The organism is Chryseobacterium sp. S0630 (assembly GCF_024158915.1).
Classification (GTDB): Bacteria; Bacteroidota; Bacteroidia; order Flavobacteriales; family Weeksellaceae; genus Chryseobacterium.
Genome location: NZ_JAMZGF010000011.1, coordinates 1 through 106,498, shown reverse-complemented (window position 1 = coordinate 106,498; position 106,498 = coordinate 1). Strand labels below are relative to the sequence as shown.

Here is a 106,498-nt window from a genome sequence, read left to right as displayed (position 1 = left end):
TAAAATTTTTTGAGCTATAAGGGCTCAAAATTTTCCAGAATAACTTTTTAACTTACACAGTTAGTGAGATACTACCATCTTTAGTCTATTGTTTTACTAAAGATATTGATTTTTTATAAGGTATAGTGGGTTGATAACTAGGTGGACATTCTCCCCAAGTAATATCGGCATCTTGCAACATAAGTATACTCATTTTATTTGGTGTTTCTGGCTTAATTCTTAAATAAACAATACCTTGTTCACCACAAGCAAATTCACTATTGCCAATAAAGTACATCATGTATGCTTTTAAATCTTTTTGAAATCCTAGGCCATTAAATTTAATCGTTGTATCATTAGTTTCGTTAAAAGAATTATAAATTATATTTCCGTTAGCATCAGTTACTTTCATTCTACCAATTAATTTATCTCTTCTTATACCTATCTCCTCATAAATGCCTTTTTTGAGCTGAATCTCATAGGTTTTTCCATTATAAGTCCCTTTCCATGTACTGATATATTTATTTAAAGAATTATTAATATCTTTTTCATAATTATAGTTTGGACAATTAGGATTTGTTAGACATTGAGCTGCTTCTTCTAAAGAAATTACTTGTGCGTTACAAGAAATAGTAAAAAAGATTAAAGTAAAAAATAAGTATTTCATAAAATTTTTTTTTAGTTTGGACAATTTGTTTCTGTTGTATCTGTTTTATCAGCATTAAGGTTAATTTCTGTGGTTGTTCCATCTGTATTCATTCTATACAAACTTACTCCTTTTAAATTCATTCTGTCATTTATGAATTGAAGAAAGCCTAACTCTAGTTGTTTCTGTTTACCTATTCTACTTCTCATAAATTCAAAATAAGATTTTTTTAAAGCTATAGCATCAGCATCGGTGAAAGTTTTAATCTGATATTCGTTACCAGTAAAACGAATTTGATAATTTACCGAACTTGAAACCATTACAGCATAAACTTCTCCTAAATCATTGAAGTTATCTTTTGCATTTTTTATCATATCCATAAAATAACTTACATCAGCAGGAGAAAATATTTTTATACCATATCTTGTAGCATCTGCCCCTTCTGTAGTATCATAATATGTAAAATCATCTACATGCGTATGCATATACCCTTTAATATTTTTATTTTCTGGTAAACTAGCATTAGGAAGTCCTAATGAATTACTAGTCTCATTAGCAGTGGCATTGTCTTTATATTCGTAATTACCATCGTTTCTTTGTATAAATCCAGTTTCCATTTTTAAACCCGTATTAGATTCTAACACATTCATTTTACCATAAAAGTCAACATTTCTTCTTTGAACCTTTATTTTTCCACAAGGAGTGTTTCTTGGAAGCGGTAGCGTTGGTATTGTAGGAGTTCCTTCGTTTGGTCCACTTCCTAAACCTCCTCCGTCACCAGAACCTGTTCCACCTCCTGGTGCGCCGTCATCTCCTAAGGCTGTACTTGCTGTACAAACTAATGCAACTGTAGTAATGTGTAGAGGAGGATAACCTCCATCAGCATTCTGCCAATTACATCCACCCCATGTGCTTTCGTTACCTGAATGATGCTCGCCTGTATAGCAGGAAAAAACCATATCTACCGTTTGGTAAGAGCAGGATTCGGAACCTCCCATACTTCTATTAGAAATCACACCTCCATAAGTTCCTTTTGTTAGTTCAATAGCTGTACCTTTGCCAGCTGTTTTCACAAATTTTCCAGCAAGTAAATCTTTTTTTTCCTCTGATGTAAAATTGTAAGTTACTAAAAGTTCTTTATAAGTTCCGTCAGGTAGCGAAGATAATACCAAATTTTCTAATGGTGCATTTTCAGAAGCATTTTCTCTAACTAGATTAAATGTGTAGGTATGGAAAGTGGGTCCAACCTCAATGTAAGTTACATTATCTGTGTCAATGGAAACACCATTTGCATAATCAACTGATTTGCCAGATGAGTTGGTTTTGATTTCTTGTAAATTGCCTTGTGCTTTTTGTAATTCAGTTTTAAGAATTAATTTGTGTTTGCTTTGTTCTAAACTAATTGTTTTAGATGTTGGTTTGAATTGACTACTGTTGTTGTAGGTTTCTTGTTCTGATGTTAGTTCATTCCTACAGGAATATAACAAGACCATAATAGTTACCAAAGAGAGTAACCTCACAATAAATTTGTTTTTCATTTATGTGTAAAAATTTAAAAGTTATTTAGTTTTCTTGGCGGCAAAGATATAAATTCAATAATTAAGTCCTAATAAAGTGGAAATATCTTTTTATTTGTTCTTTACTACTTTGATGCAAATGTATACCTATAAAGCGACAAAACGTGTCGTATTATATTTTAAGTTGTGTATTTTTTCATTTTGGTTGGATTTATTTTTACTCAATTAGTGGGTTTAAATTGGTTTGTGTTTATAGAATATATAGAGATTACTATACAGCTTTTTTAGATAGTTTTTTTTTGTTTTGTGCGGTCTTGGAATGTGTTTTTGTTTTTATCAGTGGTTATTTGTGGGTTTTAGTTCTATTTCTACCTGTGTTTGATATAAGTGAGAGTTTTGACAGTGTTAGATAGTATTTTCAGGCTGTTTATTAAAACTTGTTGGTGTTTTATAGCTTGGAAGTTTTAAATTGAAATTTTGGACTTTGTGCAAGGGTTATGCAAATCGGGTGTGGAAAAAGATATTAAAAATGCTGAATTTTTATGCAAATTTTGTGCAAATAAAAAAGAGTTACAATAATTAAATATCGTAACTCCTTGATAATGTGGCTCCTCCTGCTGGGCTCGAACCAGCGACCCTCTGATTAACAGTCAGATGCTCTAACCAACTGAGCTAAGGAGGAATTTCCTTTGTTTTAAGTGGTGCAAATATAATAGGAATATCCGTACCAAGCAAGTTTTATCCTTTATTCTTGATGATTTTTGACTAAATGTGTTGAAATTCAATAAGAAATATTTTGTCTTTTTAAATTGATTCCAGAAATATTCTTAGAAATATAGAAGCCAAAATGGTTTAATTAGAATAATAACTTACATCTTCAGGGTTTTTAGCTTTAATCTGGTTCTGAAATAACGGTGAAAATAACCGCTATTTCAGCATCAGATATATTTGTCTGCAGTTTTACAGGACTCTATTTATTTCTTTAAATCTTTAAGAATTTCCTGAACAGCTCTTTCCAGTTGTGGATCATTGTTCTGAAGACGGTCCATAAAGGTATTTTTAACATAAATATCAGGTTTTACACCTGTTTTTTCCAGGTTCTGCCCGTCTAATGTGTAAGTTCCCCATGAAGGAAGTCTATAAGAAGATCCGTCTACCAACCCTTTTGCTGAAGTGAAAATAATCCATCGATAAGTATCCTGACCGATAATTTTACCCAGCTTTAGAGCTTTGAACCCGGCTGCTGTCATTTCAGCATCACTTAATGAAGCTTCGTTGATCAGAAGAACAATAGGTTTTCCGGAAGGAGCGAAGTTCGGTTGTGTGGTTATTTTTCCTTCACGGTATTTCCATTGCAGATAAGGTCTCTGAGAAAGGAAATTCAATACTTTATCATGAACATTTCCACCTGTGTTGTAGCGTAAATCGAGAATAACAGCGTCCTTTCTGTTCTCCTGTTCTACCATATCCAGAAGGAATCGGTCCAGTTCATCAGTAGACATGTTTTTCATGCAAGAGTAGGCAATACGGTTGTTGCTAAGCTTGTCTACACGCTGATGATTGTTATAGATCCAATCATCGTAAAGCAACCCTTTTAATTCCCCATTAGAAATCGGATGTACTTTGGTTGTTACAGTTTTACCATCACGGTTGAAGGTAAGAACAAGTTCATCCTGTTTTTTAGGGCTTGTGAAATAGGTTTCGATATTTTCGTTTTGATCAATCTTTTTTCCGTTTACAGAAGTCAGTTGATCTCCGGGTTTGATGTCAACTCCTGAACGGTAAGCGGGAGATTTTCTTACAATGCTTTCTACCGTGTAAGGCTGGTCTTTTTTGAAGATAATTCCGGTTTCGTTGGTGAAATAGTTCAGGAATACAGTTTCCTCTTTTCCAGTAGATGAAAATCCGGTATGTGAAGAATTAAGCTCACCCAGAAGATCATTCAATAAAATTCGCAGATCATTTCTGTTATTTACATACGGAAGATACTTTGCATACTGCTCCTTTTTGGCTTTCCAGTCGATACCATGGAATTTTTCGTCGTAGAAGTTTTCTTCCACACCTGTCCATGCTTCAGCATACATCTGAGTAAATTCTGATGCCAGATCTTTATCAAAGCTATATTGGATATTGATTTTCTCAGGCTTTAATGCAGCAACAGTTGTTTTGTAGATATTACCTTCTATCAGAGCGAATAGGTTTTTCTCATTTTTGGTTAAATAATAAGCTGCTTTATCAAATACTTTTTCAGATTTGGCAGGCTCAAAATCGGTGAAAACCTTTTTGTATAGTTGTCTTTTTCCATTATCCTGATTAGAATTAAATAATAGAATCTCTTTTTTATCATCGGCAAAAACGGTCGGATCATCCTGATATCCATATCGGTCGGTTACCAGTTCAATTCTGTCCAGGGTATCTTCAGGATTTACTTTCAGCTCTTTGATTACCGGTTCTTTTTCTTCTTTTTTCTCTTTGTCCTCTTTATCCTTGTCTTCCCCTTTTTTGTCCTTCTTATCTTTATCCTTTTCTTTATCCGAAGATTTTGTTTCCTTCTTTTCTTCAGTGAAAAGACTGTCGAATTTTTCAGATTTAAAAGGTTCATCAAACCAATCCAGAGCCATGCGGTAAATGTTAGATTTCTGCATGCCTAGAGGGTAAGACGGATTGGTTCTGTCACTTGCGAAATAAATATACTTGCCGTTTGGAGACCACACAGGATCTTCCTCTGAAACTCCAGTGTTGGTAAGGTTTAAAGTCTGTGCTTTTTTGATATTATAGATGAAAATATCGAGTTCGAAGTTTCTTTTTGCAGAAAATAATACATATTCATTGTTTGGCGAGAAAGAAGGTCTTGAGTTTTGGAATGCCCAGATTTCATCTTTTACAATGGTAGTGGATTTTAAACTTTTTAAATCCAATAATCTTACTTCATCTCTTCCGCTTAAGTAAACGGCTTTTGAAAGGTCGTTGTTCAGGGTGATGCTGCGGTTATTTCGTAAATCTTCCGTTAATTGCTTTGGCTGTCCTTTTCCGTCTGCCTGAATCGTAAACCAGTTTTGATATCCGTTATAAGTCTGATTGTAAAGTAAAGTACGGTTGTCTTTCAGCCATTTTACTTCCATAGCACGTTCTTTACCGTCAGAAACCTGCTGGGCAAACTTTCCTTCAATGTCAGAAACGAATATGATACCACGGCTTATGAATGCCATTTTTTTACCGTCCGGAGATACATCATAATAGGAAATATTATTTTCCACATTGAAATTCTGAGCTTTTTCCAGGGTTTTATTGGTATTCAGACTGATGTTGAGTAGAGTTGTTTTTTTTGAGGCTACATCATAAGTATAAAGCTGATAATCCTTTTCAAAAATAACTTTGGATCCGTCGGCTGAAACAAAAGGTTTTTTAATAGAAGTATCAAATTGCGTTAAAGCAGTTTTTTTACCATTTTCAATTTTATAAAGATTGTATTCTCCATTGTTCTCATCAGAAATAAAATAGATAATACCATTTTTATCTACACTTGGATTGAAATCTTTTCCTTCATAGTTGGTGTACTGTTTGAAAGAATTGCTTTTTGGATTGTATCCGAGAATATCAGGATTATTTTCTCCCTTATAACGTTTTCTCTGTACCTGATGGGCGCTTTCAGATGAGCTTGTGAAAAGATATTCTCCTGCAGGAGTTTCCACAAGTCCATTGGTATAGTTAAAGTAATTATTGAAAAGTTTTTCTGGAGTTTTTCCTTCAATTGTGGTTTTAAAACTTCCGAAATTATTATTTCTGGTGGAAGTAAAATAAATCGTTTTACTGTCCCATGCCCAACTTTCCATTTCGTCTCTTCCGGTATGGAAAGTCAGCTGCTTGATGGTTCCGCCTCCTGCGGGCATTAGATAAACATCATAATTTCCGTATTGGTTAGAACTGAATGCAAGCCATTTCCCATCCGGAGAAAGTCGGGGGTTGATTTCTTCTCCATCCAGTGCGGTAATTCTTGAAGCATTTCCTCCATTGGAATCTGCTTTCCAGATGTCACCGTCATAAGAGAAGTAAGCTGTTTTTCCATCAGGACTCAATGAAGGACTTGATAAAAAATAAGACTTTTCCTGCGCCGAAATTCCTATAATAGAAAATGCTGTGAATAACGAAATAATAGTTTTCTTCATGGTACAATTGGGTATTTATTCAATACTATATATTGGTTTTTATTATTCTTTGCCGTTGTAGAGCGTATTGTGAGGATTTTCTCGATCCGTATTACTCTAAAAAGAATAGTCGGATTATTAACGAAATAGTTACAGGTAAAATGCTTTAAAAGCTGAAGTTTTTACAGCTATTATAACATTTGTTTTGTCTTCAATACCAGCTTATAAATTTATAGATAGTGTTTGGGAATCATTATTATTTATGCTTTCTTTAGCAACAGCTCTTTCAGTTTTTGTTACTTTAATACTATTTTCTACTCGAGATTTATATAAAATATGGTATGCCTATATACCTGTTGGTGTTTTGGGGGCGTTATCTTTTTTTGGATATCTTAATTTAACACAGTTTGAAAAACAAAAATTAATTGTCAATAAGAATTTGAAAAAGAATATTGATTCAATTTCTGCGAAAAAAGTAGATTCAATTATTAATTATAAGATGAAAGAAAAAACAATTTCTCCAACGGTTATAAATCGGCCTGTAAGATAATTTGATATAGTTTTCTGGTAATAGGGGTCATTATTTTTTTTTAAAAGTTGTCGATATCTGTATAATCAAATTTTTGATAATATTTCTAAAATAAAAATGATTGGCTTTACCTGTCGGTGGTATAACCAATCATTTTTTTATTTAGCTTAAAGACTTTTATATTATCTTAAAAGAAATTGGTAATTAATCTTATGGAATAGTTTCTATAGAAGATATTTTTAAATTTCCATTTTCTTTTTTTAATGTAACTATAGCAGATGCTCCTTCAAATTCTGTTTTTTTATTGGGATTGACTGTTGAATATGATAAAACAAAATTAGTTCCTTGTTTAGTAAAAGTTGAATGAGAATTTTGCAATAATTTATAATCTAGTAACTTGATTACTTCTTGAAGATTATTTTGGACGAATTTTTTGTTTTCTATTATGTATTGATTATCATATCCATTTTCAATCTCACAAATACTGCACTGAATATTATTTGCAAATAAAGAATTTAGTGTTTCATCCTTTTTTAAATATAAAGAATCTAATTTTTTAATCAGTTGAATTGCTTCTTTCTTTTCCTCTAAATAATTTTCTTGAGATTGCACTCCACAAGAAGTCAGGATGATAAGAATAAAAAATATCTTTTTCATTTTTTTATTTTTAAATTAACTTTAAGGTTTAAATTCCCAAATTCTGATTGATTTAATCCCGCCAGGAACATTAGTAGCATTTGCACCCCCAGGTATATGTCCATTTTGGATTAAATCAACATGCCCTGTATATCCAGCAGTAGTTGAATTATTATTAACAATAACATATATTCCAGTTTTACCTTCCAAAAACTTTGCCACTTTATCAGGATTATTAGCATCTGTACCTTCTAATATATGAGTTGGATTTCCAAATATTTTTGACATAAAATCTCCTGCCGTTTTTGCTTGTAAATAATAATATCTTGGTTGTCCATTTTCACGTGCCCCCTGTCTGCTAAGTGAATTATTGGGTATATAAAATCCTAATCTGTTCATAGCTAATGAAAATCTTACTGTACATGCGTTTCTATATGGACCAGTATCCTGACCTGAACTATTATATAAATATTCAAGATTACCACCCACCATAGGGTAGATTTGAGAAGCTGGCATTTGCTTGAAGTAACCTGGATAGCCTGGATAATCCAATTTTGGAAAAGCTCCAACAAATTGAGAGTATGTTGGCATTTGCTTATTTTGGTAGTTTATGGTATTAAGAACATCATCAAGATTATCAATAGGTTCTCCGTCAGCTCCTTCGGACTTGGTTAAAAACCAGTTCTCAAATTGACGCCAAGAAATGGTTGGATTATTTTGTTTGAATTGTAATGCCCATGTAATAAATTCTTCAACTTCCACACTTCCATAGTTAACATCATAGTAAGTTTTAAAACCGTCATAAAACTCAGTATTTGCAGTATCATTAATAATAGCCTTCAAATCTACTGGAAGTTTTTTAACGTAAAAAAAGAATCTGCTAAGAGTTGGAATTGTGGGAGTTTCTGTATTATTTCCACCTCCCAAACCACCTCCATCACCAGAACCAGTTCCACCTCCTGGTGCACCATCATCTCCCAAGGCCGTACTTGCTGTACAAACTAATGCAACTGTAGTAATATGTAGAGGGGGATAGCCTCCATCGGCATTTTGCCAATTACAGCCACCCCAAGTACTTTCATTACCCGAATGATGCTCGCCTGTATAGCAGGAAAAAACCATATCTACCGTTTGGTAAGAACATGATTCGGCACCTCCCATACTTCTATTAGAAATCACCCCACCATAAGTCCCTTTTGCAAGTTCAATAGCTGTAGTTTTACCAGCTGTTTTCACTCCTTTTCCTGCAAGTAAATCTTTTTTTCCTGCGAAGTGAAATTATAAGTCACTAAAAGCTCTTTGTAACTTCCGTCAGGTAATGAAGATAATACCAAATTTTCTAATTGTGCATTTTCAGAAGCATTTTCTCTAACTAGATTAAATGTGTAGGTATGGAAAGTGGGTCCATATTCAATGTAAGTTACATTGTCTGTGTCAATCGAAACTCCATTAGCAAAATCAACTGATTTGCCTGATATGTTGGTTTTGATTTCTGTTAGATTGTCTTGTGCTTTTTGTAATTCAGTTTTAAGAACTAATTTGTGTTTGCTTTGTTCTAGACGAATTGTTTTAGATATTGGTCTGAATTGACTACTGTTGTTGGTTTCTTGTTCTGGTGTTAGTTCATTTCTACAGGAATATAACAAGACCATAATAGTTACTAATGTGAGTAACTTCGCAATAAATTTGTTTTTCATTTATGTGTAAAATTTAAAAGTTATTTAGTTTTCTTGGCGGCAAATATATAAAAATCATTAAATCATTTAATATGGGAAATCATATTTTGTTTGATTGATAATACAAATATATACTGTCAAAGCGACAAAACTTGACGCATTATATATAGATGTAGATTTTGTATGGGATTTAATCTATGTATCATCTAAAATCATGTATTCCTCATCTTTTGACAGTTGGTCTGGAGTATTGAAAATTCCTGTTACTATTGTAGATTCTTTTCCCGAAGTATTTATCTTTCACCTTAAGACCGCAAATGAGTGCTTTATGGCTGTTTTATACTTGTTTTTAGACAGTTTATTTGTACTGTTTAAGTTGATTTTTGCGGTGTCTATGGGTCTTATACAGTTTGTTGTTGGTCTTGTTTGTTTTTATCACAAATCCGAACCCTCAATCATGAGTTCGCTACACATCATGCCATTTGTAGACAAATCTATTTTAGTTCCGAAAGTTGTAATCTGATACAATGTAGCTGCTGGTGTTGTAGTCGGGTCATACGTCCCACTCAAAATAATCTTTCCGTTATTGTCAGTACTTGGTATATTCAAATTGGGGATATATGAAAATATACTAAAGTGTTCAATTGCAAACACCGTCAAATTGCTCATAGTAAGGCATAAAAAAAGACCTACATTTCTGTAAGTCTTTTTGCTCCTCCTGCTGGGCTCGAACCAGCGACCCTCTGATTAACAGTCAGATGCTCTAACCAACTGAGCTAAGGAGGAATGTCCTTTGTTTTAAGTGGTGCAAATATAGGACGAATATTTATACCCTACAAATATTTTTAAGAGAAATTTTAAAAAATTTATAATTTACCCATAAATACTTTGAAGATGTCGCTTCCAAAGATCAGTAACATCAATCCTAACAGGAAGATAACTCCAATCATCTGTGCGTTTTCCAAAACTTTCTGCGGAACAGGTTTCCCTACAATAATTTCATATAAAGTAAATAAAACGTGTCCACCATCAAGTCCCGGAATAGGAATAAGGTTCAGGAATGCCAACCATACGGAGAACATTGCTGTAAAGCTCCAGAAAGCAACCCAGTTGATCTTAACGCTTCCATCCGCATCTTTATCCACAGGCATATTCTTTACAATAGCAATAGGACCTCCAACGTTCTTATAACCCTGAACTTTAGAGTTGAACATAATTTTGAACTGCTTAACCTGAGTTGTTAATGCTTCAATAGTTCTTGTAAATCCTCTTGGAATAGCCTCACCGAAAGAATATTTTTTATTCGTTACAATATTTTTAGCGATGCTTTTTGTGTCAATTGCGATACCTAATTTTCCGTTTTTATCTACAGAAACTGCCGGTAATGTTTGTAGAGCTCCGTTTCTTTCAACGTCTACAGAAATTGTTTTTCCTTTATTTTCACTTAAAAGAGCGCTTACTTCATCAAAGAATGCTGCTTTCTTACCATTGATTCCTACAATTTTATCACCTTTTGCTAGACCAGATGCCTGAGAAGAAGGAGTCGCTAATGAATCAACAACCATAGAAACTCTTGGGGTGATATATAGTCTTGCTTCTTTCTGTTTAAGAACATCTGCTACACCATCTGCATTCACCGGGAAAGTAACTTCCTGCCCGTTTCTGTTTACGGTAACATGATCTCCTAATAGAATATTGATTGAAGTATTTTCAAGTCTTTCCGCAGGTTTTCCGTCTACGCTGATGATTTTGTCACCATTCTGGAATCCCATTTTCTTTCCTGCTGAAGTCGCTTCAATACCGTTGTTGAATTTTGTGATATCCGTATACGTTTCTCCGTTAAAGAAAGAAAGACAGCTGTAGATTAACCATGCAAGGAAAAAGTTAACTGTAACTCCTCCCAACATAATGATCAGCCTCTGCCAAGCCGGTTTTGATCTGAATTCCCATGGTTCTGCCGGTTTTTTCATTTGGGCAGTATCCATACTTTCATCCACCATTCCGGCAATTTTTACATACCCTCCAAAAGGAAGCCATCCGATACCGTATTTCGTTTGCTCTGGGTGTTTTCTCCAGTCGTTATCCGGAAGTTTTGATATATCGATAGGAACTTCTTCCTTCTTTCCGTTCACTTCTATTACTTCAGAATCCGGTAAGTTTTTTGATAAAAATTTATACTGCCATTTTCCGTTGATTTTCTTCATGGAGAATATGGAGAAATAAGGATCAAAAAACAGGAAAAACTTCTCTGCTCTGGTCTTAAACCATATTGCCGGTAAGAAATGCCCAAGTTCATGAAGAAGCACAAGTATAGAGATGCTCAGAATGAACTGAAAAAGTTTAATTGCTATTTCCATTAATAAATTTTAGATTTTAATTTGCAAAGGTAACAATTATCAAAACTATGCCAAATAAAAAAGCTCCCCGAAACAAGAAGCTTTGTCATATTTAAAGACGATTTGATGATAAGATTATAAATTGAAAGAAACACCAAGGCTGCCATTATTACCAACCTCTGCAAAGACTCCAATTTTCTCTGTGAAGAAATAACGGGCTCCGATGTGAGCTCCCACTCCAAAGTCTCTCCCAAGAACTCCAAGGTCTACTCCAGGGTAGATATCCCATTTGGAGGGCAAGTTTAAAGCTTCCTGTAAGTGAAAGTTCAATCTTCCGAAAACAAAAACACGATTATCTTTATCGTTGTTTTTATAATTGTCGAAGTAGCCATTAATCCCGGCTCCTACAGAAATAAGTTTGTTGAGTCCATAGTCGTAAGTTCCCGTGATTCCGGTTCCATATCCCCATGCGCTCAGTCCCAGTTGTATTTTCTGATCTCCCTTTCCTGTCCAGGCCTGAGCATTAGCCATAGCACCAAAAAAGAAGATCGCCACCATAAAAAACAATTTCTTCATAAATTTTTAATTTTAAGGGTAATAATAAAAAATATCTCTATCAAAAATGAAACCGAAAGAATGGGAGTCGTATAAAAATGATTGACTTTAATAAATTATTAAGAAATAGTACCCTGTTTTTGCGTGAAAAACCATCTTTTCAACCATTTAATTCTCCTTTTGTAAAGATAAAAGCTGTATTTTTATACTTCACATTTGGAATAATTTAAAAAGAATAAAAGATGAAAGTTGTAGGGCTTAATTTAGATATCATCTGGAAAAATAAAACTGAGAATTTTGCACATATAGAAAGTGAACTACTGAATGTAGAGGCAGATCTGTTTCTTCTTCCTGAAATGTTTTCAACAGGTTTCTGTATGGATGCTTCTGAAGTTTCGGACAGAAATAATGAATCACTGGAGTTTTTGAAAAAGATCTCGAAAGAGAAAAATGCAGCGTTTTGCGGAAGTGCTCCGGTAGAACAAAACGGAAAATTTTATAACAGAATGTTTTTTATAAAGCCGGATGGTGAAACATCTTTTTATGATAAAAGACACCTGTTCTCTTTTTCCGGAGAAGATAAAGTGTACACACCAGGAAAAGAAAGAGTAATTGTTGAATATAAAGGAATACGTTTCCTGCTTCAGGTATGTTATGATCTTCGTTTTCCTGTCTTTGCAAGGAATAATGATGATTATGATGCCCTTTTATATGTTGCCAACTGGCCTGAGAAAAGAGTAGGAGCATGGGAACACTTGCTAAAAGCCAGAGCTATTGAAAACTTATCTTTTGTATTTGGTTTAAATAGAATCGGGACCGATGGAAATGATTTGTTTTATCAGGAAAGTTCTCACTGCTTCTTTGGGGATGGAAAAGAAATTTCTCAGAAACAGGGAAGTCTTGTAACTGCAGAACTCTATATGGAAGAATTGAACGATTTTAGAAAGCATTTCCAGTTTTTGAATGATAGAGATTCCTTTTCTATTGAATTTTAAGATTTTCCCACAGATTTCGCAGATCTTCACAGATTTTTAATTTCTATATAAAGAAAAATAAGCATAATTATCTGTGGAAATCTGTGCGATCTGCGGGAATTATAAAAAGCAAAAAAACTGTGAAAAATCACAGTTTTAAGCGTATTCTTGTAAAAGTTGTGTGAGGGTATTCACATCATGAACACCACTTTCCTTCCATAGCATTTCTCCTTTTTTGAAAATCGCCAGTGTAGGGACTCCACGAACACCATACTGAGCTGCCAGTGCAGGATATTGATCTACATCTACCTTTATAATTCTGGCTCCTTCGCCAATATTTTCCTTTACTGTATTTAATACCGAAGACTGTACTTTACAAGGCTGACACCATGTTGCGAAAAAATCGATAAGTACTGGTCTTTCGGAATCTATGATTTCCTGAAATTTTTGTGACATAGTTTTGGTTTTATTAGTTTGCTTTTTTGTTTGTTTCATCCTGGATCGCTTTTACATTCTTCCAGGTTGTTCCATCATAAGCTTCCACACCATTTTTCTTCAGAATTTCCATGGCCTGATCTGCCTGGATTCCTTTATTGCAAAACACAACAACTTTTTTTCCTTTTAGAGTTTCTATATTGTTTTGAATCTCTGCTAATGGAATATTGATAGCATTTTTTGCTGTTCCTGCAGCATATTGCTCCGGAATTCTGACATCTACTAATGTTACATCAGGGCTGTTAACCACTTCTTTGATGTTGGCTGTAGGAACTGTAGCTGTAGGGTTTGTCTTACAGGCACTTAATGTAAATGCTAATGCTAAAAATAATCCGAAAAACTGAATTTTCATGTCTTACAAGGTCTTAGATTGACATACAAAATCTGTAGTTGGAAGTTTTTCCGTTTTTTTGATTCCGTTAAAACCACCTTCTATTTCAGTAAAATTTCTGATTCCGTGTGAGTTAAGGATGCTTGCGGCAATCATGCTTCTGTATCCGCCGGCGCAGTGCAGGAAGAAGTGTTCAGAATCATCAATGGTACGTGCCCAGTCGCTGATGGTATCCAATGGTTTGTTGTAAGCGTTGTCAATGTGTTCTGCAGAGTATTCAGTCAGTTTTCTTACATCAATTACAGTAGCGTCTGCTGTAAACTGCTCTGCAAATTCAGACGGAGTAATTCTTTTAACTTCGTCAATTTCCTTACCAGCTTTTTTCCATGCTTCAAAACTTCCTTTCAGGTAACCAATCACATTGTCAAAGCCTACTCGGCTCAGTCTTGTAATCACTTCCTCTTCAGTTCCTTCATCAGTAACTAATAATAAAGGATGCTTTACATCTACAATAAGGGTTCCTACCCATGGGGCAAAATCTCCTTTCAGTCCTATATTGATAGAGTTGGGAACAAATCCTTTATGGAAGTCCGCAGCTCCTCTTGTATCTAAAATTAATGCTCCTGTTTCCTCTGCCAGTGCTTCAAAATCTTCAGGTGCAACAGGCTGTAAGCCTTTGTTCATCACAACGTCCAGGCTTTCATAGCCACCTTTATTTAAAGCAACATTCATCCCGAAATATTTTGGAGGAGCGGTTAAGCCATCAAGAACTTCTCTGATAAAAGAAGCTTTATCCGGTTGATTAAGAGCGTAGTTTGTTCTTTTTTGGTTCCCTAAAATGTCTACCGTTTCCTTCTGCATATTCTTCCCACACGCAGATCCTGCTCCATGAGCTGGATAAACTGTGATGCTGTCATCCAACGGCATAATTTTGTTCTGAAGACTGTCGTAAAGGATTCCTGCAAGGTCTTCCTGAGTAAGGTTAGTCGCCTTCTGTGCAAGATCCGGTCTTCCTACATCTCCTAAAAACAGGGTATCACCTGTGAAAATTGCAGTTTCAACACCATTTTCATCGATTAAAAGGTAAGTACTGCTTTCCATCGTATGTCCAGGAGTATGCATAACCTTTATTTTCACTTTTCCGATCTCAAAAACCTGATTGTCTTCAGCAATGATGGCATCAAATTCAGGAGCAGCAGTAGGTCCGTATACAATAGGAGCACCTGTTTTTTTGCTTAAATCCAAATGTCCTGATACAAAATCTGCATGGAAGTGAGTTTCAAAAATATATTTTAAAGTGACATTGTCTTTTTCCAGACGATCCAGATAAGGTTTTACTTCTCTTAGAGGATCAATAATGACAGCTTCATTCTCTGATACAATATAATAGGCACCCTGAGCCAGACAGCCCGTATATATTTGTTCAATTTTCATTGGGGTCTTTTTTTAATGAGTTAAAGATACAAAGTATTAGATAAATTCTAAATGAAATGTTAAATCCCATTGATAGTTTCTTTCAATACTTTGTTAAACGTGTGTTTAGTATGTTGTTTTTAAGCAAAAAGAATGCCTTACATAATGTCAATTGGCGAATGCTGTTTTATATCATGTTTAGTTCTTATACGCTTCCTGATATGAAAAAAAATAATCGTGGTTTAAGATTTGATTATCAAAGGGCAAATTTATTTTCGAAAGGAATAGAGAGAAGTTCTTCTGAAAATATCTTTACATATTTTACAAAAAATTTTATATTTATAAGTTTAAAAAAGCAATCAAATGGCAGACAAAACACAATTTATTGAAGAACTTAACACGAGATACACTCCAAAAGGAGAGCATATAATATTAGGAAAAGGAATGTTGGACGGAGAAGTAGTTACAGAAGTGAACGTAACTATACCTCTGAAAACCATAAACCGTCACGGTCTTATTGCCGGAGCTACCGGAACCGGTAAAACAAAAACATTACAGGTGTTTGCAGAACAGCTTTCTCATGCAGGAATTCCCTCTTTGGTTCTGGATATTAAAGGAGACTTTTCCGGGATTGCAGAAGCGGGACAGATGAATCCTATCATTGAAGAAAGGTATGGCAAAACACAGCTTCCTTATAATCCACAAGGCTTTCCGGTAGAACTCATGAGCATTTCCGGAGGAAAAGGTGTAAAATTGAGAGCTACGGTTACAGAATTCGGGCCTGTTTTATTAAGCAAAATCCTTGAATTGAATGATACACAGCAAAGTATTATGTCCATTGTCTTCAAATACTGTGATGATAAAGGACTTCCATTGATTGATCTTAACGATTTAAAAAAAGTACTTCAGTATGTGACGGATAATGCACAAGGAAAAGCCGAGCTTGCAGCCAATTACGGATCTATTGCCCCAGCGTCTCTCGGAGCTATTTTAAGATCTATTGTGGCCCTGGAGCAACAGGGAGCAGCAGGATTTTTCGGTGAATTAAGCTTTGATGTTCATGACTTACTGGAAACAAGAGACGGAAAAGGAGTCGTTAATATTTTAAGAGTAGCAGATATCCAGAACAAACCACAGCTTTTCTCCACGTTTATGCTTTCTCTTTTTGCAGAAATTTATATGACATTTCCGGAAGAAGGAGATAGCGGAAAGCCGAAATTGGTGTTATTCATTGATGAAGCCCACCTGATTTTTGATGAAGCTTCCAAAGCGCTTCTTTCACAAATTGAAACAATGGTAAAACTGATCCGTTCCAAAGGAGTTGGGATCTATTTTATTACACAGATTCCTGGTGATGTCCCTGAAAATGTCCTTTCCCAATTAGGGTTGAAAATACAGCATGCACTGAGAGGATTTACTGCGAAAGATAAAAAAGAAATTACCAAAGCCGTTGAAAATTATCCTACCACAGAATACTATAATGCTTCCAGTCTGATCCAGAATTTAGGAATTGGAGAAGCATTTGTTACAGCTCTTGATGAAAAAGGAATTCCAACCCCATTGGTACATACTTATCTGATCTCTCCGGAATCAAGAATGGATGTTTTGAATGACGCAGAAATTTCTGATCTGACTTCAAGATCAGCACTTGTGGCGAAATATGAGCAGGCAATTGACAGAGAATCTGCTTACGAAATGCTTACTAACAGGATGGAACAGGCTGCACAAAACCCGTCACCTACACAAAAGACAAAACCGGTAAAAGAAGAGCCCGGAATGTTTGAACAGGTATTACAGAGTAAAGCTGGCCGTACTTTTACCTCTACATTAATGAGAGAAGGAGCAAAAGCCATTCTGGGAATGTTCGGTTTGGGAGGCAGAAGAAGATAATTTTGAAAGACAACCTGCTGTATTTTGATATATTTTTTGTTATTTTAGCAGGTTATCTTTACTTAACAAAGAAAAGTAAGACCGTATTTTATTGGGGAATAAGAGATCGGTTTTAAATATTAAACTAGAAAAACAGCAGTTAACACACATTCATGTATTCAATTATAGATATAGAAAGTAATGGTGCAGGTTATAGAAATGAATGCATTATAGATATCGCCATTTACAGATATGACGGTCAGAAAATTATAGACCAGTTTATATCTCTGGTAAACCCTGAAGGTGATATTACCCCTTTTGTACAAAAACTGACCAGTATTACCCCGAAAATGGTCAAAACTGCTCCGAAATTTCATGAAATTGCCAAAAGAGTGATAGAAATTACTCAAAATACAACTTTGGTAGGTCATAATATTGATTTTGATTACAGGATGCTTCGCCAGTCATTCAAAAGGCTTGGTTATGATTTTAAAATCAACACTTTAGATACAATTCCGTTAGCGAAAAAACTGATTCCTGATGAGGTAAGTTATTCGTTGGGAAAACTGGTGAAATCATTGGGTATTCCTTTGACGAATCATCACAGAGCAGAAGGCGATGCAAGAGCTACCTTAGAACTTTTCAAACTTCTGATTTCAAAGGATACAGAAAATGAAATCATTCAGAAGCAGCACGATGAGTCTAATGCCAAAACGTATATCAATAAGATCAAAGAACTGACCCAGGATCTTCCTAATGATAAAGGATTTGTATACTTTCAGGATGAAGCTGGTCGTATCATGTTCTCTGATTATGTTCAGGATATCAACAAATTTTCCAAAAAGGTTTTCAATTCCAAATCAAAAAAATGGGAACAGATTCAGAAAGATGTTGAGCAGATTAATTTTGAGCTTACCGGAACAGATATTATTGCCAAATTGATCCTGAATTCCAAGAATATTAAAAAGAAAGAAGTTTTACCTTTCGGATTATATTTCAGGAATAATAAATATGTGGTTGAGAAAAATAAACTCAATAAAACTGAGAAACCGGTCTTGAAATTCAGATCATTTACTCAGGGGACAAAAGCTGTTCAGTTCATTGGTTCTCAGGAAGAATTTAAAGATTTTTCTGTCCTGAAACAAAAAATTGAATTCAGAAAAAGGAATGAACTTTGGCTGGGGCCTGGAAGAAAATTAGGAGAGAAATTATTTTTAATCATAGAAAACGGGAAGGTGGTTTCCTTTGGATTCTATGAGCTGTTTACGCAGATTCAGACACTGAGTAAGCTGGCTAAGTTGAAAATTGATCTTCCGCTATCTTCCACAGATCTGAATAACGAATTGCAGTTGGCGCTGCTTCGTGGGGATTTTGAGACATTACCGTTACCGAAGTAAAAGAGTGTCTATATGTTACAAGTTATCTTCTGAACACAATACTTGTAAAATCAATTTTTAAAAAGTAAAAAATAAATAGTATTTTTGCAAAAAATAAATACAAGCAATGCAAAATTTTAAACAAAATAAAACTGGAAAAAAGGGAGCTGTAAAGTTCTCTAAGGTTTGGAATATTTAAAAGAGTTGTCTTGCATAAAAAATAATCAATGTGGCAGGCTCTTTTCTGAAGAATCTGCCTTTTTTTATGTTAAAATGAAATTATGAATTCAAAAGAATTATTAAAGATTGCCAATGAGTTTGGCACACCAGTGTATGTTTATGATGCGGAGTCCATCAAAGTTCAATACGAAAAACTTACCTCTTCATTTTTAAAACATACGAAGTTCTTCTACGCTGCAAAGGCTTTGACAAATATCAATATTCTTAAGTATGTCAAGAACCTGGGGGCATCTTTGGATTGTGTATCTATTAACGAGGTTAAACTGGGATTAAAGGCAGGATTTTCGAAAGAAAAGATATTGTTTACTCCCAATTGTGTTGATCTGGCTGAAATAGAAGAAGCAATGACTTTTGGAGTTCATATTAACATTGATAACATTTCTATTCTTGAGCAATTCGGGAATAAATACGGAAACACCTATCCTATTTTAGTAAGAATCAATCCGCATATTTTTGCTGGCGGTAACTATAAGATTTCAACAGGGCATATCGACAGTAAATTCGGTATTTCCATTCACCAGGTTCGTCACATCGAAAGAGTGATGAAAAGTACCAACCTGAATGTTGAAGGACTTCACATGCATACAGGAAGCGAAATTAAAGATCCTGATGTATTCCTTCAGGCCTTGGAGATCATGCTGGAACTTTCTGAGCATTTCCCGAACCTGAAATATCTGGATATGGGAAGTGGTTTCAAAATCCCTTACCAGGACAGTGAAGAAGAAACTGATGTGAGAACATTAGGTAAAAAAGTAGAAAAAGTAATTTCTGAATTTTCAAAATCTACAGGGAAAAAATTTGAATTATGGTTTGAACCCGGGAAATTCTTAGTTGGGAAAAGCGGATATTTATTGGTGAAAGCTAATGTAATCAAGCAGACAACTGCTACCGTTTTTGTAGGAGTGAATTCAGGATTTAATCATTTGATCCGTCCGATGTTCTACGATTCTTATCACATGATTGAGAACCTGTCTAATCCGAAAGGAGCAGAAAGAATTTACACGGTAGTAGGAAACATCTGTGAAACCGATACATTCGCATGGGACAGAAAACTGAATGAAGTAAGAGAAGGAGATATCCTTGCTTTCCACAATGCAGGAGCATATGGTTTTGAAATGAGTTCAAACTTCAACTCAAGATTAAAGCCTGCTGAAGTTATGTTCTTAGATGGAAAAGCTCATTTGATCCGTAAAAGAGATGAGTTTGAAGATTTGTTGAGAAATCAGATAGAAGTAGTGATGTAAAATCCGAAACATATCATATAAACAGCCACCTTTTTTGGGTGGCTGTTTTGTTTTGCTGGAGACCTAAACCTCACAGGTTTTCAAAACCTGTGAGGTTTAAATAGAAAAAGAATTCAAAATTAAATTACAAGTTTTTAACATTGAATGAGAGATGGAGTCTCAACTTTATTAGCTAAATTTGATAGAAATAGGAAGATTATTATCCTTTTCAAGTACTATTTTCACCCAAAAACAACCACCAAAACAGAGTAATTATGGCAAAAAACATCGCAGAGCAGATTGTTGAAATGCTCGAAAATGCCAATGTGAAAAGAATTTATGCAGTAACCGGCGATAGTCTCAACCATTTGAATATTGCGGTCAAAAAAAGCAGTATTCAGTGGATTCATGTAAGGCATGAAGAAGTAGGAGCTTATGCTGCTGCTGCAGAAGCTGAGCTTGATGGTTTGGCAGTGTGTGCCGGAAGCTGTGGCCCTGGGCATGTCCATCTGATTAACGGAGTTTATGAAGCGCATCGTTCTCATGTCCCCATGTTGGTGATTGCTTCCACGATTCCAAGCGACGAAATGGGAATGGACTACTTTCAGGAAACCAATACGATAAAACTGTTTGACGACTGTAGTTACTATAATCAAATGATTACCCGGCCAGAGCAGGTACAAAGAACGGTACAGACTGCTATTCAACATGCAATTTCCAAAAAAGGAGTTGCGGTGATAGGACTTCCGGGAGACGTTTCTGAACTGGATGCTGAAGAAGGCTCTACCTCCACTCAAATCTTTAAAACCAATCCTGTGATAAGACCATCTGATAATGAACTAAAAAGCTTATCGGGACTTATAAATAAAAGCAAAAAGGTAACACTGTATTGTGGAATAGGAGCAGCTGAAGCCCGTGATGAGGTGATTGCTTTGTCTAATCTGTTAAAAGCGCCCGTAGGATATTCATTTAGGGGAAAAATGGCTATCCAACCCAATAATCCTAATGAAGTAGGACTTACAGGATTGTTAGGATTTCCTTCGGCGTATCACGCCATGCACGAAGCTGATCTCGTCATTCTTCTGGGGACGGATTTTCCCTATCAGAAATTCATGCCTGTAAAGAATAAAATTGTCCAGATTGATGAAAGTCCTGAAAGATTAGGAAGAAGAGCAAAATTAGAGTTAGGACTTGCTGGAGATGTCAAAGAAACCATTAAAGCACTACTGCCCTTACTGGAAGAAAAAACAGATGTTCATTTCCTGAACGAGCAGCTGGCATTTTATGATAAAGTGAAAGAAAACCAGTTGGAGTATGTTAAAGATTCTGGAAAAGAGAATGCTATTCAGCCGGAATATGTGGCGCACACGTTGGATAAACTTGCTAAGCATGACGCGATTTTTACGGTTGATACCGGAATGTGCTGTGTTTGGGGAGCAAGATTTATTACAGGAACAGGCGAAAGGAAAATGCTGGGTTCATTCAATCACGGATCAATGGCGAACGCAATGCCAATGGCTATCGGAGCAGCTTTAGCTCATCCTGGGAAACAGGTGATTGCCATGTGTGGAGACGGAGGATTATCTATGCTGTTAGGAGATATGGCTACTATTTTTCAGTATAAGCTTCCTGTGAAACTAATTGTTTTCAACAACAGAACGTTGGGAATGGTAAAACTGGAAATGGAAGTTGGCGGAATGCCGGATAATGAAACAGATATGATTAACCCGGATTTTGCAATGGTTGCACACGCTATGGGCTATCCGGGAAAAAACGTTCATCTTCCGGAAGATGTAGAAAGTGCTATCAAAGAATGTCTGGATCACAACGGACCTTATCTTCTGAATATTTTCACCAATCCTAATGCGCTGGCTCTTCCTCCTAAGATTGAATTTGACCAGATTATGGGAATGACCAAGTCTATGGCTCAGTTGATGCTTGGTGGTAAAATGGATGAGGTTTTTGAAACTGTAAAAAGTAATTATAAACACATTAAGGGTCTGCTATAAGATTAAGAAGCAATGAATTCAAAACTTGCTTTGAATTCATAATATTTAAATTCTAAAACTTCATGCTTTGCGTGAAGTTTTGTTTTTTATAAATAAGCTAAATATTTACCTTTGTTTATTATTTGTAAACAAAATTATGAGAACAATACTTTTATTTTTGGCTTTATGTGCAGTTAATTTTTCGTTTGCACAGGATCAGGAAGAGCGGGATGATTCTTTTATCAGGGAGAGTAATAAAAATGTTCTGAAAATAGACATCAAAGAACCTTTTATGCAGGTGGCTGTAAAATGTAATGATTTTAAACCTGCGGCCTATGAAGGAGGTGTTGCGGCTTATAAAGAAATCCTAAACAAATATATGTATGCATACCTGAATTCTGATTTCTATGCTCTTACAGGTGATTTTACATTTACCTTAGTGCTTGATGCTAAAGGAAAAGTAGTAGATGTGAAAGGAATGCCCAAAGTACAGAACAGTGAAGTTTTTTTTGATGATATGCAATATGTAGTAAGAAGAATAAAGAAAAACTGGACTCCGGCCTCTTGTGGCGGACAGCCTGTAGCTTCACAGATTAAAGTTAAAATGAACTTCTCTTCAATGTCTGTGGATATCGATTAGATATAAAGGTTTTCTTTTCAAAATTTAAATGCAGGGAGATATTTATTAAAGGGATAAAATAAGCTCTGGAAAAAATAAAAATCAAATGGAAACCATTATCCAAAAAAGGAGTTTCAGTTGATTGTACAACAATAAATAAAAATCAGTTCTGTTAACAATACCTATAATCATGATTAAGAAATTTTTGTTGCTCATCACTTTCTTTACAACAAAATTAATTTTTGCTCAAAATGAAGTTTTGGATAAATATCCTTATGACCAAGACTTTTATGCTGGTGGGTTGAATCAATTAAATAAGGAAATGGTAAAGGTTGTTAAAGAACAAAAGCTGCTGCCTTGTGAAAAAAGTGAAGAACGGTATAGTGTACAGATTCTTGTGTTTGAAAATTCAACCATCAATTATGTTAAAGATTTTGACACTGTAAATATTCAAAAAAATAAATGTGCATTTGATTTCAGCCGTAAAATTATTCCCCATCTCAAAAAATGGATGCCGGCAAAAGTGAACGGGAAATTTATGGGAGCAATTGCCAAAATTGAAATAAATCCTTTTTATTTAGTTAATTCCAAAGATGATCCAAGTAAAAACGAAAAGAAAGGCCCAACTTTTAAAAAAGGAATAAAAGCTTTTGGATTTGAGGTTAAGTCTATTTTTGAAAGATTCGTAAAGAAAAACGAGGACAAAAGAGCCTTGTTGACATTTGTTGTCAATGAGAATGGCGAAATGGAGGATTTCAATATTGAAGGTGATTTTTTTGACTATGAAAAGAAAGATATCATCAATAGTCTATCTAGAATAAAAGGAAAATGGAATCCTGCTACATTTAATAATATTCCAATGAGAGCTAAAATTAGCCAACCGATTTTTCAACAATTTGATCTTCAGAAAGATTTGGAAGATCAGGATAAAATAATGGATCAAAATTTCCATGATAACAGATACAGATAATCTCCTGACATTCTGTCACAATATTTTGTATCTTTGCAAACTTATTTGTTCGTAATTTAAAATTGCGGGCCTTAAATCGATTATCGTGCAGGAAAAATATATAGACGAAACAAAACAGGGCGAAGCTTTTGCTATTGCAGAAAGACCGGAGAACTCTAAAAAACTGTTTTTAGAAAGCTATGGTTGTCAGATGAATTTCTCTGACTCTGAAATTGTTGCATCCATTCTTAATGAACAAGGCTATAATACAACGATGAAAGTTGAAGAAGCCGATTTGATTCTTTTAAATACATGTTCCATCCGAGAAAAAGCTGAACAGACGGTAAGAATGCGTCTTTCTCAGTTCAAAAATCTGAAAAAAGAAAGACCGAATATGACGGTAGGAGTTCTGGGATGTATGGCGGAAAGGCTGAAAACCAAGTTTTTAGAAGAAGAGCAATTGGTTGATCTTGTTGTAGGTCCGGATGCCTACAGAGACTTACCAAATCTTTTAAAAGAAACCGATGATGGAAGAGATGCGATTAACGTAATTCTTTCCAAAGAAGAAACTTATGCAGATATCAATCCTGTTCGTTTAGGAGGAAACGGTGTTACCGCATTTGTTACCATTACCAGAGGTTGCGATAATATGTGTACATTCTGTGTAGTTCCTTTTACAAGAGGAAGAGAAAGAAGCCGTGATCCACACTCTATTATTGAAGAGTGTAAAGACCTTGCCAATAACGGATATAAAGAAATTACCCTTTTAGGCCAAAACGTAGACTCTTACCTTTGGTATGGAGGAGGTCCTAAAAAAGACTTTGCCAAAGCTTCTGAAATGCAGAAAGCAACAGCCGTTAATTTTGCTCAGCTTCTTGATTTAGTGGCTAAAGCCGTTCCGGAACTGAGAATCAGATTCTCTACTTCAAATCCTCAGGATATGAGTCTGGATGTATTCAAAATGATGGCAAAGCATCACAACATCTGTAAATATGTTCACCTTCCTGTACAAAGCGGAAGCAATAATATGCTTGAAGCGATGAACAGACAGCATACCCGTGAAGAATACCTTGATCTGATCAGAAAAGCCAAGGAAATTGTTCCGGAAGTAGCATTCTCTCAGGATATGATCGTTGGATTCTGTAATGAATCTGAAGAAGATCACCAGGATACCTTAAGCTTGATGAGAGAAGTAGAATATGACTACGGTTATATGTTTGCCTACTCAGAAAGACCGGGAACACCGGCTCACAAGAAAATGGAAGACAATATTCCGGCTGATGTGAAACAGAGACGTCTTGCTGAGGTTATTGCTCTTCAGGGTGAGCTTTCAAACCAAAGAATGAAATCTTATGTAGGCAGAGTACATGAGGTGCTGATTGAAGGAATTTCCAAGAAGAACAAAAACCAATGGAAAGGAAGAAACTCTCAGAATGCTGTATGTGTTTTCGATAAACTGGAAGGACAGAAAATAGGTGACATTGTGAACGTTTTTGTACATGACAATACACAAGGCACACTTTTAGGGAGAACAGTAGAACAAAATTAAGCAGTGATCAAAGCAGTTTATCTTTTTGCAATGCTTTCGTTTGCTATGGTATTTAGCCAGACAGAAAAAAATGTAAAAAAATATCCTGCAACCGTAGGAGATATCAAATTCGATGCGAAATTGGATAATGCTGATTTTAAGAAGTGTGGCTCAGAAAAATGGGGACATTTCAGTTTTCAGTATTATCAGGGTTCAAAGGAATTTAGCTATAAGGGTGAAAAGATTGCGATCACTGAAAAACTTAAAAAAGAAAATATATATTCTGAAAAAAAGATCAACGGCTATATTACCGTGAGATTTTTAGTAAATTGTGAAGGAAAGACAGGTCTCTTCAGATTACAGCATATGAGCCCGGATCTGAAAGATTCTGTACTGGATGAAGAATTGGAAAATAAACTGCTGCAGTTTACAAAATCACTCAATGGCTGGATGCCGAAAGAGATAAAAGGTTTAAAAGTAGATTATTATCAGTATTTAACCTATAAAATTGAAAATGGAAAAGTTTCAGAGGTATTACCTTAGCTTTTTGTTACTTATCGTTTACACCAATACTATTGCACAGGTCAACTGTAATGCAGTAGAGGGTGAGAACTGTAAAAAAGCGTGTGAGTTATACAACTGGGCTTCAGATTTACAGGGGTTCGCAGAATCTCAGGAAGGCTTTGATAAAGCCATTGAATTGTGTCCCGATTTCTCCCATGCTTATATGGAAAAAGCAGTTCCATATCTTAAAAACGGAGATTTCGTAACCTGGAAAATTTTAATGGATAAAGCGGTTGCTTTAGACCCCAAAATGCACCTTGGTTACAGAGGCTGGACGAAGTTTCAGTTCTTAAGAGACTATAAAGGAGCAATTCAGGATTTAGAATGGTTAAAAAAATATGAGCCCGGAGACTTAGGAAGATCTCAAAACGGGGACTATAATCTGGACGTAGTAAGAGCTATGTCCTACAGTGCTTTAGGACAGAAAGAAAAAGCCGCAGGGATTATAGAAAGACTTCTGGCTACCAGAGGTTATGTGAAGGGAATGTTTGATCATTATCAGCTGGGAGTTACCTATTTCGAGCTGGGAAGATATGACAGAGCCCTGGAAAATTTTGAAAAACAAAGCAAAGAGTACGACTTTGCTGAGAATATATACTTTAAAAGTAAAGTTTCTAAGATCAGAAACAAAGATTATTTGGATTTAAAAATGTTAGCCTTACAAACGTATGATGAAGGAAAGACCATGAAAGATGTCTACACTCATCACTTTAACAAAGTCTACAGAAAAGAAATTGAAGAGCTGTAGAAGATTAACATTCAGTCAATAATCAAAAATTTACTTATGAGCAACGAGCTACAAAACATAAAAAACCGTTTCGGAATTATCGGAAACTTTCCTGCACTCAATCGTGCCCTCGAAAAATCTATCCAGGTGGCACCTACAGATATCTCTGTATTGGTGATTGGAGAAAGTGGAGTAGGGAAAGAATTTATTCCGAAAATCATTCATTCAGAATCCAGAAGAAAACATCAGCCTTATATTGTTGTAAACTGTGGAGCAATTCCGGAAGGAACTATAGACTCTGAATTATTCGGACACGAAAAAGGAGCTTTTACAGGGGCTACAGCTACAAGAAAAGGATATTTTGAAGTAGCAGACGGAGGAACCATCTTTTTGGATGAGGTAGGAGAACTTCCTCTACAAACTCAGGTTCGTCTTTTAAGAGTGCTGGAAAGTGGTGAATTTATGAAAGTAGGTTCTTCACAGGTACAGAAGACCAATGTGAGAATTGTGGCTGCTACCAACGTTAATATGATGAAAGCCATCCATGACGGAAGATTCCGTGAGGATTTGTATTACCGTTTGAATACCGTGCAGATTGATATGCCGCCTTTGAGAGAAAGAAAAGGAGATATCCATTTGCTATTCAGAAAATTTGCAATAGACTTTGCAGAAAAATACAGAATGCCGGAACTGGAACTGGAGCAAAGCGCTGTTCATTACATAGAAAGTTATTCCTTCCCGGGTAACGTCCGCCAGCTAAGAAATTTAGTAGAGCAGATGACCGTTGTGGAAAGGAACAGAAATATCACAGCTGAGAAGCTTGCCGAGTATATTCCTATGGAAACACATCTTCCAATGGTTGTCAATACTCAAAGCACTCCAAAACAGAGCGATTTCGGAAGTGAAAGAGAAATCATGTATAAAATTCTATTCGATATGAGGAATGATATTAATGATTTAAAATCCTTAACTTCGGAACTGATCAAGAACAGAGGAACATCAGATCTTAGCAACCATGAGAAAAACCTGATCAACAGAATCTATACTCCTGAAAGTCAGCCACAGGTGAACTCCGGATCTTTGTTATATTTTGATAATAATAATGATACTCCGGCAGTGCAGACTCCTACGATTATTTCGACGCCTGAGGACAGCTATGAAGATATAGAAGATATTGAAATAGAAGAAAACAGACCAGAATCACTCTCTCTTCAGAATAATGAAAAAGATTTGATTATCAAAGCTTTGGAGAAGCATAAAGGACGTAGAAACAGAGCTGCAGATGAGCTTGGAATTTCACAAAGAACTTTATACAGAAAAATAAAACAATATAACCTGGAAGATTAGCAAAACATAAATAATGAAAGTCAATTTAACACCTAAGCCGATCAATTTTAAGCTCGGAGAATACATTAACAAAGGTTTCGAACTTTTAAAGAAAGATTTCGGGAATATTTTTGTAGCATTTTTAGTATGCTTTGTGATGTCTATTATTCCGTTCTGCGGACTGCTTGCAATGGGTAATTTATACAAATACCTTCAAAGGTTGAACAGAAATCAGCCGGCAAGTCCTGGAGATATTTTTGATTTCAAAGACTTCATGCCTTATTTTATGTTGCAGTTAATTGTTTTTGGTGGTGTTTTATTGCTTTACATTCCTTTATTTGCTGTGCTGGGTATATCAGGTGCATTATCTGAGGGTAATGAACCCAATCCAATGGTAGCATTTTTTGGGTTTCCCTATATGTTTTTATTGATTGGCGCGATATATTACTTTGTATTAAAAGGTTTTTATATCATACCATTAATCAGTCTTAAAGGAATCAAAGAAGTAAAAGAAGCCTGGAATATTTCAAAAATAATGAGCAAAGGAAATCTATTGTCAATTTTTCTTTTCTCATTGGTAGTGAGTATTTTGTCCCAGATTGGTATTATTGCTTGTGGGATAGGAATTTTTCTTACCTTACCATTCTTATACACAGCAAATTATTTTGCTTATGAAGATGCTATTCAACAAATTGAATATGATGAAATTATTGAAATCGGATCTAAAAATGAACTTTAAAATTAACAATATCAGCTTGAAACAATCACTGTTAACGGGAATGCTTTTTGCATTGCTGGGAGTTTTAAATTCATGCTACAGCTTTACGGGATCGTCCCTTACAGACGAGAAAACAGTTCAGATTAATGAATTTCCCAATAATGCACCTCTTGTAAACCCTGCATTATCCCAACAGTTTTCTACAGCAATACAAAACAGATTCCTTCAGAGAACCACTTTGAAAGGAACAAAAGAAAATCCGGATATCCTGATAGAAGGAGAAATTACTGACTATTCCATTACCCCTACCACCATCAGTTCCAATACCCAGACCAACCCTTCTGGAGGAGTGATTCAGCAGGCACAGAATAAACTTACGATTACAGTAAAGGTACATTATGAAAATAAAATTCATCCGGATGCAAGTTTTGACAGAACATACTCTGATGAAGCTGCTTTCAACAGTGATGTATCCCTAAGTCAGATCGAAGACCAGCAGGTAAAACTGGTAACAGATAGAATTATTAATAAGATATTTAACGACATTGTAGCGAATTGGTAAGATGAATCCGAGAGTTTTAGAATTAATAAAAAATCCGAAAAATATTCAGTTAGAAGACCTTGGTCTTTTGAAAGAAGAGATTCACACTTTTCCTTATATTCAGAATATCAGGGCGCTTCATCTGTATGGAGTGCATCTGTACGAAAAAGAAAACTATCAGAAGGAGCTTTCTATAACGGCTGCATATACTACTGATAAAAAGATTTTATATCAGCTGATCAACGGAAAGATCAGACAGGAGGTGAAACCTGAAATTGTGGAAGAGAAGAAACCTTCTAAAACAATTGAAAAACCTGTCCAATTTACTCCAAAGATCCAATCCTTTCCCATCAGGAGAGAAGAGGAAGTTTCTTTGGAAAAACCTTTGGAAGAGGAGAAAAGTACTTGTGTTTTACCAACCGCACAGGAAGTTAAACACATTTATATAAACGGTGAACGAAACAGAATTTTATTTGAAGGAGAAGAAAACTTCCTGGATGAAGAAAATTCTGAGACAATAGATATTGAATCTACCCTTGAATCTGGAACTCTGGTAATCCAGAAGACTGAGACTATAGTTGAAGAACCGGTTCAGGAGAAAGTGGAATCTGTACAAGTTGAAGCGGAGGAAAATGGCGGAGAGAATTTTACACCGGAAACTGTTATTCCCGAAGAGCAGATTTCTTCAGCAAAAGAGGAAGAAAAAATTGAAGAAGAAGATAATACCAGCTTTCATGAAGTTGCACCTTTAGTATCGGAAGTAAATAGTGAGGAAGCAGTAGCAGAAGATTCTGTAAAGGAGGAATCCGCTCATGAAACTGAATTGGTTTCTGAGGAAGAAGTACAAGCTGAAACAGAAGCCGGAGAAAACTTTACACCAGAAACCATCATTGACGAAGATCAGATTTCTGTTGAAAAAGAAGAAGCAAATGGGCATGAAGAATTGCCGTCAGTGGAATTATCTGATGCGGAAGTAAGTTTCCATGGAACAGATTCATTTATGCCGGACGTTAAAATCCAGGCTAACAACGAAGAAATAGCGGAAACCGCAGAAATTTCCCAACCGAATGTCAATAAACACGAGGAGGAAATGAGACGCCTGATTGAAGAGGTGGAGAAAAAAATGAAGGAAACTAAACTTGTTCCGCAAGAAGAAGAAATAGAGCCTGAAACAGTTGAAGATCATGAAATTAGCTTCGCAGATACTCAAAACTTCCATTTCTGGTCAACAAGTGAAGAAAAACCTGAAGAAATAAAAGAAGAACCTGTACAGGAAGAAGTTGTTGAGAATCAGATATCTCTAGTTGAGGAAACTAAACCTGAAGTTACTGAAGAAAACATAGAAGAAGCTCCTGAAGTACAATCTGCATGGAAACCAATGAGTGTGGAATCCAATATGCCGGATTCCTTAATCAGTAAACCTGAACAGGTATCAGCTCCAGAAATAAAAACCCCAACAGAGAAAATAACGCCAGCTGTAGAACCTGAAGTAATTATTGAAGAGGAACAAACGTCCGAAACTGTTGCAGGAACCACTCAGGAAGAAGTTATTTCAGTACTAGAAACATCACAAATTGAAGAGGATCATTCTGAACCCACTGAATCAGTTGATGAAGAAAAATCTAATACTGAGACTTTAAAAGAAAATGTACCTGTAATGAATGTTTCCTTCTTTGGAACTGATATTTCTACCCTTAAAGTTGAAGAAAAGCAGGAGGAAAAGAAAGAAGAACCTGTAGAAAAAGTACAGGAGGTTACTATGAAAAATACGACTCAATCATCCATAGACAGCAACGTTCCAGGTTTTATCAACACATGGCAGAGCTGGCTTAAGATTGACAGAACAGAAGAGATTGAAAAGGAAAAATCAGAAATCAAAGAAAAGGCTATTGAGAACTTTATTGAGAACAATCCTAGAATCAGTCAGTTAAAAGAAGAAAGTACCTATGTTGTAAAAGAAAAGAATGACGATATCTCACATTTGATGACAGAGACATTGGCTAATCTTTATTTTGAACAGAAACTATATACAAAGGCCATAAAAGCGTTTGAAATACTTATCAAAAAGAGTCCCGGGAAAAAAGAATATTTTGAATCCAAGATTAAAGATATTAAGGACTTCAGAAGTAAAAATTAAAAAGAAAAAGGTACTGATTAAAACAGTACCTTTTTTTATTTTATAACTCCTGAGAATTGCTTTTAGTGCTTCTTAATTTTTTCCAGGCCTTCCGCCCAAATACAATAACAACAATTAAGGTAATGATGGCAAATATGGCTGCTATTACCGGAGCTGCCATTGCAAGAATAGACATGATACCCGCACCGGCTGTCTCTGTTGTTCCTACCACCGAGTTTCCTAAACCTCCGGTCGTCGCAGTAGAAGCAGCCCTTATTCCTGCAAATCCAGAGCTGATGGTAGCTGCTGTACCTCCACCGGCAATTAATGCCAATGCCCATTGTGGGAAAGTTCCAAGATCAGCAAACTGACTTGCAAATAATATGGAACCAGCCACTGTTGCCATAGGAATAGAAACAGTATCCAGTAAATGGTCAACAAAAGGGATGTAATAAGCCAATATCTCAATAATAGTGGCTATTCCTGTCGTAATAAGTGTAGGAAGACCAGCAAGCCATTCAAAATGCTCATTCATTGGAATCCAGTTGAAATAAGAGGCAAGGCTTACAATAAACATAGGAAGAAATACCCGGAAACCTGTAGCGGCTGCCAATCCAATCCCAATAAATGCACTGATTATATAAGAAAAATAGGGAAGGTTGTCTAACATATTAATTTTCAGATTTATTGTTTTCCCTAAATTACAAAAACTATATGATATTTGGAGCGTTGTTGATTTTAGAGTTCCAGATACGGGATGCGGGGTACGAGGTTTTGAGCTTTACTATTTGTGATTTGCCAGAAAGTAAAAAGAAGATTTTATCTGTGTAAGTCTGTGCGATCTGTGGGAAATAAAAAAATCTGCAAGAAAATGTCTCACAGATTTTTATTATTTTATCAGAAAAGATGATTACTTTTTCTGAGCTTCACAAAGCTTGATAAACTGAGCCTCCACATCCTGAAATTTAGGAGGCATCTCAGGAGAAACCCAAAATAGCATGGCCATAGTTTTTTCTCCAAAGGCTTGCCTGAAAAGATCTTTATTCAGACGATAGCATTCTCTCAGTAACCTTTTGATACGATTCCTGTGTACTGCTCTTTTAAAATATCTCTTAGAAACAGAAACTCCAAATCTTGCAGCTTCTACAGAAAGGTTGGGTTTATCCTTTAGAATAATAATTCTCAGGTTTCCGCTCGTTCTCCATTTACCTTTCTCAAAAAGCAAACTGATCTCTGTGTTTTTTTTGAGCTTTTCCGCTCTGGGATATTTGGAATTTGTCATTTACGAAGTGTAAATATATTTTTTTATTTTTCTCCCACAGATTTCAGAGATTAAGACATGAAAATCGTTTTAAAAATCTGTGAAATATGTGAGAGAATATTTTAATCCTGATTTAATAAATGATTAATCACTTCTGAAGCCGTATACAATCCGAAAATGGCAGGCATATAACTTATTGTTCCGTAAAAAGATCTTTTATAGTTGGTTCCGTCCGTCATTTTCAAACTTTCTTCATCCTGAATATCATTAGCAAAAACACAACGAACACCTTTGTCAATTTTTACTTTTTTCAGCCTTTTTCTTACCTGTCTTGCAAGGTGGCAATGTTCAGTTTTGCTGATGTCTCTTACCATTACCTTGCTTGGATCGGTTTTTCCACCGGCACCCATTGAACTTACGATTTTTATCCTTCTTCTTTTGGCCGCAATAATCAGACAAAGTTTTGGCGTTACACTGTCAATACAGTCTAAAACATAATCAAATTTTGCAGAATCCAGAACTTCATCCATTCTTTCAGGATTTAGAAACTCATTGATTTTGGTTAAATTAAGATCAGGGTTAATATCTAAAAGTCTTTCAGCTACAACTTCTACTTTATGTTTTCCTACAGTAGAACGTAAGGCAGGTAACTGTCTGTTGATATTAGTAATATCTACTGTATCACCATCCACAATCGTCATATTGCCAACTCCGGCTCTTGCAAGAAATTCAGCTGCAAAAGAACCTACGCCGCCTAAACCAACAACCAAAACAGTGGCTTTGTTCAATTTTTCCAAGCCTTCTTCTTTTACCAGAAGCTCCGTTCTTTCCAACCAGTACTTATCCATTTTTTATTGAGTGTAAATTTTCTAAAATTTGTTCATTGAGCTGCTCCAAAGAAATACCTTTTATTTCCGAAACTTTATCATACAATTCTTCGATGCTAAAATCTTCATTGTCAGTTTCTAAAAAGAATTTGTCTAATGGAGTGTTTTTTAAAATATCCTGCAAAGATAAATTATACAAAACAGCTTTTCCAAAACTCAGATAAAAATTATTGGCAAGAAGGTCTTCAGCAATTTGACGTTTTTTATTAAAACCATGAATGATCATGGGCTGTTCGGCTTTCTTTTTAAAAGAAATGACCTCATAAAATTTTCTGACACAATGAATAATCATAGGTTTTTTGACTTCATTGGCGATTCTGATCTGTCTTAAAAAAACATCTTCCTGAATTTTCTGATCTATAGAAACTAAAGAATCTAAACCACATTCACCAATGGCAAAACAATTTTGAAACATCATACTTTTCATCCATGAAAACTGTTGTTCGAGATTATTAGCATCAATATCTTGGGGATGAATTCCAATAGAATAAGGGAAATCAGGCGGAATTTGCTCAATGTTCATATTGTAAATTCCGTTTCTGACATATTTCTTATGATGATGAAAATCAAAAAAATCCATGTTCAAAAGTAAGTATTTTCAGAATTAATTTAAAATTATTAAACGATCGTTTATAAATGTGTTAAAAATTTCTTAACTTTACTCAAAGTGCACTTCATGAAAAAAAAATTTACAGAAAAACAGATTCACATATTGGATATTGCAGAAGAGCTCATCGCCAAGAAAGGATATGAGGGAACTTCTGTAAGAGATATTTGTTCTAAAGCAAATATCAACGTCGCCATGATCTCTTACTACTTCGGTTCTAAAGAGAAAATGATGTCCTATCTCTATCAGTACAGAGTACTGAAAACCAGAGAAAATTTTTCAGAATTTGCAGATACCATCAAAGAAGGTAAACCTGAAATGCAATTGAGGGAAATGATTAAATATATCGTTTCTCAGCTTTTCAAGTATAATTATTTTCATGGTTTCGTGACCCAGGAACTTCGTCATACAGAGAACCTGAAAGATGAACTGCTGGATTTCTATCAGTTATTTGTGAAAAAACTGGATGAAGTCATTAAGAAAGGGGTTGCATCAGGCGTTTTTACTTTTACTCCCAAACCTGAAGATATTCTTACCATGATCATTGGATCCACTTTATTTGTCATCAGAAATAAAAATTTCTATGAGCTCTATGTTCCGAGCAAAAATGAGGAAACCTATGCAAAAGAAGCGGAGAAAAAGGTGAGAATGAATCTTTTATTAAGTGTTTTTGCAATTTTGGGATACGCTGCAGACTAAAATTACGTTAAATATTCATAAAAAAAAATCTATTGGCAAAAAAGTTATATTTTTGCAAATTAGTAAATCGGCTGTATAATCCGAAAACTGTTGAATTTTATATATGAAAAAATATATTTTAGGTCTTTTTGCTGTAGCGGTGGTTACATCTTGCGTAAGCCAGCAGGAAAGAGCAATGAGAAGTGCTGATAAAGAATTTATCTTGAAAGCAGCTAATGAAAATTTTGCTAAGAAAAAGTGGAAAAATGCATTGGCTCTTTACGACAGGCTTGCCAATCTTGTGGCGGGAACAGATGATTTTCCTAACGTAGGTTTCAACACAGCTTATGCCAACTATTATGACAAAAGCTATAAGCTGGCAGGTCACCAGTTTAAAAATTTCGCAGTAAGTTTTCCTAAAGATCCTAGAGCAGAAGAAGCAGCATATATGTCTGCATTATGTTACTATGAAGGATCTATGGATTATAACCTGGATCAGTCAAGTACAGAATTGGCCATCAATGAGCTTCAGGAGTTCCTGAACAATTATCCTAACTCTGAAAGATCTAAAAATATCAGCCAGTTAATTGATGAATTGTCTTATAAGCTAGAATTTAAAGCTTATGAAAACGGAAGACAATACTACAAAATGGGCGAGTATAAAGCAGCCAATGTAGCATTTGAAAATGTTTTGGAAGATTTTCCAAGTACAAAACTTCGTTCAAAAATCTATGACTATATCATGAAATCACGTTATGAATTGGCGATGAAATCTATATATGGTCTGAAAGATGAGCGTATTGAAAGTGCACTTACTTATACAAAACTGGTAGAAAAAGAGCTTCCTAACACAGAATACTCTAAAACGGCAACCGATCTTAGAGAAAAACTGGAAAAAGAAAAACAGAATTTCGTAGGAGTTAAAAAAATAACTGAGGCCAGAATTGCGGCTTTAACTGCGAAACAGAAAAAAGAAGCTGAAAAACTGGCAGATAAAGATAAAACAGAACAGCAAATCAAGGATCAAATTAGTAATGAAAAGAAAGCAATGCAGTTACAGAGGGACAGTGCAGCACTTAAGACACCTCCTCCTGCGGCGACTTTCAAAATTCAAAGATAATTCGTAAATTTGCCATCTTAAAATAAAAATAATTTTCTCAAAATGAGTGTAAAAGATACAAAAGCAGAAGTAAATACAATTACTTACGACAAAGATAAGATTGAAGATAAAGTAGGTTCAATCTATGAAGCTATTGTTATCATGGGAAAGAGAGCAGAGCAGATCAATGCGGAGATCCGTACGGAACTTCACAACAAATTGGATGAATTTGCCGTTCACAATTCTACATTAGAAGAGGTTTTCGAAAACAGAGAGCAAATTGAGATCTCTAAACATTACGAAAAGCTTCCAAAGCCAACTTCAATTGCTATTGAAGAATGGTTAAACGAAGATGTTTATTTCAGAAAAACAGAAGAAAGAAAGTAATCTTCTGTATTTTAATAAATCAAGGTCATAAAGGAATTCACTTCTTTTATGACCTTTGTTGTTTTAAAGCCTCATTGTGTGGGAAAAAATAAGTACTTTAGTATTTCAAAAAATTAGAACTAAATGAGTGTTTCCGGTAAAAAGATACTTATCGCTGTCTCTGGAGGAATCGCGGCTTACAAAATCCACTTTCTGATCAGAGACTTTGTGAAGAAAGGTGCCGAAGTACAGGTTGTTATGACTCCTGATGCAGAAAACTTTGTAACGAAACTAAGTCTGTCTACATTATCCAAAAAACCAGTGTATTCGGATTTTTATAGTGATAACGGAACATGGAACAGTCATGTGGAAATGGCTCTGTGGGCGGATGTTATGATCGTTGCTCCATGTACAGCCAATACACTGTCTAAAATGGTTCACGGAATGTGTGATAACCTTGTTATTGCCACTTATATGTCTGCAAAATGCCCCGTATTCATAGCTCCTGCAATGGACCTTGATATGTATGCGCACCCTTCTACAAAAAAGAATCTGGAGCTGGCAGAAAGTTTTGGACATATTATTATTCCTGCGGAAAACGGAGAGTTGGCCAGCGGACTGATCGGACAGGGGAGAATGGCAGAACCGGCAACAATTTTTAATACTGTTGAACATTATTTTAATTCAAATATCCATTCACGAAGCCTCGAAGGAAAAACGGTTTTAATTACTGCCGGGCCTACCTATGAAGCTATAGATCCGGTAAGATTCATCGGAAATCATTCATCTGGAAAGATGGGATTCTCTCTTGCAGAAGAAGCTTCAAAAAGAGGGGCAAAAGTAATTCTGATTTCAGGACCGAGTTTTCAAACCATTAATGATCCGAATGTTGAACTTCATAAAGTGACTTCAGCCAAAGAAATGCTGGCTAAAGTATTTGAATTTTACGACAGCATAGACATAGGAATTGCCAGTGCAGCAGTAGCAGATTATGCACCAAAAGACGTTGCCAAGGAAAAAATCAAAAAAAACGATGAAAACCTGACGATTGAATTGGTTAAAAATCCGGACATCCTTAAAACAATGGGCGAAAAGAAGACCCACCAGTTTTTGGTAGGATTTGCGCTGGAAACTCAAAATGAAGAGGAAAATGCAAAAGGAAAGCTGGAAAAGAAAAATCTGGATATGATTGTTCTCAATTCTCTTCGTGATGAAGGAGCCGGTTTTAAAAATGATACCAATAAAATCAAGATATTTACCAAAGCAGAGAAGAAGGAATTCAATCTGAAATCCAAGGATGATGTAGCAAAAGATATTCTCGATTTTGTTGAGTCTCAACTTTTAAAATAATTTTAATAAATTTCCGTTCTCAATTTTTAATAGACAATGAAAAAAATTATAAGTTTATTTTTTCTGTTTTTTCTATATACTCAAAGTTTTTCTCAGGAGCTGCTGTCTACGGTACAGGTAAACTCCCAACAGCTGGGAGGAAGTAATCAGCAGGCCTATAAAGCATTGGAGAAAAGTCTCAGGGACTTTATCAATAATACCAGCTGGACAGGTAAGAAACTTCAGAATTTTGAAAAAATAAAATGTGCTTTTTCTATTGTTATTGCAGAAAGAGATGTTAACAAATTCAAAGGATCTATTGTTATTCAGGCAGTAAGACCTGTGTATAATACAACCTACGAATCGCCTTTAATTAATCTTCAGGATCAGAGATTTGCTTTTGAATATATTGAAAATGAGAGTCTTATTTTTAATGAAAGACAATTCTCCGGGAAGAATCTTACCGATGTAATCAGTTTCTATATTTATGTTATTTTAGGTCTGGATGCAGATAGTTTCCAGTCTATGGGAGGATCACAATGGTATGCAAAAGCACAGCAGATTGCACAGAATTCCCAAAACAGAAACTATGAGGGCTGGAATACCATCAACGAGCCGAGAAGCCGTTCTATTTTGATTAACGAAATTATGAATCCTAACTGGAGTCAGTTACGTTCTACCATTTATACTTATCATAGAGCTGGGTTAGACAATCTTTTCAACCAGGATCAGACTGCCGGGAAAAAAGTGATTTTTGATGCCCTGATGCAATTAAAAATGTACGAAAATAATTTCCAGCAGGCGTTTTTCTTTAACCAGTTCATGGATACTAAAAGCGATGAAATTTTCAATATTTTCAATTCCGGAAATAATGGAGGATTGATTCTTAATGATCTTAAACAGACAATGATCATCCTTTCACCGAAGAATATAGAGAATAAGTGGAATAAATGGAAAGTCTAAAAATTGGTGGATAAGTTGAGAGATCGCCGGCTGATTATTAAAGGGTCATCAAAAAACATTTTCTTGCTTCAATAAGAAACATTATTGTCCGATAAAAAGGATTCATACATTTGAAAATATCAATGTTTGCAACATGAATTAGCAGTTAGTTCCCACAGGAGCTGGATTTGATCCCATCGGGATCTGCTGTTAGAAAAGAAAAATGAAATCCCCGAAAAAATAAAGCTCCGTAGGAGCGATCTGTTAATTATGCTTTAATTTAATCGGACAAGAATGAAAAAAAACTTATTTTTACAGTTCAAACTCAAATTGGATTATAACACGGATTATCAATGCTTTCGAGAATTTACATTAAAAACTTTGCCCTGATTGATACCCTTGAAGTATCATTGAAAAATGGTTTACAGGTGATTACCGGTGAAACGGGGGCAGGGAAATCTATTATCCTAGGCGCTCTTCGACTTATTTTGGGCGAAAGAGCAGATGTAAAATCAATCGCCAAAGCTGAAGAGAAAAGTGTGGTGGAAACCGAGTTTTCTCTCAACAATCAGTTTAAGAAATTCTTTATTGAAAACGATCTGGACTACGAACTTCAGACGATTATCCGAAGAGAAATACTTCCCTCAGGGAAATCCCGGGCATTTATCAATGATGTACCGGTAACCTTAGATATTCTTAGAGAGCTTTCCTCACAGCTGATTGATATCCATTCCCAATTTGAAACATCCAATCTTTTTACCTCAGAATATCAGTTTAAAATTATCGACGGGCTTTCTGAGAATAAAAAAATCATTGAAGACTATCAACAGGAGTTTTCTGAATTTCAAACGCTGAAATTGTTGTTGAAAAAACTGAAAACCCAACTTTCAGAATCCAATAAAGAAAGCGATTATAAAGAATTTTTACTCAACGAATTGGAAGAGCTGAAGCTTGACGATGTTGATTATGAGGATATTCAGAATCAGCTTTCTATCCAGGAAAATGCAGGAATGATCTCTGAAAATGTAGGCCAGATTCTGTCAAGGTTTCATCAGGAGGAAATTGGAATTCTGTCATTCTTTAATGAAGCGACCAACAAGCTTTCAAAAATTTCCGAAATTTCTACCAGTTTTGCTGAACTTGATTCAAGGCTGGAAACCTCTTTTGTAGAGCTTAAAGACATTATCTCTGAATTGGAACATGAAGCGGAAAGAGTAGAAATCAATCCTGAAAATCTGATATATCTTACCGATCTTAATAATAAAATCAACGCTTTATTCCTTAAACATAATGTTTCAGATCTTAATGAATTGATTGAGATCAGAAATCAGCTGGCTGGAGATCAGAAAGGAGCCTCAGATCTTGAATTACAGATTGAAGAAACAGAAGAAAATATCTCTCAAAAAGAAAAAACACTTCTGAGCCTTGCTTCAAAACTTTCAAAGAACAGACATAAGAATATACCTGTTTTCATCAAAAAAGCAGAAAGTCTTCTCAAGAAATTAGGACTGGAAAAAGCAAAGGTGGATATAGAATTACAGGATGCTGATGAATTTAACCAGTTTGGAAAAGAAAATATTCAGCTGTTGTTTCAGGCTAACTCAGGCTTTCCTTTAAAACCGATTCAGACTGCTATTTCCGGCGGTGAAAGATCAAGAGTAATGCTTGCTGTAAAGAAAATTATTGCAGAAAGTGATGAGTTGCCAACCCTTATTCTGGACGAAATTGACACTGGTGTTTCAGGAAAAGTAGCTGAAGAAATCGGTAACCTGATGAGAGAAATGTCCGAAGACATGCAGTTGATTGTTATTTCCCACCTTGCACAGGTTGCTGCTAAAGGAAACGACAATTATAAGGTAGTAAAACAAGATATTTCCGGCAGAACACAATCTACCATTATTCCATTAAGCAGTGAGGAAAAACTGAACGAAATTGCTCAGTTACTTTCCGGAAGTAAAATTACGGAAGCAGCCTTAGCACAGGCAAAAGAGCTTATAGGATAATTAAATAAATCCACTTTTTTCTTAAAAAGTTGTAACATATTTTACATTATATTTACTAATGTATAAAAACTAAAATATGTTTCTAAAGTTCCTTAGGCTTGAAATCAAAAGCTTTTTTCGTGGTACATCTTTAGGGATCAATCTGACCATGAAAATTCTCCGTTTTATAGGAATTCTTTACTTTATAGGATCCCTTTTAGGAGGAGCATTTATTGCCTTTTTCTACATTCAGGAGGAAATGCACCAGGATCCTTTAAAGGTGGTTTCAAAATTCATGATTGTTGCCTGGATTATTGATCTTGTTCTTAAATATCTCTGGCAGGAAATCCCTACACAGAATATTAAGCCGTTTCTCACTCTGAATATCAGGAAGAATACATTGGTCAATTATATGCTGGCTAAGACGTTTCTTTCAGCATTCAGTTGGCTGAGTTCCTTATTCTTTATTACATTTTCACTTATTGCGTTATTCAATGGATATAGTATTCCAGGAGTATTATTATGGCTTATAGGGGCGGTTTCATTACTCTACATGAATAATTTTATCAATATCTTCTTCAATGGTAAAGAAACGCTGGCAGTTATCATAGGAGTATGCTTTCTGGGTATAGGAGCGCTGGGGTATTATAATATTGTTCCGGTTTTGTCCTATTCTGAATTGGTTTTCTTCAGCTTGTATGAAAAACCTTACTTTGCATTGATTCCTGTTCTATTGTTTGTGATATTTTGGTGGGTATGTTTCCGCTATCTTCGCAATGAATTTTATTTGGATCAGGGGCTTGAAGCCAAGAAAACAGTCGGGAAAACAGAAAATATTGCCTTCCTTAATAAATACGGTGTTATAGGAGCATTTATCAATAATGATATCAGAATGCTGAGACGCAATAAAGTTACCAAAGGAATTCTTTTTGGAAGCTTTATGTTTCTGTTCTATGGATTGCTGATGTTTAGCTCTGCACTCTACAAAACCCCTGCAATGATGATGGTTATGGGACTTTTTGTAACAGGAGGTTTTCAGTTTCTGTTTGGGCAGCGAGTACCTGCTTTTGACAGCTCATATTTTCCATTGATGATGACCCTGAACGTTCCCTACAAAGAATATCTGAAAGCAAAATGGTGGCTGATGAATATTATAACAGCTGCTTCTGTGATCATTGCTCTCTGTTATGCCTACTTTGGCTGGGAGATCTACGTTACATTCTTCGCAGCAGGATTATACAATATAGGTGTTAACTCTCAATTTACGCTTTGGTCCGGAGCTTTCAATAAAAATCAGATCGATCTGAATTCAAAAGAGAAAAGAATGGGACAAAAAGGAAGTTTTAGTTTAATGACAATGCTTCTGCTGATTCCTAAAATGCTTCTCCCAATGGGAGTATTTGCCCTGACAAAATATCTATGGGGAATTACTGGTGGAGTAATAAGTATTGCAATTATAGGAATTATCGGCTTTTTTCTGAGAGAGAAAATCTTCGATATCATTGTAAAACAATATAAAAGAGAGAAATACAGCACATTGGAGGCATTTAAAAATATAAATTAAGCCATGATCAATATACATAATCTATCAAAAACATACGGGACAGCAACGGTTCTTAATATCGAAAATCTTGACATTCCTAAAGGAGAAACATTTGGCCTTGTAGGAAATAACGGAGCAGGAAAAACAACCCTTTTCAGCCTGATGCTGGATTTGATTCAGGCAACAACAGGATTTGTAAGCATTGATGGCATTAAAGTCAACGAATCTGAAGCCTGGAAAAATAAAGTATCAGCATTTGTAGATGATACCTTTCTCATTGGATATCTTACTCCGGAGGAATATTTTTATTTTCTCGGGGAGTTGAGAGGTCAGAATAAAGCATCTGTAGATGAATTCCTGAAACCTTTTCATGATTTTTTCAATGGTGAAATCCTGAAATCCGGGAAGTATGTCCGTGATCTTTCAAAAGGAAATCAGAAAAAAGTAGGAATTGTAGGAGCTATCATCGGGAATCCTGAAATTATTATTCTTGACGAGCCTTTTGCCAACCTTGATCCGTCCACCCAAATCAAACTTAAAAATCTGATTAAAGAATTATCAAAACAGGATGGCGTTACTTTTCTTATTTCCAGGCACGATCTTTCCCATACCACAGAAGTCTGCAACAGAATTGTGGTGGTGAACAAAGGTCTCATGGTAAAAGATATTCAGACTAATCCGGAAACATTGAAAGATTTGGAACAATATTTTGCAGATCAGGTTTCAGTTTCGGATATTTAATACCACAAAAATAGAGGTATGAATACAACAGAATCGCAGAATGTAACAGATTATCCCAACAGCAATACTATTTTCATGGTCTGGAAACTTAATGACAGTCCACAGCTGAAAGATGTTTTTCAGGAATTATGCGCGTTGGTGTTAAATCTTAACAATTCGGTGTTTAACCGTTTTCCGGACAGCAGAGCAAGTTGTGTCATGGGAATTGGTGCAGATGCATGGAGTAAACTGGAACTACCAAAGCCTCTGCCAAAAGAATTAGTCAATTTTAAAGAAATAAAAGGAACAAAACATACTGCTGTTTCTACTCCCGGAGATCTTCATTTTCATCTGAGAGCAGACAACAAGAGCCTTATTTTCGATATGGCGGTTGAAATATCCGGATTGTTAAGTTCTGTAGCTGAAAGTATTCTGGAGATTCATGGATTCAAATATTGGGATGCACGTTCTATTCTTGGTTTTGTAGACGGAACGGAAAACCCTCACGGGGACGATCGTGATTATTTTGGGAAAATAGGCGATGAAGATTCTCAGTATAAAGGAGGAAGTTACCTTTTTGTTCAGAAATATCTTCACAATATGGATGCCTGGAAGAGTTTGTCAACAGAAGATCAGGAGAAAGTAATTGGAAGGTCAAAGGAAAATGATATTGAAATGTCTGATGATGTAAAACCTTCGAATTCACACATTGCTTTAGCCAATATAGAAGGCGAGAATGGTGAAGAATTGAAAATCGTCAGAGATAATATGCCTTTTGGGAATCCTTCTACCAATGAGTTTGGAACTTACTTTATTGCCTATTCAAGTACATTTGAAACAACAAAAAAAATGTTGACGAATATGTTTATAGGCGATCCTCCGGGAAATTATGACAGAATTTTAGATTTCAGCACAGCAGTTACCGGAACACTTTTCTTTGTTCCTACCAGAAATATGCTTGATGAATTCTCAGGATAAAATAAAAGGCTGTCTCATTCAAGGCAGCCTTTTTTATCAGTTTTTTTAGAGGAATTATGTCAGATTATCAGGATTGTATGAATCACACATTCCGTTTTCCACCAGACATTCCCTTTTTTTCAGTTCACAGGGATTGGTAGTAGGTACACTGCAACACGCATAATATCCGTTGTAATGTACCAGATACATGTCGCATAGTGGTGTGTTTCCTCCCTTAATTGTTTTCAGGTTCTCTCTTTTTAACTTTTTTAGTTGTTTCATGGTACTGTCTTAATTGAGCTTAGAATTAAGCTGGACCGCCAGTATCACACATACCCACAGGAGTCAGACAAAATGCAGAAGAGTTGCAAGGATCTACATCGGGTTTTGTACAGCATGCAGAATAGCCGTTAACCTCTATTAAGTAAAGGTTACCAAGGCATGTAAAGCCACCTCCTAATACTGCTTTTAGATTTTCTCTGTCTAATTTTTTTAGATTTTTCATGGATTTAGTTTTAAATTAATTATATCCCTAATATAGGAAAAAAATGAATACAGAATATCTTTAATTAAAATATTGCTATTCAGTTTTTTATTTAAAGGTTTTTCTTTTGTTTCTCGAAATAAAAAAGTGTGGGAATTTGTAACTCTGGACAAAAAAGATCAACTTATTGTAGTAAATAATAAAATATTTTTTTTCAAGTTGTAACCTTTTTTTGTTTTGATTGTCTTTAGTATAGAAACAGCATAAGCATGAAACTTTTGTTCGGAAATAAAAAGAATGATTTGTTAAGCCTCCTGAAGAAACAGGATCCGGCTGCACAGAAGATTTTCTATGAACAGAATGTAAAGAGATTCCTGAGTGTAAGCAAAAGCTATGTAAGCGATTTGTATCAGGCCGAAGATTGTCTCATTAAAGCATTCTGTAAAATTTTTAAGCACATAGAAAGCTTCAGAGGAGAGTCGAACCTGGAAAGCTGGGCAAGAAGAATTGTCGTAAATGAATGCCTGAATTTTATCAAGAGTCATAAAACTGTTTTCTATCTGGACGAGATTAACCAATCTTTTCATGAAGATATCCATGAAGCAGAGATTGATTGTGATTTTAATGCACAAGAGCTTTTGGATCAGCTTCCCGATGCCTACAGAATGGTTTTTAACCTGTATGTGCTGGAAGAATATTCTCATCAGGAAATTGCTGATAGTTTGCAGATTTCAGTGGCTGTCAGCAAAACACAACTGTTCAGAGCAAAAGAAAAATTAAGAAAGATCTACTTTCAACAACAAAAAAAAGTGAAAAATGAAAATGTCTAAAGATAATATTGAATTTCAGATCAAAAAGCAGATTGAGGAAAGAGAAATTGCTCCATCAAGAGATCTGTGGTCCGAAATTGAGCTTCAGAATAACAATAATAACCGTTCCAAATCAAAAATGAACTGGTTTTTAGTAGCAGCATGTTTGATTTTGACATTCAGCTTGGGAAGCGTTCTTTTTTTCCTGAATCAACCTTCCGAAACTCAGCCGGAAATTGTAACGCAAACCGGAAAAAATACTACAGAAGAAATGGTAAAAGATCCGGTTCAGAATCATGTCCCGCTGGCAGTTGAAAATAACGATAAAAAGGAGGTGAAAAAAACTCTTTCTCAGGATAAGCAAGAAGCGATTTCTCCTATGGCAATGGACCAGAATAAACTTATCCCTAAAGAAACTCTTCCTTTGAAGAAACTGGATATCACTCAGATTTCTAATCCTAAACTCATGGCAAAAGCCGATTCTATAAAAACTCCGGTTAAAAAGAAAAAATATGTAGACCCATCCACACTTCTTTTCTCAGTAGAGCATAAAGATGTTATCGAAAAAACAAAGGATGGAAGTAACGTGGCTACTATTGATTTGAATGCCAGATAACGTATCCGTAAAAATTTAAAAATTAATAATATGATCAAGAAATTAATCGTAATGGGATTGCTGTGCTCTTTTTCAGCATCATTCTATGCACAAAAGACATTCAATATTAACCTGTCTTCTAAAAAAGATACAGAGGTAAGTCCTATTGTAAAAGAAAAAGTAGAAGAATATGCTGCAAAGATCAATAACATCATTCAGGAAGAAAAAAAGCTGATGGAAGATGAACTGGTTGTTTTGCAGGCAAGAAATCTTGATAAAGCAGATTTCGACAGAGAAAAAGCTCAGATTGCAGACCGTTATTCTGAGAAAATGGATAAAAGAATTGAGGAACTTGGATTTGATCTGGATGATGTTATTCAAAAGCAGGTAAGATATTCCCTCTTGAATACCGATGTTACCTCTAAAGAAGAGCTTAAAGAAAAATTATTGAAAAAATTCCGTCCCAGCAGAAGCTTTACAGGATATTTCTCTTATGGAATCATGACACTTACAAACAGTGCACCCGATAATGTCCTGGATAAAAACATTGGATACGCCAATAACCTGGAGTTTGGTTTGAAACTGAACTATCAGCTCAGCAGAACAAGCCCGTGGGCGGTAATTTCCGGATTAGGATTTTCCTGGAGAACGGTACGGGCAGATAATAATATGCTGTTTACAAGAAGTGCAGATCAGGGAGTCGCTTTGGCGCAATACAACGGAAACCTTGATAAAAGCAAATTGAGAACCGGATATATCATGGTTCCCCTTGGGATGCAGTATAATTTCTCAAAACTTAAAAATGCCGGAATGGATATCCAGTACAGAAGCTATTATACTGGTTTTAAAATTGGAGCCAATGTTTATGGAGGGGTAAAAATGTCTACGAACAATATTGTAAAAGGAAATGATGGTGAAACCAGAGACCGCGGAAACTATCAGGTGAATCCTTTTGTGTATGGAGCGCAGATAACTTTCTCATACAACAGTTTCAGCGTGTTTGTGAAAAAAGATTTCAGCAACTTCTTTAAAGACAGTTATTTCAAAAATGATAAAGCACTGATATTTGGCTTGGCCATTGGATTAGATTAAATATATTTTGACAGTAAAATGAAAAACTCCGGAAATAGTTCCCGGAGTTTTTGCTTTGTATCAGTTATAGAATCATTATTTTAAACTTCCCACCATGTCTTCAGGTTTCACCCATTCGTCAAACTGTTCAGCAGTTAACAAGCCAAGATTAATGGCTTCTTCTTTTAATGTTGTCCCATTTTTATGGGCTGTTTTTGCAATCTTAGCTGCATTTTCATATCCGATATGAGTATTTAAAGCGGTTACAAGCATTAAAGATTTGTCTACCAGCTCTTTAATTCTTTCATGGTTTGGCTCAATACCTACAGCACAATGATCGTTGAAGGAAATACATGCATCAGCAATCAATTGGGCAGATTGTAAGAAGTTGTAAGCCATTACCGGTTTGAAGACATTCAGCTCGTAATTCCCCTGAGTTCCGGCAAATGAAATGGTCGTATCGTTTCCTAAAACCTGTGCGCAAACCATGGTCATCGCTTCATTCTGAGTAGGATTTACTTTCCCCGGCATAATAGAAGATCCCGGTTCATTCTCAGGAATATGAATTTCCCCGATTCCGGAACGTGGACCAGAGGCCAGTAATCTCACATCCTGAGCAATTTTATATAAAGAAACAGCCAGTTGCTTTAATGCTCCGTGAGATTCCACAATCGCATCATGCGCAGCAAGGGCTTCAAATTTATTTTCTGCGGTAACGAAAGGATGATTGGTAAATTGGGCGATATATTCAGCTACTTTTACATCATAACCGTTAGGCGTATTTAATCCTGTACCTACAGCAGTTCCTCCTAATGCAAGCTCAGAAAGGTGAGGTAATGTATTTTTTAAAGCTCTCAATCCGAATTCCAACTGAGCTACATATCCTGAAAATTCCTGTCCAAGAGTAAGTGGAGTGGCATCCATCAGGTGAGTTCTACCAATCTTTACAACATCTTTGAAAGCTTTTGACTTTTCAGCCAACGTATTTTTTAATTTTTCCACGGCTGGAATAGTTACTTCCACCACTTTTGTATACGCAGCGATATGCATCGCAGTAGGATAAGTATCATTGGAAGATTGGGATTTATTCACATCATCATTCGGGTGAATTTCAGATTTTTCACCTAATGTACCTCCGTTATTCACATGAGCTCTGTTGGAAACAACTTCATTCACATTCATGTTCGACTGAGTTCCGGAACCTGTCTGCCAGATTACCAAAGGAAACTGATCGTTAAGTTTTCCTTCCAGAATTTCATCACATACCTTAGCGATCATATCTCTTTTTTCTGCAGAAAGTACTCCCAGATCAGTGTTGGTATAAGCAGCAGCCTTTTTCAGATAAGCAAAAGCTTCGATAATTTCATGTGGCATTGAACCTTCAGGTCCTATTTTAAAATTGTTTCTGGAACGTTCCGTCTGTGCACCCCAAAGTTTATCTGCAGGTACCTGCACTTCTCCCATGGTGTCTTTTTCAATTCTGTAATTCATAGTGGTTGAAATTTGTATGATCTTTTTATTTTAAGCCATAAAAATTGTAAACATTATTTATGTTTGATGAAAAAAATAATGTTTTGGCTTTGTTTATTTAGCTTCTATAAAGGTACTTATAAACTCAGAAACCTCCAATTTATAATCATTATAAATATCAATATAAATGACTGATTTTACTCATATTTTTTTAAAGGAGGCGTACTTTTGTACAAACAAAAATTGAATGGATTTTAGATATCAGGATCCGTATCCTATTCAGAAAGATGATACGGTGTACAAGAAGCTTACATCAGACTATGTAAAGGTTGAAAAACTAGGTGAGAGAGAAATTTTAACAGTAGACCCGAAAGGATTGGAACTGTTAGCTGAAGAAGCGATGGCAGATGTTTCTTTCATGCTTCGTTCTTCGCACTTAGAAAGCCTTAGAAGAATTATTGATGATCCTGAAGCTACAGATAACGACAGATTTGTTGCTTACAACCTTTTACAAAATGCTGCAGTAGCTGTAGAGGGAGCGCTTCCTTCGTGTCAGGATACTGGAACAGCTATCGTAATGGGAAAGAAAGGAGAAAATGTATACACAGGAGTGGATGATGGAGAATACCTGAGCAAGGGAATCTTCAATACGTATCAGAAAAGAAACCTAAGATATTCTCAGGTAGTTCCTTTGACGATGTTTGATGAGAAGAATTCGGGATCTAACCTTCCTGCACAGATCGATATCTATGCTAAAAAAGGAGATTATTACGAATTCTTATTCTTGACAAAAGGAGGAGGTTCTGCGAATAAGACATTCTTATATCAGAAAACGAAATCCTTATTGAACGAAAAATCTCTTGAAGCATTTGTTAAAGAAAGAATTTCAGACCTTGGAACAGCTGCATGTCCACCATATCACTTAGCATTGGTAATCGGAGGTACTTCAGCAGAAGCCAACCTTGCAGCAGTGAAAAAAGCATCTGCAAAATATTACGATAATCTTCCGACAGAAGGAAATGAGGCCGGACAGGCATTCAGAGACCTTGAATGGGAAGCTAAAGTTCAGAAAATCTGTCAGGAAAGTGCTATCGGAGCTCAGTTTGGAGGAAAATATCTTACACACGACGTAAGAGTGATCAGACTTCCAAGGCATGCTGCATCTTGTCCGGTAGGAATGGGTGTTTCCTGTTCCGCAGACAGAAATATCAAAGGAAAAATTACAAAAGAAGGAATCTTCCTTGAACAATTAGAGCAGGATCCAAAAAGATTCTTACCAGATACTCCTCCACATTTAGAAGAAGCTGTTGAGGTTAACCTGAACAAGCCAATGCCTGAAATTCTTGCTGAACTTTCCAAATATCCGATCAAAACAAGATTAAAACTGAACGGAACACTGATCGTAGCGAGAGATATTGCTCACGCAAAAATCAAAGAAATTATCGACAGCGGGAAACCAATGCCTGAATATTTCAAAAATCACCCAATCTATTACGCTGGACCTGCAAAAACTCCGGAGGGAATGGCTTCAGGAAGTTTCGGACCTACTACTGCCGGAAGGATGGACGTTTACGTAGACGAGTTCCAGAGCCATGGTGGAAGTATGATTATGCTGGCAAAAGGAAACAGAAGTAAAGATGTTACCAATGCATGTCACAAATACGGAGGTTTCTATCTTGGATCAATCGGAGGACCGGCTGCTATTCTTGCGAAAGACAATATTGTGTCTGTAGATGTAGTAGACTTCCCGGAATTAGGAATGGAAGCGGTAAGAAAAATTGAAGTAAAAGACTTCCCTGCATTCATCATTTCCGATGATAAAGGCAATGATTTCTTCGCAAATCTGGCCCACTAATTAGTTTAAAATTAAAATAAATAAGAAAATAGAGCGCTGATCTTTTGTGTAAAAAGGAAAAAAGTTCTATTTTTGCCTAAAATCTTTAAGAGAATGATAACGATATTATCAGCATTTTGGCCGTTCTACCAGTTCCTTTGGACTATATTCTTCATTACTATGTTCTTAGTAGGATTCTGGTGTATTTTTATGTTCTTCGGATTAGTAATCCCAATGTGGCTAACTGAAGGTTTGAAAGAGTATTTCGGAAAAGTAAAGCCTTTCGATCCTGAAGATATCAGAAGAAAGCTTATTTCTGAGCAGGAAGGTGTAGAAGTTATCTATAGCGAGCCTAAAGGAAACGGACCTTTCCTTCACGATCACGGACATCATCATTAATTGATTGTCATTGCTTTTTCACCTGAATTCTGAAAAAGTAATATCAAAGCAAAACAACATATATAAACCGCTTAAGCAATTAAGCGGTTTTTCTATTTATTATTCCTCAGACTTTCAGGAGATACCCCAAATTTCTTTTTGAAAGCGCGTGTAAAGTTCTGGAGGTACTCATAACCGCATTCAATAGCAATCTCTTTGATCATAATTTCTTTATTAGTGATCAGTTTCTTTGCTTTCAACATTCTGAGCTCCGAAATATAATGAGCAATCGTTGTATGGTACTGAGTTTTAAATTCCTTTCTGATGATATTCTGGTTCAGACCAAAATATTTTCCTATTTCTTCCGCTTTTATATTCCTGTGATAATTCTCATCAATGAATTTCCTGATCATTTCGGGAGTCTTTGGAGTATCCTCGAGAATGTTTTTCTCATTAAATTGCTCAAAGATCAGGATAAGAAGTTTGATAATCTTTGCTTCTATAAATAACTTCTGCATGATTCCTTTCTTATTATAATCCAGAATCTCTTTTACAATCATATGCATCTCAACCGTCATATCCGGCGGAGTTTCTTTATGAAGGAATATAAAATTATTATGGATCATGTTTTCCAGAATCTCAGCATTCTCACGATTTAGTTCCGGATTGATGAGGTTAAAAATATATTGATAATTAATCTGAATCTGGAGATACCTCAGAATTTCCTGATTTTCTGTCCATAGTTCAGCAATACTTTCTTTAGGAGAATAATGGAGGATATATTGATTTTTCTTGAATAAAAACTGGGTGCCGCAATCATGGCCTTCTAAATTAATGCCATCACTCAACAGGAAAATAAGATTAAAACTTGACTTCCCCTCCAGCATATGAGACTTGAAGGATTGATCAGGACACAGGTCTTCCTGCATGATGATTTTGATGTCCTCGGATATGAACAAATGTCCACTTTTTGATTGACTCCTCATACAACACATTTTTACAGCCATGGTACAACTTCTTAAGATAAAAGTCCTTCGCAGGATAACCAAAAGTTCGAAAATGATAACTCGGGGTTAATAATGTGAGGTACTTTTGCGCAAAATTAAATTAAATTTAGAATAATTAAAAATAATATTTCATATGTTTAAAGATTTACATTTTGCAATTCAGAAAATCAGAACGGGATTAGTGCTGCTAACCGTTGCTGGAAGCTATATGTATGCCCAGCAATGGGAAAATGTAGGAGGCATTCAGGATGTATCTGCAGGAGGAAGCAGTTTTAACAATCTTGTTATTGATAACTCAGGAAACTATTATCTGTCATATTATGATGTTTCAGTAGCTAAAGGCTCCGTTCAGAAATTTAACGGGAACTCATGGTCTTACTTAGGGGGAACACCCGGAGTTACTACAGGAACTGCCACTTACAATTCCTTATCTATAAGTCCAAACGGAAACAGTATTTATTATACCAATCAGCTTGGTTATCCAGGCTCCGGGATGGAAGTACGTTTATTTACAGGCTCTTTATGGTCTCAGCTTCCTAATGCTACAGACAGCTCGGTAAATTATCAGGCTTCTGCAGTATCCTCAGATAATATTATATTCACTTATGGATCTTACGGTTCCGGAACAGTAAAAAAATATTCCGGAGGTGCATGGGAACAGGTAGGAAATGCAGGTTTTTCAGGAGGTGCTGAATTTGCTGAAATGGTAATAGGAACCAATAATACGGTGTATACCTGCAATGTTTCCGGAGGGATAAAAGTATATCAGAACAGTACGGATGCAAGTTCAACACAAAACTGGAGTTTGGTAGGAGGAGCGGCAGCTGATGCTTCTTCGTCAGGGGAACAGTACAATGCTGATATTGCTTTGGATGGGGCGAACAGAATCTATGTAGCGTATGTATCCAACTCTTGGGGAGGAAAAAAAGTGAATGTCAAGAAATTTGACGGAAACTCCTGGGTACAGGTTGGAAATGCCAACTTTTCAGAGGGAAGAGTACAGCATGTTGCGTTAGCCGTAACAGAATCCGGAAAACCTTATGTAGTGGCCAGTCGTTTTGAAAATGATAACTTCCTGAGAAATACGGTTTATAAACTAGATGACACTCAGAACTGGGCTCCATTTGGAGGAGATTTTGTTTCAGATGGCGAAGCAAAATACAATGATTTGGCAATAGATAAGGCACAAAATTATCTTGTTTTGGCTTATTCTGACAATACAACAAAGGTGAAAAGAATTTCTCTGAACCTTAATCCACAAACATGCAGCAATACAGATCCAGGAGCCAATGTAGGTGATATTGGTTGTGTAAGTTTTATGTATCGCGGACAGCAGGTTGCTTATACGACGGTAAGAGGAGCAGACGGAAAAATCTGGCTTCAGCAGAACCTTGGAAGTACGCAGGTGGCTTCATCAGTAGCGGATGCGAATTCTTATGGAGACCTTTTCCAATGGGGAAGATGGGATGACGGGCATCAACTTAGAAGTTCTCAGATCGTGCAGGCACCATCACCTAACACTCCGGAAGGAACAAGTACCACCGTGGGTGGCTATGTTGCAGGATCTCCGGCATGGTGGGCAAATTTTGCAAGTGGAGATACATGGAATGAGACATCACTTGCAGATGTAAATGCTTCTGCAGGTATAGATCCTTGTAAAGCAATAGGTGCAGACTGGAAAATGCCTTCTCAGGCAGACTGGACAACTTTAATAGGAGCAGAAAGTATTTCTAACCCTACAGCTGCTTATAACAGTCATCTTAAATTACCTGCAGGAGGTTATAGAAGCTCCAGTGATGGGAACTTTACTTTTGTAGGGCAAAGAGGGTATTTCTGGAGCTCTGATACATCAAGTTTAGGAGGGAAATATCTGTATATCGGATCCACGATTGCCAATCCATCTGCTGGTGCTATGAGAGGGCAGGGTGCTTCAGTAAGATGTATCAAGCCTACCTCTTCTTTGAGTACTTCAGAAACCAAACTGAATCAATCTGTAATTGGAATGTATCCTAACCCTACAAAAGGAATTCTTATGGTTAAAGCTGATTCAGGAATTGAAAAAGTAAATGTTGTCAACGCAGTAGGACAAAGAATGAATGTACAGTTCTCAGATAATCAGATCAACATGACTGAACTTCCTTCAGGATTGTATATTGTAGAATTAAAATTAAAGAATGGACAATCCATTTCTAAAAAGATTATAAAAAATTAAGCGAAATTCAATACCAAAGATTTTTGCCAAAAGGAATTAGTTCATTACAATTACTTTTATTGGAAGGCTCATGAAATTTCATGAGTCTTTTTTTATTTTGTTTTTCCCGAAAAATGGAAATATTTAACAAAAACTGGCTCAAAATAAAGGTTATGAATAAAAAATAACACTATATTCGATAAAAAATAAGACATGAGAAAATTTTATTCCGTTGTTTTTCTGCTGATTACAATGTACGTTTTTGGGCAGATTAACTATACAATTTCTCCTAATCCATTCAATGAAACAGATGCCATTACGCTTACGGTTCCTGGGGATCAGATTGATGAATCTGCATGGGGAGTTTCCAATAATGCCATTTATATGTGGACCTGGTCGTTTGATACCAATTATCAGAATAGTCAGAACTGTCCTACTAATGGCAGCTGGAATAATTCCAATGATTTGAATAAGCTGAATTATAATGCTGCAACAGACAGCTATTCACTTACTTTTACTCCAACAACATTCTTCGGAAGAACAGGAATCGGAAGATTTGGATTTTTATTAAAAGATAAAACAGGTTCCCATCAGACTTCACCTGACATTTTTGTAAACGTAGGGACTTTAAGTTTAAGCCTTACCAATCCACTGGCCAATAGCCTTACTACTGTTCCTGTTGGGAATTCTATCAATATTACAGCTACAGCCAATAACAATGCTATATTTCAGTTAAAAGCCAACGGAGCTGTTATTAATTCTACAACAACTCCTTCACAATCTTATTCTTATAATTATACAGTCACTCAGGATGCCAGCATGGAGCTTGTAGCAACACAGGGAACCAATTCTAAAACGGCAACATTTATCTTACAGGTTCCTAGAAATGTGGTTTCTGAAGCAATACCAAACTGGATCAGACAGGGAATCAATTATCACCCCACAGATCCTACCAAAGTGGGATTAGCACTATATGCTCCGGGCAAAAGCTTTGTACATGTCATCGGAAGTTTCAATAACTGGGCGGTGAATGATACTTATTTAATGAAAAAAGATACCACAAATCCTGATCTGTACTGGATTGAGCTCAATGGAATCACTCCTCAGCAGCTGTATACCTTCCAATACAGAACCAATGATTTGAGGAAAGTAGCAGATCCTTATTCTCCACAAATTCTATCTTCTTACGATGATCAGTGGATTTCAGCTTCTACTTATCCGAACTTACCAGCATTTCCTGCCGGACAGGGTTTTGAAGTCTCAACATTTAAAACCGGACAGACCGCTTATAACTGGCAGGTAACCAATTTTCAGAGACCTGCAAAACAAGATCTGGTAGTCTATGAATTATTATTGAGAGACTTTACACAGGAAAAGAACTGGCAGTCGTTGATTGATAAAATCCCGTATTTAAAGAACTTAAAAATCAATGCTATAGAATTGCTTCCCATCATGGAATTTGATGGAAATCTTTCATGGGGATACAATACTTCTTTCCATTATGCCTTAGATAAAGCGTATGGAACTCCGGAAAAATTCAAAGAATTTGTAGATCTATGCCATCAGAACGGAATTGCAGTGATTCTGGATGTGGCTTTTAACCACGCTACAGGACGTTCTCCTTTAGTAAGACTTTGGAATGTAGATCCGGATGGCGATGGCTATGGCGATGTTGCACCGAACAATCCTTACTTTAATCAGGTTCCGAAACATTCTTACAATGTCTTCAATGATTTTAACCACACAAGCCCTTCAACGCAATATTACGTTGAAAGATGCCTTCAACAATGGCTGACAGAATACCACATAGACGGCTTCCGTTGGGATTTAACCAAAGGGTTTACGCAAAGCTGTTCTGAAAACGATGAGGCCTGTACCAATGCCTATCAGCAGGACAGAGTGGATATCATGAAAAATTATGCTGACAAACAATGGGCCATTGACCCCAATTCTTATATGATCTTCGAACACCTGGGAACAGATGCAGAAGAGCAGCAATGGGCCAACTACAGAATTGCAGAAGGAAAAGGAGTTATGCTTTGGAATAAACAGACAGACCCTTACAATCAGAATACAATGGGATATCAGGAAAATAGCAATTATGACCGCATGAATCACAGTCTTCACGGCTTCACCAATATGAGTGCTGTAGGCTATGGAGAAAGCCATGACGAAGAAAGATTGATGTTTAAAAACCTTGCCTATGGCGCAATCAATGGAAGTTATAATGTGAAAGATCTGAATACCGCTCTTGAAAGAATGAAAACTTTCGGTGCAACCTTCTTTACCATTCCTGGTCCGAAAATGATCTGGCAGTTTGGAGAATTAGGATATGAATTCAGTATCAACAGATGTGCGAATGGTACTATAGACAATGGATGTAGAACCGATGAGAAACCTGTTGCATTCACTTTAGGATATGATACCAATGCAAACAGAAAGGCAGTATATGATACATGGGCAAAAATCATCAATATCAGAAATACCCATCAGGTTTTTAAATCTAAAACCTACAGTATAGAATCCAATAACCTTACGAACGATCCTACCGGCCTGATCACAAGAATTTATGTGTATGATGCCGCTATTACAACAGGAATAAAGAATGTGGTAGTGTTGGCCAATTATACTACTTCCGCGCAGAATGTTGTGCCTTATTTTCCTTACACAGGTCAATGGCAGAATCTGATGGACAACAGTATTTCGAATATAGCTTCCACAACAACTCCGATCACTTTACAGCCAGGAGAATTCAGGATCTTTGGAAATTATGCTGGCGCTCTATCAACTGTAGATACCAATGCGGCCAACAAATTATCCCTTCAGATTGCAGATAATCCGGTTCGAAACGGAATCGCTAAACTGGTTTTCAGTAAAGCAAAAAATGGTGAGATTTCAATTTTTGATATGACCGGTAAAAGAATGGATTCTTTTAAACTGGATAAAGAGAACGGAGCTTATAATATGAAAGTTAGTTATCCGGCAGGAACCTATCTGGTACAGCTGAAATCAGATACAGGAATAGCCATTCAAAAGATGATGATTCAATAAAAAAAAATTATAAAGTTGTTGATTTATAGTGTATTGATCCATTAAGAGCTATTTGAGAAATAAAGTATCGTTAAGATGGATCATTCTGATTTTTAAGCTTAAAGCGAAGCTTATCTTAATACTCTTAAACTCTTATTAAACCTTAATGGTTCAAAAATAAAAGTGTAAACAAGTTCTATAAAATAATAAAAGGCAAATTTGCAGCAGAGCAGATTTGCCTTTTTTTGTACATTTAAAAAAATAGTCTACTTTTGCAGTAGATTTATCAAGAAAGGTGGAGGGATTTGGCCCGGTGAAACCTTAGCAACCTACACGTTTCCAGGAGTGTAAAGGTGCTAATTCCAACCCTTTGGGGGAGATAAGTGAAGTCAATACTCTATATGAATTCCATTTCTTGATGTCTTGTGTATCTGCGGAAAGATCCGTCAGATTCGTATTATTAATTGGCAAGAACAAAAATGAAAAAATTAAGCACAGCTGTATTATTGCTTGGAGCAATTCTGGTCGCTGCTCAGGAAAGTGAGGAAAAAGGAAAAGAGATCGAAGATATTATCATCGTCGGAAACCGTAATGTCAAAAGAACAAAACTGGAGACACCAGTTCCTGTAGATGTAATCAACATCGATAAAATCCAGAGAAGTTCTCCGCAAATGACTGCTCAGGATCTTCTGAATTATGTGATTCCATCGTTTAATGCAGTGAGACAGTCTGCTTCAGATGGTACAGAACATATTGATCCCGTAACTTTAAGAGGAATGGGACCCGATCAGGTTTTGGTTTTGCTTAACGGAAAAAGAAGGCATTCTACGTCTTTGGTAAATTATCAGAATACGGTAGGAAATGGCTCTGTAGGAACAGATCTGAGCACTATTCCCGTAATTGCAATTGATAGGATAGAAGTGTTAAGAGACGGAGCAGCTGCACAATATGGTTCTGATGCCATTGCAGGAGTAATCAATATAATTCTTAAGAAAAATACGGGAGCTTCGGCAAGCCTTACCTATGGATTAACCGGAAGAAATGATGGTGATACTTACCAGGCAGGAGTTAATTATGGAGCCTCATTAGGAAAGAAAGAAGGCTATATTAATCTTTCATTACAGCTAAGTCACAGAGGAAAAACCACTAGAACGCAAAATCACGACCTGGATATTTTCGGAGATAATTTTGCCTATGAATTTGCAGGGGACGCAGAAGCCATAAAAGCTGCCAGAGCCGCAGATGATGCAGAACTTGCAAAAAGAGGATTAACGCGTGATGATTTTAATTTTCAGATCGGAGATGCCCAGATCAGACAGGGACAGCTGTTTTTCAATTCAGAATATCCTTTTAATGACAATTTTAAAGTGTATTCTTTTGGAGGATTCAGCATCAAAGAAGGAAATGGTTTTGGTTTCAGAAGACTTCCGAGCGAAAAATCTAATGTAGTTTCGTCCATTTACCCGAACGGATTTCAGGCTACTCTGGCCTCTCAGGTATACGATGTTTCTTATGCTGTAGGAGCAAAATATAATGTTAACGACTGGTTTTTTGACCTTAGTAATACCTTTGGAAGCAATACCTTCAATTATAATGTAAACAATACGAATAATGCTTCTTTGGGAGCAAAATCTCCAACCCGTTTTTATGCCGGAGCGCATAGCTTTCTTCAAAATACTATTAATCTTGATGTTTCCAAAAATATAAACCGTTTCAATATTGCATTTGGAGGAGAATTCAGATTTGAACAATACCAGATCAAGGCAGGTGATGAAGCTTCTTATACCCAATATGACATCAATGGAAACGTTGCCACTGAAGGATCAACAGTGCTTGGTGCGGGAGGATCTCAATCTTTTATCGGATTTTCTCCCAATAATGCATTGAAGAAAGACAGGCATTCCACCGCAGTATATGCAGATGTTTCCTATGATTTAGATAAAAAATTAAATATTGATGCGGCGGCAAGATTTGAAAATTATTCAGATTTTGGAAATACACTGAACGGAAAACTTGCGGTACGATATGAATTTGTAAAAAACTATGCGGTAAGAGCTGCGGTAGGAACAGGATTCAGAGCACCATCATTGCAACAGCAGTATTTTAATAACTCTTATGCTGATATTTCTACTTCAGGCGAGAAGATTGTCACAAAGGGAATCTTTAGCAATGACAGCAAAGCTGCTGAAATTCTCGGATTTGATAAACTTAAACAGGAAACCTCTGTAAACGGAAGTGCCGGATTTACTTTAAAACCTGTAAAAGGACTGTTGATAACCGTAGATGGATATATCATTAAAGTAAAAGACAGAATCGTTATTACCGGAAATATAACAGATCCAAGATTGTCAGATCCAGCGATAGTAGGACAGGGAAATGAGGTAGAGAGCGGAAGATTTTTTGCCAATGCTATCGATACCGAAACAAAAGGAGTTGATGTCGTAGTAACCTATGACTGGATTCTTGGCAATGGAAAATTAAATATCAATCTTGCTGGAAACTATACTCAAACCAAAATCACAGATTTCCATTTTCCGGAAAACTTAGGAACTCCGCAGAACCAGTTTTTTGGTCCGGATCAGATCAACATCATTGAAACCCTTTCACCCAAAACAAAAGCTTCATTAGGATTAAATTATGGAATCGGGAAGTTCAATTTTCTCGTAAGAAATACCTATTTTGGTAAAGTAATAAGAGATGGCTATCCGTTTGGAGACGTGCAGGAATTCTCACCAAAGATAGTTACTGACATTAGTGTTGGGTATGATTTCACAAAAAACATCAATTTTACGGTAGGAGCTAACAATGTATTTGATGTCTTCCCGGACCGCCAGATTTATGAAAATTCATATTATGGAGTATTCAAATATGCACCGGTCCAGATGGGAACACTGGGGAATTATTTCTTCGGAAGGCTTAATTTTAATTTTTAATCAGTAAATGAGTACTACCTCACATCAGATTGGCTGGAAAACAGCAGCAGCCATCGTCGTTTCCAATATGATCGGAACAGGGATTTTTACCACCCTGGGATTTCAGTTATCCGATATCACCAATACCTACAGCATATTCCTGCTATGGAGTATAGGAGGAGTTCTCGCTTTATTTGGAGCATTTTGCTACGCAGAATTGGGCTCCCATTTTAAAGGAAACGGAGGCGATTTTATTTATCTCACAGAAACCTATCATCCCATATTCGGATATCTGATAAGCTGGGTTTCACTCATCATCGGGTTTTCCTCTCCGGTAGCGCTGGCTGCATTGGCCATGTCGAAATACCTTTCCGTATTTGAGTATTCTTTTGGAAACGGATTTGCAATTGCAGCTATTTTCCTGGTTGCCATTGCGTTATCGTTCAGCCTGAAAACATCCAGCAGATTTCATAACTTTTTTACATTCATTAAGATAGCCTTTATTATTGTACTGGTTATTCTTGGGGTAGGAATTTCAGATTCACCACAGATAGGCAACAGTATCAATTTCAGTGACAGCTGGCAGAATGAGATCATGCTTCCCGCATTTGCTACGTCTCTGGTATTTGTAACCTATTCCTACACAGGCTGGAATTCGGCATCTTATATCGCTGGAGAAATAAAAGATGTTCAGAAAAATCTTCCCAAATCACTCATCATCGGAACTGTTTTCGTAACGGTAAGCTATATTCTGGTGAATTATATTATGCTGAAACATGCACCTGTAAGTCAACTGGCAGGAAAAGAAGATGTAATGGGAGAAGCGGCTGTCAATATGCTGGGACCGGCTTTTGGAAAGATCGTCAATATTTTTATTGCGCTGCAGCTCATTGCAACCATCAGTGGTTATCTGTGGGTAGGATCAAGATTAACACAGGCTTTTGCAAAACATACCTCCATTTGGAGACCATTATCCGCCGGAAATGCAAAAGGAATTCCGGTAAGAGCTATTTTCGCTCATGCTGTCATTGCAGCTGTTATTATTCTAACCGGAAGTTTTAAAGAAATTTTTGTCTATACAGCCTTTATTTTGCAGCTTTTTGCAAGTCTGGCGATTTCAACTGTATTCTTCCTGAAGAAAAAAGACAGGAAAATCTTTAAGTCGAATGCATTCCATATTTTTCCGGCAGTTTTTCTATTGTTCAGTTTTTATATTCTCTATTTTACATTCATTCATAACCCTAAAGAAAGCTTGATAGGATTGGGAATTATTGCGGTAGGAATTGCTTTATATTTAATAGACAGAAGACTTTCTAAAGGATCTCAAACTTAATTTTGATGATTCAGAAAGGGGAATAAACAGATTGGCAAATCTGTCTTTTTGTGGTTTTGCATCCTTTATCCCTAATGCTCAAAAATTTATGATGATTCGGAATTTTAATTTTGAATTAATAATCCTTATCTTTGCACCCACAAAATTTCTACAATGTCTAAATCATTAATTCCAAAATTAGAAGCTATAAAACAAAGATATAATGAGGTTGCAGACCTTATTATACAGCCTGATGTCATTTCAGACCAAAAAAGATATTCTTCTTTGAACAAAGAATATAGTGATTTGGGGAAAATTGTAAGAGTTTACGATCAGTACAAAGGCGCTTTGGATAGTATCGCAGAATCTGAAGAAATCATTGCAGATGGTTCAGACAGAGACCTGGTAGATCTGGCTAAAGAAGAAAAACTGGAAGCTCAGGCTAAAATTCCTGGTTTGGAAGAAGAGCTGAAAGTATTACTGATCCCTAAAGATCCTGCAGATGACAAAAACGTTATCGTGGAATTACGTGCCGGTACAGGTGGTGATGAAGCAGCTATCTTTGTGGAAGATGTGTACAGAATGTATACCATGTATTTCAAAACAAAAGGATGGAGACATGAAGTAACAGATTCTAACGAAGCCGCAAAAGGGTACAAGGAACTGATCATGAAAGTGGAAGGAGAAGGTGTTTACGGAATTATGAAGTTCGAATCCGGAGTTCACCGTGTACAACGTGTACCTGAAACTGAATCTCAGGGAAGAGTGCATACTTCCGCTATCACTATTGCTGTTCTTCCGGAAGCTGAAGAAGTAGATTTTGAACTGAATCCTGCAGATATTGAAATGCAGACTTCCCGTTCAGGAGGTGCCGGTGGTCAGAACGTAAACAAGGTTGAAACTAAAGTTCAGCTTACCCACAAACCTTCAGGACTTGTTGTAGTTTGTCAACAGGCTCGTTCTCAGCTTGCTAACCGTGAATTGGCAATGGAAATGCTAAGAACAAAACTATATGATATTGAATTACAGAAAGTACAGGGAGATATCGCTGCACAACGTAAATCTATGGTATCTACAGGAGACCGTTCTGCAAAAATTAAAACGTACAACTATCCACAAGGTAGAGTTACAGATCACAGAATCAATAAGTCTATGTACAACCTTGATGCTTATATGAATGGTGATATTTCTGAAATGATTGACGCTGTAATCATGGCAGAAAATGCAGAGAAGATGAAAGGGGAAGAAGAGAATTATTATAATTAAGATAAATAAAAACAAAGCCTCTGACTTTTCAGGGGCTTTGTTTTTCCCAATAACAAAACAAAATATCAACTATGAAAAACTACAAAATTATTTTCCTGCTGTTGCTTACCATGATGGGACAGCAACTGATGGCTCAGACAGAAGTAAAGAAACCTAAAGAAGCCTTTGAACTCTTTTTTGGTACGTTTGTGAGCAATGATGATGCAGCATTGAATAAACTCAATGATTATTTAAAACCTACAGTAGACGGACAGATTGCTTATCAGGTAGATTTTAAAGAAACGTCACAGGAAATGATCAATGGCAGTGTAGAGAATTTTCTTGCTGCTTTCCCTAAAGCTACGGCAGCAGCATGTAAAAAAGAAGCTGAAGATTATTTCAGAGCTATGTTTGGAAACTTTAAAACGGGAAAACTTACCGTTAAAGATGTAAAAGTAGTGCCGAATGAGCATGTGGAAGGACAAAAAATTGCTGAAATAAGCTATTCTGTAAGCTTCCTTGTTCCATCAAAACTGACTTCCGGACCAAAAGGAGATCTGAACAAAATTAAAACGGAAGACCTTAAAAAATATTTAATTCAGGCCGTTCAGGATTTTAAAAATGCCAATAAGACTGTAACAACAGATCAAAACTTTAGTTTATATGAACTTAAAGAAGGAGATAAAATATACTATTGGAATGGAAGCCCTGATGAGATTGTTTCCAATCTTACCGATTTCTATTTTGAAAGCTTCGGAGCTAATGAATAATTGAAAAATATCTTCATAAAGAATAAAAAAGTCCCAATATAACGGGACTTTTTTTATTTCATATACTTTGCGTATTTTTGAGAAAAACCGATCAGTATGAATTTTAAACCTATATTGTTAACCGCTGGAGTATTATTTTCAGCATCTTTTTACTCTCAGAAAATGATTTATCCTAAAGCATTAAAAGGAAGCCAGACAGATACCTATTTCGGAAACGCTGTTTCTGATCCTTTCAGAGATCTGGAAAACGATTCTGAACCTACAAAAAAATGGGTAGATGAAGAAGTCGCTTACAGCCAGAATTATCTTTCAAAAATTCCGTTCAGGGATAAAATCAAAAGCCAGCTGAAAGATATCTGGAATTATGAAAAAATTTCAGCACCTTTCAAAGAAGGAGATTATACCTATTATTATAAAAATGATGGTCTACAGGCGCAATCTGTTTTGTACAGAACCAACAATAAGACCAATGCTACAGAAGTATTTTTAGATCCTAATAAATTTTCAGAGAAAGGAACGACCTCTCTTTCCAATCTTTCATTCAATAAAAAAGGAAACCTTGCTGCTTACTCTATTTCTGAAGGAGGAAGCGACTGGAATAAGATCATCATCATTGATGCTGTTACCAAAAAACAGATTGATGAAACGATACTGGATGTAAAATTCAGCGGAATTTCATGGCAGGGAGATGAAGGGTTTTATTATTCAAGCTACGACAAACCTAAAGAGGGAACAGTACTTTCCGGAATGACGGATAAGCACAAAGTATATTTTCACAAGTTGGGAACAAAACAGTCTGAAGATAAATTGATTTTCGGAGGAGATAAAACCCCAAGAAGATATCTTAGTGCCGGAGTTTCTGAAGATCAGAGATACCTTATCATTTCTGCTGCTAATGCTACCAATGGTAATGAATTGTATATAAAAGACCTTAAAAAAGGAGGAGACTTTGTACAAATTATGAGCGGATTTGATATCAATGCCAACATTGTAGATACACAAGGTGATGATCTTTTCATTTTTACAGATAAAGATGCTCCCAATATGCGTCTAGTAAAAACAACAATTGCCAATCCGTCTCCATCAACATGGAAAGACGTGATTCCACAAACTGAAAACGTATTAGGGATCTCTTCAGGGGGAGGATATTTCTTTGCAACCTATATGATTGATGCCATAGATCAGGTAAAACAGTTTGATAAAACCGGAAAACTGGTGAGAGAAATTACTCTTCCTGGTAAAGGAAATATCTCAGGATTCGGAGGAAAAGAAAAAGAGAAAGATGTTTACTTCTCTTTCAGCAATTATATTACACCGGGAACGACCTATAAATTCAATGTAGACTCAGGAAAATCTGAAGTCTATCAAAAACCTAAAGTGAAGTTTAATCCGGATGATTATGTTTCGGAACAGGTATTCTATACTTCAAAAGACGGCACAAAAGTTCCTATGATGATCAACTATAAGAAAGGAACTAAACTGGACGGTAAAAATCCTACTATTCTTTACTCTTATGGAGGTTTCAATATCAGTCTGCAGCCGTCATTCTCTGTAGTAAACGCTATCTGGATGGAAAATGGTGGTATTTACGCTGTTCCAAACATCCGTGGTGGTGGAGAATATGGTAAAAAATGGCATGATGCAGGAACAAAGCAGCAGAAGAAAAATGTTTTTGAAGACTTTATTGCTGCCGGAGAATACCTTCAAAGTAAAGGCTATACTTCAAAAGAATATATGGCGCTGTCAGGAAGATCAAACGGAGGATTATTAGTAGGAGCAACAATGACAATGAGGCCGGATCTTGCGAGAGTAGCCTTCCCTGGAGTTGGAGTTTTGGACATGTTGAGGTATAATAAATTTACTGCCGGAGCAGGATGGTCTTACGACTATGGTACTGCCGAGGACAGCAAAGAAATGTTTGAATATCTGAAATCCTATTCTCCTGTACATAATGTAAAAGCAGGAACTTGCTATCCATCTACAATGATCATTACCAGTGATCATGATGACAGAGTGGTTCCGGCACACTCATTCAAATTTGGAGCAGAACTTCAGGAAAAACAGGGATGTAAAAACCCTATTCTTTTAAGAATTGAGAAGAATGCAGGCCACGGAGCAGGAAGATCTACAGATCAGGTGATCAGTGAGAATGCAGATCTTATATCATTTGCTTTATTTGAGATGGGAATAAAGAAATAATTTAAATTGATACCAATAAGAAAGGTCGGGCATTTGCCCGGCCTTTTTCTTTTGCTAAAACTTAGAAAAACAGAACGTTAACATAAGTTTCATGTTTCGCTCAAAAAAATTAACTTTACGGGGACAAAAATAATTGGAATGCGAAAGACAATTTCTGTGAAAAAACCGGATTTTAGTGTATCATCTCAGGAAAGAGAGATTTACAATTTTGAAAAAGACGGCCTTGAACTCAAATCATCCTATGAAAAAAAAGATGTAAAAGATGAATCATTAACGCAGACTTCTCCAGGAATTGCTCCCTATCTGAGAGGACCGTATTCCACCATGTATGTTCAGAAGCCATGGACAATCCGTCAGTATGCCGGATTTTCTACCGCTGAAGAATCCAATGCTTTCTACAGAAGAAACCTTGCCGCAGGTCAGAAAGGACTTTCCGTAGCATTTGACCTTGCGACGCATAGAGGATATGATTCTGACCACTCAAGAGTGGTGGGAGATGTAGGAAAAGCAGGAGTTGCCATAGACTCTGTGGAAGACATGAAAATCCTTTTCAATGAAATTCCATTAGATCAGATTTCAGTTTCCATGACCATGAACGGAGCTGTACTTCCTATTTTGTCTTTCTATATTGTAGCGGCAGAAGAGCAGGGAGTAAAGCAGGAATTGCTTTCCGGAACCATTCAGAATGATATTTTGAAAGAATTCATGGTAAGAAATACTTATATCTATCCGCCGGCACCTTCCATGAAGATCATTGCAGATATTTTTGAATACACTTCGCAAAATATTCCCAAATTCAATTCCATTTCCATTTCCGGATACCATATGCAGGAAGCTGGTGCAACGCCTGTACTTGAAATGGCTTACACATTGGCAGATGGTCTTGAATATGTAAGAACAGGGATAAAAGCAGGAATGAACGTAGACGATTTCGCTCCAAGACTTTCTTTCTTCTGGGCAATCGGAATGAATCATTTCATGGAAATTGCGAAAATGCGTGCTGCAAGATATATCTGGGCAACCCTTTTAAAACAATTTAATCCTCAGAATCCAAAATCTCTGGCGTTAAGAACCCATTCTCAAACTTCAGGATGGTCTTTAACAGAGCAGGAACCTTTCAATAATATCACAAGAACAGCAATAGAAGCGCTGTCTTCAGCATTAGGAGGAACACAGTCTCTTCACACCAACGCACTGGATGAAGCCATTGCCCTTCCTACAGATTACTCTGCAAAAATTGCAAGAAATACACAAATCATTCTTCAGCAGGAAAGCGGAATATGCGATGTAGTAGATCCAATGGGAGGAAGTAACCTTGTAGAAAGCCTTACTCAGCAAATGATCGAGGAAGCAATGAGGTATATTGATGAGGTAGAACAGGAAGGCGGAATGACGAAGGCGATCGAAGCCGGAATTCCAAAAATGAGAATTGAAGAAGCCGCAGCAAAAAAACAGGCTAAGATCGACAGTGGTGAGGAATTCATTATTGGAGTCAATTCATTTAAATCCTCATTGAAACAGGATCAAATAGAAATCCTGGACATTGACAATACAGAAGTTCGTAGAAAACAGATTGAAAGGTTAAATACGATCAAAGCAGAAAGAAATACAGAAGCTGTCGAGCAAATCCTGAATGACATCCGCGAAAGCGCCAAAACAGGAAAAGGAAACCTTCTGGCTCTATGTATTGAAGCCGCAAGAAGAAGAGTTACCCTTGGTGAAATGAGTGATGCCATGGAAGAAACCTTTGGAAGATATAAAGCAAACATTAAAACAATCTCTGGTGTATACGCAATGAATGCCGGTAAAAACGAATACTTTGAAAAAGCCCTTAATCTGACTCAGAAATTTGAAGAAGAAGAAGGACGCCGCCCAAGGCTAATGGTCGCTAAAATGGGGCAGGATGGGCACGACAGAGGTGCGAAAGTAGTAGCAACAGCATTTGCTGATATGGGATTTGACGTAGACGTTGCTCCATTGTTTCAGACACCGGAAGAAGTAGCTAAGCAAGCGGTAGAAAATGATATTCACATTTTAGGTGTTTCTTCATTGGCCGCAGGACACAAAACATTAGTTCCTCAGGTAGTGGAAGAACTGTCCAAACTGGGAGCAGACGATATTACCATCGTTGTAGGAGGAGTAATTCCACAACAGGATTATGAGTTCCTTTATGCCAATGGTGCTGACTTTATTTTCGGACCTGGGACCAACCTTCCGAAATGCGCAGTGGAAATTCTGGAAAGATTTTTAGAAAAATAAATAAAAAAGTTTTAATTTCAGGACAGAGATTAAAAATATATCCGTGAATTTTAAAAATATAAAGCCTACGAGGAAAAAACTGTTTCTTTTCGTAGGCTTATTTGTTATTACAGGAGTTTTTTTGCTAGGTTCAATAAAGAAAAACAGATCAGTACCCAGTTCCACAATAATTGCGGATACCAGTCTTGTTAAAAAACATTTGACGGCACTTACCCAAACTCCACAGTTTAGAAATCATAAAAATATTGATCAGCTAAATGCTGTTGCAGATTATATTCATCAGACGTTTGCTACTTATGGAGACAGTACCACTTTTCAGGAATATAAAGTTGACGGTAAAGTATATAAAAATGTAATTACTTCTTTTGGTCCGGAAAATGCCAAACGGATTATTATAGGTGCTCATTATGATGTTTGTGGCGATCAGCAGGGAGCAGACGACAACGCAACCGGAGTTACTGCTCTTCTGGAGCTTGCAAGAATGCTCAAAGGACAGAAGCTGAAGTACAGAGTAGATTTAGTTGCTTATACGCTGGAAGAGCCACCTTATTTCAGAACCGAAAATATGGGAAGCTATATCCATGCAAAATATTTAAAAGACAACAAAATTGATGTCTATGGAATGGCAAGCGTAGAAATGATAGGTTATTTCCGTGATGAAAAAGGTTCTCAGAGTTTTCCTATAAGTATTCTTTCCTGGATATATGGTGATCAGGGAAATTTTATTACTCTGGTTAAAAAAATAACTGGCGCAGGACCTTTTGTAAGAAACTTTATAGGAAACTTCAAAGATTCCCAACAGATCAAAACAGAAACGTTCTCAGCACCCAAATTCGTAGCAGGAATAGACTATTCTGACCATCTGAATTATTGGAATTTCGACTTTCCTGCACTCATGATCACCGACACATCCTTCTTCAGAAACAAAAACTATCATGAACCTACCGATACTTTGGAAACGCTGGATACAAAACGAATGACGAAGGTAATTGATGCCATTTTTCTCAGTATTATTCACCTTAAGTGAAAAAAAATATTTTGATTATCAGAAAAATGTATATATTTGCACCTGAAAATCAAGTTTAACCAATAAAAAACGACGAAGCAATGTTCAGAACAAAACAGAATTCTACAGTTGGATTGCCACTTATGGTGGTAAGGCTTCGCGGTTTGGTACATTCTTAGAATAACAGTACAATGAAATATCAGAACCCGAAGTCGTAGAGATTTCGGGTTTTTTATTGCGCAATATTTCAAACTTCAAGTTTCCCCGAAATCTTTTTTAGTGTCATTAAAGGCAAAATAGGATGAGGTTCATTCCTCAGAACTATTCCGTCTATTATTAATCCATTCAACTAATATTTTAGTTGATTAAAAGTTGTGTGAGAAAAAAAGAACCTGGTTTCTACGATCTCACATCAGACTTCTGTTCACAATGGAAAATGATAACCTTCTGCATTTCCGCCTGAGAAGCGTAAGAAGCAGAAAAAGAACAATTAGAAAAGATGTAGAAAAGCAGATAAGAACAAAATACAAACGTAGTAGAGAACTCTGGAAAATGAGAAGAAATCTTCCGTTGATACCATTGGATAAACCCTATCAAAAAGGATTTGTAAGATTCTTTGTTGTAAGAGAGGATGTAAAACAATCCAAAGACGGAGATTTTTTCGAAGGTATTTTAAAGAAGATAAATACCTATATGTATTCTGATAACCGAAGATTTCTGAAAAAGAAAAGAAAGTTCGGAAGAAAGATATATGTAGAAAGAGAGCAGAAGCTCAGGTATATTACTTCATTTTCCTGGAATTATCCAAAATTAGAGTTTACCGACAGAGAAAGACAATATTTTGAAAAGAAAGAAGATTATTGTCCTGTCAATAAGATATTCGGAATCTACTACAAATTTACTGAACCATGGAGGTTTACTTTGAGGGTAAAACCCAATATGATTACCCATTACAAACCCTTGGATTTGGAGCTGGAAAAAGAATATGCAGCGCTGGATTCCTATTTGGGACAGTATAAGGTGATAGGGATTATGCACAAGACTATTCTAGGTAAGTCGAATCCATGGAAAGAAAAGTATCAAAGAAAACTTATCAAAAGCAGGAAATATGCAACCTGCACAATGTCTGCAACAGAAATTGCAGAAAGCTTACAGGACGAATAAGTCCAACTGTTATTTAAAACAAAAACAATGGGAAATTTAAAACTAAAAGGAAAAGATATATTAAAACTGGGCTATCCCAATAACCAAAGCGTAAACGTAGCATTGGAAGTCATGAAAAGAAATTTTGCAACGAAAAATATTCACCACGTAAAATCTCTTTTAAAGGAAATTCTGCTGAATCCGGAAGAATTTGAAAAAGATCTGACTTTCGGACAAATCGCAGAAACCCTGCTTTCATCCAAAAAAACAGAAAAAAGAATGCTGAATTCACAGCGTGCTTCCTTTCAGATTTTTGGAAACAATATTTCAGAAGAGGCAAAAAATCAGTTATACACAGCTTTGAAACTGCCTATCTCTACTCAGGGAGCATTAATGCCGGATGCCCACAGCGGGTATGGGCTTCCCATAGGAGGAGTTCTGGCCGTAGAAAATGCCGTAATCCCTTATGGAGTAGGAATGGATATTGGCTGCAGAATGAGCCTCAGTATTTTGGATACACCAGTTTCATATCTTGAAGGAGCAAGAGATAAATATGAAAAAGCGCTTGCTGAACATACAAAATTTGGAATGTATGAAACTCATAAATCTCACATAGATCATGAGATTTTCGACAGAGATACATTCGATATGATCCCGATCCTAAGAAGATTAAAGGGAAAAGCCATCAAACAGATGGGATCCTCAGGTGGAGGAAATCACTTTGTAGAATTCGGGGAAGTGGAAATCACTGAAGAAGACGAACAAATTGGCCTTCCAAAAGGAAAATATCTGGGAATACTTTCTCACAGTGGCTCGAGAGGTCTGGGAGCAGAAATCGCACAGTATTATTCAAGAATGGCAACGGAACAATGTCCTTTACCGAAAGAAGCTCAAAACTTCGCATGGCTGGACCTTAGTACCCATCTTGGACTGGAATACTGGACCGCAATGAACCTTGCCGGAGATTATGCTTCAGCCTGTCACGATGATATTCACAGAAGGCTTGTAAAAGCAGTCGGTGGAAGAGTAAAAGCGAGAATTGAGAACCATCACAATTTTGCGTGGAAAGAAATTCATAACGGAAAAGAAGTGATTGTTCATCGAAAAGGAGCTACTCCTGCTAATGAAAACGAATTGGGAATGATTCCAGGATCGATGACTGCAAAAGGATTTATCGTTCGCGGAAAAGGAAATCCTGAATCTTTGAATTCAGCATCACATGGTGCAGGAAGAGCCCATTCAAGAGGAGAATGCAGAAGTCTTTTCACTCAGCATGATATCAAAAAAGAACTGAAACTGAAAAATGTCACATTGATGGGCGGAAATGCAGAAGAAGCACCAATGGCCTACAAAGACATTAATGAGGTGATGAATGCGCAGAGTGAGCTGGTAGATATTCTGGGAACATTCCAGCCGAGAATTGTGAGAATGGATAAGTAATTAGCCTTATACTTTACAACCTTATAGGTTTCAAAAACCTATAAGGTTTAACAAAGAAATATTTTAAAGTCTATAAGGTTTTGAATATTCAATTTAAAAAAACAAAAAAATGGGAGCACCACATAACATAAAACGATATGGTGAAGTCTGGCCGGAATTCAGAATTCGGTTAGGGCTCGAAATTTTAAATATATTAAAAGATAAAGTCATTATATCAGGTGGCTGGGCTTGGCATTTCATGTCAGAAAAAGAACATACAGAATACAAACATGCCCATGACCACAAGGATATTGATGTTTTTGTAAAAAAAGAAAATGTTGCAGAAGTAGTGATCATTCTTCAGCAGGAAGGATTCCAGAAAGTCTGGACCCGATATGACCATCTGCCGAGTGAAGAAAACTTTCGCAGATATGAAAAGACTGTTGAGCTGGAAAATGAAAAATTCCACAGAATTACCATAGACTTCTTTGAAAGAGATGATCTAAAGACAATTGAAGCCAATGGTTTTACCGTTGTGAGGCCTGATATTTTACTTTCTTTTTACAGAAATATCCACTCCAGTGATAAGTGCTGGGCAGTGATGGCCGCAAAAGAACTATTAGAAAAGGGAATAAATCCGGTAGGAAGCCCTTTATTAAGCAAAATGCCAATATAAAAAATGGAAAAATTAATACAGATCACTTCAGGAAGAGGTCCTTTAGAATGCCAGTGGGTAGTAGCCAAGGTTCTGAAGACCTTTCTTGAAGAGGCAAAACACAATACAATAGAATACGAAATCATACATCGGGAAAACGGGGATGAAAATCTGACACTAAAATCAGTTACCCTTCTTTTAAAAGGAAAAGACTTGACCTCGTTTTTAAAAAGCTGGCTGGGAAGCGTTTGCTGGATAGGAAAAAGTACATTCAGGAAACTTCATAAAAGAAGCAATTGGTTTATCGGAATTTTTGAACTTGAAAATATAAAAATGATTGATTTCAATGAAAAAGATATCCGGTTTCAGACCGCAAGAAGCCAGGGAAGCGGAGGACAAAACGTAAATAAGGTGAATACCGCTGTACGTGCCACTTATATCCCTACCAACGAGACTGTTTTTGTACAGGATTCCCGTTCACAGCTGGATAATAAAAAACTATCCATTATCAGACTTAAAGAAAAGGTAATGGCAGTTTATATCCAGCAACTGGAAAGAAAACTGAAAGAAACCTGGTCTCTCCAGATGCAGGTAGAGCGCGGAAATCCGGTTCGTACATTTTCAGGAACAGATTTTAAAAAGAATTACGAAGACAGGACATTCAAAAAACAAAGAAATGCCTTGAAAAATGAACTCAAAAACTACAGAAATGACCTTAACTAAAAGTAAATATTATTTTGAAGCGCTGGACTACTTCCCATTCAATCTTTCTGAATGCATGGATGCGCTAAACTATGCTTTATCCTACGAACCAGAAGATGCAGACAGCCTTTGTCTGATGGGAAGAGTGTATTCGGAGGAATTGAAAGATTATGAAACTGCAAAAAGATACTTTGATGAAGCCATGCAGAGTAATATCGGAAATATCAATACTCCTAAATATTACATTGAGTGTCTTTTGAGTAATGAAGATTACAAAGAAGCAGAAAAATTAATTGAATTCGCTTTAAAGATAAAAGGAATTGATAAGTCGGAAATCCTGAACTGTCTGTCCCTTCTTCAGGAAAGAAAATTTGAATACAAACAGGCTTTGGCCGCCCTTAAAGAAGCTAAAAAATTTGCTTATAACAGAGCTGCACTTGAAATCATTGAAGACAGGGAAAAATTAGTCAAAGGAAAAGTAACCAGAACAAGAACCGTAAAAAAGACAGAATAATCTGTTTTGAGTTACTTAATTAAAAGAAATAAGCTTTCGTTAGAAAGCTTATTTTTTATTCACAGAGATCAGATAATCATACACCATTTGATGCTGATCATCAGTAAGCTTAGCCTTTGGAGCCATTCGGCTTAAAGTGTTGATCCATCCCTTATCGTCATGCTTGGTTGGTTCTGGAAGCTTATGACACTTTGCGCAGGAGTTCTCAAAAATGGTCTTTCCTTGTGTTAATTGCTCAGATGAAGTATACTTTGGGCCTGTTACAGCCACACTTTTTGGTCCGCATGACACCAGAAATGCTGATGCTGCAATGCCGCTTAAGATAAGTTTTTTCATACCTATTTTTTTGTTTGATGGTTATTTCTTCACAGAAACAATGTAATCATAAACCCATTGGTGCTGTTCATCCGTCAGTTTTGCTTTTGGAGCCATAGAATTCATGATTCCTACCCATTGTACAGGATTGTGCGAAGCAGGATCCGGAAGTTTATGACATCTTCCACAGGAGTTTTCAAAAATTGTTTTCCCCTGAGCAATCTGTTCTGCAGTAGATGTAGAGGTTCCTGCAGTAGCAGCGGATGTAGAAGCTTTCGGCGTACAGGAAACCAGCAAAATAGCAGTAAACGAAGCCGCAGCGATGAGTTTTTTCATGTTTCTTCTTTTTGAGATATAACAAATGTAATAAATTCCTTAAGCCCTTGATACAGGGCATTCTAGTTTTAATTTAGAAGAAATAAAAATTAAATTCATGAAAAATTGATAATATCAAACAAAGACAATTTAGGTCTTTTGTATCATCATTATGATCGAAGTATTGACCATTCCCTTTTTAATTATTAATTTTGAATCAATGAAATTTTCTACAGAAGAGCTAATAGACGGAATACAGTCAGGAAACAAACGCCTGATTGCAAAAGCTATTACATTGGTTGAAAGTAAAAAAGCAGAACACAGAGTACAGGCAGAAGAGCTTCTTAAGAAGATTATGCCCCTTACCGGAAACTCTGTGAGGGTAGGAGTAACGGGAGTTCCCGGAGCCGGAAAATCCACTTTTATAGAAAATTTCGGACGATTGGTTATTGCTCAAGGCAAAAAAGTAGCGGTTCTGGCGATAGATCCAAGCTCTGCAATCAATAAAGGAAGTATATTGGGTGATAAAACCAGAATGGAAGAATTGGCCAAAGAAGAAAACGCATTTATACGCCCTTCTCCAAGCTCAGGATTTCTGGGAGGAGTAGCCAATACTACTTTTGAAACCATGATGATCTGCGAAGCTGCAGGCTATGACTATATTTTAATTGAAACTGTGGGAGTAGGGCAATCAGAAGTTCTGGTAGCCGATATTACCGATGTTTTTTTGTTCCTTAAAATCATTGGAGGAGGAGATGAACTTCAGGGAATAAAACGAGGGATCATGGAAATGGTAGATCTTATATTCATCAATAAAGTAGACCAGGACAATCTTCAGAAAGCAAAAAATACAAGACTTGAATTAAAAAGAGCCCTAGACTTTATTCCGCCTAAAGAAAAAGGATGGAAGATTCCTGTTTTACTAGGTTCTGCACTTCATAATCAAGGATTACAGGAAGTCTATGATACAATATTCGAATTTATTGATCTGAAAAAGAAAAGCGGCCGTTTTGAAGAAATTCGTGTTCAGCAGGCTGAAAAACGATTTGAATATTGGGTTCAGGAATATATTTTATCCCTGATGAAAAAGAGCAATGCTATAGAAGAAGCTTATCACATGCACAAAAAAAATGCTTCAGCCATGGTTTCTAATCCAAGTACTGAAGCAAAATTATTTGTTGAAAAATTTTTATCGAACGAAAACAGGGATTAAAGTTTCTCTTTTTCCTTTTTTACTTCAGTTTTAGAAATGTATCCATCATAAGTAATCGGCTGTCTGTCATTACTCCTCATAGAAACGAAAGCTTTTCCGTTTTTAAATACTTCAATATTAACTTCGTCTACGTTTCTTACATCTTTAGGTTTGAACTTAAAAGTCCAGGTTCCTTTTTTATTCTGAGTTTTAGTTACCGTAAAATCTTTTGAAGTAAATCGGTAGCTGTTATCACTGGCACTTCCAAAAGTTGGATTGAACATCCTTCCAAAATAAGGCAACACTACATCCAGTGTATTTTTACTGACATCAATGGTATAATCTCCATTCAGATTAAGTACCCTCGTTGCAGTAGAATTAGGCATTGAGTTTAAAACATTAATGACATCATAATTTGTAGGATTGGCTCTTTGTGCATAAAAAGTAAACTCCTGAGAATCTACCAAAGTGTCCACTGTTTTCGGATCTAATGAACCTTGTGAAGCACAGCTCTGAAAGAAGAACAGGAATCCAAACATCATCAGTAAAGAAATATACTTTTTCATAATGAGATAATTATTAAATTTAGATAGCAAAATGTATGCAAATATATTCTTTCCGAAATATTTTGGAATAAAAATTGTTAAGGTTGAATTATTAACACTCAAACTATGAAAGTTACACATCTATTTGGAATGGGAGCTATTGCTCTGTCGGCTGTTGCCTGTACTACAAACCCGATTACGGGGAGGTCTTCTTTACAGCTGGCCAACAATTCGGAAATTTTAACAATGTCTTCACAGGAATATAGAACGACATTGTCTAAAGGTAAAGTGATTACCGGTACAGCAGATGCAAAGAGAGTGGTAAATGTAGGAAACAGAATTAAAAATGCAGCAGAAAGATATTATCAGAGTATTGGAAGATCAGCAGATCTTGCAAGCTACAGCTGGGAATTTAATCTTTTGCAGAGCAACGAGCTAAACGCCTGGTGTATGCCTGGTGGAAAAGTAGCAGTCTATACCGGAATATTACCGGTAACAAAAGACGATAACGGACTTGCAGTAGTAATGGGACATGAAGTTTCTCACGCACTGGCAGGCCACGGAAATGAAAGAATTTCTCAGGCAATGGTAGCTCAGTATGGAGGGGCAATCCTGGGAGGAACAATCTCAAATTCACAATGGGCAAGTGTTTTCCAGAAGGTTTACCCTATCGGTTCACAGGTTGCTTTATTGAAATACGGAAGAGGCCAGGAATCTGAGGCAGATGAAATGGGACTTTACCTGATGTCTATGGCTGGATATGATCCAAGAGCAGCAATTCCTTTCTGGAACAGAATGGAAGCAGCATCTACAGGATCAAGACAACCTGAATTCTTATCTACCCACCCGAATCCGGAAACAAGAATTTCAGATATCAATAAAGATCTTCCGAAAGCTTTAGAATATTATAAGGCTGCGGGAGGAAAAATATAATTAGAATTTTAATCTTGAATATAGCCTTATTAAATTTTTAGTAAATTTGGTAAGGCTTTTTTTATGTAACCACCTAAACACAATATTATGAAGAGTTTATCAATTACCGGACTTATACTTTTGGCTGTTTCTGCATTACTTTTCTATTTGACAACTGATTTTGCCGTAGAGCAGATAAAAATTTCTCATATTATGGGAATCATGGCGGGAGTTGGAATAGGGCTTATCATTGGAGGAATGGTAGGCTATGTAAGTAAAGGAAGCGCTATAAAAGAAGAGCAGAAGAAAAAAGAATTCAAGCAGTTACAAAAAGACAAAGAAGATCTTGAAAAACAGGCTGCAGAAATTGCAAAACGTCAGGCTGAACTTGAAAATCAAAATAAAAACCCTCAAATTTAAATTTGAGGGTTTAAAGTTGTTATTTTCGATAATTTATTAGAATTTATATCCTAAACCTACCATAAACAGGTTAGGTCTGTTATCATATCTGATTTCTGAACCAGAAACTTTGTTGATGAAGTTTCTTTCGTCTTTACTGAAAGCACCTTCATATCTTGCATTTACAATAAGCTTTTTAATTTCAAGCTGTGCCCCAAACTGGTATCCTACTGTAAAGTCATTTTTAGCATTTTCTTTGAAATCGTTGTAAGTATTGTCTTTGTTTAAGTTAAAACTTCCTACAGGTCCTACAAAAACTCCAAGCATATTCCCTAAAAGATTATATCCTAAAAGAACCGGAACATCAATACGGTTGCTTTTTACGTCAAAAGTAGTGTTCTCTGTCGTAAACTCATTTTTGAAATGAGTATAATAGATTTCCGGCATTACAAACAATGAAGTAGGAAGACCTACTTTTAAGGAAAGCCCTACATTGAAACCTACATTATTTTTACCTGTTCCTGCAATAGCATCATTCACTGTTCCTTTAATATTGGACCATGAAGGTGAGCCTGTTGGAAAAATTAAGTTGGCTTTACCTGCCAGTGAAATCTGTGCAGAAGCCCATATTGAAAACCCTAATAACGCTATACTAAGTACCTTTTTCATTATCGTCTATTTTTGTATTTGTCGTTTCAATCGTTTTATTATTCTCAAGTAAATATTCTCTCAGCTCTTTAAACAGTTCTGAAGAATAAACGAAATCAATCAGATTTTTATTGCCTGCTGTAATCAGAATGTCTTTGTTACCTTCCCATTCTTTAATTCCCAGTCTTAGGTATACAATTTTCTCGCCAATCGTCATTACAGAGTTCATATCATGGGTATTGATGATGGTGGTAGTATTATATTCTTTTGTGATTTCGTAAAGAAGATCATCAATAATCTTAGAGGTATAGGGATCCAGCCCGGAATTGGGCTCATCACAAAACAGATACTTAGGATTGTTGACAATAGCTCTTGCAATAGCCACCCTTTTCTGCATACCTCCTGAAATTTCGGAAGGATATTTTTTTTCTGCTTTATCAAGATGTACTCTTCCTATTACTTCAAAAACTCTTTTCTTTTTTTCTCTGTAGGTAAGATTGGTAAACATGTCAAGAGGGAACATGATATTTTCTTCCACTGTTAGAGAGTCAAATAAGGCACTTCCCTGGAAAACGGTTCCGATTTCTGAACGGAGATGTTGTTTTTCATCTCTGGTCATAGTATTGATATCTTTTCCGTCAAACAGAATTTCTCCTGATGAAGGCATATAAACATTCAATAAACTTTTTAGAAAAACGGTTTTCCCGGAACCACTCTGCCCAATGATTAAGTTTACTTTTCCTTTATCAAATGAAGTTGAAATTCCCTTAAGCACTTCAACATCATCAAAACTTTTCTTAAGATCTTTTACCTCAATCATCAGCTTAATATTAATTGGGTTAAAATTAATTCAGAGATAATAATGAACACCATTGTCCATACTACGGCCTGTGTACTGGCTCTACCTACTTCCAAAGATCCTCCTTTTACATTGTATCCGAAATAAGAAGGTACGGTTGCAATGATAAAAGCAAAAACGATTGTTTTGGTAAATGCATAGTAAATGAATAAATTCGGCATATACATTTGAATACCAACAATATAATCGTTCTCTGTCCAGTTTCCTGTTAGAATCCCGGCAATATAGCCTCCACCAATACCAAATACAATACTGATGGCAATAAGGAGAGGATTAAACAGCATACAGGCAATGATTTTAGGAAATATCAGGAAATTGGGTGAGTTTACTCCCATAATATCCAAGGCATCAATCTGTTCTGAAACCCTCATTGTTCCGATACTGGAAGCAATATATGATCCTACTTTACCCGCCAGAATAAGGCTGATAATAGTAGGTGCAAATTCCAACACCAATACCGCTTTTGTAGCATATCCTACAAATGATGGCGGAATAGGAAAGGAAGAAGCATCAAAGTTATTGAACATCTGAATAGCAACTACAGCTCCCACGAAGATGGATGTGAAGATGACAAGCCCGAAAGAATTTACTCCCAAATCATTAATTTCTCTCATGAACAGCTTCCAGAACACTCTCATTTTCTGAGGTTTCTGCAGGGATTTTCCCAAGAGGATAATGTATTCCCCTATCGCTGTGAAAAACTTTTTTAACATACTGCTAAATTAGACTTTTTTATTTAATTGGACTACAGTCAAGAATAAGACCGAAGCTTGGTTTTGTGTTAAAATTATTTCAATATTTATCTTATTCCGCTCTTTATTTTGCGTTTTTATCTCCTCCAATCACCAATAAAACGGTTTTTAAAATAATAACCACATCAAGTACGAAACTCCAGTTTCTTACATAGAAAGCATCTGCCAGAACTCTTTTTTTCATTTCTACTTCCACATCTCCGAAGTCACCACGCAGTCCATTCACCTGTGCCAGTCCGGTAATACCCGGATTAACCATACTTCTCAGACTGTATCTTCCGATTTTGGGTTTGTAATAATTGTCAACAGCCAGCATATGTGGACGCGGACCTACTACAGACATTTCACCTCTCAACACATTAAGGAATTGAGGAAGTTCATCAAGACTGGTTTTTCTTAAAAATTTACCCACTCTGGTAATTCTGGAATCATTTACAGAGGTGGTTTTGGTTGTAGATTCATCATTAACAACCATTGTTCTGAATTTAATACAATTAAAAACCTCTTCATGAAAACCGTATCTCTTCTGAATGAAAAATACCGGACCTTTAGAAGTTGTTTTGATTAAAATGGCAATAATTGGAAATACCCATGAGCAAATGAAAACCAATATAATAGCAGAGAAGAAAATGTCTAATGTCCTTTTCATCAGGAAATTAGAATAATAATCTAACGGATATCTGGCCTGATTAAGTACCGGCTGGGTTTGTATATATCCAAGATCATAAAGGAAAAAATCACTTTGTGTAATGCTTGGAATCAATGAAATATGAATCTTATTATCCTCAGCCAATCTGAAAATTTCAGTTTCCATGGTTTCATCATAAGAGTTTTCTGTAGATAAAAACAAGGTATGAATTCCGTTCTTTTTCCAGAATGCAACCAGTTCATTAATCTTAACCTCAGAATAATCGTATTCAAATATTCTGTACCCATAATCTTTACGTTCTGTAAAGATATTCTTAAGAATCTCTGTAGAGTGGCTGTCTCCCAAAAACATTACGTTTCTGTAGTTGGCTCCAAGAGATCGCAGGTACTTGATTGCGAAATAGACTAATGATTTCGCCAGGAAAATGGCAATAAAAAGATAAAGTGAAAGCCAGTAAATATCCGAATTGAAAAATACATTATTACTTACCTTTCCTATAAGCAGTACTCCCAGTATAAAAAAGAGGAAATGGATTAAGAGGCGTTCAAGAAACAGGGTATAAGTAAGGTTCCTCGGAATATTGTATATTTTTGTCCTACCACTTAATAGTACCCAGAACAAAAACAACAGAACCAGAGAAAAACTATTCTGATACCAGGTTTCTTTATTGTATTTTAAACTTTCGTTTCTGCTTATAAAAAAGAATATGAAGATAGATGCAATAACCATGAGGTCAAGCAACATAATGATTGATTTCAGGTATCTAGAGTATCGAATTCTCTGCATCTATCGGTATTATAGTGGATAAGCCCGGCTAATTTACACTTTTTTACGGGATATTCAGATATTTGTGCGTCTGAACAGAAGCCTGCCATTCAGGGTTTTCCAGGATGAAATCTGTAATCTTAGGATACATATCATCTCTTTTGCTCCATTCACTCTGAAGATAAAGCTTACAGTTTTCAGAAACTTTTGCAGCCTGTTCCTGAGCAAATGTAAAATCATGCTGGTTGAAAATAATGACTTTAAGCTCATTGGCCTTTTGATAAATCTCTTCTTTAGGAAGCCCTGTTTTCTTTGGTGAAAGGGTAATCCAGTCCAGTTGACCGCTCATCGGATAAGCTCCGGAAGTTTCGATATGTACTGTACACCCTAGTTCTTTTAGTTTGGATGTCAGGATATCTAAATTCCACATTAAAGGCTCACCACCAGTCAACACAATTGTTTTACAGTGTTTAGCTGCAGTTTCTGCAATTTCTTCTGCATTCATCAGGGGATGAAGTTCCGGATCCCAGCTTTCTTTTACATCACACCAGTGACATCCTACATCGCACCCTCCCAGCCTGATAAAGTATGCGGCTTTTCCTGTGTGTGCTCCTTCTCCCTGTAAAGTGTAAAAATGCTCCATTACAGGGAGCATTTTACCTTCTTTTAATAAAATATCTTCTTCTTTATTCATTTTAAAATTAGTCGTTATAGACCGAAGTTTTATAAGCAATGATGGTATTTTTCATCAACATCGCTCTTGTCATTGGGCCTACTCCTCCTGGTACCGGAGTAATCCAGCTTGCTTTTGCAGCACAGCTGTCAAAATCTACATCACCTGCAAGGTAATATCCTTTTGGAGAGTCATTATCTACTCTTGTAATACCCACGTCCACAATTACGGCTCCTTCCTTGATCATATCTCCTTTTAAGAAATGAGGATCTCCCAAAGCGGTAATAACGATGTCTGCTTTTCTTGTGTATTCTTCGATGTCTTTTGTGTATGAGTGTGTAAGGGTAACGGTAGAGTTTCCAGGGAAATCTTTTCTTCCCATCAAAATACTCATTGGTCTTCCTACAATTTTACTTCTTCCGATAATTACACAGTCTTTTCCTTTCGTTTCAATATTATATCTTTCCAATAATGTTAAAATTCCGAAAGGAGTTGCCGGTAAGAAAGTATCCATTTCAAGAGCCATTTTTCCGAAGTTTTCAGGGTGGAAACCATCCACATCTTTTCTAGGGTCAATAGCATTGATGATTTTCTCCTGATCAATCTGATCTGGTAAAGGCAGCTGAACGATAAATCCGTCTACTGCTTTAGACTTATTAAGCTCGTCAATTTTTTCCAATAGTTCAGATTCAGAAACAGTGCTTGGAAACTTGATTAAGCTGGATTGAAATCCTACTTCCTCACAGTCTTTCACTTTAGAGTTTACATAGGCCTTGCTAGCTCCATTATTTCCTACAAGAATAGCCACCAAATGTGGAGCTCTTCTTTTGCTTGCGAGAATCTTTTCTACTTCAACCTTGATCTCTGCTTTAATTTCCTTGGATACTTTAAGTCCGTCAAGAATTTCTGCCATTTTTACTTTTTTACTTTATAGATTTACTTTTACTTTCTTTTTACTTACTATTTGTTTTCCTTATAGTAATTGATCAATCCATTGGTAGAGCTGTCATGAGAGCTTATTGCCTCATTGTTTTCAAGCTCCGGAAGGATTTTATTGGCTAATACTTTTCCTAATTCCACTCCAAACTGGTCAAAACTGAAAATATTCCAGATTACCCCTTGAACGAAAATTTTGTGTTCGTAAAGAGCAATCAGCTGGCCTAGTGAAAAAGGAGTTAATTCTTTGAATAATATAGAGTTAGTTGGTGTATTTCCATGGAAGACTTTGAAATTGATCAGTCTGTTTATTTCTTCATCAGATTTTCCGGAATTTCTAAGTTCTTCTTCCACTTCTTCTTCCAGTTTTCCGAAGGCAAGTGCTTCAGTCTGAGCGAAAAAGTTAGCTAATAGCTTGTCCTGGTGATCAGAAACATGGTTCGGGCTTTTTGCATAGGCAATAAAATCTGCCGGAATCAATTCTGTTCCCTGGTGGATTAACTGATAAAATGCGTGCTGGCCGTTTGTTCCAGGTTCTCCCCAGATGATCGGCCCCGTTTCATATTCTACGAATTCGCCGTTTCTGTCTACACATTTTCCGTTACTTTCCATATCTCCCTGCTGAAGATAGGCTGCAAATCTGTCCAGATATTGAGAATAAGGTAAGATAGCATAAGTAGTTGCTGCATAGAAATTACGGTACCAGATTCCCAAAAGTCCCATTAATACAGGAACGTTTTCAGAGAATTCTGCTGTCTGGAAGTGCTGATCTGTATCAAAAGCACCTCTTAAAAGCTGTTCGAAGTTTTCATATCCTACAGAAAGTACGATACTTAATCCGATTGCGCTCCAAAGAGAATATCTTCCGCCTACCCAGTCCCAGAACTCAAAAATATTTTCTTCTGCGATTCCGAACTTCTTAACTTCTTCAATATTAGTAGATAAAGCAACGAAATGCTTGGCTACATCTTCCTGTTTTCCTGCTTTCAGGAACCAGTCTTTAGCTGAATTGGCATTCGTCATTGTTTCCTGAGTCGTAAATGTTTTGGAAGCAATGATGAATAAAGTAGTTTCAGGATTTAAATCTTTCACTACTTCTGCAATATGATTTCCGTCCACATTGGAAACAAAGTGAGCGCTTAATCTTGTTTTAAAATGCTTTAAAGCTGAACAAACCATTACAGGACCTAAGTCTGATCCTCCAATCCCGATGTTGACTACATCTGTAATCTCTTTTCCGCTGAAACCTTTATGTTCTCCTGAAATAATCTTTTCAGAAAAAGATTTCATATGCTCAAGAACTCTTTTAATCTGTGGTTTGATGTTTTCTCCATCTACGATAATTTCACGGTCAGAAAAATCTCTTAAAGCTGTATGAAGAACTGCTCTTCCTTCAGTTTCATTGATTTTATCTCCCGAGAACATTCTGGAAATAGCATCTTTTAACTGACTTTCTTCTGCCAATTGTAATAAAAGATCCTTGGTTCTTGAATCAATCAGGTTTTTAGAATAATCAAAAAGATAGTTGTCCTTTTGTAGAGAAAACTCATTAAAACGGTTCGGGTTGTACTGGAAAAGAGTTCTAAGATCAAAGTCATTTCCACCGAAGTGTTCGTCAAGTGCTTTCCAGCTGCTAGTTTGTGTTGGATTTATTTTTGATAGCATATTACAGAATTTTTATCGCTCAGAAGATCATGTATCGGATGAGAAGAGCTCATAATCCATAATGATTTATTTCTGATTTGCAAATTTACGGAAAAATAAAACCTCAGATAAATTTGAAGATAATAAATAACGATTTTTTAAAAAACAAAACCTCAGAGTTTATCTGAGGTTGTATGAAAAATGTTTTGTGACAGGAGTTTTCAAGGTTATTCTTCCATTTCGTTCAGAATTGTTTCCAGTTGTTTGGCACTCCTTCCATAGACGTATTTTGTCCATAGAACGATGCTTGTTATCAGTCCTAAAGTTCCGATAAGAACTGCAATGATTAAACCTTGTTGATGAGCAGTGGTAAGTTCTGTTAAAGATTTTCCATGTTCTTTCATCGTATTATAAATCACCATACCTATCGTTACAAGGAAATGAGGAAGTAACAGAAATCCGAAAGACTGGTATCTTTCCATATTCAGCCGAAGTTCATGGTATATTTTCCAAAGGCTGTTTTTGGTGTTTCCGGTATAAAGTTCCGTCTGTTTGTAGAATTTATAAAATCCTAGCAGATAGTACGAAGATATAACGACCATCATCGTATAGGATACATAATAAATAATGTATTGTGAATGAGGAAATTTAAACTGAAGAGGGAAAAAAGCGATCAGAATGATGGCCAGAACCTGCATAGGAAATTCTTTCTTCATGTTTTTCTGGATTTTTTCTATAGGGTGCTTGCTTTCCTTTAATTGTTCTATCGTATCAGGAATATGGACGTCGCTGTCTTCCTTATTCCACTGTTCTTTTAATTGATCAAAATTCATAACCTGATTTTTTTATGATTTGCTGTATTTTTTCTTTTGTTCTGTTGAGTTTTACACGGGCATTACCTTCACTTAGGCCTAAATTATTTCCAATTTCTTTATGTGACATCCCTTCCATGAAATAAAATATGACGGCTTTTTCTAAAGAATTAAGCTCCTGAACGGCACTGTAGAAAATTTCCAGCTGCCTGTCTTTTGTGGGATTATAATCTTCCTGCTGTACTTCAAAATGCGAAGGAGCATCTGTATGATTATTGGATCTTTGCTTTTCCTTTTTTAAATATGTAATTGCAGTATTGATCGCAACCCGATACATCCACGTGGAAAACTCACTGTTTCCTTTGAAATTCTGGTAGGACTTCCAAAGCTGGATAAGAATTTCCTGCTGAAGGTCTTCCCGATCTTCTACGGAATCGGCATAGATCCGTGAGGCTTTGTATAAGATACCTTTGTGCTGGTTGACGAGCTTTAAAAAAGCAGTTTCAGTTGGATTGCTCACAATCGTTTCATGGTTTGGTTATTATTATAAGCTTGATACAGGTTTTACCGTGTAGCCTTTTGCCTGTAGAAGAGGAATAATTCCGTTTTCACCCATAAGATGAGAGCCGCCAACGGCAAAGAAAGAACTTTCTTTTTTCATCATGTCCGGCATTACTTTTACCCAGTTTTGATTTCTGTTGGTAAGCATAGCCTTTTCCTGCTGGGCATTCATGAATCTTTCATCCTTAAAAAGACTGTAAAGAGATTGTACATTTTCATTTTTAAAAGCATCAATCATCTGTCTGAACAATACTTGATACTCCTTGTCCATTTTAAGCTGAGAGATCGTGCTTTTCAGATCATACGCTTCATTGATTGATTTCATCTGATCTTCTACTTTTTCGAGTCCTTTGATGCTTTTTTTATCTTTCATTGCTTTCTGAAGAAGTTCCATTTCGTAAAGTTTTACTTCGGTCTGAGGACAGGGGATTGCTTTGGTAGAAAGCAGTGCATACAGAGCCTGAGGGCTTGAAGAATCTATACTTTTCAGATCTGTTCCGTAATTGGCAAGAATAGTATTCAGTTCTTTAGCTTCTTCGGGAGAAAGCTGATCCGATATTTTTTTATCTGCTTTAAACATTTTCTGTAATGACATCATTTCAGCGGGATCTGTATAATTGATTTCCATAACAAAGTTGTCAGATTTCTCAAGTGCTTTTAATACCTTCGGTTTGATCTCAAAATCTTTACTGCATAAGATATGAAAAGTTCCGGTAATATAAGAAGGCTTCGAAAGTCCGTTTCCGGAGACTTCCCAAAGCAGACTGTTTTCCTTGTTGTTACTTTTACTTTGTGCGTTGGCAGTTATGGAGTTCAGTGATAATAATGCTGCGAATCCAAGTTTTATTAAATTTTTCATAGTATTGATTTTTTTGATTTTCTGTTCTTTTAAACAGTAGGTAAAGCAGGCATTACAATCGTTACAGTTTTTTTTCAAAAAAAATAAAAACCTCCTGAAAACAGGAGGCTGTAAAATCTAAAATTATGATGATAACCAATTGGTTAGGATGGTTTTTTTATTCCTGATTTTTTGAATACTCAGGTTTTGTGATTTTTCTTTTTCTTAAAAAATAGATGATTGCAGCAGCAATTAATACAAGAGGCCATACATTGATAAGGCCAACGATAATTCTCTGAATCAGGTAGAATCCGTATACAAACCCGTCTTTTGCATCATAGATGAAATTGTATTTGTACTTATTATCAATATTTGTAGTGTTGGTAACAGCAATTTCAGCAATGCGCAACTGAGGCTCTTTGATGTAAATGTCAATCGTGCTGTATTTTAAATCATCTGTCATGTTCATGCTGGACAGCTTTTGAAGATTTCCTTCAGACATATTCTCGTCATCCAACGTTACTTTATCTTTATTTGTTTTCAGCTTACTGATGTTCTCGGAAGTTTTTTGATTTCTTTTTCCTTCCAGTTCAGAATACTTGATGTTGGCTGTTACATCTTCTGCATTGATAGCTCTTGAATTAAGAAATAATTTGTTTGTATTGATGGCAGTCAATAGTTCACCAAGCTTTTCCGTAGGAATACGTACCTGCATTCTGTTCTCTGTCTTGTATTTTTTAACCAGCATCGCCTCTTCATTAGATGTGTTATAAGTGTTCTCAGAAACCACGTTGCTTTGAAGATTACTATTGGTAACAAAACCTCCAAGCTCCTGTACAGATTTTTCAATAGCAATCGTTGCATTATACACATCTTTTACTTCCATATTCACATCTGCAGTCTTGATAAACTGCTTGTCTTTTACTTTCATGTCTGCAACAGATGAAATACTATCCGAAACTACAACAGCAGCTGAATCGGTAGTGGCATACGCTTCAAGATCTTTAGAGGAAACTTCTCCCTTTTTACACGAATAAATTCCTAGTAAAAGAACAGCAGCTAGTGATAATTTAATGTAAGTAGTTTTCATAACGTTGATTTTTAATGTTTTTGCTTGAGTCAAAGTTCAGTCAGGATCTTTTGTAACGCTTGAAAATCAAAAGTAAAAAGCTTGTAAACGGAATTTTCAGTTTTAATAAGTTGAATTTGAGTGTTTTGTAAAATGCGCTTGAACCTCAGTCATAGCTTTCGGAGCAATTTTTGCTTATCTTTTACAAACCAAAACTACAATCTATCACTATGTCGAATACTTTTTCCAAAATCAGAAACGCAATAGAGTTATTTAGATCCATAGATTTTGATCAGTTGAGCACTATTTCTCAAAAGGTAGATCTGCCAAAACTGATGCAAAATTTCTCAAAACTGGATGATAAACAGCTTTCCGGGCTTATGAAAATGCTTGATCCGGAAAAGAAAAAGAAAGAACTTCCGCCCATTGACGGAGATTTTTATGATATCTACCATACTCTTACTCCGGAACAGCGCGAAATTCAGCTGAAAGTAAGAGCATTCATGGAAAAAGAAGTCAAACCTCTGGTCAATCATTACTGGCTCAGAGATGAATTTCCTTTTGAGCTGATTCCAAAATTTCAAAAACTGGATATTTGTGGTGTTACTTATGAAGGCTATGGCTGTCCGGGAATGCCTTTCCTGATGGAAGGTGTTATTGCTATGGAAATGGCAAGAGTAGATGCTTCTATTGCTACTTTTTTCGGAGTACAATCCGGACTGGCAATGGGTTCTATTTATATCTGCGGATCTGAAGAACAGAAGCAAAAATGGCTTCCGCAGATGCAGAAATTTGAAAAAATTGGTGCCTTTGGGCTTACTGAACCGGAAGTTGGATCCGGAGCAGCAGGCGGACTTACAGTAACCTGTAAAAAAACACCGGAAGGCTGGGTCCTGAATGGCCAGAAAAAATGGATTGGAAATGCTACTTTCGCTGATCTGATTATTATCTGGGCCAGAGATCTTGATAGCGGAGAAGTAAAAGGATTTATTGTAGAAAAAGACAATCCTGGATATTCCGTAGAAAAAATTAAAGGGAAAATGGCGTTAAGAATTGTCCAGAACGGATTGATTACCTTAAAAGATTGTCTCGTTACCGAAGAAAACCGTTTGCAGAATGCTAATTCCTTTAAAGATACAGGAAAAGTGCTGAGAATGACAAGAGCTGGAGTAGCATGGATGGCTACAGGCTGTGCACGCGGAGCTTATGAAAGCGCGTTGGATTATACCCAAAAAAGAGAACAGTTTGGAAGACCTATCGCCTCATTCCAAATGATTCAGGGACATCTGGTGGAAATGTTGTCTAACCTTACTGCCATGCAGACGATGGTTTTCAGACTGTCTGAAATGCAGGATGAAGGAATTTTAAAAGATGAACATGCTTCTTTAGCCAAAGTTTTCTGTACCCTCAGAACAAGAGATATTGTTTCCAGAGCAAGAGAAGTAATGGGAGGAAACGGAATTCTGCTCGAGTATGATGTGGCCAGATTTGTTGCCGATGCAGAAGCCATTTATTCTTACGAAGGAACAAAAGAAATCAACTCGCTCATCGTAGGACGATCGATTACAGGTTTCAGTGCTTTTGTATAGGAAATAGGTGGCAGGTAGCAGATAATAGGTTATGGGTAGTAAAAAGCAGAACTAGACTACTGCAACCTGCAATCTATTGCCTGCTACCTTACGAAACTAAATGTTTATATTTTTCCTTGTTGTCAATAATCATCCAAAGGTTGATCAGAAACATCACGCCGGCGATACCCATTCCCATAGGAGATTTATCCATTGTGAAAACATGGGTAACAATTCCTACCATGACAGGTAAAATAACAATGGCGCCCAACGCTCTTGTTTTTGGGAAAATAAATAATAATCCGCCAATGACTTCTACAATCCCCACTAAAGGCATTAGCCAGCTGATTTCTCCAAAAGCAGCGAAAAGTTTCATTTGTTCAGGAGTAGGTTTTTCCATGGGCATATAGTTAAAAAACTTGTTTAACCCGGCATTAATAAACATAAGCCCGAAAAGTAAACATAAAATGAATTTTACTGTTTTCATGATTGATGATTTTATATCAAATGTAAAATAAAAATAGGATTCGTTGATTGTGTTTTTATAAAAAATATATAATTAATGTTAATGATAGGTTAATGTTGTGTTTTGAATAATTTCATTGTTTATATTTGAAATTCAAACTAAACTAATAATATTATGTTGAAAAATCTTAAAAAATTAAACCGTACAAATTTGAGAGAAATCCAGGGAGGAATTGAAAAATGTGATATTGGACCCATAGATTGTCCATGTAAAATTCCTGCAGGTCATCCTTGTATTGGAGGTGGAGGAGGAACTCCGGAGCCGGATAAAGGATACTGTCCGGATAGCCAAACTTATATCCTGTGCACAGATACCTGTCCAAATGGAATGAGTCCTTGGTGCGCTGCGTCATAACAATAAAAAAAGACTGTCTCTAAAAAGGCAGTCTTTTTATTTAAAGTTTAATATGTAAGCATTCAAAGTTAGGATTAGGTCAATTATTACCCATTACCCATTGCTTATTACTCATTACTCATATTCTAGTCCATTTCCTTCAAAGTGATATTCTTGGAAATTTTGTAGCTTTTTTTCTTCTTATGAGGTTTGGGCTCTTCTCCCAGCAATCTTCCCCAAGGTTTGAGATCATCCACTCTTTCACAGATGATTTTTATAATCGCAATGGCCGGAATACACAGGAACATTCCTGCAATTCCCCAAAGATGTTCTCCTAAAAGGATTCCAATAAAAGAAAATAAAGCGTTGATTTTAACTTTAGAACCCACCACAAATGGTAGAACAATATTTCCATCTACAGCATGAATGGCAATATACCCTAAGGCAACATAAATACAGGTTGAAGGTGTAGAAGTAGCAAATGCTATAAAACAGGAAATGAGAAGAGAAATAAAGATTCCCAGATACGGAATAACATTTAATAATCCTGTCAGAACTCCCAGAAGAATAGCATATTTCACTCCAAGAATGGTAAGGAGAGTGGATGTTAAAACAGAAACAATAATCACCTGAAGGAAAAGCCCAAAGATGTATTTCTTAGTCATGATCCGAATCTCGTTCACAGCTTCCTGTACACTGGCTTTATGTCTTTCGTTGAAAACAGTAACGATAAAATTATTTAAAAGTCTTCTGTAATTTAAAATAAAGATAAAAAACAGGGTGAAAAATATAATGAAGCCGAATCCCGTTGAAAAAATTCCAAAAGTAAATCCTAAAATTACTCCCGAAGAAGACAGAAGTTTAGTTAATCCTTGGTTAATGTAATCCACCTGTTCATCCACTTTCACATTAAATGTTTTGGAAACCCAATGCTGAAGGCTGTTAAAAACAGTGGTAAACTGTTCCTTGAGATGCGGAAGATCCTTACTGAAATCAGACAGCTGATTGGTAAAGAAATAAATAATACCGCTTAAAATCATCAGCATAATAAATACTGAAGTCATGGTAGACATAGATCTTGGAAATCTTAGCTTTCTTTCCATAAAAGTGGCTGCAGGCAAAAACAGCATCGCCATCAGGAATGCCAGGAAAAACGGAGCTAAAATACTCTGTCCTAATGCCAGAAGGTAGCCAAGTCCAATGATGGAAACTACCACGAGGGTAAGCTTGACAAGGAAAGGAAGTCTAAGGAAATTCATAATCTAAAAATATGCAGTGTGGAATAAAAATAAGAAAACCCTTCTGAATTGAAAAATTTTTTATTCAATCCTTCAGGATTTTCCTGGATAGTATCAAATTTTATTCCACCCAGCCAGGTTGATTGTGATTTTTTTACCTAAAACAGAAACACGCCCTGAATATCAGAACGTGTTTCTTTATTGAGAAGTTAATATGTTATAAATTGTTTTATTCTTCAATGGCGATGTCAATGACTTCTTCCATTCTGTTAACGTAATGTACTCTCAGATTTTTCAGATAATCTTTTTTGATTTCCTCCACATCTTTTCTGTTAGCCTCACAAAGAATAACATCTTTGATCCCTGCTCTTGTTGCGGCAAGAAGCTTTTCTTTGATTCCCCCTACAGGTAGTACTTTTCCTCTTAATGTAATCTCTCCGGTCATTGCCAGGTGAGGTTTTATTTTCTTGTTTTTAAACGAAGAAACCATTGATGTCAGCATAGCAATACCAGCAGACGGTCCGTCTTTAGGCGTTGCTCCTTCAGGAACGTGTACGTGAATGTTTTTCTTATCCAGGTCTTCTTGTGGTATTCCCAGCTCATCATGTTTCGCTTTTATATATTCCAGCGCAATAGTAGCCGATTCTTTCATTACTGTTCCCAGGTTTCCAGTCATCGTTAATGCCCCTTTACCATTGCTTAAAATACTTTCAATATAAAGGATATCTCCTCCTACGCTTGTCCATGCAAGACCGGTTACCACACCCGGAACTCCAGTGATTTCAGATAAGCTTTTAGGTCTTGGAACTCCAAGGATTTCATCTACTTTTTCCACTGAAATTTTTGGGTCATATTCTTTTACCAAAGCTGTCTGTAGTGCTACCCATCTTCCAATGGCTGCAATTCTTTTTTCCAAAGTTCTTACACCACTTTCAGAAGTATGTGCTTCTACAATATGCTTAAGTTCTGCATTTCCAAGTTTGAATGATTTTGCATCCAGACCATTTTCTTCCTGTTGCTTTTTGATTAAATGTCTTTTGGCAATCTCAATCTTTTCCTCCAAAGTATAACCGGCAATCTGAATGATTTCCGTTCTGTCTAAAAGAGGAGTCTGTATCGTTGAAAGTGAATTGGCTGTAGCAATGAACATTACTTTTGAAAGGTCATAGCCCATCTCCAGGAAATTATCATAGAAAGACTTATTTTGTTCAGGATCAAGAACTTCTAAGAGTGCTGAGCTTGGATCCCCATGAAGACCTTGTCCGATTTTATCAATCTCATCAAGAACAATTACCGGATTTGAAGTGCCGGATTTTTTGATAGATTGTAAAATTCTTCCCGCCATAGCACCGATATACGTTTTTCTATGTCCGCGGATTTCACTCTCGTCATGAAGTCCTCCCAATGATAATCTTACATATTTTCTCCCTAAAGCATCAGCAATAGATTTTCCTAAAGAGGTCTTACCCACACCCGGAGGTCCTACCAATAATAGGATAGGAGACTTCATGTTGTTTTTTAATTTTAAAACAGCCATGTGCTCAAGAATTCTTTTCTTGATATCTTCCAGACCGAAGTGTGCTTTGTCAAGTACTTTTTCAGCCTTAGCAATATCAAAAATATCTTTTGTATAAGTTTCCCAAGGTAGATCTGTAAAGAAATCCAGGTAGTTTCTCTGTACGTTATAGTCCGGAGAATTAGGATTCTGACGCTGAAGTCTGCTGATTTCTTTCTGGAAATGGTCTTCTACCTCCTGACTCCATTTTTTTGTTTTAGCCTTAGCAATAAGATCTTCCACATCACTTTCAGGTCCACCGCCCAGTTCTTCCTGGATTGTTCTGATTTGTTGATTCAGGAAGTATTCTCTCTGCTGTTTATCAAGATCCTTTGAGGTTTTCTGATGAATCTGATTTCTCAGCTCCAGCTTCCTGAAATCCTCATGCATCATCTCATAGCACTGATTGGCTCTGATCATCAGGCTTTTCTCTTCAAGAAGTTTTTGTTTTGCAATGGAAGAAAAATTAGCATTCGTGCAGATGAAATTCAGAAGATCATCATTATTGTTAATATTTTTGATCGCGAAATTTGCAGCATTAGGAATATTGGGATCAAGTTCAATGATCTTTAAAGCGAGATCTTTGATGTTCTCCAATAATGCTTCATACTCTTCCTGATCTTTAGGTCGGCTGTCTTTTAATTTTGATATTTCTGCTTTGAAGTAAGGTTTATTATCTATGATTTTTTTAATCTTAAATCTGTGGAAACCTTTAGTGATAGCAGTAATATTACCTTCTGGCAGTTTAATAATCTTAATGATTTTTGCCAAGGTACCGGTAGAATAAATATCTTTTTCGGAAGGTTGTTCCAGATCCGAATTTTTCTGGCTTACAATTCCAATAAAATCTCCGTTCTTCTGTGCTTCTTCAAGAAGCTGTATAGAGGTTTTTCTCCCTGCAGTAATAGGAATTACTACATTGGGGAACATAACCATATTTCTTACGGGAAGTATAGGGAATATTTTCTGTTCGGAATTTTTATCAGTCTCTGCGAAGTCGGAAAGATTGATTTCTTCAGTTACGATATCAAATCCGTCACTGATCATTTCTTCTAAACTAATATCTTCAAATTCTGTCATAGTCAATCGAATGACAAATTGTCATTTTCGTTTTTTATCGTTAAAGGGATTTTTATATAATATACTCTGAAAACGTGCGGCATATTATAATGTTTTAAAAATGCACAATACTTATGCCATTTGTTTTTTACTTAAAAATACGGTCAAAATTTCCTTTTTTAGATAATCTTTGCATTAAAAATCAAAATTAAGCAGTTCTGTTTCTGTAATTTCTTAAAAATGTGTATTTTCGCAAACTGATAAAAAACTATAATTTATAAAATGGCAATTTTAGGACAGATTAGGAGTAAGCCTTGGCTTTTAATGGGAGTAATAGCCTTAGCGCTTTTGGCGTTCCTGGTGAACCCAGATAGTATCGACAAGGTTTTTGGTAAGAATCCTGACGTTTTAGGAAAAGTAAACGGTGAGAAAATCACCCGCGAAGAGTTCAATGATCAGCTTTTCGTGTTGCAGCAGCAGGCTGAACAGCAAGGTCGTCCGAAAAACGGTCTTGAAGAGCAGGCTTGGCAGTTACTTGTACAATCTAAACTTATCAAACAACAGTTTGAGAAATTGGGCTTTGAAATGACTGATGATTATTTCTGGAATCAAATCCAGTACGATCAGATGTTTGCTCAGAATCAACAGTTCTTTGATGAGAAAGGTAACTTTAAAACTCAAGAGCTTAAAAAAGAAATTGAAACATTACAAAACACCAATCCTCAAGGATATACTCAATGGTTGAAAACGAGAAAGACTATCGAGTACAGACTGATGGCAAGACAGGTGTTTACTAATCTTTCAGCAGGTATCACTACAGGTAAGAAAGAAGCTGAAGAATTGATGAAGCAGAGAGATCAGCTTGCAGACATCGACTTTGTAAAAGTAGATTACGCAGCTTATCTTCAAAAAACAAAGATCAATGTGACAACACAGGATCTTGCTGATTACATCAAGAAGCACCCTGTAATGTTCAAAGCTGAGCCTAGCAGAAATATCGGTATTGTATTTTTCCCATCTAAACCAAGTGCAGCAGATGATGCAGCAGCCTTGAAAGAAATTACAAAATTATATTCAGGAGGTACAGATGCAAGTGGAGGAACTGAAAACTTCCAGAATACTAAAAACGATTCTATGTTTGTAGCGGCAAATTCTGATGCACCATTCAATCCTCAGTATTTGAATCCTGCTCAATTGCCTCCAACAATCAAAGATCAGGTCGCTGCAGCTGCAGTAGGTCAGACTTTTGGTCCTTATAAAGAACAAGATGTATATGTAGTTTCTAAATTGGTAGGTAAAAGACCTTCAGATTCTACTTTATCCAGACATATCCTAATTGCATTCAAAGGAAGCCCTGCAGGTGAAGGAGTAACAAGAACTAAAGAGCAGGCTAAGAAATTGGCAGACTCAATTGGTGCAATTGTAAAAGCAAGTCCTGCTAAATTTACAGAATTCCTTAAGCTTTCAAGCGATCCAAATTCTGCAGCTCAGGGAGGTAGCCTTGGTTGGACAACACCAGAGACGCCTTTCGTTCCTGAATTCCTTGCTTATCTTGCAAGCAATCCTAAAGGAGCTACAGGGGTAGTAGAAACACAGTTTGGTTACCATATCATCAATATTGAAGATAAAAAATCAGGATCAATGGGGTATAAAGTTGCTAACCTTGTGAAAGCAATCAAACCTTCAGATGCTACTGAGGCTGAGACAGACAAAAACTCTAGAAAATTCATTCAGCAGGTTCAAGGAAAATCTTTCAACGATTTCGTGAACATTGCTAAAAAAGGAAACTATCAGTTCTCCAATCCAAAAGCAGCGAAAAGATTTGAAGGTCAGCTTCAGGGCTTAGGTACTGAAAAAGATGCTGATATCCTTACATGGGCTTTTGATAAGAAAAGAGAAAAAGGAGATACTGAATTATTTACAGTAGACGGAACTGGTGATAAAATTGTAGTGTATCTGAACGGAAAACAGGAAGCAGGTCTTGCTGATCCGGAATCAGTGAGAGATCAGATCGAAGTTATCGTTAAAAATAAATTGGCAGCAAAACAAATTTCTGATAAAATTGCAGCAGCAAAAGCTTCCAGCTTAGATCAGATTGCTAAATTGTTTGCCGCTCCAAAACAATCTGCTCAGGTGAACCTATTGAATCCTTCAGTAGCAGGTGCTATGGAACCTAAAGTTGCCGGTGCAGCATTCGGTGTTGCAAAAGGTAAACTTTCTAACCCGGTTGAAGGTGGAACAGGAGTTTATGTTTTGATCAAAAAATCAGAAACTGTAAACAAACAGCCTGGAGATCTTAAGCAGTTTACAGAATCTCTTACTCAGAGAAGTGCTGGAATGTTCGGACAGGCTTGGATGAAGAGTCTTCAGGACAACGCAGATATCGAAGATTACAGAATCGAGATCTGGAACAAGCTGGGAAATCAGCAACAATAAGAAAATCATTTCAATGATATAAAAAGCGACAAATTTTTTTGTCGCTTTTTTTGTATTTAACGCAGAACAATAAAGGAAAAGATTTATTTAAAATGTATTATATTTGCTTATTAGAAAAAAATTAGCAAGTGAAGTTCAGTAAAGAATTAAAAGCTGGTGTGATTGCACTTCTAGCTATCGTAGGCTTTGTGGTGTTGTTTCAGTTTATGAAAGGGAAAAGCCTTTTTACTACCGACAATATATTTTACGCAAAATATGACAATGTGGAAGGTCTGGCGCAGTCTGCGGCAGTCTCTATTAATGGATTGAAAGTAGGGCAGGTAGATAAAATTATTCCTATCACCTCAAAAGATGGAAAAATTAATTTCGTCGTAAAAATTACCGTTGATAACAAATTCGAATTTTCAAAAAACTCATCACTGGAGATCTTTGAACCGGGATTAATGTCCGGTAAAGAAATGAGAGTAAACCTTATGTATGGAGGACCGACTGCAAAAGACGGTGATACCTTAAAAGGAGCTTTTAAACTGGGAACATTGGGAAGTCTTTCTTCTCAGGTTGGTCCGGTAAAAGATCAGCTACAGGTGGTTTTACATAGAGTAGACTCTTTAATGGCCAATGCCAACCAGGTTTTTGATGCTCAGAACAGAGCGGAAATAAAAGCTTTATTAGCGAACCTTAATAAAACAGTTGGAGCATTACAGACTACAGCAGGAAGTGTAAATACACTGGTAGGGCACAATGATCCAAAACTGCAAAAGGTGCTGGACGATGCAAGTCTTACCATGCAGAGTGGAAAAGTTACTCTGGATAAATATGGAAATCTGGCTCAGAGCATTGATACGAAACAGTTGAATGCTACGATTGCCAATTTGGATGCTACCGTAGGAAAATTAAATCAGGTGATTGGTGGTATAGATAAAGGAGAAGGAAGTTTAGGTAAACTGATGAAGGATGAACAACTTTACAACAACCTGAATTCAGCATCTTCCAATTTGAATTCATTGATTGAAGATATGAAAGCGAATCCGAAGAGATATATCAACTTCTCGGTTTTCGGTAAAAATAACAAAGACTAATACGCCTTATGCAGTACATCGATAACATTATTTTCCTGATTTTATTAGTGGCGGGATTTGGGCTGTTTGCCAAAAGTCTCCAGAAGATCTATAGAAATATCAGGTTAGGTCACGAAATCAATAGAAACGACAGAAAAGGAGAACGCTGGGAAACGATGGCTCGTGTGGCCATGGGACAGAGTAAAATGACAGCACGTCCTGTTGCAGGAGTTTTACACCTTTTTGTATATGTAGGTTTTGTGATTATTAATATTGAATTAATAGAAATTGTTGTTGATGGAATATTTGGTACACACCGTTTTTTATCAATCATTTTCGGGCATACATTTTATAATTTCTTTACAGCAACATTAGAAGTTTTAGCACTTCTAGTAGTGGTTGGGGTTGTCATTTTCTTTATTCGTAGAAATTTTTACGGAGTGAAGAGATTGACGATGAAAGAACTTTTCGGTTGGCCAAAAAATGATGCCAACTGGATTTTGATTATTGAGTTCGCCTTAATGATGGCTTTCTTTATGATGAATGCTTCAGATTTTATTTTACAGTCAAGAGGAGTTTTACCAGAGCATGGAAGCTTCCCGATCAGTGAGATGACATTTGTTCCGTTCTTGGAAATCTTCAGCTTTGATAGCGGATTTTTGATGTTCACAGAGAAAGCTGCTTGGTGGTTCCACTTTGTAGGGATTCTTTTCTTCATGAACTATCTTTATTACTCAAAGCATTTACATATTATCCTTGCATTTCCAAGTACATGGTATGCAAATCTTGATAGAAAAGGAAAATTCAATAACCTTGAGTCTGTAACAAAGGAAATCAAATTAATGATGGACCCTAATGCAGATCCATATGCTGCACCAGCTGAAGGAGCTGAGGCTGATGTACCGTCTAAATTTGGAGCAGAAGATATCTTCGATCTGAATCAGGTACAATTGCTGAATGCTTATTCATGTACAGAATGCGGACGCTGTACTTCTGTTTGCCCGGCTAATATTACCGGTAAAAAACTTTCTCCGAGATTGATTCTGATGAAAACCAGAGACCGATTGGAAGAAGTAGGAAGAAATATTGATCAAAACGGAAAATTCGTTGATGACGGTAAAAAACTGTTGAACGATTATATCACGAAAGAAGAACTTTGGGCTTGTACCACTTGTAATGCATGTACAGACGCTTGTCCGGTATTGCTTGACCCGCTTTCCATTATCTTTGAAATGAGAAGATTCCTGGTGATGGAACAGTCTGCTGCTCCACAGGAACTGAACCTGATGATGACCAATGTGGAAAACAACGCAGCCCCTTGGCAGTATAATCAGGCTGACCGTCTGAACTGGGCATCGGAAAACTAGATAATTAATCAATTTGAAAATTTGAAATTGATTACAGTCTACATCACTTTCAAATTTCCAAATTCTCACATTTTCAAATTGAAAAAGAAATGGATTTCACTATAAAAACAATGGCAGAGTATGCTGCCGAAGGAAAAGCTCCGGAAGTTTTATTCTGGGTTGGATGTGCGGGAAGTTTTGATGACCGTGCCAAAAAAATTACAAAAGCATTTTGCAAGATATTAAATAAAATAGGGGTTGAATTTGCAGTTCTGGGACAGGAAGAAAGCTGTACCGGAGATCCTGCGAAAAGAGCAGGAAACGAATTTGTATTCCAGATGATGGCTCTTACCAATATTGAAGTATTGAATGCTTACGAAGTAAAGAAAATCGTAACGGCTTGTCCACACTGTTTTAATACGCTTAAAAATGAATATCCAAGCCTTGGCGGGCACTTTGATGTAGTACACCATACTCAGTTCCTTAAAACCTTAATGGAAGAAGGAAGACTGAAGATTGAAGGAGGTGCATTCAGAGGGAAAAAAATTACTTTCCATGATCCATGTTATCTGGGACGTGCCAATGACGAATATGAAGCGCCAAGAATGCTTCTTGAAAAGCTGGATGCCGAACTTGTAGAAATGAAACGTTGCAAAACCAATGGTCTTTGCTGTGGAGCAGGTGGTGCACAGATGTTTAAAGAACCAGAAAAAGGAAAGAAAGACATCAATATTGAAAGAACAGAAGAAGCTTTATCCTTTGAACCTAAGGTAATTGCTACAGGATGTCCTTTCTGTAATACCATGATGACGGATGGCGTAAAACACTTTAACAAAAATACAGAAGTTGCCGTAAAAGATATCGTTGAACTTCTTGCTGAAGCAGAAGACTTATAATTGACATCTTATACAGGTTTATGAAGCTGAAATGGAGACTCTCCTTTTTGTTTATCATTTCGATACTTGCTCTTCTTACATTCTGGAATTATCAAAACAGAGTATATGATTGGGACATGCCAGGGTATCTGGGATGTATGTATACTTCGGAATTTCCAGATTCTCCGGATAAAGTTCGAATCCTTACCTATGAGGAAATAAAAAAAGAGGCTCCTGCAGAACATTATACAGACATTATCGGAATAAAGCAGTGGGACATTCCCAGGCAGTATTTCGTAAAAAATACACAATCTTTTACAGAACAATTACCCTATTTTCAGATCAAAGTAGGGTATATTCTTGTAATCACACTTTTTTATAAGCTTGGTTTATCATCGCCAATGGCTGTACTGTTTACCAGTCTTATTTCTTACTTTTTTTCTGGAGTATTATTATTTTATATTCTGAAACTCCTGTTTCCAAAGAAATACTGGCTTGCCATACTATTAACGATTGCCGCCATGCTTTTGCCACCAATGACCTACATGTCCAGGGTTTCTACGCCGGATATGTTCATCTTTCAGTTTATGCTGATCTTTATGATTGGCTTAATTAAAAAATGGAGCAAATGGGCCATATTTGTACTTCTGTTTGGGATTACCTTTATCCGGCCGGATTATATTACATTCACGCTTACTTATATTGTCGCTGTTTTCTTTTTCCAATATTTTCAGGAAAAGAAAATTGATGTTTCTTTTATTGCACAGGGAACAGTTCTTCTGGTCATGTATCTGATCATTATTAAGTTTTATCACTATCCGGGATGGAAAGATCTCTTTTATGATACCTTTATCGATAGAAGACCGATTATTTCCACACATCCGATAAACGTTAGTTTAATGGACTATCTGAGTATCATTTACATCAAGATTATTTATTTCAAAAAGGTCACTTTATCGGTAGCCATTATGATGGGAGTAATTTTCTGGCGTTCCAAAGATGTATGGGTAAGAATGATTTCCGTTCTTTTCGTGGTGAATCTTTATATCAAATTTTTCTTCTTCCCGCAGTCGGCAGCATTAAGGTTTTTCTTCCCTTTTATCTTCCCGCTTTTCATTATGATGCTCTATGTGCTGAGCAAAAAATACAATGATCTTAAACTCGAGAAAATTGCGTAATTTTGTATTCAAGATGATAAGGATATTCAATCACCGTTAAATTAATATTCTGGTCAGTGATCAGAATTTATTTTGTTTGATAAATCCTTGATAAATAAATATTTACATTATGAAAATCGAAGAATCTAATATTGTAGAAACCAACGACTACAGAGTCATTATATACCCGGCTTCAAGACCTTTTGAAACAAAAGAAGCAAAAGCTATTACTGAGAAACTATTTGATTTCCTTGCAACATGGGCAGCTCATGGAAAACCGCTTTCTTCTTCATTTAAAATTGAGAAGAATCAGTTTATCATCGTGTGTGTAGATGAAGAAAAAGAAATGGCTTCAGGATGCAGCATTGATGCTTTAGGAAAGGTAATGAGAGAAATTGATGAAGAATATCAATTAGGCCTTTTTGATAGAATGAAGGCAAGCTTTGTTGAGAACGGTGAAGTGAAAACTTTAAAATTAATTGATTTTAAAACGAAGTTGAGAAACGGAGAACTTGCAGAAGATATCCAGGTTTTTGACTTCTCTAAAAATACGTATCTGGACTTTTTAAGCCACTTCCTTCTTCCTTTGGAGAAAAGTTGGGCGGCTTCTATAAAATAATCGCTGTTAAGCTGATACAAAAGAATAATCATAAAGTGGAAAATATATTTCCACTTTTTTGTTTTAATGTATATTTGTATAGATTCGAGCAGTGACTAATGCCTAAAGTACTTTTTTTAACGACTTCCCACAGCTATAATGATGACCGCATTTTTTATCATCAGGCGAAAGCTCTTAGAGATAATGGGTATGAAGTGAAAATATGCAGTTTATATGCAGAGTATAAAGGTTGTATTGATGGGATTGAAATAGAATCTTTTGCCGTTCTTGAAGAAAGTATAGAAATGAAAATGGAAACTTTCAGTAAAGTTTGCAATACTTTTCATCCCGAATGTATCATTTGTTCTGAACCATTGGCCGTTGTAGCAGTAAAGAAATTTGTAAAAGAGCATAAGATAAGTTGTATCTATGACGTTACAGAATGGTATCCTTCCATGTCAATGCTTCAAAAGTATAGATTTCCGGCTACCATTTTTCAGGCTATAAAGTTTTCTCTTATCCAGCTGTATACTGGATTTTTAAGTACTCATTTCATTTTTGGTGAAACCACTAAGAAGTTTCCTTTAGCTTATTTTTTTGGATTCAAAAAACAGACCGTTGTTCCTTATTATCCAGATTCTCTTTACATCAGGGAAAGTATAAAACAGCTCGATCCGAACGTTATCAAGGTATGCTATACAGGTCAGATTTCTAAAGATAAAGGAATTGAAAACTTTTTCAATGCAATAGATAGGCTTCGTCAAAAACTGCCTGCACTTCATATCAGGATTCTGATTATTGGTTCAACGGTACAGGAAAGCGATGAATTCTACTTTTCATCATTATTGAAGAAATATTCTTTTGATGATATTGAGATCAGAAAACCAACGAGTTTTGAAACATTTACAGAAGCATTTGCAGATGCAGATTTATGTTTTGATCTCAGGGAAATTAACTTTGAAAACAACCATTCTTTGCCGATAAAGCTGTTCTATTTTATGGGAGCGGGAAAACCTGTTATTTACTCAAATTTAAAAGGTATCCGAAAACATATGAAGGAACTTTCATTTGGAAGTCTGGTAGATCCTCAGAATGCTGAAGCAGTCTCGGATGTGATCATTAACTATATTAGAAATCCTGAATTGTATCGTTCTCATGCGCTCAGTGCCAGAAAAGAATTTAAAGAAAAATATAATTGGGAACTTATAAAAGATTCCTTTGTTGATTTTGTAAAAAAATCTATTGATAAATAATCACCATGCAGCTTACTATCATTAAAACATTTGTCTCACGCTTTCTTATTCTGATCCTGAGTTTCGGCCTGGTGATCTATTCTACGAATATGTGGGGAAGTGAAGGTAAGGGAACCATTTCTATTGTGGTTGCCAATGCAGCAGCAGTAAGTTTTTTCAGTAGTATCTTTTCCGGAAGCAGTGCTTCTTATTTCGCCTCGAGGTTTAAAATAGAAAAGGTTTTGTTATATGCCTATCTGTGGTCTCTCTTAACAGGGCTTTTAATCCCTTTTTTATTCAGTATAGCTTCTATCCAGAGTGAATATCTATTCTATCTGATCGGGATATCTGTTTTTTCTTCACTTTTATCAACCAATATCAGCTTGTTTATTGGAACACAGAATATTAAGAAGTTTAATGTTTATACTGTTTTACAGCAGCTGGTTCATATTATCTTTATAGGAATATTGGTGTATCTGTTCAGAAAGAAAGATGTTTCAGTGTATTTTCTTGCCCAGATTGGATGTCTGGCACTTCTTTTCCTTACCAGTTTTTTTCAGATTATCAAAAAATGTAATCTTTCCGAAATATCATTCTGTAAAGAGGTGGGTAGAAATATGTTTGAATATGGCTGGAAAACTCAATTGAGTGCTTTTGTACAGTTTCTCAATTACAGGCTTTCATTTTATTTCTTAGAATATTTTGAAGGCATTGCCAGTGTAGGAATATTCTCCATCGGAGTTACTTTCTCGGAAGCTATATGGACTATTACCCGCAGCATTGCTGTTATTTTATATTCAGATGTGGTGAATAGTAAAAGCAGGGAAGAATCCATAGGAAAAACCAAAGAATCTTTAAAGCTGACTTTTTTTCTGATGATAGGTTTTGTGCTGGGAATCATTATTATACCTGCTCAGGTTTATGAGATGATCTTCGGAAAAGAGTTCAGAGACACCAAAGAAATCATGCTCCTTTTATCACCGGGAATTTTTGCCATTGCAGTAAGTGATATGGTGGGACATTACTTTTCGGGAATGAGAGATTTAAAAATTCTCAATATAAAATCTATTGTTGGATTGGTGGTCACAGTTGTATTTTCTTTTATTGCCATACCTAGATGGGGAATTTTAGGAGCTTGTATTGCCACTACATCATCCTATTTTGTTTCATCTTTCCTGTTATTCAGAAAATTTTACGCTTCTACTCCCTTTAGTTTGAAAGACTATATGGTTACAAAAGAAGAAATCCAGGTTTTCAGGCAAAAATTTTTAAAGAAATAATTGTTTCGGACACATACAGAAAACAAAGTCATTTTCCTATTTTTACAAATCTATTAAGTCTTTACTATGTGCGGAATCAGCGGTTATTATTCATTCCATAAAAGTATTTCCTCTACAAATATTCTGGAAATGAATCAGGCAATCAAACATCGCGGTCCGGATGATGAAGGGTTCTGGTTATACAATGCCGGCGAAGGAGTTTCTTTTTCAGGGGGCGATTCCACACAAAAAATTAAAGACCAGTTTCCGGTTTTAAAAGATGGAAATTCTAATATTGCTTTAGGTTTCCGCAGATTATCCATTATAGATTTGTCTGAAAAAGGGCACCAGCCTATGCTCTCAGAAAATGAACAAATTATTATCACGTTTAACGGAGAGATTTATAATTTTAAAAAATTAAGGAAAGAACTTGAATCTTTAGGGTACTCTTTCCACAGTACTTCGGATACAGAAGTTATTCTCAAAGCGTATCAGGAGTGGGGAAACTCTGCTTTTGCAAAACTGGATGGGATGTTTGCGATCTGTATTGTAGATCTTATCTCTCAAAAACTGATACTGGCAAGAGACAGAGTAGGGATGAAGCCTCTTTTCTACCATCAAAATGAAGAAGGGTTGGTTTGGGCTTCAGAAATAAAAGCATTATTGAAAAATGAACTGGTAAAACCTGAAATCAACTGGGATGGAGTGTATACCAATTTTCTTTTTCAGACAACATTAGCACCTCAAACCTGTTTTCAGCATATTTTTTCCCTAGAACCTGCTTCCTTTATGACCATTGATTTAAAAGATCAGAAAATCACCACAAAAAAATTCTGGAAACTTCCTTCACAGCCTGCAAAAAGTATTTCTGAAGAAGAAGCAGTAAAAAAAATAGATGAACTTCTTTCTGAAAGTATTTCAGAACAATTATTTGCCGATGTTCCTGTTGCTATTATGATGAGTGGTGGAATTGATTCGACGTTAATTGCTTCAAAATCAAAACCTTTTAACGCTGATATTAATGCATACACTATCTCTTATCCGTTTTCTGAAGAAGAAGTTACAAATGCCGCTATAGCCGCCAGACATTTTGATGTTTTGCATGAGATAAAAGAGGTGAGTGATGAAGAAGCACTGGAACACCTTACAGAAAATATCCAGCATTTTGAAGAACCTTACAGCAGCTTTGAAGTCTTAATCAATGCAGCAAAATACGCTCATGATAAAAACTTTAAAGTCGTATTAAGCGGAAACGGTGCCGATGAACTTTTTGCCGGCTATTCCCATACCCTAAAGCTAAATAAATGGCTGTTGATGCGGAACTTCAATTTTGTAAACCCTCTTATTTTTACAAAAGATAAATTTTCACAGCGGGTAAAAAACTACTTTTCCCAGGATCATATGTTTGATTTTTTCAGACAAAGCCAGATCAGTATGAGACCGCTGGAAGTTAAAAGTCTTATAAACCCAGATATTTACAGTAAAATTGATTCGGACCTTTCAAATTATCATCTTTCAGAAGGAAAAAATTATAGCGGGTATTTTGAATATGATATGAAATATTCACTTTCTTCCCATCACGTTTTCCGGGATGATCTGAGTGCGATGAAGTATAGTGTGGAATTTCGTTATCCTTATCTGAGTAACAGCCTGATAGATTATGTATCAGCACTTCCGCAGAATATTAGATTTAATGGAGTTCAGAATAAACCTTTATTACGTAAAACAGCTGAAAAATATCTTCCTCAGGAAGTTTTGAATATGCCCAAGAAAGGATTTTCATTTCCGGTTAATTATTTCATTAAAAATGAGCAAAAAGTAAGAGACTTTATTACTGAAAATCTTGAACGCTTGAAAAAGAGAAATTTCTTTAATCCAGCCGTAATTGATGAGTGGTGGAATCATCAGGAGTATGAGTATGATTGGGTGAAAATATGGCAGCTGGCTACCTTTGAGCTCTGGTATCAGAAATATTTTGAAAAATAAAGAAGCAGTCTAAAGATTAATATTTTACCTTTGTATTTATGATGAAATATTTTTGGGGCATTTTTGTAGCGGTTTTTGCACTCATCAGTTGTAAAAGTGATGATGATTCTTTGCAGAGAATAGATCAGGTACTTAATATCTATATGAAAAACAGTGCTGGTCAGGATCTTCTGAACAGTAAACTTACAGGATCTTATACAGGATATTCCGTGAATGATATTTTTGGAACGAAAGATATTGCTCCGGTAAGTATTTCGTTAAAAACATCACCCGAGTCATTATACTATATGGAATATCTTGCAGGAGCAAAAAGAAGAAGACTGGATTCTATCAGCCCGGATCAACCAGGAACAGGAACTTCTTTCCATTCCAAAATGTTGATTACCTTTACAAAAAGTACCAATGTTAGTGATAATGTTACCGGGACATTGGAAGTTCAATATCGTAATACACCTACTGCATTTCAGGTTTCAAAGGTATTGTATGACGGAAATGAAGTGTTTTCAAAAGATGCTGATGCACCTACTTCAATAAATACCGTTACGATCACAAAATAATTTTTAAATTTGTACAATTGTTAGCTTATTATGAGCTAAACATCTAATATTTAACATCTAAATAAAATGTTACAAGTCAATTTTTTGCGCGACAATAAAGAACGCGTTTTAGAAGGTCTTAAGAAAAGACAATTCAAAAATCTTGAGTTGGTAGACGAGGCTATCGCTGCCGACGAAGAAAGAAAAAGAATCCAGTTTGAACTAGATTCCCAACTTTCCGAAATCAACAAAATTTCGAAAGAAATCGGACTTTTGATGAAAGAAGGGAAAAAAGAAGAAGCGGAATCAGCAAAATCTAAAACAGCACAATACAAAGAGTCGAGCTCAGAATTGAAATCCCAGCTAGAAGTTAAAGAAAATGATTTACTGAATATTCTGTATCAGCTACCCAACATTCCAAATGAATTGGTAAAGAGTGGTGCTTCTGCCGATGATAACGAAATCATTTTCCAGTCTCATCCTGTAGAAGGCCTTGGTGAAGGTGCAATCCCTCACTGGGAACTGGCAAAAAAATACAACCTGATTGATTTTGAATTAGGGGTGAAAATTGCCGGAGCAGGTTTTCCTGTTTATTTAGGAAAAGGAGCGAGATTACAGAGAGCTTTGGTTCAGTATTTCTTAGATAAAAACGTAGAAAAAGGATATACAGAAGTGAATCCTCCTCACGTTGTGAATGAGGCTTCAGGTTTTGGTACCGGGCAGCTGCCAGATAAAGAAGGACAGATGTATTATATCAACGAAGATAGATTATATCTTATTCCTACAGCAGAGGTTCCTGTAACGAACCTTTACCGTGATGTATTGCTTGAGGAAAAAGACCTTCCGATTAAAAATACAGCATTCTCTCAGTGTTACAGAAGAGAAGCGGGAAGCTACGGAGCTCACGTAAGAGGATTGAACCGTCTTCACCAGTTTGAAAAAGTAGAAATCGTAAGAATTGAAAAACCGGAAAATTCTTATGCTGTTCTGGAAGAAATGGTAGAGCACATCAAAGAAATCCTTACCGATCTTGAGCTTCCGTTCAGAGTATTAAGACTTTGTGGAGGTGATACAGGTTTTGCATCTGCAATGACGTATGACTTTGAAGTATGGAGTGCTGCTCAGGAAATGTGGTTAGAAGTAAGCTCTGTATCTAACTTTGAAACCTTCCAGGCTAACAGATTGAAATGCCGTTACAAAGGAGATGGTAAATCTCAGTTGGTTCATACCTTAAACGGATCAGCAATGGCATTACCAAGAATTATGGCTGCATTGCTGGAGAACAACCAGACAGCAGAAGGAATTAAGCTTCCTAAAAAGGTTGCAGAATATGCGAGATTTGATGTTATCAACTAAGCGAATCTTTTGATTTAATATATAAAAAGAAGCCGTCTCACAACTGAGGCGGTTTTTCTTGTTAAAAAGTAAATAATTTTTATATATTTTGATTTGTTTTTTTT

96 protein-coding genes, 2 tRNA genes and 1 riboswitch are annotated in these 106,498 nt (G+C 36.2%); of the genes, 59 read left to right on the top strand and 39 right to left on the bottom strand.

Features of this window, described 5'->3' with window-relative positions; translation table 11 throughout:
• Positions 1-85: 85 nt before the first annotated feature.
• The 4 genes from NK356_RS07605 to NK356_RS07590 all read right to left on the bottom strand — a co-directional run bounded on the left by NK356_RS07605 (position 86) and on the right by NK356_RS07590 (position 6,308).
• A complete protein-coding gene (locus tag NK356_RS07605; protein ID WP_034692755.1) occupies positions 86-646 on the bottom strand; it encodes a DUF6705 family protein in 561 nt (186 codons plus the stop codon).
• A gap of 11 nt (positions 647-657) precedes the next feature.
• Positions 658-2,163, bottom strand: coding sequence for a hypothetical protein (locus tag NK356_RS07600; RefSeq protein WP_253316624.1), 1,506 nt, complete (start codon positions 2,161-2,163; stop codon positions 658-660).
• A 584-nt stretch (positions 2,164-2,747) separates the two neighbouring features.
• Positions 2,748-2,824 (bottom strand) — tRNA-Asn (locus NK356_RS07595).
• Between the two features lie 292 nt (positions 2,825-3,116).
• Positions 3,117-6,308 (bottom strand): S41 family peptidase, encoded by a 3,192-nt coding sequence (locus NK356_RS07590; protein ID WP_253316623.1) that lies wholly within the window; start codon positions 6,306-6,308, stop codon positions 3,117-3,119.
• Positions 6,309-6,492: 184 nt separating this feature from the next.
• Between NK356_RS07590 and NK356_RS07585 the strand changes: the two genes are divergently transcribed.
• Complete coding sequence (locus NK356_RS07585; protein WP_253316622.1) at positions 6,493-6,837, top strand: hypothetical protein; 345 nt, start codon at positions 6,493-6,495, stop codon at positions 6,835-6,837.
• Positions 6,838-7,026: 189 nt separating this feature from the next.
• On the opposite strand, the gene NK356_RS07580 is transcribed toward NK356_RS07585, so the two are convergent.
• From NK356_RS07580 to NK356_RS07550, 7 genes are all read right to left on the bottom strand, one after another.
• Positions 7,027-7,473 (bottom strand): hypothetical protein, encoded by a 447-nt coding sequence (locus NK356_RS07580; RefSeq protein ID WP_253316621.1) that lies wholly within the window; start codon positions 7,471-7,473, stop codon positions 7,027-7,029.
• A 21-nt stretch (positions 7,474-7,494) separates the two neighbouring features.
• A complete protein-coding gene (locus NK356_RS24250) occupies positions 7,495-8,688 on the bottom strand; it encodes a T6SS effector amidase Tae4 family protein (RefSeq protein WP_253316620.1) in 1,194 nt (397 codons plus the stop codon).
• On the bottom strand, positions 8,685-9,149 hold the full coding sequence (locus NK356_RS07570; protein ID WP_253316619.1) for a hypothetical protein: 465 nt from the start codon (positions 9,147-9,149) through the stop codon (positions 8,685-8,687). The genes NK356_RS24250 and NK356_RS07570 overlap by 4 nt, the downstream gene beginning before the upstream one ends.
• A gap of 414 nt (positions 9,150-9,563) precedes the next feature.
• Positions 9,564-9,737, bottom strand: coding sequence for a hypothetical protein (locus tag NK356_RS07565; RefSeq protein WP_253316618.1), 174 nt, complete (start codon positions 9,735-9,737; stop codon positions 9,564-9,566).
• A 103-nt stretch (positions 9,738-9,840) separates the two neighbouring features.
• Positions 9,841-9,914 (bottom strand) — tRNA-Asn (locus NK356_RS07560).
• Between the two features lie 80 nt (positions 9,915-9,994).
• Entirely contained in the window at positions 9,995-11,485 is a 1,491-nt protein-coding gene (rseP, locus tag NK356_RS07555; protein ID WP_034692751.1) for an RIP metalloprotease RseP, read from the bottom strand.
• A 114-nt stretch (positions 11,486-11,599) separates the two neighbouring features.
• Positions 11,600-12,040 (bottom strand): DUF6646 family protein, encoded by a 441-nt coding sequence (locus NK356_RS07550; protein ID WP_047428734.1) that lies wholly within the window; start codon positions 12,038-12,040, stop codon positions 11,600-11,602.
• Between the two features lie 221 nt (positions 12,041-12,261).
• Between NK356_RS07550 and NK356_RS07545 the strand changes: the two genes are divergently transcribed.
• Positions 12,262-13,014 (top strand): nitrilase family protein, encoded by a 753-nt coding sequence (locus tag NK356_RS07545; RefSeq protein ID WP_253316617.1) that lies wholly within the window; start codon positions 12,262-12,264, stop codon positions 13,012-13,014.
• 135 nt (positions 13,015-13,149) lie between these two features.
• Here NK356_RS07545 and NK356_RS07540 read toward each other — a convergent pair whose 3' ends face one another.
• The 3 genes from NK356_RS07540 to NK356_RS07530 are packed head-to-tail and all read right to left on the bottom strand — an operon-like array spanning position 13,150 to position 15,253.
• Positions 13,150-13,449, bottom strand: a complete 300-nt coding sequence (locus NK356_RS07540; protein ID WP_034692844.1) for a co-chaperone YbbN — start codon at positions 13,447-13,449, stop codon at positions 13,150-13,152.
• Between the two features lie 13 nt (positions 13,450-13,462).
• Complete coding sequence (locus tag NK356_RS07535; RefSeq protein ID WP_051934222.1) at positions 13,463-13,840, bottom strand: rhodanese-like domain-containing protein; 378 nt, start codon at positions 13,838-13,840, stop codon at positions 13,463-13,465.
• Positions 13,841-13,843: 3 nt separating this feature from the next.
• Positions 13,844-15,253, bottom strand: a complete 1,410-nt coding sequence (locus NK356_RS07530; RefSeq protein ID WP_034692745.1) for a rhodanese-like domain-containing protein — start codon at positions 15,251-15,253, stop codon at positions 13,844-13,846.
• Between the two features lie 342 nt (positions 15,254-15,595).
• Between NK356_RS07530 and NK356_RS07525 the strand changes: the two genes are divergently transcribed.
• From NK356_RS07525 to NK356_RS07465, 13 genes are all read left to right on the top strand, one after another.
• The gene (locus tag NK356_RS07525; protein WP_034692741.1) at positions 15,596-17,122 is read left to right on the top strand and encodes a helicase HerA-like domain-containing protein; all 1,527 of its coding nucleotides are present in this window, start codon (positions 15,596-15,598) and stop codon (positions 17,120-17,122) included.
• A 152-nt stretch (positions 17,123-17,274) separates the two neighbouring features.
• The gene (locus NK356_RS07520; RefSeq protein ID WP_079243549.1) at positions 17,275-18,498 is read left to right on the top strand and encodes a PolC-type DNA polymerase III; all 1,224 of its coding nucleotides are present in this window, start codon (positions 17,275-17,277) and stop codon (positions 18,496-18,498) included.
• A gap of 260 nt (positions 18,499-18,758) precedes the next feature.
• A complete protein-coding gene (lysA, locus tag NK356_RS07515) occupies positions 18,759-19,961 on the top strand; it encodes a diaminopimelate decarboxylase (RefSeq protein WP_253316616.1) in 1,203 nt (400 codons plus the stop codon).
• Positions 19,962-20,215: 254 nt separating this feature from the next.
• Positions 20,216-21,949, top strand: a complete 1,734-nt coding sequence (locus NK356_RS07510; RefSeq protein WP_253316615.1) for a thiamine pyrophosphate-dependent enzyme — start codon at positions 20,216-20,218, stop codon at positions 21,947-21,949.
• A gap of 136 nt (positions 21,950-22,085) precedes the next feature.
• Positions 22,086-22,568, top strand: a complete 483-nt coding sequence (locus NK356_RS07505) for a hypothetical protein (protein WP_253316614.1) — start codon at positions 22,086-22,088, stop codon at positions 22,566-22,568.
• Between the two features lie 169 nt (positions 22,569-22,737).
• Positions 22,738-23,517 carry a hypothetical protein gene (locus tag NK356_RS07500; RefSeq protein ID WP_034692735.1) on the top strand — a complete coding sequence of 260 codons (780 nt, stop codon included), beginning with the start codon at positions 22,738-22,740 and terminating at the stop codon, positions 23,515-23,517.
• 85 nt (positions 23,518-23,602) lie between these two features.
• Positions 23,603-25,045, top strand: coding sequence for a tRNA (N6-isopentenyl adenosine(37)-C2)-methylthiotransferase MiaB (gene miaB / locus NK356_RS07495; RefSeq protein WP_034692733.1), 1,443 nt, complete (start codon positions 23,603-23,605; stop codon positions 25,043-25,045).
• A gap of 3 nt (positions 25,046-25,048) precedes the next feature.
• A complete protein-coding gene (locus NK356_RS07490; RefSeq protein WP_156106377.1) occupies positions 25,049-25,567 on the top strand; it encodes a hypothetical protein in 519 nt (172 codons plus the stop codon).
• Positions 25,539-26,336 carry a tetratricopeptide repeat protein gene (locus NK356_RS07485; RefSeq protein WP_034692731.1) on the top strand — a complete coding sequence of 266 codons (798 nt, stop codon included), beginning with the start codon at positions 25,539-25,541 and terminating at the stop codon, positions 26,334-26,336. Before NK356_RS07490 ends, NK356_RS07485 begins: the two co-directional genes overlap by 29 nt.
• Before the next feature lie 36 nt (positions 26,337-26,372).
• A complete protein-coding gene (locus tag NK356_RS07480) occupies positions 26,373-27,662 on the top strand; it encodes a sigma-54-dependent Fis family transcriptional regulator (protein WP_034692730.1) in 1,290 nt (429 codons plus the stop codon).
• A gap of 13 nt (positions 27,663-27,675) precedes the next feature.
• Positions 27,676-28,380, top strand: coding sequence for a hypothetical protein (locus tag NK356_RS07475; protein WP_034692729.1), 705 nt, complete (start codon positions 27,676-27,678; stop codon positions 28,378-28,380).
• Positions 28,370-28,921, top strand: coding sequence for an LptE family protein (locus NK356_RS07470; RefSeq protein ID WP_051934227.1), 552 nt, complete (start codon positions 28,370-28,372; stop codon positions 28,919-28,921). The genes NK356_RS07475 and NK356_RS07470 overlap by 11 nt, the downstream gene beginning before the upstream one ends.
• A gap of 1 nt (position 28,922) precedes the next feature.
• Positions 28,923-31,037 carry a hypothetical protein gene (locus NK356_RS07465; protein ID WP_253316613.1) on the top strand — a complete coding sequence of 705 codons (2,115 nt, stop codon included), beginning with the start codon at positions 28,923-28,925 and terminating at the stop codon, positions 31,035-31,037.
• 40 nt (positions 31,038-31,077) lie between these two features.
• On the opposite strand, the gene NK356_RS07460 is transcribed toward NK356_RS07465, so the two are convergent.
• The 4 genes from NK356_RS07460 to NK356_RS07445 form a co-directional block, all read right to left on the bottom strand.
• The gene (locus NK356_RS07460; protein WP_253316612.1) at positions 31,078-31,686 is read right to left on the bottom strand and encodes a DUF4126 domain-containing protein; all 609 of its coding nucleotides are present in this window, start codon (positions 31,684-31,686) and stop codon (positions 31,078-31,080) included.
• 240 nt (positions 31,687-31,926) lie between these two features.
• Positions 31,927-32,298 carry a ribonuclease P protein component gene (gene rnpA / locus NK356_RS07455; protein ID WP_034692725.1) on the bottom strand — a complete coding sequence of 124 codons (372 nt, stop codon included), beginning with the start codon at positions 32,296-32,298 and terminating at the stop codon, positions 31,927-31,929.
• A gap of 101 nt (positions 32,299-32,399) precedes the next feature.
• Positions 32,400-33,125 carry a ThiF family adenylyltransferase gene (locus NK356_RS07450; RefSeq protein ID WP_034692724.1) on the bottom strand — a complete coding sequence of 242 codons (726 nt, stop codon included), beginning with the start codon at positions 33,123-33,125 and terminating at the stop codon, positions 32,400-32,402.
• Complete coding sequence (locus NK356_RS07445) at positions 33,118-33,744, bottom strand: TatD family hydrolase (RefSeq protein ID WP_034692723.1); 627 nt, start codon at positions 33,742-33,744, stop codon at positions 33,118-33,120. Before NK356_RS07445 ends, NK356_RS07450 begins: the two co-directional genes overlap by 8 nt.
• A gap of 96 nt (positions 33,745-33,840) precedes the next feature.
• Between NK356_RS07445 and NK356_RS07440 the strand changes: the two genes are divergently transcribed.
• The 9 genes from NK356_RS07440 to NK356_RS07400 all read left to right on the top strand — a co-directional run bounded on the left by NK356_RS07440 (position 33,841) and on the right by NK356_RS07400 (position 43,408).
• Positions 33,841-34,470, top strand: coding sequence for a TetR/AcrR family transcriptional regulator (locus tag NK356_RS07440; protein WP_034692722.1), 630 nt, complete (start codon positions 33,841-33,843; stop codon positions 34,468-34,470).
• A gap of 103 nt (positions 34,471-34,573) precedes the next feature.
• Complete coding sequence (locus NK356_RS07435) at positions 34,574-35,569, top strand: outer membrane protein assembly factor BamD (RefSeq protein ID WP_034692721.1); 996 nt, start codon at positions 34,574-34,576, stop codon at positions 35,567-35,569.
• Between the two features lie 42 nt (positions 35,570-35,611).
• Entirely contained in the window at positions 35,612-35,935 is a 324-nt protein-coding gene (locus NK356_RS07430) for a DNA-directed RNA polymerase subunit omega (protein WP_034681463.1), read from the top strand.
• Between the two features lie 123 nt (positions 35,936-36,058).
• Positions 36,059-37,264, top strand: a complete 1,206-nt coding sequence (gene coaBC / locus NK356_RS07425) for a bifunctional phosphopantothenoylcysteine decarboxylase/phosphopantothenate--cysteine ligase CoaBC (RefSeq protein ID WP_253316611.1) — start codon at positions 36,059-36,061, stop codon at positions 37,262-37,264.
• A gap of 36 nt (positions 37,265-37,300) precedes the next feature.
• Positions 37,301-38,206, top strand: a complete 906-nt coding sequence (locus tag NK356_RS07420; protein ID WP_034692718.1) for a DUF4835 family protein — start codon at positions 37,301-37,303, stop codon at positions 38,204-38,206.
• Positions 38,207-38,538: 332 nt separating this feature from the next.
• The gene (locus tag NK356_RS07415; RefSeq protein ID WP_034692716.1) at positions 38,539-40,188 is read left to right on the top strand and encodes a DNA repair protein RecN; all 1,650 of its coding nucleotides are present in this window, start codon (positions 38,539-38,541) and stop codon (positions 40,186-40,188) included.
• A gap of 76 nt (positions 40,189-40,264) precedes the next feature.
• The gene (locus tag NK356_RS07410) at positions 40,265-41,731 is read left to right on the top strand and encodes a DUF5687 family protein (RefSeq protein ID WP_034692714.1); all 1,467 of its coding nucleotides are present in this window, start codon (positions 40,265-40,267) and stop codon (positions 41,729-41,731) included.
• 3 nt (positions 41,732-41,734) lie between these two features.
• On the top strand, positions 41,735-42,451 hold the full coding sequence (locus NK356_RS07405; RefSeq protein WP_253316610.1) for an ABC transporter ATP-binding protein: 717 nt from the start codon (positions 41,735-41,737) through the stop codon (positions 42,449-42,451).
• A gap of 18 nt (positions 42,452-42,469) precedes the next feature.
• A complete protein-coding gene (locus NK356_RS07400) occupies positions 42,470-43,408 on the top strand; it encodes a Dyp-type peroxidase (RefSeq protein WP_253316609.1) in 939 nt (312 codons plus the stop codon).
• 54 nt (positions 43,409-43,462) lie between these two features.
• Here NK356_RS07400 and NK356_RS07395 read toward each other — a convergent pair whose 3' ends face one another.
• Both NK356_RS07395 and NK356_RS07390 read right to left on the bottom strand, forming a co-directional pair.
• Positions 43,463-43,669 (bottom strand): hypothetical protein, encoded by a 207-nt coding sequence (locus NK356_RS07395; protein WP_081906386.1) that lies wholly within the window; start codon positions 43,667-43,669, stop codon positions 43,463-43,465.
• Positions 43,670-43,694: 25 nt separating this feature from the next.
• Positions 43,695-43,892 carry a hypothetical protein gene (locus NK356_RS07390; RefSeq protein ID WP_034692710.1) on the bottom strand — a complete coding sequence of 66 codons (198 nt, stop codon included), beginning with the start codon at positions 43,890-43,892 and terminating at the stop codon, positions 43,695-43,697.
• A gap of 248 nt (positions 43,893-44,140) precedes the next feature.
• Here NK356_RS07390 and NK356_RS07385 point away from each other — a divergent pair, with 248 nt between their 5' ends.
• From NK356_RS07385 to NK356_RS07375, 3 genes are read left to right on the top strand one after another with little or no spacing between them, the layout of a single operon-like run.
• The gene (locus tag NK356_RS07385; RefSeq protein ID WP_034692708.1) at positions 44,141-44,701 is read left to right on the top strand and encodes an RNA polymerase sigma factor; all 561 of its coding nucleotides are present in this window, start codon (positions 44,141-44,143) and stop codon (positions 44,699-44,701) included.
• Entirely contained in the window at positions 44,688-45,296 is a 609-nt protein-coding gene (locus tag NK356_RS07380) for a hypothetical protein (RefSeq protein WP_253316608.1), read from the top strand. The genes NK356_RS07385 and NK356_RS07380 overlap by 14 nt, the downstream gene beginning before the upstream one ends.
• Positions 45,297-45,326: 30 nt before the next feature.
• Positions 45,327-46,367 (top strand): porin family protein, encoded by a 1,041-nt coding sequence (locus tag NK356_RS07375; RefSeq protein ID WP_034692706.1) that lies wholly within the window; start codon positions 45,327-45,329, stop codon positions 46,365-46,367.
• A gap of 75 nt (positions 46,368-46,442) precedes the next feature.
• Here NK356_RS07375 and fumC read toward each other — a convergent pair whose 3' ends face one another.
• Complete coding sequence (gene fumC / locus NK356_RS07370) at positions 46,443-47,837, bottom strand: class II fumarate hydratase (protein WP_253316607.1); 1,395 nt, start codon at positions 47,835-47,837, stop codon at positions 46,443-46,445.
• A gap of 226 nt (positions 47,838-48,063) precedes the next feature.
• On the opposite strand from fumC, the gene NK356_RS07365 reads away from it, so the two are divergent.
• Together NK356_RS07365 and NK356_RS07360 are read left to right on the top strand one after the other, a co-directional pair.
• On the top strand, positions 48,064-49,671 hold the full coding sequence (locus NK356_RS07365) for a fumarate hydratase (RefSeq protein WP_034692704.1): 1,608 nt from the start codon (positions 48,064-48,066) through the stop codon (positions 49,669-49,671).
• A 93-nt stretch (positions 49,672-49,764) separates the two neighbouring features.
• Positions 49,765-50,049, top strand: a complete 285-nt coding sequence (locus NK356_RS07360) for a hypothetical protein (protein ID WP_170872059.1) — start codon at positions 49,765-49,767, stop codon at positions 50,047-50,049.
• Between the two features lie 92 nt (positions 50,050-50,141).
• On the opposite strand, the gene NK356_RS07355 is transcribed toward NK356_RS07360, so the two are convergent.
• Positions 50,142-51,014 (bottom strand): helix-turn-helix transcriptional regulator, encoded by an 873-nt coding sequence (locus tag NK356_RS07355; protein ID WP_185103630.1) that lies wholly within the window; start codon positions 51,012-51,014, stop codon positions 50,142-50,144.
• Positions 51,015-51,168: 154 nt separating this feature from the next.
• On the opposite strand from NK356_RS07355, the gene NK356_RS07350 reads away from it, so the two are divergent.
• From NK356_RS07350 to NK356_RS07285, 14 genes are all read left to right on the top strand, one after another.
• Complete coding sequence (locus tag NK356_RS07350) at positions 51,169-53,247, top strand: T9SS type A sorting domain-containing protein (protein ID WP_253316606.1); 2,079 nt, start codon at positions 51,169-51,171, stop codon at positions 53,245-53,247.
• Positions 53,248-53,439: 192 nt separating this feature from the next.
• Positions 53,440-56,277, top strand: a complete 2,838-nt coding sequence (locus tag NK356_RS07345; RefSeq protein ID WP_253316605.1) for an alpha-amylase family glycosyl hydrolase — start codon at positions 53,440-53,442, stop codon at positions 56,275-56,277.
• A 259-nt stretch (positions 56,278-56,536) separates the two neighbouring features.
• A riboswitch (SAM riboswitch) is annotated at positions 56,537-56,642 on the top strand.
• Between the two features lie 93 nt (positions 56,643-56,735).
• On the top strand, positions 56,736-59,189 hold the full coding sequence (locus NK356_RS07340) for a TonB-dependent siderophore receptor (protein ID WP_253316604.1): 2,454 nt from the start codon (positions 56,736-56,738) through the stop codon (positions 59,187-59,189).
• Positions 59,190-59,196: 7 nt separating this feature from the next.
• Positions 59,197-60,501 carry an APC family permease gene (locus NK356_RS07335; protein ID WP_034692697.1) on the top strand — a complete coding sequence of 435 codons (1,305 nt, stop codon included), beginning with the start codon at positions 59,197-59,199 and terminating at the stop codon, positions 60,499-60,501.
• A gap of 153 nt (positions 60,502-60,654) precedes the next feature.
• The gene (prfA, locus tag NK356_RS07330) at positions 60,655-61,746 is read left to right on the top strand and encodes a peptide chain release factor 1 (RefSeq protein WP_253316603.1); all 1,092 of its coding nucleotides are present in this window, start codon (positions 60,655-60,657) and stop codon (positions 61,744-61,746) included.
• A gap of 71 nt (positions 61,747-61,817) precedes the next feature.
• The gene (locus NK356_RS07325) at positions 61,818-62,495 is read left to right on the top strand and encodes a hypothetical protein (protein ID WP_034692694.1); all 678 of its coding nucleotides are present in this window, start codon (positions 61,818-61,820) and stop codon (positions 62,493-62,495) included.
• A gap of 96 nt (positions 62,496-62,591) precedes the next feature.
• On the top strand, positions 62,592-64,694 hold the full coding sequence (locus NK356_RS07320; RefSeq protein ID WP_034692692.1) for a prolyl oligopeptidase family protein: 2,103 nt from the start codon (positions 62,592-62,594) through the stop codon (positions 64,692-64,694).
• A 138-nt stretch (positions 64,695-64,832) separates the two neighbouring features.
• Positions 64,833-66,953: a methylmalonyl-CoA mutase gene (gene scpA / locus NK356_RS07315; RefSeq protein ID WP_034692691.1), complete on the top strand. Its 2,121-nt coding sequence runs from the start codon at positions 64,833-64,835 to the stop codon at positions 66,951-66,953.
• A gap of 43 nt (positions 66,954-66,996) precedes the next feature.
• Positions 66,997-67,980, top strand: coding sequence for a M28 family peptidase (locus NK356_RS07310; protein WP_253316602.1), 984 nt, complete (start codon positions 66,997-66,999; stop codon positions 67,978-67,980).
• A gap of 408 nt (positions 67,981-68,388) precedes the next feature.
• Entirely contained in the window at positions 68,389-69,123 is a 735-nt protein-coding gene (locus NK356_RS07305) for a hypothetical protein (RefSeq protein ID WP_253316601.1), read from the top strand.
• A gap of 27 nt (positions 69,124-69,150) precedes the next feature.
• Positions 69,151-70,542 carry an RtcB family protein gene (locus NK356_RS07300; protein ID WP_034692689.1) on the top strand — a complete coding sequence of 464 codons (1,392 nt, stop codon included), beginning with the start codon at positions 69,151-69,153 and terminating at the stop codon, positions 70,540-70,542.
• Between the two features lie 109 nt (positions 70,543-70,651).
• Entirely contained in the window at positions 70,652-71,197 is a 546-nt protein-coding gene (locus NK356_RS07295; protein ID WP_253316600.1) for a nucleotidyltransferase family protein, read from the top strand.
• A gap of 3 nt (positions 71,198-71,200) precedes the next feature.
• Positions 71,201-71,899, top strand: coding sequence for a peptide chain release factor H (prfH, locus tag NK356_RS07290; protein ID WP_253316599.1), 699 nt, complete (start codon positions 71,201-71,203; stop codon positions 71,897-71,899).
• A complete protein-coding gene (locus tag NK356_RS07285) occupies positions 71,886-72,392 on the top strand; it encodes a hypothetical protein (RefSeq protein WP_253316598.1) in 507 nt (168 codons plus the stop codon). Before prfH ends, NK356_RS07285 begins: the two co-directional genes overlap by 14 nt.
• Positions 72,393-72,440: 48 nt before the next feature.
• On the opposite strand, the gene NK356_RS07280 is transcribed toward NK356_RS07285, so the two are convergent.
• Entirely contained in the window at positions 72,441-72,728 is a 288-nt protein-coding gene (locus tag NK356_RS07280) for a c-type cytochrome (protein ID WP_253316597.1), read from the bottom strand.
• 21 nt (positions 72,729-72,749) lie between these two features.
• Complete coding sequence (locus NK356_RS07275; RefSeq protein WP_253316596.1) at positions 72,750-73,043, bottom strand: cytochrome c; 294 nt, start codon at positions 73,041-73,043, stop codon at positions 72,750-72,752.
• 199 nt (positions 73,044-73,242) lie between these two features.
• On the opposite strand from NK356_RS07275, the gene meaB reads away from it, so the two are divergent.
• Positions 73,243-74,235, top strand: coding sequence for a methylmalonyl Co-A mutase-associated GTPase MeaB (gene meaB / locus NK356_RS07270; protein WP_253316595.1), 993 nt, complete (start codon positions 73,243-73,245; stop codon positions 74,233-74,235).
• On the opposite strand, the gene NK356_RS07265 is transcribed toward meaB, so the two are convergent.
• Positions 74,232-74,780, bottom strand: a complete 549-nt coding sequence (locus tag NK356_RS07265; protein WP_034692683.1) for a DUF4251 domain-containing protein — start codon at positions 74,778-74,780, stop codon at positions 74,232-74,234. The genes meaB and NK356_RS07265 overlap by 4 nt on opposite strands.
• Positions 74,781-74,885: 105 nt before the next feature.
• Here NK356_RS07265 and NK356_RS07260 point away from each other — a divergent pair, with 105 nt between their 5' ends.
• Both NK356_RS07260 and NK356_RS07255 read left to right on the top strand, forming a co-directional pair.
• Positions 74,886-75,692, top strand: coding sequence for a M48 family metallopeptidase (locus NK356_RS07260; protein WP_034692682.1), 807 nt, complete (start codon positions 74,886-74,888; stop codon positions 75,690-75,692).
• A gap of 87 nt (positions 75,693-75,779) precedes the next feature.
• Positions 75,780-76,091: a hypothetical protein gene (locus NK356_RS07255; RefSeq protein WP_253316594.1), complete on the top strand. Its 312-nt coding sequence runs from the start codon at positions 75,780-75,782 to the stop codon at positions 76,089-76,091.
• A gap of 36 nt (positions 76,092-76,127) precedes the next feature.
• On the opposite strand, the gene NK356_RS07250 is transcribed toward NK356_RS07255, so the two are convergent.
• The 11 genes from NK356_RS07250 to NK356_RS07200 all read right to left on the bottom strand — a co-directional run bounded on the left by NK356_RS07250 (position 76,128) and on the right by NK356_RS07200 (position 86,297).
• Positions 76,128-76,739 (bottom strand): outer membrane beta-barrel protein, encoded by a 612-nt coding sequence (locus NK356_RS07250; protein ID WP_253316593.1) that lies wholly within the window; start codon positions 76,737-76,739, stop codon positions 76,128-76,130.
• Positions 76,723-77,538: an ABC transporter ATP-binding protein gene (locus NK356_RS07245; protein WP_034692677.1), complete on the bottom strand. Its 816-nt coding sequence runs from the start codon at positions 77,536-77,538 to the stop codon at positions 76,723-76,725. Before NK356_RS07245 ends, NK356_RS07250 begins: the two co-directional genes overlap by 17 nt.
• The gene (locus NK356_RS07240) at positions 77,538-78,290 is read right to left on the bottom strand and encodes an ABC transporter permease (protein WP_034692676.1); all 753 of its coding nucleotides are present in this window, start codon (positions 78,288-78,290) and stop codon (positions 77,538-77,540) included. The genes NK356_RS07245 and NK356_RS07240 overlap by 1 nt, the downstream gene beginning before the upstream one ends.
• A 103-nt stretch (positions 78,291-78,393) precedes the next feature.
• On the bottom strand, positions 78,394-79,764 hold the full coding sequence (locus NK356_RS07235) for an exopolysaccharide biosynthesis polyprenyl glycosylphosphotransferase (RefSeq protein WP_034692673.1): 1,371 nt from the start codon (positions 79,762-79,764) through the stop codon (positions 78,394-78,396).
• A gap of 43 nt (positions 79,765-79,807) precedes the next feature.
• On the bottom strand, positions 79,808-80,437 hold the full coding sequence (locus tag NK356_RS07230; RefSeq protein ID WP_034692670.1) for a 7-carboxy-7-deazaguanine synthase QueE: 630 nt from the start codon (positions 80,435-80,437) through the stop codon (positions 79,808-79,810).
• Positions 80,438-80,444: 7 nt separating this feature from the next.
• Complete coding sequence (locus NK356_RS07225) at positions 80,445-81,329, bottom strand: bifunctional 5,10-methylenetetrahydrofolate dehydrogenase/5,10-methenyltetrahydrofolate cyclohydrolase (protein WP_034692667.1); 885 nt, start codon at positions 81,327-81,329, stop codon at positions 80,445-80,447.
• Between the two features lie 47 nt (positions 81,330-81,376).
• Entirely contained in the window at positions 81,377-83,017 is a 1,641-nt protein-coding gene (gene pgi / locus NK356_RS07220; protein ID WP_034692664.1) for a glucose-6-phosphate isomerase, read from the bottom strand.
• Between the two features lie 206 nt (positions 83,018-83,223).
• Positions 83,224-83,829, bottom strand: a complete 606-nt coding sequence (locus NK356_RS07215) for a hypothetical protein (RefSeq protein WP_034692661.1) — start codon at positions 83,827-83,829, stop codon at positions 83,224-83,226.
• On the bottom strand, positions 83,819-84,328 hold the full coding sequence (locus NK356_RS07210; RefSeq protein WP_253316592.1) for an RNA polymerase sigma factor: 510 nt from the start codon (positions 84,326-84,328) through the stop codon (positions 83,819-83,821). Before NK356_RS07210 ends, NK356_RS07215 begins: the two co-directional genes overlap by 11 nt.
• A 24-nt stretch (positions 84,329-84,352) precedes the next feature.
• Positions 84,353-85,228 (bottom strand): TraB/GumN family protein, encoded by an 876-nt coding sequence (locus NK356_RS07205; protein WP_253316591.1) that lies wholly within the window; start codon positions 85,226-85,228, stop codon positions 84,353-84,355.
• A gap of 157 nt (positions 85,229-85,385) precedes the next feature.
• On the bottom strand, positions 85,386-86,297 hold the full coding sequence (locus tag NK356_RS07200; RefSeq protein WP_253316590.1) for a DUF4349 domain-containing protein: 912 nt from the start codon (positions 86,295-86,297) through the stop codon (positions 85,386-85,388).
• A 209-nt stretch (positions 86,298-86,506) separates the two neighbouring features.
• On the opposite strand from NK356_RS07200, the gene NK356_RS07195 reads away from it, so the two are divergent.
• On the top strand, positions 86,507-87,865 hold the full coding sequence (locus tag NK356_RS07195; RefSeq protein ID WP_253316589.1) for an acyl-CoA dehydrogenase family protein: 1,359 nt from the start codon (positions 86,507-86,509) through the stop codon (positions 87,863-87,865).
• Between the two features lie 88 nt (positions 87,866-87,953).
• Here the strand turns inward: NK356_RS07195 and NK356_RS07190 are convergent, their stop codons facing one another.
• Positions 87,954-88,331: a DoxX family protein gene (locus NK356_RS07190; RefSeq protein WP_123277630.1), complete on the bottom strand. Its 378-nt coding sequence runs from the start codon at positions 88,329-88,331 to the stop codon at positions 87,954-87,956.
• Positions 88,332-88,484: 153 nt separating this feature from the next.
• Here NK356_RS07190 and NK356_RS07185 point away from each other — a divergent pair, with 153 nt between their 5' ends.
• Positions 88,485-88,724, top strand: a complete 240-nt coding sequence (locus tag NK356_RS07185; protein ID WP_034692648.1) for a hypothetical protein — start codon at positions 88,485-88,487, stop codon at positions 88,722-88,724.
• A gap of 125 nt (positions 88,725-88,849) precedes the next feature.
• Here NK356_RS07185 and NK356_RS07180 read toward each other — a convergent pair whose 3' ends face one another.
• Positions 88,850-89,962: an AI-2E family transporter gene (locus NK356_RS07180; protein WP_034692644.1), complete on the bottom strand. Its 1,113-nt coding sequence runs from the start codon at positions 89,960-89,962 to the stop codon at positions 88,850-88,852.
• A 208-nt stretch (positions 89,963-90,170) separates the two neighbouring features.
• The gene (gene lon / locus NK356_RS07175; RefSeq protein WP_253316588.1) at positions 90,171-92,576 is read right to left on the bottom strand and encodes an endopeptidase La; all 2,406 of its coding nucleotides are present in this window, start codon (positions 92,574-92,576) and stop codon (positions 90,171-90,173) included.
• Positions 92,577-92,837: 261 nt separating this feature from the next.
• On the opposite strand from lon, the gene NK356_RS07170 reads away from it, so the two are divergent.
• From NK356_RS07170 to serS, 11 genes are all read left to right on the top strand, one after another.
• Positions 92,838-94,991, top strand: coding sequence for a SurA N-terminal domain-containing protein (locus NK356_RS07170; RefSeq protein WP_253316587.1), 2,154 nt, complete (start codon positions 92,838-92,840; stop codon positions 94,989-94,991).
• A gap of 128 nt (positions 94,992-95,119) precedes the next feature.
• The gene (locus tag NK356_RS07165; protein WP_034692635.1) at positions 95,120-96,070 is read left to right on the top strand and encodes an MlaD family protein; all 951 of its coding nucleotides are present in this window, start codon (positions 95,120-95,122) and stop codon (positions 96,068-96,070) included.
• Between the two features lie 8 nt (positions 96,071-96,078).
• A complete protein-coding gene (locus NK356_RS07160; RefSeq protein WP_253316586.1) occupies positions 96,079-97,416 on the top strand; it encodes a (Fe-S)-binding protein in 1,338 nt (445 codons plus the stop codon).
• Positions 97,417-97,505: 89 nt separating this feature from the next.
• Complete coding sequence (locus NK356_RS07155) at positions 97,506-98,291, top strand: (Fe-S)-binding protein (protein ID WP_034692631.1); 786 nt, start codon at positions 97,506-97,508, stop codon at positions 98,289-98,291.
• A 20-nt stretch (positions 98,292-98,311) separates the two neighbouring features.
• Entirely contained in the window at positions 98,312-99,448 is a 1,137-nt protein-coding gene (locus NK356_RS07150) for a hypothetical protein (protein WP_253316585.1), read from the top strand.
• 109 nt (positions 99,449-99,557) lie between these two features.
• A complete protein-coding gene (locus tag NK356_RS07145) occupies positions 99,558-100,046 on the top strand; it encodes a hypothetical protein (RefSeq protein ID WP_034692627.1) in 489 nt (162 codons plus the stop codon).
• Positions 100,047-100,144: 98 nt separating this feature from the next.
• Positions 100,145-101,278 (top strand): glycosyltransferase, encoded by a 1,134-nt coding sequence (locus NK356_RS07140; RefSeq protein ID WP_034692626.1) that lies wholly within the window; start codon positions 100,145-100,147, stop codon positions 101,276-101,278.
• Positions 101,279-101,283: 5 nt separating this feature from the next.
• The gene (locus tag NK356_RS07135; protein ID WP_253316584.1) at positions 101,284-102,537 is read left to right on the top strand and encodes a lipopolysaccharide biosynthesis protein; all 1,254 of its coding nucleotides are present in this window, start codon (positions 101,284-101,286) and stop codon (positions 102,535-102,537) included.
• 66 nt (positions 102,538-102,603) lie between these two features.
• The gene (gene asnB, locus NK356_RS07130) at positions 102,604-104,502 is read left to right on the top strand and encodes an asparagine synthase (glutamine-hydrolyzing) (protein WP_253316583.1); all 1,899 of its coding nucleotides are present in this window, start codon (positions 102,604-102,606) and stop codon (positions 104,500-104,502) included.
• Between the two features lie 38 nt (positions 104,503-104,540).
• Entirely contained in the window at positions 104,541-105,059 is a 519-nt protein-coding gene (locus NK356_RS07125) for a hypothetical protein (RefSeq protein WP_034692619.1), read from the top strand.
• A gap of 66 nt (positions 105,060-105,125) precedes the next feature.
• Positions 105,126-106,394, top strand: coding sequence for a serine--tRNA ligase (serS, locus tag NK356_RS07120; protein WP_034692616.1), 1,269 nt, complete (start codon positions 105,126-105,128; stop codon positions 106,392-106,394).
• The last annotated feature ends 104 nt before the right edge of the window (positions 106,395-106,498 follow it).

Bases quoted from the DNA above. Each gene is read 5' to 3' on its own strand.
- NK356_RS07420 (WP_034692718.1), top strand. From the start codon at position 37,301: ATGAAAAAAATTATAAGTTTATTTTTTCTGTTTTTTCTATATACTCAA.
- NK356_RS07295 (WP_253316600.1), top strand. From the start codon at position 70,652: ATGGGAGCACCACATAACATAAAACGATATGGTGAAGTCTGGCCGGAA.
- NK356_RS07570 (WP_253316619.1), bottom strand. From the start codon at position 9,149: ATGAAAAACAAATTTATTGCGAAGTTACTCACATTAGTAACTATTATG.
- NK356_RS07530 (WP_034692745.1), bottom strand. From the start codon at position 15,253: ATGAAAATTGAACAAATATATACGGGCTGTCTGGCTCAGGGTGCCTAT.
- NK356_RS07445 (WP_034692723.1), bottom strand. From the start codon at position 33,744: ATGGATTTTTTTGATTTTCATCATCATAAGAAATATGTCAGAAACGGA.
- NK356_RS07485 (WP_034692731.1), top strand. From the start codon at position 25,539: ATGGAAAAGTTTCAGAGGTATTACCTTAGCTTTTTGTTACTTATCGTT.
- NK356_RS07285 (WP_253316598.1), top strand. From the start codon at position 71,886: ATGACCTTAACTAAAAGTAAATATTATTTTGAAGCGCTGGACTACTTC.
- NK356_RS07545 (WP_253316617.1), top strand. From the start codon at position 12,262: ATGAAAGTTGTAGGGCTTAATTTAGATATCATCTGGAAAAATAAAACT.
- NK356_RS07430 (WP_034681463.1), top strand. From the start codon at position 35,612: ATGAGTGTAAAAGATACAAAAGCAGAAGTAAATACAATTACTTACGAC.
- NK356_RS07590 (WP_253316623.1), bottom strand. From the start codon at position 6,308: ATGAAGAAAACTATTATTTCGTTATTCACAGCATTTTCTATTATAGGA.
- scpA (WP_034692691.1), top strand. From the start codon at position 64,833: ATGCGAAAGACAATTTCTGTGAAAAAACCGGATTTTAGTGTATCATCT.
- NK356_RS07605 (WP_034692755.1), bottom strand. From the start codon at position 646: ATGAAATACTTATTTTTTACTTTAATCTTTTTTACTATTTCTTGTAAC.
- NK356_RS07155 (WP_034692631.1), top strand. From the start codon at position 97,506: ATGGATTTCACTATAAAAACAATGGCAGAGTATGCTGCCGAAGGAAAA.
- NK356_RS07405 (WP_253316610.1), top strand. From the start codon at position 41,735: ATGATCAATATACATAATCTATCAAAAACATACGGGACAGCAACGGTT.
- lysA (WP_253316616.1), top strand. From the start codon at position 18,759: ATGAATTCAAAAGAATTATTAAAGATTGCCAATGAGTTTGGCACACCA.
- NK356_RS07415 (WP_034692716.1), top strand. From the start codon at position 38,539: ATGCTTTCGAGAATTTACATTAAAAACTTTGCCCTGATTGATACCCTT.
- meaB (WP_253316595.1), top strand. From the start codon at position 73,243: ATGAAATTTTCTACAGAAGAGCTAATAGACGGAATACAGTCAGGAAAC.
- NK356_RS07215 (WP_034692661.1), bottom strand. From the start codon at position 83,829: ATGAATTTTGATCAATTAAAAGAACAGTGGAATAAGGAAGACAGCGAC.
- NK356_RS07345 (WP_253316605.1), top strand. From the start codon at position 53,440: ATGAGAAAATTTTATTCCGTTGTTTTTCTGCTGATTACAATGTACGTT.
- NK356_RS07320 (WP_034692692.1), top strand. From the start codon at position 62,592: ATGAATTTTAAACCTATATTGTTAACCGCTGGAGTATTATTTTCAGCA.
- NK356_RS07460 (WP_253316612.1), bottom strand. From the start codon at position 31,686: ATGTTAGACAACCTTCCCTATTTTTCTTATATAATCAGTGCATTTATT.
- lon (WP_253316588.1), bottom strand. From the start codon at position 92,576: ATGACAGAATTTGAAGATATTAGTTTAGAAGAAATGATCAGTGACGGA.
- asnB (WP_253316583.1), top strand. From the start codon at position 102,604: ATGTGCGGAATCAGCGGTTATTATTCATTCCATAAAAGTATTTCCTCT.
- NK356_RS07265 (WP_034692683.1), bottom strand. From the start codon at position 74,780: ATGAAAAAGTATATTTCTTTACTGATGATGTTTGGATTCCTGTTCTTC.
- NK356_RS07205 (WP_253316591.1), bottom strand. From the start codon at position 85,228: ATGAAAAATTTAATAAAACTTGGATTCGCAGCATTATTATCACTGAAC.
- rseP (WP_034692751.1), bottom strand. From the start codon at position 11,485: ATGGAAATAGCAATTAAACTTTTTCAGTTCATTCTGAGCATCTCTATA.
- rnpA (WP_034692725.1), bottom strand. From the start codon at position 32,298: ATGACAAATTCCAAATATCCCAGAGCGGAAAAGCTCAAAAAAAACACA.
- NK356_RS07125 (WP_034692619.1), top strand. From the start codon at position 104,541: ATGATGAAATATTTTTGGGGCATTTTTGTAGCGGTTTTTGCACTCATC.
- NK356_RS07365 (WP_034692704.1), top strand. From the start codon at position 48,064: ATGGATTTTAGATATCAGGATCCGTATCCTATTCAGAAAGATGATACG.
- NK356_RS07385 (WP_034692708.1), top strand. From the start codon at position 44,141: ATGAAACTTTTGTTCGGAAATAAAAAGAATGATTTGTTAAGCCTCCTG.
- NK356_RS07510 (WP_253316615.1), top strand. From the start codon at position 20,216: ATGGCAAAAAACATCGCAGAGCAGATTGTTGAAATGCTCGAAAATGCC.
- NK356_RS07465 (WP_253316613.1), top strand. From the start codon at position 28,923: ATGAATCCGAGAGTTTTAGAATTAATAAAAAATCCGAAAAATATTCAG.
- NK356_RS07135 (WP_253316584.1), top strand. From the start codon at position 101,284: ATGCAGCTTACTATCATTAAAACATTTGTCTCACGCTTTCTTATTCTG.
- NK356_RS07255 (WP_253316594.1), top strand. From the start codon at position 75,780: ATGAAGAGTTTATCAATTACCGGACTTATACTTTTGGCTGTTTCTGCA.
- prfA (WP_253316603.1), top strand. From the start codon at position 60,655: ATGTCTAAATCATTAATTCCAAAATTAGAAGCTATAAAACAAAGATAT.
- NK356_RS07355 (WP_185103630.1), bottom strand. From the start codon at position 51,014: ATGAGGAGTCAATCAAAAAGTGGACATTTGTTCATATCCGAGGACATC.
- NK356_RS07160 (WP_253316586.1), top strand. From the start codon at position 96,079: ATGCAGTACATCGATAACATTATTTTCCTGATTTTATTAGTGGCGGGA.
- NK356_RS07450 (WP_034692724.1), bottom strand. From the start codon at position 33,125: ATGGATAAGTACTGGTTGGAAAGAACGGAGCTTCTGGTAAAAGAAGAA.
- NK356_RS07475 (WP_034692729.1), top strand. From the start codon at position 27,676: ATGAAAGTCAATTTAACACCTAAGCCGATCAATTTTAAGCTCGGAGAA.
- NK356_RS07195 (WP_253316589.1), top strand. From the start codon at position 86,507: ATGTCGAATACTTTTTCCAAAATCAGAAACGCAATAGAGTTATTTAGA.
- NK356_RS07140 (WP_034692626.1), top strand. From the start codon at position 100,145: ATGCCTAAAGTACTTTTTTTAACGACTTCCCACAGCTATAATGATGAC.
- NK356_RS07435 (WP_034692721.1), top strand. From the start codon at position 34,574: ATGAAAAAATATATTTTAGGTCTTTTTGCTGTAGCGGTGGTTACATCT.
- NK356_RS07200 (WP_253316590.1), bottom strand. From the start codon at position 86,297: ATGAAAACTACTTACATTAAATTATCACTAGCTGCTGTTCTTTTACTA.
- NK356_RS07350 (WP_253316606.1), top strand. From the start codon at position 51,169: ATGTTTAAAGATTTACATTTTGCAATTCAGAAAATCAGAACGGGATTA.
- NK356_RS07395 (WP_081906386.1), bottom strand. From the start codon at position 43,669: ATGAAACAACTAAAAAAGTTAAAAAGAGAGAACCTGAAAACAATTAAG.
- NK356_RS07230 (WP_034692670.1), bottom strand. From the start codon at position 80,437: ATGAATAAAGAAGAAGATATTTTATTAAAAGAAGGTAAAATGCTCCCT.
- NK356_RS07235 (WP_034692673.1), bottom strand. From the start codon at position 79,764: ATGCAGAGAATTCGATACTCTAGATACCTGAAATCAATCATTATGTTG.
- fumC (WP_253316607.1), bottom strand. From the start codon at position 47,837: ATGAATTACAGAATTGAAAAAGACACCATGGGAGAAGTGCAGGTACCT.
- prfH (WP_253316599.1), top strand. From the start codon at position 71,201: ATGGAAAAATTAATACAGATCACTTCAGGAAGAGGTCCTTTAGAATGC.
- coaBC (WP_253316611.1), top strand. From the start codon at position 36,059: ATGAGTGTTTCCGGTAAAAAGATACTTATCGCTGTCTCTGGAGGAATC.
- NK356_RS07500 (WP_034692735.1), top strand. From the start codon at position 22,738: ATGATTAAGAAATTTTTGTTGCTCATCACTTTCTTTACAACAAAATTA.
- NK356_RS07505 (WP_253316614.1), top strand. From the start codon at position 22,086: ATGAGAACAATACTTTTATTTTTGGCTTTATGTGCAGTTAATTTTTCG.
- NK356_RS07540 (WP_034692844.1), bottom strand. From the start codon at position 13,449: ATGTCACAAAAATTTCAGGAAATCATAGATTCCGAAAGACCAGTACTT.
- serS (WP_034692616.1), top strand. From the start codon at position 105,126: ATGTTACAAGTCAATTTTTTGCGCGACAATAAAGAACGCGTTTTAGAA.
- pgi (WP_034692664.1), bottom strand. From the start codon at position 83,017: ATGCTATCAAAAATAAATCCAACACAAACTAGCAGCTGGAAAGCACTT.
- NK356_RS07400 (WP_253316609.1), top strand. From the start codon at position 42,470: ATGAATACAACAGAATCGCAGAATGTAACAGATTATCCCAACAGCAAT.
- NK356_RS07300 (WP_034692689.1), top strand. From the start codon at position 69,151: ATGGGAAATTTAAAACTAAAAGGAAAAGATATATTAAAACTGGGCTAT.
- NK356_RS07305 (WP_253316601.1), top strand. From the start codon at position 68,389: ATGGAAAATGATAACCTTCTGCATTTCCGCCTGAGAAGCGTAAGAAGC.
- NK356_RS07340 (WP_253316604.1), top strand. From the start codon at position 56,736: ATGAAAAAATTAAGCACAGCTGTATTATTGCTTGGAGCAATTCTGGTC.
- NK356_RS07145 (WP_034692627.1), top strand. From the start codon at position 99,558: ATGAAAATCGAAGAATCTAATATTGTAGAAACCAACGACTACAGAGTC.
- NK356_RS07245 (WP_034692677.1), bottom strand. From the start codon at position 77,538: ATGATTGAGGTAAAAGATCTTAAGAAAAGTTTTGATGATGTTGAAGTG.
- NK356_RS07250 (WP_253316593.1), bottom strand. From the start codon at position 76,739: ATGAAAAAGGTACTTAGTATAGCGTTATTAGGGTTTTCAATATGGGCT.
- NK356_RS07520 (WP_079243549.1), top strand. From the start codon at position 17,275: ATGTATTCAATTATAGATATAGAAAGTAATGGTGCAGGTTATAGAAAT.
- NK356_RS07580 (WP_253316621.1), bottom strand. From the start codon at position 7,473: ATGAAAAAGATATTTTTTATTCTTATCATCCTGACTTCTTGTGGAGTG.
- NK356_RS07190 (WP_123277630.1), bottom strand. From the start codon at position 88,331: ATGAAAACAGTAAAATTCATTTTATGTTTACTTTTCGGGCTTATGTTT.
- NK356_RS07185 (WP_034692648.1), top strand. From the start codon at position 88,485: ATGTTGAAAAATCTTAAAAAATTAAACCGTACAAATTTGAGAGAAATC.
- NK356_RS07380 (WP_253316608.1), top strand. From the start codon at position 44,688: ATGAAAATGTCTAAAGATAATATTGAATTTCAGATCAAAAAGCAGATT.
- NK356_RS07275 (WP_253316596.1), bottom strand. From the start codon at position 73,043: ATGAAAAAACTCATCGCTGCGGCTTCGTTTACTGCTATTTTGCTGGTT.
- NK356_RS07150 (WP_253316585.1), top strand. From the start codon at position 98,312: ATGAAGCTGAAATGGAGACTCTCCTTTTTGTTTATCATTTCGATACTT.
- NK356_RS07180 (WP_034692644.1), bottom strand. From the start codon at position 89,962: ATGAATTTCCTTAGACTTCCTTTCCTTGTCAAGCTTACCCTCGTGGTA.
- NK356_RS07240 (WP_034692676.1), bottom strand. From the start codon at position 78,290: ATGTTAAAAAAGTTTTTCACAGCGATAGGGGAATACATTATCCTCTTG.
- NK356_RS07375 (WP_034692706.1), top strand. From the start codon at position 45,327: ATGATCAAGAAATTAATCGTAATGGGATTGCTGTGCTCTTTTTCAGCA.
- NK356_RS07280 (WP_253316597.1), bottom strand. From the start codon at position 72,728: ATGAAAAAACTTATCTTAAGCGGCATTGCAGCATCAGCATTTCTGGTG.
- NK356_RS07170 (WP_253316587.1), top strand. From the start codon at position 92,838: ATGGCAATTTTAGGACAGATTAGGAGTAAGCCTTGGCTTTTAATGGGA.
- NK356_RS07550 (WP_047428734.1), bottom strand. From the start codon at position 12,040: ATGAAGAAATTGTTTTTTATGGTGGCGATCTTCTTTTTTGGTGCTATG.
- NK356_RS07260 (WP_034692682.1), top strand. From the start codon at position 74,886: ATGAAAGTTACACATCTATTTGGAATGGGAGCTATTGCTCTGTCGGCT.
- NK356_RS07525 (WP_034692741.1), top strand. From the start codon at position 15,596: ATGGCAGACAAAACACAATTTATTGAAGAACTTAACACGAGATACACT.
- NK356_RS07480 (WP_034692730.1), top strand. From the start codon at position 26,373: ATGAGCAACGAGCTACAAAACATAAAAAACCGTTTCGGAATTATCGGA.
- NK356_RS07335 (WP_034692697.1), top strand. From the start codon at position 59,197: ATGAGTACTACCTCACATCAGATTGGCTGGAAAACAGCAGCAGCCATC.
- NK356_RS07410 (WP_034692714.1), top strand. From the start codon at position 40,265: ATGTTTCTAAAGTTCCTTAGGCTTGAAATCAAAAGCTTTTTTCGTGGT.
- NK356_RS07440 (WP_034692722.1), top strand. From the start codon at position 33,841: ATGAAAAAAAAATTTACAGAAAAACAGATTCACATATTGGATATTGCA.
- NK356_RS07360 (WP_170872059.1), top strand. From the start codon at position 49,765: ATGATAACGATATTATCAGCATTTTGGCCGTTCTACCAGTTCCTTTGG.
- NK356_RS07225 (WP_034692667.1), bottom strand. From the start codon at position 81,329: ATGGCAGAAATTCTTGACGGACTTAAAGTATCCAAGGAAATTAAAGCA.
- NK356_RS07535 (WP_051934222.1), bottom strand. From the start codon at position 13,840: ATGAAAATTCAGTTTTTCGGATTATTTTTAGCATTAGCATTTACATTA.
- NK356_RS07470 (WP_051934227.1), top strand. From the start codon at position 28,370: ATGAACTTTAAAATTAACAATATCAGCTTGAAACAATCACTGTTAACG.
- NK356_RS07600 (WP_253316624.1), bottom strand. From the start codon at position 2,163: ATGAAAAACAAATTTATTGTGAGGTTACTCTCTTTGGTAACTATTATG.
- NK356_RS07390 (WP_034692710.1), bottom strand. From the start codon at position 43,892: ATGAAAAATCTAAAAAAATTAGACAGAGAAAATCTAAAAGCAGTATTA.
- NK356_RS07325 (WP_034692694.1), top strand. From the start codon at position 61,818: ATGAAAAACTACAAAATTATTTTCCTGCTGTTGCTTACCATGATGGGA.